The 115,343-nt window shown below is 60.7% G+C and carries 96 protein-coding genes and 1 tRNA gene (2 of these 97 cut by a window edge); 55 read left to right on the top strand and 42 right to left on the bottom strand.

The window, feature by feature from the left end; all coding sequences use genetic code 11:
• Both KUV52_RS04450 and rraB read left to right on the top strand, forming a co-directional pair.
• On the top strand, positions 1 to 439 hold the 3' portion of the coding sequence (locus tag KUV52_RS04450; RefSeq protein WP_222524714.1) for a 1-acylglycerol-3-phosphate O-acyltransferase. Its footprint begins 296 nt before the window's first position; only the last 439 of its 735 coding nucleotides appear in the window; its start codon lies off the left edge, out of view; the stop codon is at positions 437 to 439.
• A gap of 28 nt (positions 440 to 467) precedes the next feature.
• Positions 468 to 839: a ribonuclease E inhibitor RraB gene (rraB, locus tag KUV52_RS04445; RefSeq protein ID WP_222524713.1), complete on the top strand. Its 372-nt coding sequence runs from the start codon at positions 468 to 470 to the stop codon at positions 837 to 839.
• 875 nt (positions 840 to 1,714) lie between these two features.
• On the opposite strand, the gene KUV52_RS04440 is transcribed toward rraB, so the two are convergent.
• Genes KUV52_RS04440 through KUV52_RS04430 form a run of 3 tightly spaced genes read right to left on the bottom strand, consistent with a single transcriptional unit; the run spans position 1,715 to position 4,124 of the window.
• Positions 1,715 to 2,215 (bottom strand): GNAT family N-acetyltransferase, encoded by a 501-nt coding sequence (locus KUV52_RS04440; RefSeq protein ID WP_222524712.1) that lies wholly within the window; start codon positions 2,213 to 2,215, stop codon positions 1,715 to 1,717.
• A complete protein-coding gene (locus KUV52_RS04435; RefSeq protein WP_222524711.1) occupies positions 2,215 to 3,159 on the bottom strand; it encodes a diguanylate cyclase in 945 nt (314 codons plus the stop codon). The genes KUV52_RS04440 and KUV52_RS04435 overlap by 1 nt, the downstream gene beginning before the upstream one ends.
• 2 nt (positions 3,160 to 3,161) lie before the next feature.
• On the bottom strand, positions 3,162 to 4,124 hold the full coding sequence (locus KUV52_RS04430) for a response regulator (RefSeq protein ID WP_222524710.1): 963 nt from the start codon (positions 4,122 to 4,124) through the stop codon (positions 3,162 to 3,164).
• A 119-nt stretch (positions 4,125 to 4,243) separates the two neighbouring features.
• Between KUV52_RS04430 and KUV52_RS04425 the strand changes: the two genes are divergently transcribed.
• A complete protein-coding gene (locus KUV52_RS04425) occupies positions 4,244 to 5,041 on the top strand; it encodes a crotonase/enoyl-CoA hydratase family protein (protein ID WP_222524709.1) in 798 nt (265 codons plus the stop codon).
• 51 nt (positions 5,042 to 5,092) lie between these two features.
• On the opposite strand, the gene rpoD is transcribed toward KUV52_RS04425, so the two are convergent.
• The 4 genes from rpoD to rpsU all read right to left on the bottom strand — a co-directional run bounded on the left by rpoD (position 5,093) and on the right by rpsU (position 9,553).
• Positions 5,093 to 6,925: an RNA polymerase sigma factor RpoD gene (gene rpoD / locus KUV52_RS04420; protein WP_222524708.1), complete on the bottom strand. Its 1,833-nt coding sequence runs from the start codon at positions 6,923 to 6,925 to the stop codon at positions 5,093 to 5,095.
• Positions 6,926 to 7,001: 76 nt separating this feature from the next.
• Complete coding sequence (gene dnaG / locus KUV52_RS04415) at positions 7,002 to 8,792, bottom strand: DNA primase (RefSeq protein ID WP_222524707.1); 1,791 nt, start codon at positions 8,790 to 8,792, stop codon at positions 7,002 to 7,004.
• A gap of 99 nt (positions 8,793 to 8,891) precedes the next feature.
• Positions 8,892 to 9,335: a GatB/YqeY domain-containing protein gene (locus KUV52_RS04410; protein WP_222524706.1), complete on the bottom strand. Its 444-nt coding sequence runs from the start codon at positions 9,333 to 9,335 to the stop codon at positions 8,892 to 8,894.
• A 2-nt stretch (positions 9,336 to 9,337) separates the two neighbouring features.
• Positions 9,338 to 9,553, bottom strand: coding sequence for a 30S ribosomal protein S21 (gene rpsU, locus KUV52_RS04405; RefSeq protein WP_222524705.1), 216 nt, complete (start codon positions 9,551 to 9,553; stop codon positions 9,338 to 9,340).
• A gap of 232 nt (positions 9,554 to 9,785) precedes the next feature.
• Between rpsU and tsaD the strand changes: the two genes are divergently transcribed.
• Positions 9,786 to 10,802, top strand: a complete 1,017-nt coding sequence (gene tsaD, locus KUV52_RS04400) for a tRNA (adenosine(37)-N6)-threonylcarbamoyltransferase complex transferase subunit TsaD (RefSeq protein ID WP_222524704.1) — start codon at positions 9,786 to 9,788, stop codon at positions 10,800 to 10,802.
• Between the two features lie 34 nt (positions 10,803 to 10,836).
• Here the strand turns inward: tsaD and plsY are convergent, their stop codons facing one another.
• Positions 10,837 to 11,439, bottom strand: coding sequence for a glycerol-3-phosphate 1-O-acyltransferase PlsY (gene plsY, locus KUV52_RS04395; protein ID WP_222524703.1), 603 nt, complete (start codon positions 11,437 to 11,439; stop codon positions 10,837 to 10,839).
• A gap of 120 nt (positions 11,440 to 11,559) precedes the next feature.
• On the opposite strand from plsY, the gene folB reads away from it, so the two are divergent.
• Genes folB through KUV52_RS04380 form a run of 3 tightly spaced genes read left to right on the top strand, consistent with a single transcriptional unit; the run spans position 11,560 to position 13,233 of the window.
• Complete coding sequence (folB, locus tag KUV52_RS04390; protein ID WP_222524702.1) at positions 11,560 to 11,916, top strand: dihydroneopterin aldolase; 357 nt, start codon at positions 11,560 to 11,562, stop codon at positions 11,914 to 11,916.
• Positions 11,917 to 11,918: 2 nt separating this feature from the next.
• Complete coding sequence (gene folK / locus KUV52_RS04385; RefSeq protein WP_222524701.1) at positions 11,919 to 12,413, top strand: 2-amino-4-hydroxy-6-hydroxymethyldihydropteridine diphosphokinase; 495 nt, start codon at positions 11,919 to 11,921, stop codon at positions 12,411 to 12,413.
• 25 nt (positions 12,414 to 12,438) lie between these two features.
• A complete protein-coding gene (locus KUV52_RS04380; RefSeq protein ID WP_222524700.1) occupies positions 12,439 to 13,233 on the top strand; it encodes an undecaprenyl-diphosphate phosphatase in 795 nt (264 codons plus the stop codon).
• A 60-nt stretch (positions 13,234 to 13,293) separates the two neighbouring features.
• Here the strand turns inward: KUV52_RS04380 and KUV52_RS04375 are convergent, their stop codons facing one another.
• A complete protein-coding gene (locus KUV52_RS04375) occupies positions 13,294 to 14,517 on the bottom strand; it encodes a multifunctional CCA addition/repair protein (RefSeq protein ID WP_222524699.1) in 1,224 nt (407 codons plus the stop codon).
• A gap of 107 nt (positions 14,518 to 14,624) precedes the next feature.
• On the opposite strand from KUV52_RS04375, the gene KUV52_RS04370 reads away from it, so the two are divergent.
• Both KUV52_RS04370 and KUV52_RS04365 read left to right on the top strand, forming a co-directional pair.
• A complete protein-coding gene (locus KUV52_RS04370) occupies positions 14,625 to 16,163 on the top strand; it encodes an AAA family ATPase (RefSeq protein ID WP_222524698.1) in 1,539 nt (512 codons plus the stop codon).
• Positions 16,163 to 16,957, top strand: coding sequence for a general secretion pathway protein GspB (locus tag KUV52_RS04365; RefSeq protein ID WP_222524697.1), 795 nt, complete (start codon positions 16,163 to 16,165; stop codon positions 16,955 to 16,957). The genes KUV52_RS04370 and KUV52_RS04365 overlap by 1 nt, the downstream gene beginning before the upstream one ends.
• A 68-nt stretch (positions 16,958 to 17,025) precedes the next feature.
• Here the strand turns inward: KUV52_RS04365 and lptG are convergent, their stop codons facing one another.
• Together lptG and lptF are read right to left on the bottom strand one after the other, a co-directional pair.
• Positions 17,026 to 18,087, bottom strand: a complete 1,062-nt coding sequence (gene lptG, locus KUV52_RS04360; protein WP_222524771.1) for an LPS export ABC transporter permease LptG — start codon at positions 18,085 to 18,087, stop codon at positions 17,026 to 17,028.
• Entirely contained in the window at positions 18,087 to 19,205 is a 1,119-nt protein-coding gene (lptF, locus tag KUV52_RS04355) for an LPS export ABC transporter permease LptF (RefSeq protein WP_222524696.1), read from the bottom strand. The genes lptG and lptF overlap by 1 nt, the downstream gene beginning before the upstream one ends.
• A gap of 235 nt (positions 19,206 to 19,440) precedes the next feature.
• On the opposite strand from lptF, the gene pepA reads away from it, so the two are divergent.
• The 3 genes from pepA (at position 19,441) to KUV52_RS04340 (ending at position 24,354) form a co-directional block, all read left to right on the top strand.
• Positions 19,441 to 20,949, top strand: a complete 1,509-nt coding sequence (gene pepA, locus KUV52_RS04350; protein ID WP_222524695.1) for a leucyl aminopeptidase — start codon at positions 19,441 to 19,443, stop codon at positions 20,947 to 20,949.
• Between the two features lie 73 nt (positions 20,950 to 21,022).
• The gene (locus tag KUV52_RS04345) at positions 21,023 to 21,484 is read left to right on the top strand and encodes a DNA polymerase III subunit chi (RefSeq protein WP_222524694.1); all 462 of its coding nucleotides are present in this window, start codon (positions 21,023 to 21,025) and stop codon (positions 21,482 to 21,484) included.
• 23 nt (positions 21,485 to 21,507) lie between these two features.
• Positions 21,508 to 24,354: a valine--tRNA ligase gene (locus KUV52_RS04340; protein ID WP_222524693.1), complete on the top strand. Its 2,847-nt coding sequence runs from the start codon at positions 21,508 to 21,510 to the stop codon at positions 24,352 to 24,354.
• Between the two features lie 664 nt (positions 24,355 to 25,018).
• Here KUV52_RS04340 and KUV52_RS04335 read toward each other — a convergent pair.
• From KUV52_RS04335 to KUV52_RS04325, 3 genes are all read right to left on the bottom strand, one after another.
• Positions 25,019 to 25,981: a nucleoside hydrolase gene (locus tag KUV52_RS04335; RefSeq protein ID WP_222524692.1), complete on the bottom strand. Its 963-nt coding sequence runs from the start codon at positions 25,979 to 25,981 to the stop codon at positions 25,019 to 25,021.
• Between the two features lie 135 nt (positions 25,982 to 26,116).
• Positions 26,117 to 29,923, bottom strand: coding sequence for a S8 family serine peptidase (locus KUV52_RS19000; RefSeq protein WP_222524691.1), 3,807 nt, complete (start codon positions 29,921 to 29,923; stop codon positions 26,117 to 26,119).
• Positions 29,924 to 30,014: 91 nt separating this feature from the next.
• Positions 30,015 to 33,602, bottom strand: coding sequence for a S8 family serine peptidase (locus KUV52_RS04325; protein ID WP_222524690.1), 3,588 nt, complete (start codon positions 33,600 to 33,602; stop codon positions 30,015 to 30,017).
• A gap of 334 nt (positions 33,603 to 33,936) precedes the next feature.
• On the opposite strand from KUV52_RS04325, the gene KUV52_RS04320 reads away from it, so the two are divergent.
• Positions 33,937 to 36,009 carry a winged helix-turn-helix domain-containing protein gene (locus KUV52_RS04320; protein ID WP_222524689.1) on the top strand — a complete coding sequence of 691 codons (2,073 nt, stop codon included), beginning with the start codon at positions 33,937 to 33,939 and terminating at the stop codon, positions 36,007 to 36,009.
• Here KUV52_RS04320 and KUV52_RS04315 read toward each other — a convergent pair.
• The gene (locus tag KUV52_RS04315; protein WP_222524688.1) at positions 36,006 to 36,431 is read right to left on the bottom strand and encodes a VOC family protein; all 426 of its coding nucleotides are present in this window, start codon (positions 36,429 to 36,431) and stop codon (positions 36,006 to 36,008) included. The genes KUV52_RS04320 and KUV52_RS04315 overlap by 4 nt on opposite strands.
• A gap of 307 nt (positions 36,432 to 36,738) precedes the next feature.
• On the opposite strand from KUV52_RS04315, the gene KUV52_RS04310 reads away from it, so the two are divergent.
• Positions 36,739 to 36,815: transfer RNA gene (locus tag KUV52_RS04310), tRNA-Ile, on the top strand.
• 295 nt (positions 36,816 to 37,110) lie between these two features.
• A complete protein-coding gene (locus KUV52_RS04305; protein ID WP_222524687.1) occupies positions 37,111 to 37,893 on the top strand; it encodes a class I SAM-dependent DNA methyltransferase in 783 nt (260 codons plus the stop codon).
• Between the two features lie 41 nt (positions 37,894 to 37,934).
• On the opposite strand, the gene KUV52_RS04300 is transcribed toward KUV52_RS04305, so the two are convergent.
• The 4 genes from KUV52_RS04300 to KUV52_RS04285 all read right to left on the bottom strand — a co-directional run bounded on the left by KUV52_RS04300 (position 37,935) and on the right by KUV52_RS04285 (position 41,004).
• Complete coding sequence (locus KUV52_RS04300; protein WP_222524686.1) at positions 37,935 to 38,519, bottom strand: class I SAM-dependent methyltransferase; 585 nt, start codon at positions 38,517 to 38,519, stop codon at positions 37,935 to 37,937.
• Complete coding sequence (locus KUV52_RS04295; RefSeq protein ID WP_222524685.1) at positions 38,520 to 39,536, bottom strand: HNH endonuclease domain-containing protein; 1,017 nt, start codon at positions 39,534 to 39,536, stop codon at positions 38,520 to 38,522.
• A gap of 13 nt (positions 39,537 to 39,549) precedes the next feature.
• Entirely contained in the window at positions 39,550 to 40,230 is a 681-nt protein-coding gene (locus tag KUV52_RS18995; protein ID WP_222524684.1) for an HNH endonuclease signature motif containing protein, read from the bottom strand.
• Between the two features lie 309 nt (positions 40,231 to 40,539).
• Entirely contained in the window at positions 40,540 to 41,004 is a 465-nt protein-coding gene (locus tag KUV52_RS04285; RefSeq protein WP_222524683.1) for a rhodanese-like domain-containing protein, read from the bottom strand.
• A 572-nt stretch (positions 41,005 to 41,576) separates the two neighbouring features.
• Between KUV52_RS04285 and KUV52_RS04280 the strand changes: the two genes are divergently transcribed.
• Genes KUV52_RS04280 through KUV52_RS04270 form a run of 3 tightly spaced genes read left to right on the top strand, consistent with a single transcriptional unit; the run spans position 41,577 to position 46,268 of the window.
• A complete protein-coding gene (locus tag KUV52_RS04280) occupies positions 41,577 to 42,965 on the top strand; it encodes an aminotransferase class V-fold PLP-dependent enzyme (protein ID WP_222524682.1) in 1,389 nt (462 codons plus the stop codon).
• A 42-nt stretch (positions 42,966 to 43,007) separates the two neighbouring features.
• Positions 43,008 to 43,916: a transporter substrate-binding domain-containing protein gene (locus KUV52_RS04275; protein ID WP_222524681.1), complete on the top strand. Its 909-nt coding sequence runs from the start codon at positions 43,008 to 43,010 to the stop codon at positions 43,914 to 43,916.
• A gap of 9 nt (positions 43,917 to 43,925) precedes the next feature.
• Complete coding sequence (locus tag KUV52_RS04270; RefSeq protein WP_222524680.1) at positions 43,926 to 46,268, top strand: putative bifunctional diguanylate cyclase/phosphodiesterase; 2,343 nt, start codon at positions 43,926 to 43,928, stop codon at positions 46,266 to 46,268.
• Positions 46,269 to 46,272: 4 nt separating this feature from the next.
• Here the strand turns inward: KUV52_RS04270 and KUV52_RS04265 are convergent, their stop codons facing one another.
• Positions 46,273 to 46,587: an NGG1p interacting factor NIF3 gene (locus KUV52_RS04265; RefSeq protein WP_222524679.1), complete on the bottom strand. Its 315-nt coding sequence runs from the start codon at positions 46,585 to 46,587 to the stop codon at positions 46,273 to 46,275.
• 241 nt (positions 46,588 to 46,828) lie between these two features.
• Here KUV52_RS04265 and KUV52_RS04260 point away from each other — a divergent pair, with 241 nt between their 5' ends.
• Together KUV52_RS04260 and KUV52_RS04255 are read left to right on the top strand one after the other, a co-directional pair.
• Complete coding sequence (locus KUV52_RS04260) at positions 46,829 to 49,027, top strand: OmcA/MtrC family decaheme c-type cytochrome (RefSeq protein WP_222524678.1); 2,199 nt, start codon at positions 46,829 to 46,831, stop codon at positions 49,025 to 49,027.
• Between the two features lie 422 nt (positions 49,028 to 49,449).
• Positions 49,450 to 49,803: a hypothetical protein gene (locus KUV52_RS04255; RefSeq protein WP_222524677.1), complete on the top strand. Its 354-nt coding sequence runs from the start codon at positions 49,450 to 49,452 to the stop codon at positions 49,801 to 49,803.
• Between the two features lie 533 nt (positions 49,804 to 50,336).
• Here KUV52_RS04255 and KUV52_RS04250 read toward each other — a convergent pair.
• Both KUV52_RS04250 and KUV52_RS04245 read right to left on the bottom strand, forming a co-directional pair.
• Positions 50,337 to 51,698 (bottom strand): ammonia-forming cytochrome c nitrite reductase subunit c552, encoded by a 1,362-nt coding sequence (locus KUV52_RS04250; protein ID WP_222524676.1) that lies wholly within the window; start codon positions 51,696 to 51,698, stop codon positions 50,337 to 50,339.
• A 44-nt stretch (positions 51,699 to 51,742) separates the two neighbouring features.
• Positions 51,743 to 52,948 carry an NnrS family protein gene (locus tag KUV52_RS04245; RefSeq protein ID WP_222524675.1) on the bottom strand — a complete coding sequence of 402 codons (1,206 nt, stop codon included), beginning with the start codon at positions 52,946 to 52,948 and terminating at the stop codon, positions 51,743 to 51,745.
• 166 nt (positions 52,949 to 53,114) lie between these two features.
• On the opposite strand from KUV52_RS04245, the gene KUV52_RS04240 reads away from it, so the two are divergent.
• Positions 53,115 to 53,900, top strand: a complete 786-nt coding sequence (locus KUV52_RS04240) for a CLCA_X family protein (RefSeq protein WP_222524674.1) — start codon at positions 53,115 to 53,117, stop codon at positions 53,898 to 53,900.
• A gap of 5 nt (positions 53,901 to 53,905) precedes the next feature.
• Here the strand turns inward: KUV52_RS04240 and KUV52_RS04235 are convergent, their stop codons facing one another.
• Complete coding sequence (locus tag KUV52_RS04235) at positions 53,906 to 57,043, bottom strand: BACON domain-containing protein (RefSeq protein ID WP_222524673.1); 3,138 nt, start codon at positions 57,041 to 57,043, stop codon at positions 53,906 to 53,908.
• 182 nt (positions 57,044 to 57,225) lie between these two features.
• On the opposite strand from KUV52_RS04235, the gene KUV52_RS04230 reads away from it, so the two are divergent.
• The 4 genes from KUV52_RS04230 (at position 57,226) to KUV52_RS04215 (ending at position 60,407) form a co-directional block, all read left to right on the top strand.
• On the top strand, positions 57,226 to 58,164 hold the full coding sequence (locus tag KUV52_RS04230) for an ABC transporter ATP-binding protein (protein WP_222524672.1): 939 nt from the start codon (positions 57,226 to 57,228) through the stop codon (positions 58,162 to 58,164).
• Positions 58,161 to 58,931: an ABC transporter permease gene (locus KUV52_RS04225; protein ID WP_222524671.1), complete on the top strand. Its 771-nt coding sequence runs from the start codon at positions 58,161 to 58,163 to the stop codon at positions 58,929 to 58,931. The genes KUV52_RS04230 and KUV52_RS04225 overlap by 4 nt, the downstream gene beginning before the upstream one ends.
• Complete coding sequence (locus KUV52_RS04220; RefSeq protein ID WP_222524670.1) at positions 58,931 to 59,596, top strand: tRNA (guanine(46)-N(7))-methyltransferase TrmB; 666 nt, start codon at positions 58,931 to 58,933, stop codon at positions 59,594 to 59,596. The genes KUV52_RS04225 and KUV52_RS04220 overlap by 1 nt, the downstream gene beginning before the upstream one ends.
• Positions 59,597 to 59,861: 265 nt before the next feature.
• Positions 59,862 to 60,407, top strand: a complete 546-nt coding sequence (locus KUV52_RS04215) for a hypothetical protein (RefSeq protein ID WP_222524669.1) — start codon at positions 59,862 to 59,864, stop codon at positions 60,405 to 60,407.
• 464 nt (positions 60,408 to 60,871) lie between these two features.
• On the opposite strand, the gene panD is transcribed toward KUV52_RS04215, so the two are convergent.
• The 8 genes from panD to sfsA all read right to left on the bottom strand — a co-directional run bounded on the left by panD (position 60,872) and on the right by sfsA (position 67,290).
• A complete protein-coding gene (gene panD, locus KUV52_RS04210; RefSeq protein ID WP_013346722.1) occupies positions 60,872 to 61,252 on the bottom strand; it encodes an aspartate 1-decarboxylase in 381 nt (126 codons plus the stop codon).
• 67 nt (positions 61,253 to 61,319) lie between these two features.
• On the bottom strand, positions 61,320 to 62,177 hold the full coding sequence (gene panC, locus KUV52_RS04205) for a pantoate--beta-alanine ligase (protein ID WP_222524668.1): 858 nt from the start codon (positions 62,175 to 62,177) through the stop codon (positions 61,320 to 61,322).
• A gap of 23 nt (positions 62,178 to 62,200) precedes the next feature.
• Positions 62,201 to 62,995, bottom strand: coding sequence for a 3-methyl-2-oxobutanoate hydroxymethyltransferase (panB, locus tag KUV52_RS04200; protein ID WP_222524667.1), 795 nt, complete (start codon positions 62,993 to 62,995; stop codon positions 62,201 to 62,203).
• 103 nt (positions 62,996 to 63,098) lie between these two features.
• Positions 63,099 to 63,575: a 2-amino-4-hydroxy-6-hydroxymethyldihydropteridine diphosphokinase gene (gene folK, locus KUV52_RS04195; RefSeq protein ID WP_222524666.1), complete on the bottom strand. Its 477-nt coding sequence runs from the start codon at positions 63,573 to 63,575 to the stop codon at positions 63,099 to 63,101.
• The gene (pcnB, locus tag KUV52_RS04190) at positions 63,572 to 64,921 is read right to left on the bottom strand and encodes a polynucleotide adenylyltransferase PcnB (RefSeq protein ID WP_222524665.1); all 1,350 of its coding nucleotides are present in this window, start codon (positions 64,919 to 64,921) and stop codon (positions 63,572 to 63,574) included. The genes folK (KUV52_RS04195) and pcnB overlap by 4 nt, the downstream gene beginning before the upstream one ends.
• A gap of 120 nt (positions 64,922 to 65,041) precedes the next feature.
• Entirely contained in the window at positions 65,042 to 65,920 is an 879-nt protein-coding gene (gluQRS, locus tag KUV52_RS04185) for a tRNA glutamyl-Q(34) synthetase GluQRS (RefSeq protein ID WP_222524664.1), read from the bottom strand.
• A 44-nt stretch (positions 65,921 to 65,964) separates the two neighbouring features.
• Entirely contained in the window at positions 65,965 to 66,411 is a 447-nt protein-coding gene (gene dksA / locus KUV52_RS04180) for an RNA polymerase-binding protein DksA (protein WP_013346716.1), read from the bottom strand.
• A gap of 168 nt (positions 66,412 to 66,579) precedes the next feature.
• Positions 66,580 to 67,290 carry a DNA/RNA nuclease SfsA gene (gene sfsA, locus KUV52_RS04175; RefSeq protein ID WP_222524663.1) on the bottom strand — a complete coding sequence of 237 codons (711 nt, stop codon included), beginning with the start codon at positions 67,288 to 67,290 and terminating at the stop codon, positions 66,580 to 66,582.
• Between the two features lie 90 nt (positions 67,291 to 67,380).
• Here sfsA and pepB point away from each other — a divergent pair, with 90 nt between their 5' ends.
• Both pepB and KUV52_RS04165 read left to right on the top strand, forming a co-directional pair.
• The gene (pepB, locus tag KUV52_RS04170; RefSeq protein ID WP_222524662.1) at positions 67,381 to 68,658 is read left to right on the top strand and encodes an aminopeptidase PepB; all 1,278 of its coding nucleotides are present in this window, start codon (positions 67,381 to 67,383) and stop codon (positions 68,656 to 68,658) included.
• A gap of 155 nt (positions 68,659 to 68,813) precedes the next feature.
• Positions 68,814 to 69,290 (top strand): DM13 domain-containing protein, encoded by a 477-nt coding sequence (locus KUV52_RS04165; protein ID WP_222524661.1) that lies wholly within the window; start codon positions 68,814 to 68,816, stop codon positions 69,288 to 69,290.
• 7 nt (positions 69,291 to 69,297) lie between these two features.
• Here KUV52_RS04165 and thpR read toward each other — a convergent pair whose 3' ends face one another.
• The gene (gene thpR / locus KUV52_RS04160) at positions 69,298 to 69,822 is read right to left on the bottom strand and encodes an RNA 2',3'-cyclic phosphodiesterase (RefSeq protein ID WP_222524660.1); all 525 of its coding nucleotides are present in this window, start codon (positions 69,820 to 69,822) and stop codon (positions 69,298 to 69,300) included.
• A gap of 80 nt (positions 69,823 to 69,902) precedes the next feature.
• On the opposite strand from thpR, the gene hrpB reads away from it, so the two are divergent.
• The 8 genes from hrpB to KUV52_RS04120 all read left to right on the top strand — a co-directional run bounded on the left by hrpB (position 69,903) and on the right by KUV52_RS04120 (position 81,648).
• The gene (gene hrpB / locus KUV52_RS04155) at positions 69,903 to 72,380 is read left to right on the top strand and encodes an ATP-dependent helicase HrpB (protein ID WP_222524659.1); all 2,478 of its coding nucleotides are present in this window, start codon (positions 69,903 to 69,905) and stop codon (positions 72,378 to 72,380) included.
• A 19-nt stretch (positions 72,381 to 72,399) separates the two neighbouring features.
• The gene (gene mrcB, locus KUV52_RS04150) at positions 72,400 to 74,739 is read left to right on the top strand and encodes a penicillin-binding protein 1B (RefSeq protein ID WP_222524658.1); all 2,340 of its coding nucleotides are present in this window, start codon (positions 72,400 to 72,402) and stop codon (positions 74,737 to 74,739) included.
• A 98-nt stretch (positions 74,740 to 74,837) separates the two neighbouring features.
• Complete coding sequence (yfcC, locus tag KUV52_RS04145) at positions 74,838 to 76,373, top strand: putative basic amino acid antiporter YfcC (RefSeq protein ID WP_222524657.1); 1,536 nt, start codon at positions 74,838 to 74,840, stop codon at positions 76,371 to 76,373.
• A 78-nt stretch (positions 76,374 to 76,451) separates the two neighbouring features.
• On the top strand, positions 76,452 to 77,042 hold the full coding sequence (locus tag KUV52_RS04140) for a 3'-5' exonuclease (RefSeq protein WP_222524656.1): 591 nt from the start codon (positions 76,452 to 76,454) through the stop codon (positions 77,040 to 77,042).
• An 8-nt stretch (positions 77,043 to 77,050) separates the two neighbouring features.
• Positions 77,051 to 78,046: a succinylglutamate desuccinylase/aspartoacylase family protein gene (locus KUV52_RS04135; protein ID WP_222524655.1), complete on the top strand. Its 996-nt coding sequence runs from the start codon at positions 77,051 to 77,053 to the stop codon at positions 78,044 to 78,046.
• A gap of 117 nt (positions 78,047 to 78,163) precedes the next feature.
• Positions 78,164 to 79,795 (top strand): ATPase RavA domain-containing protein, encoded by a 1,632-nt coding sequence (locus KUV52_RS04130; protein ID WP_222524654.1) that lies wholly within the window; start codon positions 78,164 to 78,166, stop codon positions 79,793 to 79,795.
• Positions 79,785 to 81,263 (top strand): VWA domain-containing protein, encoded by a 1,479-nt coding sequence (locus tag KUV52_RS04125; RefSeq protein WP_222524653.1) that lies wholly within the window; start codon positions 79,785 to 79,787, stop codon positions 81,261 to 81,263. Before KUV52_RS04130 ends, KUV52_RS04125 begins: the two co-directional genes overlap by 11 nt.
• A 103-nt stretch (positions 81,264 to 81,366) precedes the next feature.
• Positions 81,367 to 81,648, top strand: a complete 282-nt coding sequence (locus KUV52_RS04120; protein WP_222524652.1) for a YihD family protein — start codon at positions 81,367 to 81,369, stop codon at positions 81,646 to 81,648.
• Between the two features lie 48 nt (positions 81,649 to 81,696).
• Here the strand turns inward: KUV52_RS04120 and KUV52_RS04115 are convergent, their stop codons facing one another.
• From KUV52_RS04115 to KUV52_RS04095, 5 genes are all read right to left on the bottom strand, one after another.
• Positions 81,697 to 82,053 carry a YibL family ribosome-associated protein gene (locus KUV52_RS04115; protein WP_222524651.1) on the bottom strand — a complete coding sequence of 119 codons (357 nt, stop codon included), beginning with the start codon at positions 82,051 to 82,053 and terminating at the stop codon, positions 81,697 to 81,699.
• A gap of 151 nt (positions 82,054 to 82,204) precedes the next feature.
• Entirely contained in the window at positions 82,205 to 83,473 is a 1,269-nt protein-coding gene (locus KUV52_RS04110) for an O-acetylhomoserine aminocarboxypropyltransferase/cysteine synthase family protein (protein ID WP_222524650.1), read from the bottom strand.
• A 160-nt stretch (positions 83,474 to 83,633) separates the two neighbouring features.
• Positions 83,634 to 85,016 (bottom strand): NAD(P)(+) transhydrogenase (Re/Si-specific) subunit beta, encoded by a 1,383-nt coding sequence (locus KUV52_RS04105; RefSeq protein WP_222524649.1) that lies wholly within the window; start codon positions 85,014 to 85,016, stop codon positions 83,634 to 83,636.
• Positions 85,017 to 85,022: 6 nt separating this feature from the next.
• Complete coding sequence (locus KUV52_RS04100; RefSeq protein ID WP_222524648.1) at positions 85,023 to 85,298, bottom strand: NAD(P) transhydrogenase subunit alpha; 276 nt, start codon at positions 85,296 to 85,298, stop codon at positions 85,023 to 85,025.
• The gene (locus tag KUV52_RS04095; protein ID WP_222524647.1) at positions 85,298 to 86,506 is read right to left on the bottom strand and encodes a Re/Si-specific NAD(P)(+) transhydrogenase subunit alpha; all 1,209 of its coding nucleotides are present in this window, start codon (positions 86,504 to 86,506) and stop codon (positions 85,298 to 85,300) included. The genes KUV52_RS04100 and KUV52_RS04095 overlap by 1 nt, the downstream gene beginning before the upstream one ends.
• 289 nt (positions 86,507 to 86,795) lie before the next feature.
• On the opposite strand from KUV52_RS04095, the gene KUV52_RS04090 reads away from it, so the two are divergent.
• The 7 genes from KUV52_RS04090 (at position 86,796) to KUV52_RS04060 (ending at position 95,159) form a co-directional block, all read left to right on the top strand.
• Positions 86,796 to 88,592: an assimilatory sulfite reductase (NADPH) flavoprotein subunit gene (locus KUV52_RS04090; RefSeq protein ID WP_222524646.1), complete on the top strand. Its 1,797-nt coding sequence runs from the start codon at positions 86,796 to 86,798 to the stop codon at positions 88,590 to 88,592.
• On the top strand, positions 88,592 to 90,328 hold the full coding sequence (gene cysI, locus KUV52_RS04085; RefSeq protein WP_222524645.1) for an assimilatory sulfite reductase (NADPH) hemoprotein subunit: 1,737 nt from the start codon (positions 88,592 to 88,594) through the stop codon (positions 90,326 to 90,328). Before KUV52_RS04090 ends, cysI begins: the two co-directional genes overlap by 1 nt.
• A gap of 11 nt (positions 90,329 to 90,339) precedes the next feature.
• A complete protein-coding gene (locus KUV52_RS04080) occupies positions 90,340 to 91,080 on the top strand; it encodes a phosphoadenylyl-sulfate reductase (RefSeq protein ID WP_222524644.1) in 741 nt (246 codons plus the stop codon).
• 166 nt (positions 91,081 to 91,246) lie between these two features.
• Complete coding sequence (locus KUV52_RS04075) at positions 91,247 to 93,124, top strand: methyl-accepting chemotaxis protein (RefSeq protein ID WP_222524643.1); 1,878 nt, start codon at positions 91,247 to 91,249, stop codon at positions 93,122 to 93,124.
• Positions 93,125 to 93,273: 149 nt separating this feature from the next.
• Positions 93,274 to 94,026 carry a TerC family protein gene (locus KUV52_RS04070; RefSeq protein WP_222524642.1) on the top strand — a complete coding sequence of 251 codons (753 nt, stop codon included), beginning with the start codon at positions 93,274 to 93,276 and terminating at the stop codon, positions 94,024 to 94,026.
• A 100-nt stretch (positions 94,027 to 94,126) separates the two neighbouring features.
• Positions 94,127 to 94,636 (top strand): DUF2937 family protein, encoded by a 510-nt coding sequence (locus KUV52_RS04065; protein ID WP_222524641.1) that lies wholly within the window; start codon positions 94,127 to 94,129, stop codon positions 94,634 to 94,636.
• Between the two features lie 64 nt (positions 94,637 to 94,700).
• A complete protein-coding gene (locus KUV52_RS04060) occupies positions 94,701 to 95,159 on the top strand; it encodes a rhodanese-like domain-containing protein (protein WP_222524640.1) in 459 nt (152 codons plus the stop codon).
• Between the two features lie 4 nt (positions 95,160 to 95,163).
• Here the strand turns inward: KUV52_RS04060 and KUV52_RS04055 are convergent, their stop codons facing one another.
• Positions 95,164 to 96,078, bottom strand: a complete 915-nt coding sequence (locus tag KUV52_RS04055; RefSeq protein ID WP_222524639.1) for an SPFH domain-containing protein — start codon at positions 96,076 to 96,078, stop codon at positions 95,164 to 95,166.
• Positions 96,079 to 96,185: 107 nt separating this feature from the next.
• Here KUV52_RS04055 and KUV52_RS04050 point away from each other — a divergent pair, with 107 nt between their 5' ends.
• From KUV52_RS04050 to KUV52_RS04025, 6 genes are all read left to right on the top strand, one after another.
• Positions 96,186 to 97,001, top strand: a complete 816-nt coding sequence (locus KUV52_RS04050; RefSeq protein WP_222524638.1) for a DUF2797 domain-containing protein — start codon at positions 96,186 to 96,188, stop codon at positions 96,999 to 97,001.
• Positions 96,994 to 97,461, top strand: a complete 468-nt coding sequence (locus KUV52_RS04045; protein ID WP_222524637.1) for a YaiI/YqxD family protein — start codon at positions 96,994 to 96,996, stop codon at positions 97,459 to 97,461. Before KUV52_RS04050 ends, KUV52_RS04045 begins: the two co-directional genes overlap by 8 nt.
• Positions 97,461 to 97,712: a hypothetical protein gene (locus KUV52_RS04040; protein WP_222524636.1), complete on the top strand. Its 252-nt coding sequence runs from the start codon at positions 97,461 to 97,463 to the stop codon at positions 97,710 to 97,712. Before KUV52_RS04045 ends, KUV52_RS04040 begins: the two co-directional genes overlap by 1 nt.
• A 22-nt stretch (positions 97,713 to 97,734) precedes the next feature.
• Positions 97,735 to 98,688, top strand: coding sequence for a WavE lipopolysaccharide synthesis family protein (locus tag KUV52_RS04035; protein WP_222524635.1), 954 nt, complete (start codon positions 97,735 to 97,737; stop codon positions 98,686 to 98,688).
• 148 nt (positions 98,689 to 98,836) lie between these two features.
• Positions 98,837 to 99,568: a DJ-1/PfpI family protein gene (locus tag KUV52_RS04030; RefSeq protein WP_222524634.1), complete on the top strand. Its 732-nt coding sequence runs from the start codon at positions 98,837 to 98,839 to the stop codon at positions 99,566 to 99,568.
• Positions 99,569 to 99,718: 150 nt separating this feature from the next.
• Positions 99,719 to 101,707: an alkyl/aryl-sulfatase gene (locus KUV52_RS04025; protein WP_222524633.1), complete on the top strand. Its 1,989-nt coding sequence runs from the start codon at positions 99,719 to 99,721 to the stop codon at positions 101,705 to 101,707.
• 54 nt (positions 101,708 to 101,761) lie between these two features.
• Here the strand turns inward: KUV52_RS04025 and KUV52_RS04020 are convergent, their stop codons facing one another.
• Positions 101,762 to 102,661 carry a LysR family transcriptional regulator gene (locus KUV52_RS04020; RefSeq protein ID WP_222524632.1) on the bottom strand — a complete coding sequence of 300 codons (900 nt, stop codon included), beginning with the start codon at positions 102,659 to 102,661 and terminating at the stop codon, positions 101,762 to 101,764.
• A gap of 249 nt (positions 102,662 to 102,910) precedes the next feature.
• On the opposite strand from KUV52_RS04020, the gene KUV52_RS04015 reads away from it, so the two are divergent.
• The 3 genes from KUV52_RS04015 (at position 102,911) to KUV52_RS04005 (ending at position 106,745) form a co-directional block, all read left to right on the top strand.
• A complete protein-coding gene (locus KUV52_RS04015) occupies positions 102,911 to 105,082 on the top strand; it encodes a M3 family metallopeptidase (RefSeq protein WP_222524631.1) in 2,172 nt (723 codons plus the stop codon).
• 216 nt (positions 105,083 to 105,298) lie between these two features.
• Positions 105,299 to 105,982, top strand: a complete 684-nt coding sequence (locus tag KUV52_RS04010) for a histidine phosphatase family protein (RefSeq protein WP_222524630.1) — start codon at positions 105,299 to 105,301, stop codon at positions 105,980 to 105,982.
• 10 nt (positions 105,983 to 105,992) lie between these two features.
• On the top strand, positions 105,993 to 106,745 hold the full coding sequence (locus KUV52_RS04005; RefSeq protein WP_222524629.1) for an SDR family oxidoreductase: 753 nt from the start codon (positions 105,993 to 105,995) through the stop codon (positions 106,743 to 106,745).
• Between the two features lie 39 nt (positions 106,746 to 106,784).
• Here the strand turns inward: KUV52_RS04005 and KUV52_RS04000 are convergent, their stop codons facing one another.
• Positions 106,785 to 107,219, bottom strand: coding sequence for a PACE efflux transporter (locus KUV52_RS04000; RefSeq protein ID WP_222524628.1), 435 nt, complete (start codon positions 107,217 to 107,219; stop codon positions 106,785 to 106,787).
• A gap of 86 nt (positions 107,220 to 107,305) precedes the next feature.
• Here KUV52_RS04000 and KUV52_RS03995 point away from each other — a divergent pair, with 86 nt between their 5' ends.
• Both KUV52_RS03995 and KUV52_RS03990 read left to right on the top strand, forming a co-directional pair.
• A complete protein-coding gene (locus KUV52_RS03995) occupies positions 107,306 to 108,202 on the top strand; it encodes a LysR family transcriptional regulator (protein ID WP_222524627.1) in 897 nt (298 codons plus the stop codon).
• A 77-nt stretch (positions 108,203 to 108,279) separates the two neighbouring features.
• Entirely contained in the window at positions 108,280 to 110,517 is a 2,238-nt protein-coding gene (locus KUV52_RS03990) for a patatin-like phospholipase family protein (protein WP_222524626.1), read from the top strand.
• A 27-nt stretch (positions 110,518 to 110,544) separates the two neighbouring features.
• Here the strand turns inward: KUV52_RS03990 and KUV52_RS03985 are convergent, their stop codons facing one another.
• Both KUV52_RS03985 and KUV52_RS03980 read right to left on the bottom strand, forming a co-directional pair.
• On the bottom strand, positions 110,545 to 112,797 hold the full coding sequence (locus tag KUV52_RS03985) for a PQQ-binding-like beta-propeller repeat protein (RefSeq protein WP_222524625.1): 2,253 nt from the start codon (positions 112,795 to 112,797) through the stop codon (positions 110,545 to 110,547).
• A 90-nt stretch (positions 112,798 to 112,887) separates the two neighbouring features.
• The gene (locus KUV52_RS03980) at positions 112,888 to 113,913 is read right to left on the bottom strand and encodes an AraC family transcriptional regulator (protein WP_222524624.1); all 1,026 of its coding nucleotides are present in this window, start codon (positions 113,911 to 113,913) and stop codon (positions 112,888 to 112,890) included.
• Between the two features lie 130 nt (positions 113,914 to 114,043).
• Between KUV52_RS03980 and KUV52_RS03975 the strand changes: the two genes are divergently transcribed.
• A complete protein-coding gene (locus KUV52_RS03975) occupies positions 114,044 to 114,889 on the top strand; it encodes an MOSC domain-containing protein (protein WP_222524623.1) in 846 nt (281 codons plus the stop codon).
• An 83-nt stretch (positions 114,890 to 114,972) separates the two neighbouring features.
• Positions 114,973 to 115,343 carry the beginning of an HAD-IIB family hydrolase gene (locus tag KUV52_RS03970; RefSeq protein WP_222524622.1) on the top strand. 469 nt of this gene lie beyond the right edge of the window, so 371 of the gene's 840 nt are visible here — the first part of the coding sequence; the start codon lies at positions 114,973 to 114,975; the stop codon falls past the right edge of the window.

Raw genomic sequence — 115,343 nt, 5'->3', positions numbered from 1 at the left:
GTGGATCCCGCTGTTTGGTCAGCTCTACTGGTTGACCGGAAATATCCTGATCGACAGAAAGAACCGCTCCAAGGCGATCGCCACCATTGAGAAGGCGGCCCGCAGCATCCGCGAGAAAGCCCTGTCTGTGTGGATCTTCCCGGAAGGAACCCGCTCCCGAGGCCGTGGTCTGTTGCCGTTTAAAAGTGGCGCCTTCCACACCGCCATCCAGGCTGGAGTGCCGATTGTGCCGGTGATCTCCTCCTGCCAGGGCGACATCAAACTGGGTCGTCATCGTAACGGCGTGGTGATCGTGGAAGCCCTTGAGCCTATCTGCACGGCCGGCATGGGCCGCGAAGATGTGCGTGAGTTGGCTCAACGGGTCTACGATGTGATGCAGAAGCGTTTTGATGAGTTGAGTGCCGAGGCTCGCAGACTCAGCCAGACCGCCGCGGTATAATGCCGCCATTGCGTGAGGAGAGAGACCCATGGCCATTGAACAATTGATTGCCGAACAGCAGGAAGAGACCCGCGAGATCGTTGAGGCCCTGCTGGAAGACGGCTCCGTTAGGGACGCCACTTATACCATCGAACACCACTTCGCCAGCGCCGACTTTGATGCGCTGGAGAAGGTTGCCGTGGATGTCTTTAAAGCGGGCTTCCAGGTTGAGGATGCGGAAGAGGTTGAGCTGGATGACGGTGCCATCGTGTTCTGTTTCGACGCGGTTATCGAGCATGAGCTGGACATCGACCGTCTGGACAAGGACTGCGAGACCCTGATCCGCATCGCCGAGAAGCATGATGTGCTTTACGACGGTTGGGGCACCTACTTTGTTGAGTCTGAAGAGCAGATTCAATAACAAGACAAAGGCGGCTTTCGAGCCGCCTTTTCTTTTGTTGTCAGTCTTAAACCCCCCTCCTATTGAGGTGGTAATCGTTTCCTCGGGGCTCTGCCCCTAGAGTTGCGATTTCTAACTATTTCCGCGTAAACGAGTAAGCAAAATAGCCACGAAATCGAATCCATTTTGATGTTGTCCGCCGGTCTTTCACGGCGAAAGCCGTCCCCCATCGCCGACTCGCGGCGCCGAGCGGGAGCGACTGGGAATGAAGCCGAGGGCCAGGGGTGAGAGCCGATAGGCACGAACGCGAAGCCATGGATGGCGTAGCCGGGCTTTTGAGCGGAGCAGGGACTGCGCAGTGAAAAAGGCCCGAGTGGCCAGCCGAGCATGGGTGAACGCCGATAGGCGTGAACGCGGAGCCATGGAGGGCGGAGCCGGCTTTTTGGAAAGGGTATGGATAGCCCTTTCCAAAAACGAGTCTGGCCAGAGCTGAAATGGAAAGGAGAGGGAGCGAGGGGCATTCGCCGCGCCGGAGGCATAGGGGAGTCCAGAGGGGCGTAAGCCCTTCTGGCGGCCGCCGGGCCGCTCCCGGCAAAGGGGGTAATGGTCCGCCTTCAGTCACATGCCTGTGGCATCCTCACCACCAAAAAAGCCCCCTTATAGTCGGCTAATCAAAGCCAGCTGCTATGCCGGTGGATGTTTACCTCTTGCATCCCTCAGCCTTGGCTATAGTTGAAGTTTGGGCATAGGTTGGAGGTTGAGTATGAAGGAGTATGCAGGAGAGGACCGGCGTCATGTGCAGCGTCGGCAGCATCCGGAAAGGCGGGCATCACTTCGTTGGGATCCCCTCAAAGGCGACCGTCGGGTCGGAACGGGACGACGTAAAGAGGATCGCCTTAAGCGTTACGCGCTATAAGGGACTTCTGCCAGAACGCCACATCCAGCCAGCGACCAAACTTGAACCCCACTGCGTGCAGCGTGCCCTGATGCTGGTAACCCAGTTTGCGGTGCAGCGCCTCACTGGCGGGGTTGGGTTGAGTCAGCACCCCTAATACTTCCCGAATGCCCTGTGCCGCCAGGGCGTCCAACAGGGCTTGATAAAGCCGTGTGCCTGCGCCCCGCTGCTGACAGCCGGGAGCCAGGTAGATGGTGGTTTCTGCGGTAAAGCGATAGGCGCTGCGGGGCTTGAAGTGAGTGCCGTAGGCATAGCCGATGCAGTCGCTCTGTTCACCCTCCAGAACCAGCACCGGAAACGCCTCTGCGATGCCCTCAAGACGTTCCCGCATCTGTTGTTCACTCAGCGCGGTCTCTTCGAACGTGGCGATCTCGTTTTCCACATAGTGGTTGTAGATGGCGGTGATGGCCGCCAGATCTCGGGGCTGGTAGGGACGTATCATCAGGCCACCTCAAGACGGTTGCGACCGTTCTGCTTGGCCTGGTACAGAGCGCGGTCGGCTGCTTCGAACCAGGCCTGGGAGGAGGGCAGTTCATGCTGGTAAGCGCAGAGACCCAGACTGACGGTGATATTGAGTGACAGTGGCAACTTGATCACCATCTCGGACACGGCAACGCGCAGTCGTTCTGCCAGCATCACCCCCTGTTCCATCCGGGTTTCCGTCAACAGTACCACGAACTCTTCGCCCCCGTAGCGCGCCACAATGTCGGTTTTCCGTAAAGTTCGGGCCAGCAGGTTGCCCAGTTCGTTCAGTACCTGATCCCCGGCCGCGTGACCGTATTCGTCATTCACCTTCTTGAAATGGTCCACATCCACCACCAGCAGGCAACTGGGGGGCTGGTAGCGTCGACAGCGCTGGAACTCCTGCTCCAGGGCGCTCTCCCACTGTCGCCGGTTGGCCAGCCCGGTCAATGGGTCGATCTGGCTTAAGCGCTCCAGCTTCTCATTGGCGGAGGCCAACTGACGTCGGTCAGCCGCCTGAACACTGACATCGTAGAGGATGAGGGCGGCATGACTGACGTTGCCGCTCAGGTCCTGCAGAGGTTGTACCGTCATGTTCTGGCACATCATCTGGTTGCCACCGGTGATGGGGCGGGAGTAGGCGAAGGGGAATACGAAAGGTCGTTGCTCCCAGACGGTAAAGGAGCGGCTGTTGAGCAGGAACGCCGCTTCCAGCTTGCTGATAAGCCACTCTTTGGGGAGGTCGGGAAACAGGTCGAACAGGGATTGCTCCCGCACCTGCTGAGCGCTCAATCCGGAGTGGTTCTCCATAAAACCGTTCCAAAGCTGCACCCGGTAGTCCCGGTTGATCACCACCAGGCCCACTTCAATGCCTTGCAGCAGTTGGGTCAATCGGTGCAGGTGCTCAATTTCGTGGTCGTTCACGGCTACTCCAGCAGGTACGTCAGGTTGTGTTCCAGCCGCTTCAGACTGTCATGAGGGAAGAACAACAGCAGGTCACAGAGGATCTGGTGATCCGTCAGGCGGTAGCTGATCTCCACCGCCAGGGTCTCGCCCCGTAACTGGCAGGTGGGCACGCCACTGAGTACCACAGGATGCGATTGGCAGAAGGGGATATGCAGTTGCTCGGACAAGCCGTTGAGGAAGGAGGCAAACAGCAGATTGGCCGTGTCCATCTGAACCTCCAGACGGGCGGCGTCGCTCTCCACATCGCTCATCCCCATCAGGCGCCCCATGCTTTCGTAGCAGCTTTGCTCAAACAGCAGCAGCGCTTCTCCGGCGATCCCTGCTCCGATAAAGCCTTGGGAGATCACTCTCAGGCTGACATCCTGAAACGACTCTGCCAGCAGCATCTCCATCTCGCTGGCATGCAGGCGGCGCAGTTTCGGGACCGGCAGTTCGATAAACTTGCCAAGCACCTTGGCCATATTGTCCGCCGCCTGACCCATAGCGATATTGCAGATCTCCCGCAGGGCATCATCCATGGCAACGGCGGTGGCGCCGTGATGTTGCAGGGCGCCACTGCGGTAGAGGTCGAACTGGACCAACTCCTGCTTCAGGGTATCCGGAGCGATGGGTTTACGCAGAAAGTTGAGGGCGCCAAGGTCCATCACCTTCTGATAGGCGAGCGGTTGGATGTCTGCGGATACCACTAACACTTTGGGGGCATGACGTTGCCCTTTAAGTTCAGCCAGTACGCCATACCCATCCAAGTTGGGCATGTTGAGATCCAGGAACATCAGATCGAAATCTTTATGAGTCAACTGGGAAAGCGCATCCCTGCCATCTACGGCAAACTGGATCTCCGCGTCCCAATCTTCGGGCAGATTTCGAGCCAGTTGCTTGCGCGCCATGGCGGAATCGTCACAGATCAACACCTGTACTGCCAACTGCCCATCTCCTGCGGGTCTGCCCAAAAAAAACTCGGCCAGTTTATTGAAAAAACCAATAGTTGTCATGCTTTTAACAAAGCTGATACGTTACTGGTCGGATGTGAAGGAGAGGCATCATGGACGAGAGAATTGCGTACCGGGTCGAGGACGGCGTGGCCTATGTAGAGCTGAACCGCCCCGACAAGCGAAATGCGCTGGATTGGGCCAGCTTCAAGGATATCGTTGCTGTGCAAAAGCGCATTGCCAAAGACCGCAGTGTGCGAACTGTGGTTCTGTCAGGTGCTGGAGAGGATTTCTGTTCCGGGCTGGACGTCAAATCGGTAATGGGCAAGCCGCGTCAGGCACTGGGGTTACTGGCCAAGTGGTGGCCGGGGCGGGCCAATCTGGCGCAGCGGGTCAGCACGGGATGGCGGGATCTGCCGGTACCGGTTATCGCGGTGCTGCATGGCCGTATCTGGGGCGGTGGTTTGCAGATTGCTCTTGGCGCGGACTTCCGTCTGGTCAGCCCTGAGGGAGATCTTTCCATTATGGAGGGGCGCTGGGGGCTTATCCCTGACATGGGAGGAAGTCTGGCGCTGCGTGAACTGATGGCGGCGGACCACGCCCTCTGGCTGGCGATGAGTGCCGAGCAGATCAGTGCCAGCCGGGCGCTCGAGCTGGGTCTGGTGACGGAGGTTTGTGCCGATCCGATGGCGCGTGCCGAGGAGATGTCGGCCATTCTGAAGGCGAGGTCGCCGGACGCTCTGGCGGCGGTGAAGGGGTTGTTCCGCCAACACGGTATCCCGGGCAGCGGGCGTCTGCTGGCCTCGGAAACCTGGCGTCAGTGCAAAGTCCTGCTGGGGCGCAACCAGCGTATTGCGACGGCACGTGCCAAGGGTAAGGAGCGGGCGTTCGAATCCCGTCGCAGCTGGTAACCGGCGCAAAAAAAACGCCCCGCAGTGCGGGGCGTTTTTGTGTCAGCCGGATTACTCGTCCAGGAAGCTCTTGAGGATCTCAGAGCGGGACGGGTGGCGCAGCTTGCGCAGAGCCTTGGCTTCAATCTGACGGATACGCTCACGGGTAACGTCGAACTGCTTGCCCACCTCTTCCAGAGTGTGGTCAGTGTTCATCTCGATACCGAAACGCATACGCAGTACCTTGGCTTCGCGAGCGGTCAGGCCAGCCAGAACCTCGGCGGTTGCAGCCTTCAGGCTCTCGGAAGTGGCAGAATCTACAGGCTGAGCCAGAGTGGTATCCTCGATGAAGTCACCCAGATGGGAATCTTCATCGTCACCGATCGGCGTCTCCATGGAGATCGGCTCTTTGGCGATCTTCAGCACCTTACGGATCTTGTCTTCCGGCATCATCATGCGCTCGGCCAGCTCTTCCGGAGTCGGCTCACGGCCCATCTCCTGCAGCATCTGACGGGAGATGCGGTTGAGCTTGTTGATGGTCTCGATCATGTGCACCGGAATACGGATGGTGCGGGCCTGATCCGCAATGGAGCGGGTGATGGCCTGACGAATCCACCAGGTCGCGTAGGTGGAGAACTTGTAACCGCGACGGTATTCGAACTTATCCACTGCCTTCATCAGACCGATGTTGCCCTCCTGGATCAGATCCAGGAACTGCAGACCACGGTTGGTGTACTTCTTGGCGATGGAGATAACCAGACGCAGGTTAGCTTCAACCATCTCTTTCTTGGCTCGGCGGGCCTTGGCCTCACCGATGGACATGCGGCGGTTGATGTCCTTGATCTTGGCGATGGAGAGACCGGTCTCTTCCTGGATCTGGGCCAGTTTCTGCACGCAACGCTGCAGCTCGTCCTGGTTTTCAGCCAGGCCGGCGCTGTAGGATTTGCCCGCATCAATCTCGTTTTGGATCCAACCGAACTCAGACTCGCTGCCGGCGAACAACTTCAGGAAGTTCTTCTTCGGCATCTTGGCGTGCTCAACGCACATCTTCATGATCAGGCGTTCCTGAACACGCACGCGGTCCATCATGGAACGCATGTTGTTCACCAGTACGTCGAACTGCTTCGGTACCAGACGGAACTCTTTGAACAGTTCAGACAGACGGGTGATCAGCATGGCGGCTTCGAGAGAATCACGACCGTGCTCGGCAAACGCTTTCTGCACCAGTTCGTAGTGTTCACGCAGGGAGGTGAACTTCTCTTTGGCCTGCTCAGGATCCGGACCGTTGGAGGAATCGTCGTCAGAGTCGTCGTCGTCCTCTTCCTCTTCATCGTCCTCGTCGTCCAGCTCTTCCTTAGGCAGCTCAGAGCCAACGTGAGTGGCGGTCGGGGCTTCTTCCTCTTCGGTCACAAAACCGGAGATGATCTCAGCCAGACGGATCTCTTCCGCCTCATAGCGGTCCCACTGATCCAGCAGGAAGCTGATCGCTTCCGGGTACTCAGCGATGGAGCATTGAACCTGGTTGATACCGTCTTCGATGCGCTTGGCGATCTGAATCTCACCTTCACGGGTCAGCAGCTCCACGGTACCCATTTCACGCATGTACATGCGAACCGGGTCAGTGGTACGGCCAAGCTCACCCTCTACGCTGGCGAGGGCTTGCGCCGCTGCTTCCGCCGCGTCTTCGTCGGTGGCGTCTTCAGACATCATGAGCTCATCCTGGTCCGGAGCGGACTCAAAGACCTGGATGCCCATATCGTTGATCATCTGGATAATATCTTCGATCTGGTCAGAGTCGACCATGTCCGCCGGCAGGTGATCGTTCACCTCGGCGTACGTCAAATAGCCTTGCTCTTTGCCCTTGGCAACCAGGAGCTTAAGTTGCGACTGCGGAGTTTGATCCATTGATATCATCCACTTAAGGTTACGAACTTGGAATGGCAGCTGTTGATGCGCAAATAGCCTATTATAACGGCGTTGTCTAGTGGCCGCTAGCCTTGGGCGACCGCTTGAGTATTGTCAGCACGTCGGACAACTTCCTCGTTTCCTCGACGGTGATGGAGCCGTCGCGGGCTTTCTGCTGCAGGGTTTCGGACAGATGCTCCAGGAAGCGCTGATTTAACCATTGCAGACAGTCAAAAAATTCCTTGTCGAGGTGCTCCTCCACCTCCATATTCCAGCCCAGCAGCTTACGCAGCGTGCCGTACTCGTCACTGCCACGGTAGCGTTCCAACAGCTGCGCTGTGGTCAGCGGGGCGTCCCGGCAGGCATCCAGCATCCCTCTGAGAAGGGCAATGCCTCCCAAAGGAAGGTGCGCCACCGCGACCTGCGGCTCGAGCTGGTAACCCAGTCTCGGGTTTTGCAGCAGCAAAGCGACAGCACGTCGGATCGGAGTGCCCCGACCCTGCTGAGCTTTTTGCTGCGGCTTGGCAACGGCCCGGGGGGCCTGAAAATGTTGCCGTGCCCCCCAGCCCAGGGTCTTTTCCAACCGCTGGATCAGGGTTTCTCTCAACACCTCATCGCCGATCTGGTCAATCAGAGGGCGGATGGTATTGATAAAACTGGCCTTGCCTTCAGCGCTGCTCAGTTCCGCGTCCTGGCTCAGATGACCAAACAGATAATCCGACAGGGGCATCGCTTCGGCAATGCGGGCCTCAAAGGCCTCTTTGCCCTCTTTACGCACCAGCGTATCGGGGTCTTCTCCGTCTGGCAGGAACATGAATTTCAGCGCCTTACCGCTTTTCAGCATCGGCAGGGCGGTTTCCAGTGCCCGCCAGGCCGCGTCGCGGCCGGCACGGTCACCGTCATAACAGCACACCACCTCTTTTGAGGCAGTACGCATCAGAACCTGAATGTGATCGGCTGTCGTGGAGGTTCCCAGCGACGCGACCGCATAGTCGATGCCATGCTGAGCCAGAGCCACCACATCCATATAGCCTTCGACAACCAGTACCCGTTCAGGGTTTCGGTTGTTTTGGCGCAGGGGGTAGAGGCCATAAAGCTCCCGACCCTTATGGAAAATCGGCGTTTCCGGGGAGTTCAGATACTTGGGGGTATCGTCACCCAGCACCCGGCCACCAAAGGCGATCACCCGACCGCGGCGATCCTGGATCGGGAACATCAGGCGATCCCGGAAGCGGTCGTAGCGTTTTCCCCCTTCCTTCTCAATCAGCATGCCGCATTCGGCCAACAGTTTTTGCGCCGAGTTGCTGCTGCGTTGCTGAGCCAGAAGGTTATCCCAGCCCGGCGGCGCGAAGCCGATGCCAAAGCGTTGTACGGTTTCGCCATCCAGTCCCCGTTTTTTGAGGTACTCGATAATCCGATCCCGCTCGGGGTGCTGTCGCAGTTGCTGTTGGTAGTAGCGCGCGGCCCAACTCATCAGCGTGTAGTGGTCATCCAGCTTGGGACCCTGTGCGGGCTTGCTGGTGCTGCCACCACCCTGATGGGATCGGCCACCTCGTCCCCCACTGGATTCCCGTGGCACTTCCAGCCCCATTTGACCCGCCAACTCTTCGATGGCATCGACAAATTCAAGGCGGTCATACTCCATCACAAAGTCGATGGCGTTGCCGTGGGCGCCGCAGCCGAAACAGTGATAGAACTGCTTATCCTGGCTGACGGTAAAAGAGGGGGTTTTTTCGTTATGGAAGGGGCAGCAGGCGTGATAGTTCTTACCCGCTTTTTTCAGCTTCACCCGGCCATCGATCAGCTCGACAATGTCGAGACGTGAAAGCAGTTGATCGATAAAGTCTCTTGGGATTCGACCGGCCACGTGTCGCTATGCCTCCTGGGGGAATGTCGCTGTTCTTTATCACAAAACAAGCAAGCCGTGCAGTAGGCACGGCTTGTTGCTGTGATCGCGGACGGGGTGTTAACCCAGGCGAGCCTTGATTTGCTGACTCACCACGGCCATATCGGCCCGACCTTGAACCTGCGGCTTAAGCAGGCCCATCACTTTGCCCATATCCTGCATCGAGCTGGCGCCGGCGTCAGCCATGGCCTTCTCAATCAGGCTGTCCAGCTCGGCTTCGCTCAGCGGCTGGGGAAGGAACTCTTGCAGAACCAGCACTTCGGCGGCTTCCACATCAGCCAGGTCCTGACGACCGGCTCCCTCGTATTGCTTAATGGAATCGCGACGCTGCTTAACCATTTTGGTCAGCACCGCAGTGATTTCATCATCGCCGAGGGTGGTTTGAGTGTCCACTTCCACCTGTTTGATGGCGGCCAGTGCCAGACGGATGGTGCCCAGGCGTGCCTTTTCTTTGGCACGCATGGCCGCCTTCTGGGCGTCTTTCAGCTGCTCGATCAGAGACATGATCAGTACAGACGAGTACGACGGGCGTTTTCGCGAGCTACTTTCTTAGCTTGACGCTTGGAAGCGGCAGCCTTGGCGCGCTTGCGAGCAGTAGTGGGCTTCTCGTAGTGCTCACGACGACGTACTTCAGACAGTACGCCTGCTTTCTCACAGGAACGCTTGAAACGACGCAGGGCTACGTCGAAGGGCTCATTTTCACGAACTTTGATTACCGGCATCTGCCTTTCACCTCGAAAAAATTTCGGTAAGCGGCTGGTCATTCTTTGAGCAGCCGCAATTCAAAATGGTGCGAAATTCTACTCTGAACTTCGCCTCCTTGTAAAGCCTGTCACAGCGACGACTGACTTAAGGATGATAGTGGCACTGGAACCGCGCCACTTTGCGTGACTGGCTTAAGGATGATAGCAGCGCTAGAATTGCGCCACTTTAGCCAGAGCACGAGAGTTTAGCATGCGGGTATTGGGGATAGAAACCTCCTGTGATGAGACCGGTATCGCCATCTACGATGATGAGCAGGGCCTGATGTCTCACGCGTTGTACAGCCAGGTGAAATTGCACGCCGACTACGGTGGCGTGGTGCCTGAGCTCGCCTCCCGAGACCATGTCCGCAAACTGGTGCCCCTGGTGCGTCAGGCCCTGGCCGACGCCAAGGTGGATCCCAGCACCCTTGATGGCGTTGCCTTTACTGCGGGCCCGGGCCTTATTGGCGCGCTGTTGGTGGGGGCCTGTGCCGGGCGTTCTCTGGCTTACGCCTGGGGGGTGCCGGCGGTTGCCGTTCACCATATGGAGGGCCACCTGCTGGCGCCGATGCTGGAGGACAACCCGCCCGAGTTCCCCTTTGTGGCACTGCTGGTTTCCGGTGGTCACACGATGCTGGTTCGTGTAGATGGCATTGGCCAGTATCAGTTGCTGGGCGAATCCATTGATGATGCGGCGGGCGAGGCGTTTGATAAAACCGCCAAGCTGATGGGGCTGGATTACCCCGGTGGTCCGTTGCTGGCCAAGCTGGCGGCCAAGGGCACCCCGGGCCGCTTTAAGTTCCCCCGTCCCATGACCGATCGTCCTGGCCTCGATTTCAGCTTCTCGGGCCTGAAGACCTTTGCGGCCAACACCATTGCCGCCCACGGCGAAGCGGCGCTGCCGGACATCGCCCGGGCCTTTGAGGATGCGGTGGTGGATACCCTGGCGATCAAATGCCGTCGTGCCCTGGATGAGACTGGACTGAAGCGCCTGGTAATGGCGGGCGGCGTAAGCGCCAACCTGCACTTGCGGGCTCAGATGGAAGAACTGATGGCCAAGCGGGGCGGTGAAGTGTTCTATCCCCGTCCAGAATTCTGCACCGACAACGGCGCGATGATCGCCTTTGCCGGCCTGCAACGTCTTAAGGCCGGTGAAACCCAGCCGTTGGCAGTGAAAGGGCAGCCGCGCTGGCCGCTGGATACGCTGTCCGCGCCCGGCGCCGCCTGAGTTTCAATAGGTGGGATAACGCGCCACGCAGGGGTTACTCTGCGTGGCGTTTTTTTTGCCCCAGCTTCGGCTCGGTGCCACGCCAGAGGCGAACAATGTTGCCGCGATGGCGCCACAGGATCAGAGCGGCCACCAGGGTCACGGAGCCGGTGTACTGCGCCTTGAACAGGTAAGTATAAAGCGGGGCGATAAGGCAGGTCGCGATAGCGCCAAGGGAGGAGTAGCGACTTACCAGAGCCACCACCAGCCAGGTGATGATAAGGGCGCCGGTCATGTCCCAGCCGATGGGCGCCATGGCGCCAAAGGCGGTAGCGACCCCTTTCCCCCCCTGGAAGCGGAAGAACAGAGGGTAGATGTGACCCAGACAGGCCGCCGCACCAACCAGCGCCAGACCGAGTGGATCCAGGCCAAGAAAGTATCCGCCCCAGACCGGAATGGTGCCTTTGAGGATGTCGAACAGCAGCACCAGCACAGCGGGGAGTTTGCCACCGAGTCGAAGCACATTCGTGGCGCCGGGGTTATGGGAGCCATGCTCACGGGGGTCTGGAAGGCCCCACAAACGACACACCAGCACGGCGCTGGATACCGATCCCAGCAGGTAGGCAAAGAGGGTTAACCCTCCGGTCAGTATCGCCATTTCTGCGCTTTTTTCCCCCAGTCAGTTACGCTATCATCCGACGCCCAAACGGGGGTTCCTTCCTCCGTTCGTCCAATCGAACTAGGGTATCTGACCCTCAGCGGGAGCGCCAGTAACAACATGACCGACCAGGTATTTATCCAGGGACTCGAATGTCAGGCCGTGATCGGCGTCTTCGAGTGGGAAAAGCAGATCCGTCAGACGCTTGTGCTGGATCTGGAGATGGCCTGGGACAACCGCGCGGCGGCCGAGGCTGACGATTACAGCAAGGCGCTCTGCTATGACACCGTTTCCAAGGCGGTGACCGCACTGGTGCAGGACCACCCCCACGAACTGGTGGAGACGGTGGCAGAAAAGGTTGCTGCGCTGATCCTTAAGGATTTCCAGGTCGCCGGAGTACGGGTTCGGGTCAGCAAACCGGGTGCGGTGGCGAACGCCCGCACTGTGGGTGTTCAGATCCAGCGTGGAAGCTTCTGAGCATGGCCGTTATCTACATCAGCCTGGGCAGCAACATTGAGGCTGACGCCCACATTCGCAAAGGCCTGGATGATCTGGCGAATCACTATCGCAATCTGACCCTTTCCAGCGTGTTTGAGTCGGAAGCCGTGGGTTTCGAGGGCGACAACTTTCTGAACCTGGTGGCCCGGGCGGAAACCGATCAATCCATTGCTGAGGTGGTGACTACCTTTAAGGCGATCGAGCAGGCTCACGGCCGGGCGCGGGGCGCCAAGAAGTTTGCTCCCCGTACTCTGGATATTGATCTGCTTCTCTATGACGGTACTCAGTGCGAAACGCCAGTGGAGTTACCGCGTCCCGAGATCTACCATAACGCCTTCGTGCTCTGGCCATTGGCCGAGCTGGCACCCGATCTGGTGCCGCCGGGACAACCTCATAGCCTTGCTGCCTTGTGGCAGGCCTACGATAAGACCCAGCAATCCCTTTGGCCGGTCCCCTTTGTCTGGCCGCTTGCATAATTCGTATTAACAAGGAGTTTGTCCCGTGGATCCGATCCAGGCGGCGATCCTCGCCATCATTCAGGGCTTAACGGAATTTCTGCCCATCTCCAGTTCCGCCCACCTGATCCTGCCTGCTCAGATGCTGGGCTGGGAAGACCAGGGGCTGGCCTTTGATGTGGCCACCCATGCCGGGACTCTGCTGGCGGTGATGATCTACTTCCGTGAGGACATCTCTAACCTGCTGCGCCACTGGCTGGTCTCCCTGACGGGTGAGCACAGTGAATCCAGCCGATTGGCCTGGTACATCATCCTCGCCACCATCCCCGCCGGACTGGCCGGATTGCTGTTTAACGACATCATCTCCACCACGCTGCGCTCGACCACAGTGATCGCCACCACCACGCTGATCTTCGGTTTGCTGCTGTGGTACGCCGATGCGACCGCCAGTGAGCGACGCACCATGGCGGATGTGACCTGGCAGCTGGCGCTGCTGATTGGTCTGGCCCAGATGCTGGCGCTGATCCCCGGTACATCCCGCTCCGGTGCCACCATCACCGCAGCGTTGCTGCTGGGCTTCAATCGTCTGGTGGCGGCCCGCTTCTCCTTCCTGCTGTCGATTCCGATCACCGCAGCGGCGGTGGGCTATGAGACGCTGACGCTGATGAAGGAGCCTCAGCCGGTGGACTGGTTCCCCCTATTGCTGGGCGCGGTTCTGGCGTTTGTTTCTGCCTACGCCTGTATCCACCTGTTCTTGAAAGCGATTGGCCGCATGGGCATGAAACCTTTCGTTATCTATCGACTGGCTCTGGCCGGGGTGTTGTTCGCCTTCTTTGTGTAAGGAGAGCCACACACAGAAAAGGGACGCCAATGGCGTCCCTTTTTGTTTGCCGGCGGGCGCTTATTGCGCCGCTTTCCAGCGGACCAGCACTTCGGTGCGGCGCTTGCCCAACTCTTCGCGGATGTCGGCGCCGCTAAAGCCATCCGCCACCACATCCTTAACGGCCACCCGGTTGGCTTCGGCCAGCGCCGCCTGCAGGTAGTCGGCGGCTGGGTAGGGCGTGGATTCCTGCCCGGGGCGCCCCTGGGCATCACACTGACAGCAGCGCAGCAGCTGGGCAAAACGAGCGGGCTTACGCCAGGCATCGAGCTTATCGAACAGACGCACCAGTGTGGCGGGCTTCAGTTCTCGGGCGCGGTGCACGTTGAGGTGCATCTCCCCCACCAGCAGGGCCAGATCCCGCCACTCATTGGGCACCCGCAGGCGTTCACACAGGGCGCGGATAGGACGAAGCCCGGCGTGCTCATGGCCAATATGACGGGGCCATTGGTCCGCTGGGGTCAGGGCTTTGCCGAGATCATGCACCAGTACCGCGAAGCGCTCAGCGCCACCGGCACCCAGAGCGACCGCCTGGGTCAGCGCTTTCATGGTGTGCTCCCATGCGTCCAGGCCACCGTGCCACTGCTCAGGTTGGGGCACACCCACCAGGGCGGCGAGTTCAGGAAAGAGGTGAGAGAGGGCGTGGCACTGGCTCAACACCTGGAAATAGATCTCCGGGTTGGGTTCGCCCAACGCCCGTTCGGTCTCCTGCCAGACCCGCTCGGCACTGAGGTAATCCAACTCGCCACTGTCGCTGAGTTTCTGCATCAGCGTCAGGGTCTCCTCCGCGACGGTAAAGCCCAGATGGTGGAAGCGGGCGGCGAAGCGGGCGACGCGCAGCACCCTGAGCGGGTCCTCAACAAAAGCGTCGGAGACATGGCGCAGCAGGCGATTGGCCAGGTCCGCCTGGCCGCCGTAGGGGTCGTAGATATTGCCCTGCTCATCCTGCGCCATGGCGTTGATGGTCAGGTCACGGCGGATCAGGTCCTCCTCCAGCGTGACGGTGGGCGCGGCATCAAAGTCAAAGCCGCCATAACCATGGCCCGCCTTGCGCTCCGTCCGGGCCAAGGCGTACTCCTCACCACTTTTGGGGTGCAGGAAAACCGGGAAGCTTTTGCCCACCTGACGGTAGCCCAGCGCGCTCATCTGCTCGGCGCTGGCCCCCACCACGAGGTGATCGCGGTCCTTTACGGTCAGGCCCAAAAGTTCGTCGCGGACGGCCCCGCCAACCAGATAGATCTTCACGCTGTCTCCTTATGTCTCAGAACCGCCATTATAGGCCGGGGGAGTTTTGACAAGCCATGGGTTAGCACTTACCTTGAAACCGTTCCCTGCCAATGCTTTGGAGCGTCATGTATAAAGGGTTTTACGGGTTCACACAGAGCCCCTTCTCCATCGCCCCCAACCCCGCGTTTCTGTTTTTAAGTGATCGCCACCGGGAGGCGCTTGCCCACCTGACCTACGGGTTGGGTGAAAATGGCGGTTTTGTGCTGCTGACCGGCGAGGTCGGCACCGGCAAAACCACGGTATCCCGCAGCCTGCTGGCGCAACTGCCGGAAGATACCGATTTGGCGTTTATTCTCAATCCGGCCCTGACCGAATCGGAACTGCTCGCCACGCTCTGTGACGAGCTGAAGATCGCCTATCCCGAGGGCCCGACCCTGAAGCAGTTAACCGACTGCATCAGCGCGTTTCTGACCGAGAACCACGAACGTGGCCGGCGCACCGTGATGGTGATCGATGAAGCACAGCACCTCAAGCCTGAGGTGCTGGAGCAACTTCGTCTGCTGACCAACCTGGAGACCGATACCCGCAAACTGTTGCAGGTGATTCTTATCGGTCAGCCTGAGCTGCAGGCGCTGCTAAAGCGGCAGGAGTTGCGCCAGTTGGCCCAGCGTATTACCGCACGTTACCACCTGCTGCCCCTGGGGCGGGAGGATGTGGCGGCCTACGTAAACCACCGCCTGCACGTGGCCGGGCGCAGCCAGCCCCTGTTCAAGTCGTCTGCCATCAAGGCGCTGCACCAGTACAGTGGCGGCGTGCCTCGGGTTATCAACCTGCTGGCGGAGCGGGCACTGATGGGCGGTTATGGTGCGCAAAAGCCGATGATCGACGCCGATGATGTGTCCTCGGCGGCCGTTGAGGTGCTGGATGCCAAGCCCAAGGGGCGACCCTGGGGCGCCGTGGCGGCGCTCTCAGTGCTCACTGCCGTATTGGGTTTTGGAACAACCCGGCTTCTGCTTCCGGACGCCCAGGCCAGTGTCCCTGCACCGACCGTCAAGGCACCGGAAGTGGATCTGGCGGCGTGGATCCCGACTCAGGGCCGCGAACTGATCGCGTTCCAGGCGCTGTTCCACCACTGGGGTGAGCCGGTTCCGGCTGAGCTGCCCTGTCGATTTGCCGAGTTGCGTGGGCTGGCCTGTGAAGGGGCCCGCGGCGACCTCGACCAGCTGTTAACGCTGAACCGCCCTGCGGTGATCAGCCTCTCCAGCGATACCAACCGGGTTTACTACGGCACTTTGCTTGGTGCTGAAGACGATCGCTACCTTATGGCGCTGGGTGAGCAGCAGTTCTGGGCTCCCCGCTCCTGGCTAGAGGAGCACTATCGGGGCACCTACACCCTGTTGTGGGCACCGCCAGCCAGTCTGCCTGGGCTTATCGGCCCTGACAGCGCCGGGGCGCAAGTGCAGTGGCTGGAGAACCGTCTGGCCCAGGTTCAGGCCCGTTCGGCCCGATTGCTGAACCGGTTTGACCGGCAGCTGGAGTCCGACCTTCGCACCTTCCAGCGCCAACAGGGGCTGGAGATCGATGGCTTGGCCGGACGCCAGACCCTGGAGCGACTGAGCCTTTTGGCTGCAGTGGATGGGCCTCGTCTTAAGGAGGGCAACTGATGTCAATGCTACTGGATGCAGTGCGTCGCGCCCGCCAGGCGGAATCTCAGGATCCGGCACTGACGCCGGTGATGCCTTCTCGTCGTCCCCGCCGCCGTCCCTGGCACTGGGGACTGCCGGTGTTGAATCTGGCCATCGGTGCTGCGGTCGGGTATCTGACCCTGCCGGGCGCCACGGAGTCGCCGGTGGCGGTTGCGGAGCCATCTCTGCTGGTACTGGCGGAGCATCAGCCTCTGCCTGTGCCGACGCCTCTTGATGCGGCCCGTCGCGAGCCGCAGCTGGAGGTGCAGACGATCGCTGTCCCCGGTGTGGCTACCCCCATCGAAGTGGCGATGGCGCCGGAGGCGACCGATTCAACGCCGACGATTGTGCCGGACGCAGCAGACCCCCTGCCGGAAGAGATGCAAGCCAATCCGGCGCTGATGGCGGCACTGCAGCAAGCCCTGATGGATATGGGAGCGGACGGTGAACTGGCCAATCTGAATCAGGCTGAGGTGGTGGCTCGGTCTCAACCTGAGCCCGAGGTTGCGGAACCGATTGAGGTTAAATCGGAGGACCTGCCCAAACTGGGCCAGATGCCTTGGGCGTTCCAGAAGCGGATCCCGGATGTGGAGATCACCGCGCACGTCTATGCGACTGATCCGGGTTCCCGCTGGCTGCGCGCCAATGGACGTGAGTTGCAGGAGGGGGATGAAGCCGCACCTGGGCTCTCAGTGGCGGAGATCCTCCCCAGTGAAGTGGTGCTGGAGATGGATGGGCAGCGCTTCCGGGTGCCCGCTCTCGGCAGCCTTTGAGACGGAAACGTCCGGAGTTTACGGCATAAAAAAACGCCCCCGATTTGGGGGCGTTTTTTTGTGTTCAGCTATCGCCTCTGCAGCAATATGAAGGCGGCGATGGCAAACAGAATACTGGGCAGCATCGCTCCGAGGAAGGTGGGCAATCCCATCACCAGACTCATGGGGCCGAAGATCTCGTTGGCGATGTAGAAACTGAAGCCGGTGATCACCCCGAGCAGCACCCGGGCCCCCATGGTCACGGTGCGCAGCGGCCCGAAGATGAAGGAGAGGGCCAGCATCATCATCACGCCAACGGTGATGGGCTGAGCCACCTTACGCCACAGCGCCAGCTCATAACGGGTGGTGTCCTGCCGGTTAGCCTTGAGGTAGTCCACGTAGTCGAGCAGGCCCTCAATCGATAGCCCCTCCGGTTTTACGGTAACCACCTGCAACTTGTCCGGGGTCAGGGTCGAGCGCCAGTTCAGTTCGTCCCGCTGCAGGGTGCTCACCTGCTTATCGGTGAGGTCGGTCTCGGTGACGTCCAGCAGACGCCAGGCCGTGCCATCGTAACGGCCCTGTTCGGCGTAGGTGATCTCACGCAGCAGATTCTCGCCGTCGAAGCGGTAGATGGTGACCCCTTTCAGCGTCTTGGCGTCCTGCACTTCGGTGATGTTGACGAACAGCTCGCCATCTTTGGCCCAGGTGCCGGTACTGGAGCTGATCAGGCTCCCTCCCGAGGTTTTCTGGGCCCGCATCTCCCGGGCGGTTTGCTCCGACACCGGTGCCAGGTACTCGCCAATCAGCATCGCCACGATCATCAGTGGTACCGCCGTCTTCATCACCGACGCGGCGATGTTGAGGCGGGAGAGGCCAGCGGCCTGCATCACCACCAGCTCGGAGCTGGAGGCCAGCATGCCCATGCCGATCAGGGCTCCCAGCATGGCGGCGATGGGGAAGAACATCTCGATATCACGGGGCACCAGGAACAGCACGTACAGCGCCACGTCCCAAGTGGTGAAATCGCCCCGGCCCACCAGGCGAAGCTGGTCAACGAATTTGATCAGTCCCGACAGGCCGGTCAGCACCAACAGACAGAGTGCCGAGGTGTTGATAATGGTGCGGGCAATATAGAGGTCGAGAATGCGGATCATGCCTCCACCTCCTTATGACGCTTCCAACGCAGGGCATGCACCCATTTGCGCCACGCCGGACGACCCCGGCCAATCAGCACGATACCGATGATCAGAGCGGAAAGGTGGATCCACCAGAGTCCGAGAATCGGCGGAATCGCGCCGTTCTCAATCGCCTTACGTCCCGCCATCAGCAGGCCGAAGTAACCCAGGTAGATTAGGATGGCGGGCAGCATCTTGGCGAACTTGCCCTGACGCACGTTAACCCGGGACATGGGGACGGCAATCAGGGTCAGCAGCGGCAGCGCAATCGGCACCGCCAGACGCCAGTGGATCTCAGCCCAGGCGTCGGGGCTGCCCTCGTCCAGCAGTTGGGTCATGGAGTAGGCCGACAGTTTGCGGCGCTTGTGGGCCGCTTCCTGGGACTTAATCTCCATCTCGTACTCGCCAAACTGAACCAGGTTGTACTCCTTCTGGTTCAGGACGCCGCTGAAACGGTTACCGTCCAGCAGCTGCAGACGCTGTGAACCGTCGGCGCCTTCCACAATGCGGCCGCCACGTGCCAGTACCAGAGCGGTTTCCCCTTCCGGGTCCTCCTTCTCCGGCATCTGGGCGACAAACACCTTGTCCAGCTTGCCTTTGGAGAGGCCCTCGACGTAAATCACCGCTTTGCCGTTGGCCGCGCGCTGGAACCGACCCTGCACCAGAGCCGCCAGGCCCGCCTCGGACTCGGCTTTCTCCAGCACCTGGTATTCGGTCTCTTTGGCCCAGGGCGCCACATAGATGGCGGTGGCTCCGGAGATCAACGCCATGATAAAGGCCAGCACCAGCGTGACCCGGGTGACGTACCACTCCGACACGCCGACCGCGTGGAGTACGGTCATCTCGCTGTCAGCATACATCCGCCCATGCGCCATCATGACGCCCAGGAACAGGGAGAGGGGAAGGATCAGGGAGAGCAGTTCCGGCATGTTGAGGGCCAGCAGAGTGGCCACCAATTTGCCAGGAAACTGGCCTTCGGCCGCGTCGGCCAAAATTTTCACAAATTGCTGACTGATGAAAATCGTCACCAGTACGGCCAGGACCGCGATTTGCGCTCTGAGGGCTTCTTTCAGCAGGTACCTAAAGATGATCAAGGCCGGTGTCCGCTTAGTAAACTTGTAATTTCTCTGGAAACAGCTTGTTTTTTAAGTAAACTAGTTACTTTTGATACTTTTTGAACAATCTCAGGGCTACTGAAAGCCGAAAAGTGCCGTCCGAACGGACTATTCTGAGAGTTCAAGGGGTTGCCGGATTCGGCAGCCTAAGTGTCAACAAAGGGATCATTATCCAACAATAAAAAGGCAATGTCTTTAAGAACCAGGAGACGCCATGGAGTTCAGTGTAAAAAGCGGCAGCCCAGAAAAGCAACGCAGCGCGTGCATTGTTGTCGGAGTCTTTGAGCCGCGCCGCCTGTCGGCGGTAGGGGAGCAACTGGATAAGATCAGCGACGGTTACATCAGCAACTTGCTGCGTCGCGGTGATCTGGAAGGCAAGCCCGGCCAGATGCTGTTGCTGCACCATGTTCCCAATGTTTTGTCTGAGCGCGTCCTGCTGGTCGGCTGCGGTAAAGAGCGTGAGCTGGATGAGCGCCAGTACAAGCAGATCATCGCCAAGACCATCAGCACCCTGAACGAAACCGGTTCCATGGAAGCGGTGTGCTTCCTGACCGAACTGCACGTTAAGGGTCGTGACACCTACTGGAAGGTGCGTCAGGCGGTAGAGACCACTCAGTCCAGCCTGTACACCTTCGACGTGATGAAGAGCAAGAAGGACGAAACCCGTCGTCCTCTGCGTAAGATGGTGTTCAACGTCCCCACCCGCCGTGACCTCACCATCGGTGAGCAGGCGATCCAGCATGGTCTGGGCGTGGCGGCTGGCACCAAGCTGTGCCGTGACGTGGCCAATATGCCGCCGAACATCTGTAACCCCGCGTACCTGGCCAGCCAGGGCCGCCAGATGGCGGAGCAGTACGAGAAGCTGTCTGTGCAGATCGTGGGTGAAGAGGAGATGGCCGATCTGGGGATGCACTCCTATCTGGCCGTGGGTCGTGGCTCTGAAAACGAGTCCATGATGACCATCCTCAAATACCAAGGCGCACCGGATTCCGAGCAGAAGCCGATCGTGCTGATTGGTAAGGGCCTGACCTTCGATTCCGGCGGCATCAGCCTCAAGCCCGGCGAAGGGATGGACGAGATGAAGTACGACATGGGTGGCGCTGCTGGCGTTATCGGTGTGGTGAAGTCCCTGTGTGAACTGGACTTGCCGATCAACGTGGTCGCAATCCTGGCGGGCTGTGAGAACATGCCGGACGGCAAGTCCTACCGCCCGGGTGACATCCTGACCTCCATGTCCGGCCAGACCATCGAAGTGCTCAACACCGACGCCGAAGGCCGTCTGGTGCTGTGTGATGTGCTGACCTACGTTGAGCGTTTCGATCCGGAACTGGTGATCGACACTGCCACCCTGACCGGTGCCTGTGTGATCGCGTTGGGCAAGCATGCCTCCGGCCTGCTGTCCAACCACAACGCCCTGGCTCATGAGCTGCAGAACGCCGGTGATGCCTCCGGTGACCGCTGCTGGCGCCTGCCGCTGTGGGATGAGTACCAGGAGCAGATCGAGAGCCCGTTCGCGGACATGGCCAACATCGGTGGACGCCCGGCAGGCACCATCACCGCGGCCGCGTTCCTGTCCCGCTTCACCAAGAAGTACCACTGGGCCCACCTGGATGTGGCCGGTACTGCCTGGAACAGCGGCAAGGACAAAGGCTCTACCGGTCGTCCGGTGCCGATCCTGACTCAGTTCCTGATCAACCGCGCTGGCGTGGTGGATCAAGAGTAACGACCGGCGCACCGCCATCGGTACAATGTAAGGCGGAGCAACGGCTCCGCCTTTTGTTTTTCTGGGGAACAGCATGGCCAACGCCACTTTCTATCTCTTGCCCGACGGCAGCGACTCCGCTAGGGTTGACCGCCCGGCGGATATCGCCTGTCAGGCTGCCGCCCGCGCCTACCGCAAAGGCCAGCGGGTGTACCTGTACTGCGCCAGCCAGGCCGATGCTGAGGCCCTGGATGAGCAGTTGTGGCAGTTCGAGCCAGACAGCTTTATTCCCCACAATCTGGTGGGGGAGGGCCCTCAGGGTGGCGCCCCGGTAGAGATAGGTTGGGCCAACCCCAATGCCCCTCTGCCGGTAAATCGTGCGTTGTTGATCAACCTCGCGCCCGAGGTGCCCAATTTTGCGGTACAATTCGCCCACATTATCGATTTTGTCCCGGCTGACGAGCAGGCCAAGGCGCAGGCGCGAAGACGATTCGCCCATTACCGCCAACTGGGGGTGACCCTCACCACCCAGGATCTCGCCCGTCAGCCGTTTTAAGTTTTCTACGAGTCATAGGCCCCATGGATAAGACGTACAACCCCCAGTCGATTGAGCAGCGCCACTACCAGCGCTGGGAAGCCGCGGGTTATTTCAAGCCCCACGGTGACACCAGTAAAGATCCTTACTGCATCATGATCCCGCCGCCGAACGTCACCGGCAGCCTGCACATGGGGCACGCTTTCCAGGACACCATCATGGACACCCTGATCCGCTACCAGCGGATGCAGGGCAAGAACACCCTGTGGCAGGTGGGTACCGACCACGCCGGTATCGCCACCCAGATGGTGGTAGAGCGTAAGCTGGCCGCACAGAACATCACCCGCCAGGAGCTGGGCCGCGAAACCTTCATCGACAAGGTGTGGGAGTGGAAAGAAGAGTCCGGCGGCACCATCACCCAGCAGCTGCGCCGTATGGGCGCCTCTGTGGATTGGGACCGTGAGCGCTTCACCATGGATCCGGGCCTGTCCAAGGCGGTTCAGGAAGTGTTTGTTCGCCTGTACGAAGATGATCTGATCTACCGCGGCAAGCGCCTGGTGAACTGGGATCCGAAACTCCACACGGCGATCTCCGATCTGGAAGTGGAGAACAAGGACACCAAGGGCCATATGTGGCACTTCCGCTACCCGCTGGCGGACGGCGTTAAGACCGCCGATGGCAAAGACTACATCGTAGTGGCCACCACCCGTCCGGAAACCATGCTGGGCGACACCGGTGTGGCGGTAAACCCGGAAGATCCGCGCTACAAAGACCTGATCGGCAAGCACCTGATCCTGCCCATCGTGAACCGTCGCATCCCCATCGTGGGCGACGAGCACGCTGACATGGAGAAGGGCACCGGCTGCGTGAAGATCACCCCGGCTCACGACTTCAATGACTACGAAGTGGGTAAGCGTCACGCCCTGCCGATGATCAACGTGTTGACCTTCAACGCCGACATCCGCGACGAAGCCGAGGTGCTGGACACCAACGGCGAAGCCACTGACGTCTACTCCGCTGAACTGCCGGAGAAGTACCGTGGTATGGAGCGTTTCGCTGCCCGTAAAGCGATCGTTGCCGAGTTTGACGAGCTGGGTCTGCTGGACGAGATCAAGGATCACGACCTGACCGTCCCTTACGGCGACCGTGGCGGCGTGGTTATCGAGCCGATGCTGACCGATCAGTGGTACGTGCGCGTGGCCCCGCTGGCCAAGCCGGCCATCGAAGCGGTAGAGAACGGCGACATCCAGTTCGTGCCCAAGCAGTACGAAAACATGTACTTCGCCTGGATGCGTGACATCCAGGACTGGTGTATCTCCCGTCAGCTGTGGTGGGGTCACCGTATCCCGGCCTGGTATGACGAATCCGGCAAAGTGTACGTGGGCCGCGACGAAGCGGAAGTGCGTACCGCCAACGGCCTGGCCGCTGACGTGGTTCTGCGCCAGGACGACGACGTGCTGGACACCTGGTTCTCCTCCGCCCTGTGGACCTTCTCCACCCTGGGCTGGCCGGAGCAGACTCCGGAGCTGAAAACCTTCCACCCCACAGATGTGCTGGTGACCGGCTTCGACATCATCTTCTTCTGGGTTGCCCGGATGATCATGATGACCATGTACTTCATCAAGGATGAAGACGGTAAGTCTCAGGTGCCATTCAAGACCGTGTACGTCACCGGCCTTATCCGGGACGAGCAGGGCCAGAAGATGTCCAAGTCCAAAGGCAACGTGCTGGACCCGCTGGACATGATCGACGGCATCGACCTGGAAACCCTGGTTGAGAAGCGCACCGGCAACATGATGCAGCCGCAACTGGCCGCCAAGATTGAGAAGAGCACCCGCAAGCAGTTCCCTGAGGGGATCTCCGCTCACGGCACCGATGCGCTGCGCTTCACCCTGGCTGCCATGGCTTCCACCGGTCGTGACATCAACTGGGACATGAACCGTCTGGAAGGTTACCGCAACTTCGCCAACAAGCTGTGGAACGCCAGCCGTTACGTGCTGATGAACACCGAAGAGCAGGATTGCGGCAAAGACGGCGGCGAGATGGAGCTGAGCCTGGCGGATCGCTGGATCCTGGCCCGCTACAACGACACCGTGAAGCAGCTGCGTGACGCCATGAACGGCTACCGCTTCGACATCGCTGCCAATATCGCTTACGAGTTCACCTGGAACCAGTTCTGTGACTGGTACCTGGAGCTGACCAAGCCGGTACTGCAGAACGGTACTGAGGCTCAGCAGCGTGGCACCCGCCACACCCTGCTGACCGTGCTGGAAGGGATGCTGCGCCTGATGCACCCGCTGATGCCCTACATCACCGAAGAGATCTGGCAGACCGTAGCGCCGATGATCGGCAAAGGTGGCGACACCATCATGCTGATGCCGTATCCGGAGTTCGATGAATCCCTGGTGGACGACGCCGCCAAGGCGGACCTGGAGTGGGTGAAGCAGTTTATCGTGGCGGTACGTAACGTCCGCGGTGAACTGAATGTCGGCCCGTCCAAGCCGCTGAACGTGCTGCTGAAGAATGCCGGTGAGCAGGAGCTGGCCCGCATCGATGCCAACCGCATCATGCTGACCCGCCTGGCCAACCTGGAATCCATCTCCGTGCTGGAGGGTGAGGCTCCGATGTCCACCACCCAGATCATCGGTGAGATGGAACTGCTGATCCCGATGGCGGGCCTGATCGATGTGGAGGCTGAACTGGCCCGTATCGACAAGCAGATCGCCAAGCTGGCCCAGGACGCCGACCGCGTGGAGAAGAAACTCTCCAACCAGGGCTTCCTGGCCAAAGCACCGGAAGCCGTTGTGGCCAAGGAGCAAGCCAAGCTGGATGAAGCCAAGCGGGACATCGCCAAGCTGGAAGAGCAGAAGACTCAACTCAAAGCGCTGTAAGCGAATTTGAGCCATAAAAAACGCCGTCCTTTGGGACGGCGTTTTTGTTGGAACCGGTAAAGCAAAATGCGTGCGACCCGTGGGCTATAAGCCGCGGGAGCCAGGGTGGTATCAACCTTCGAACTCGACGTAGCGTGGGCCTGTGGTCCACGGAAACCCAGGCAGTTACAGCCTCCGAATCGTGCGCCATAGGCGGCACGCTACGGCTAAGGCCCCACTCCAAATTGCGCAATATTCCCTGCGGAGCGAACCGTAGCGTGGGCCTGTGGCCCACGGAAACCCAGGCAAATGGTGCCTCGAAATGGATACGAACCGTGGGTTATAAACCCACGCTACCCCCAACCTCATTGTGCCGAGAAGGCGTGCTTCGTGCGCTTCGTAGCGTGGGCTTATAGCCCACGGCAATGGTGCCTCGAAATGGACGCGAACCGTGGGTTATAAACCCACGCTACTTCCAAACGGAAACCAGGGCAGTTACAGACTCCGAATCGTGCGCCATAGGCGGCACGCTACGGCCAAGGCCCCACTCCAAATTGCGCAATATTCCCTGCGGAGCGAACCGTAGCGTGGGCCTGTGGCCCACGGAAACCCAGGCAAATGGTGCCTCGAAATGGACGCGACCCGTGGGCTATAAGCCCACGCTACCTCCACACAGGTGCACGGGTCACCCCAGCGATAGGATGCTGTCCCGATAGAGCGTCAGCAGGCGCGGTTCATCCACGGCCACGCACACGCTTTGAGCCGGGTGGGGGCTGAACTCGTCGTCGGCGTAGCAGAAGGGGTCGATCTTCTGCAGGGTCATGCCGATGGCCGGGCCATCACACACCACACGCACCGGGCCGGAGCGGGTGGTGAAGAGGGTCGGGTCGATCACATAGGCCACCGCCGAGGGGTCATGGACGTGGCAGCCATCCAGTCCCAGCTTGTCGGAGTAGAACGCCAGGTAGAAGCGGCTGACATCGTGGATAAAGGCACCGGCTTTGCCACCGTCCGCTTTCAATGCATCCAGATAGTCGCTGCTGAAAAAGGCTTCATGGGTGGCATCCAACCCCACAATGGTTACCCGCCACGGTGCGGTAAACACTCTGTCTGCCGCATCCGGATCATCATGGATATTGGCTTCGGCAAAAGGCGCCACGTTACCAAAGTGGCCTCGGGTGCCAAAGGCACCGCCCATCACCACCACCTGCTTCACCTTGTGAGCGATGTCGGGGTCATGCTGCAGAGCCAGCGCCAGGTTGGTGAGCGGCCCCACTGCCACCAGGGTGATCTCCCCCGGCTGCTCATTGATGGTGTCGCACAGATAGCGGTAGGCAGGCCGCTCATCAATGTCGATGGGGGTGTCAGCGGGCGCAACCACATCACCCATGGCATGTTCGCCGTGGACGACGGTTGTGGGGCCATTGGGGCTGCGGCGTAGCGGGCCGGCAGCGCCCTTGACCACCTCGGCACCCATACCGAACTTCTGGTTCAGGTAGCAGGCGTTGCGGGTGCAATCCTCAATGGTACCGTTACCGTACACCGTGGTGATGGCCTTCAGGTGAATCGCTGGGTGGGCATGGGCCAGCAACAGGGCCATGGCGTCATCGATGCCGGGATCGGTATCGAAAATGATGGTCTCAGCCATCTTCTTCTCTCGTTAATGGAAGGGAGAACAAGTATGGCAGAGAGAGGGAAAGAGCGGCTGTGATCCTGGCCCCAACCAGCGCCACAAAAAAGCGCCCCGAAGGGCGCTAAAAGACTAAATGGAAAAGAAAAATGATCAGCGGCGACGGCCCAGAGCAGCACCGAGGAGCAGCAGGGCAAACCACCCCATACTGCCGCCGCTGCCACCTCCGCTACCGGGCTGGGCAACCGGCTCTGCCGCCAGGTTGAGCGTGGCCACCACCGGCAGGCTGGTGCCGGATTCGGTGATCACCACCAGGGCGATCTCCGCCTGCTGGTCACTGCTCAGAGCCGGGACGGTAATGGACAACGTCTCGCTGTCACTGCCACTCAGGGTCAGCGTCGGGCCGGACAGTTGTTGCCACTGGTAGCTCAGGGTTTCCCCCTCCGCGCCCTGGCTGCCTTCGGCACTCAGTTCCACGGTAGCGGGGCTCTGCACCTCAAGGGCCAGTTCGCTTTCACCATTGATCTGTGCCGTGGGGCGACCCGCTACGGTAACGGACGGAGCCATGTCGGTGACCGCTTCCATCTCGTTGACGCGATGGCTCAGGCTCAGCGCCAGTTCGGTCTCGGTGACCACAGCGCTGCTGTCCACCACCAGTGTCAGCGTCTGGCTGTCACCGCCAGCGACCTGCACCACACTCCAGCTGATCTGGTCTCCATCGACTTCGGCCCCTTCAGCCTCAGTGACCGAAAAGCCCTGGGGCAGGGTGGAGGTCAGGGTGTAGTGACGATCCACTGCGCCGGGGTTGGCCATCAACTCAATGCTGTAGGTGATGGGTTCGCCTGCTTTGATGGCTGTGCTGTCCACGCTCAGCGCCACATCATCGGCACCACGATGCAGCTCAAATTGCACCATGCCGATGTTTTCCGGCAGGTCCGGATGGGTGCCGATGGTGAAGGCGCCGTAGTACACGTCACCGGCTTCCATCGGCTCATTCCAGTGCAGATCCACCGCAAAGGCCTCGTTAGGGGCCACACTGGTTGGGGCGCTCAGGCTGAAGTTGCCTTCCGATTTGCCTGCGCTGGCCACTGCAACCGTGTGGCTGTCCCACTGGCCCGCCTCGGTTCCGGCGAAGTTGTGCACCACCACCAGATAACTGCCCGGTGTGGGGTGTTCAATGACGCAGGACTCCTGACTGTCGACCCGCCCGCTGATGCAGCTGGCGTTGTTCAGTTCCACCTGAGAGGGCACGCCATTGAGGTCGGCATCGCGAACGATATAGAGGTCGAGATCCGGCGCGTCCGCTTCGGTGATCCAGGCGGAGAGCAGGCGGGTGTCGGCGTTGGTGCTGATCGCCACGCTGTGCACATTGTCCAGATCGTTCACCGGCAGCGTCGGGCTCTCATCCCCCAGTGTTTCCGCAGTGTGCATCGCCACTTTGGTCATGCCGTACGGGGTCAGCTGCAGGTTGTCGGTGCCGATGGTGACAAAGCCTTCCAGGCGATGGCTGTCCACATCCCGATGTGCGCTGATGACGGGGCCACGGCTGTCTGGATCCGGAACCGGCGCGGTACCGCCGGTAAAGTTGATCGCTGCGGTGAGGTGCTGCTGCGGCAGGCCGCTTCGGTTGAGCAGGACCCGGCCAAACACCCACTCGGACGCCAGATTGGCGTTGGCGGTGGCGCTGATGGTCAGCTCCTGGGATTCGCCACTTTGCAGGGTGAAGCTGCTCGGGGAAACCGTGATATCAAATCCGGCACTCTGATAGTCCGGTGAGGTGGTCCAGGTGCCGGCGCTGGTGGCGGTCACGGTGCGGGTCCAGTTGCAGGAAACCACACACTCAACCGCCATCAGGGAGGGCAGGTTGAGATCGGCCGGGTCACCTCCCAGCGCAGGATCCGCCGCCAGATACTCCGCTTCCGACACGTCCATCAGCAGGCCCGCCTTCACCGCTTCCGCCACCTGAATGCGACCGGTGCCGGCATCAAACGGGGTGGAGTCGGTTTTGACGCCGTCGTAATCGTCATCGGTGTAGGTGGTGACCTTGGCGGTGCTCATCAGGGCGGATTGCACTTGGGCTGGGGTCCAGTCCGGGCGCAATGCGGTAACCAGGGCCAGAGCGCCCGCCACATGGGGGCTGGCCATGGAGGTGCCGCTCATAAAGGTGTACTCCGGCGGCTGGGTCTCGACGTAGGGCCACTCGGTGGTGTGGGCGGCCATGATGTCGACCCCCGGTGCAGCCAGATCCGGCGCCAGCGAGGTGGGGTAAGGCACATTGGGCCCACGGGAGGTGAAGTCCCCGGCGATGTCACCCAACTCAGGGTCTTTCACCATGGCGGAGGCTTCGATGGTGACCTGATGGTCACTGCCGCTGGCCAGCCAGTTGATCAGCGTCTCGCCGTCGGTGGCGTTCAATTGAATGGCGGGAAGCACATGGAGATCCGCCTCAATGTTCTGTGCGCCGTCGGCGAGGTTTACCAGCACCAGACCGCCGGCACCACCGGAGAGCACATTGCTGCCCTTGGCGACACGGGCGATGTCGCCGCGGCGACACAGCACGATTTCACCGTTGAAGGTGTCGGCGGGGAAGGCGTTGTTGCAGTTGCCGTCGCCGTAGTTGGCGGCATCCACAATAGGGCCGCTGTAGGCCAGGGTGGCGCCTTTGCCATCCATGGGCACCGGCGTGCTGTCGCCACCGCTGAATCCCGTCAGCTGCTTATCGGCGTAGGCGCGGTCATGGGTGTAGGCGGCCACGGTGGTGATCCAGGGAGCGTTACCCGGGGCACCGATGGTTTCCGGGCCGGGACCGCTGTTGCCTGCGGAGGTGGCGACATGAAGGCCCGCCACACGGGCGTTCAGGAAGGCCAGGGAGTCGGTGGCTTCCCAGGGGCTGTCGGCACCGCCGCCGACGGAGTAGTTGATCACATTGACGCCGTGTTCGATGGCGTGCTCCAGAGCCTGGATGGTCAGGTCCGGGAAGCAGCCCCCGTCGGAACCGGCGGGCAGGCACACCTGGTAGGAGACGATGTTGGCGCGGGGGGCCACACCGCTGATGGCGGGCATGCGGAACTGAGCCAGATCGCCAAGGACGTTGTAGATCGGCAAATCGGTCAGCGGGTTACCCGCAGCGGTGGAAGCCACATGGGTACCGTGTCCCTGCATGTCCCAGCCGGTTTCGATGATCTCCGGACGCTCAAACCCTTCAACCGGGCTGGCGGGATACCAGTTGCGCAGTTCCGGGTAGCTCACCACGCCGATCAGTTTGTCGTTGCAGATCCAGTCGTGGGTCTGGCAATCGCCAAGATAAACGCCGCTGCCCAGCGGGTTGGTGTGGACGTAACCGTCACTGGCCTCTGCGGTGAATGAGGGGTGGTCCGCGTCGATACCGGTGTCGATGATGCCGACAATGACCCCCTCACCCTTGGTGGGAAGGTCACTGTCCTGGCCCTGCCACAGCTTGTCGGCACCGATGAATTCCGGGCCGGAGTCGGTGTGCAGCTGATGCAGGTTGACCTTGTCCACCAGAGTGATCGCTTTATGGCGGCGCAGTTGGGCCGCTTCCTCTTCGCTCAGGCGAACGGTGGCGGCATTGATGACGGTGCCGTACTCGCGCTCAAACTGCAGCGAGCGGCCCAGAGTTTGGTTCAACTGCTGGCGGACGCTGGCGCGGTCCTGCGCCAGACGGGCCAGGTACTGCTGACTGGCGGGGGCTTTGACGTTCAGGCGGGCACTGCCGCTGTGCATTGTCTGGATCCCCACGCTTTGCAGGGAATGGGCAGCCACCGAGAGGGGTTCCCCTTTGAAATGGATAAAGTAGAGGTCGCTGATGTCGCGTTCCCGTGCCTTCATGGTCACGGCGGGCAGTATCGGCTCCGGGCGGGCCTGATAGGGCAGGGGGCTGTCGTTGGCGTTAGTGACCGCAGAGGCGATCAGACCGGCCAGTAAGGTGAGTCTGTACACAACGTGACTCCTTCTCGTTATGTCGAAAGAAAAAAGGGGTGCCGGTAGAGTGTTTTACCAGGGCGTATCCGGCACCCCGTTTAAGACCGGTTTACTTGCGGCGGCGCAGCATCAGCCAGGCCAGCAGGGGCAGACCGAAGCCCAGACTGCCGCTGTCATCCTCGGGCTGTGCCTCCACCACGATGCTCATGGTGCTGGTTACCTCGTTTACGCCATCGCTGGCGGTAACGGTCGCGGTAAACTGGCCCACCTCATCGGCAGTGCCACTGACCACCTGGCTCTCAGCGCTGAACATCAGACCGGCAGGCAGACCACTGACACTGAGGCTGACGCTGTCGCCCTCGGCATCGGTAAAGAGGCCACCGAGGGAGACCTCGACGCTGTCACCCTGCATTACGTTGATGGAAGGCAGATTGCCCTCCTGCACCGGGGCGATGTCGTTGAGGTTGCTGATCTCCACCACCACATCCACGGTGGGGGTGATGTCATTGCCCTGACGGGTTTGCACCTTAACGACGAAGGACTTGAGGTTCTCGTAGTCCAGCGCGGCGCTGTTATTGACGGTCAGAGTGCCGTCCTTCGCCAGGCTGACCGGGTTGCCCGGGATGGCGGCGGCCAGCTGGAACTCGAAGGGGGAGTAGCTCTCCTCGTTATAGGCGCCGATGGCGAAGAAGCCGTAGGTGTCTGCCTCCAGCTTGCCGATCACCGTACCGGAGGGAGCGTTCTCCTCCACGCTGAACTGCTGCTCCTCTTTGACCGAGGCCACCAGACCCAGAGTGGGTTGGGTTTCGCCCCAGACGGCGAGGTCACTGTTAAGGCTCATCAGCATAAAGTCGGCCGGGGCACAGGTTTGGGGGCCGCCGATGCCGATGCCGCCACAATACCCGTCTTTCTGGGCATAAAGCATGGCGCTCTCACCCGGGGCCAACTCCAGCATGGAGGCCCACTCGTTACCTTCCACTCCCTCGACGTCGAGGCGGTTCATCTTGATTTCGGCGGTGCCGTAGCTGACCTGCTCCATCTCCTGACCGCTGAACCAGTCGAAGTAGGTGGTGACCACTTCGGTGCCATATTTCACCGGGTTGTACTGAACGATCGGTCCGCCAAAATCGGGGAAGGCATCGCGGTCGGTAGAGAAGATAAAGCCGAGGTTGGAATCAAAATCCTCAACGCTGTCCACCTCGTGGTGGAACATCTCCTCCAGACAGAACTGGGCCACTACGTTGCTGCTGCCCGGCGTGAAGTAGGCAGGCAGTACCGAGGTGGTGTAGCGCGCCGTCGGGTTGGCGTAATCGTAGGGTTGGTTCAGGTCGATGATGGTGGTGATGGGCTGGCCATTCTCATCCAGGGTGACCCAGCCGTAGCCGATCCACTCTTCGTCCATCAGGTAGGGCGGGTAGTTGACCCCCTTATCCAGTTCATACATCTCGACGATCGACTTGGGGTAGATCTCGAAGTAGAACAGGGCATCACCAATCTTATCCATGTGATTGGAGACGGCGATGTCCATCGGAGCCTGCATGGTGGCTCCCAACATCATCTTTTTGCCGCTGCTGCACTGGGCCGCATCAAAGACGCCGCCGCCGACATGCTTAAACAGGTTGTTGGTGTCCTGCTTGCCTTCGGGGCGGGCCTTGCGGGAGGCCATAATGGGCAGGGCAGCAACCGTCATGGCGTGGTCGCCGGTGTTGGTAAAGGACTGTTTGCGTCCCTCAGTACCCTCGCTCCAGGGTAAAGGGTGGTCACCTCCGAAGTACTCTTCAAAGGTGTCGAAGTTACGGCGGATGCTGCCTTTACTGCGGGGCAGTACGGACCAGCCCATGTTCAGGGTGGGCTGCTCATCGGCGCTCAACATCAGGTAGCCGTTCAGCTCCATCTTCTCCCAGTTCTCAATACCGTAATCGCCGGTTTTGGTGAGGGCGAAGGCGGGCAGGGCGGCGCCGTTGATCTCCATGATCACCGGTACGGTCAGGGTGCTGTTGGCGGGCACGGTGACTGATTCCGGGAAGGTCCAGCTGATGGCGCTGTTGCCCTCGCGGCCCTCAGCCAGCTCGATGCTCAGGGTGTAGGTCTGGGCCTTGTCGCTGTAGTTGCGCAGGGAGACCTCTTTCACCAGGCGCGCCTCACCGTCCACCTCCTGGTGGCCAAATTTCAGGTGCGGCTGGTGGCTGTCCTTCTCCCAGATGGCAACCGGAGAGGTCAGCGCGGCGTCCATGTTTTCCACACCACCACCGATGTGGGTGACGGAGGCGTTCTGACCGCTGTCGCCGCGCTGCACATTGTGGTTGGCGGTGTTGGTCAGCAGCGCTTTGACCTCCAGGTTGGAGAGCTCGGGACGCTGGGATTTCAGGATGGCGGCTGCGGCGGCTACCCGCGCCACGGAGAGATCCGGATGGCTCAGCACATCCCTGCCGTCACCGGAGCCCGGAGTCGCGACGTCGATGTCGGTGGCGTAGCTGACCAGATCGGGCTTGATGGTTTGGGTCCCGCGCACCGGGCCATGGGGTGACCAGGCGGAGGTGGTCAGTTGGTCTTCACCAGCGGATTCCACACCGCCTACTGCCAGGGAATCATTGGCGGCGGCCATCCAGGCCACGTTGTACTTGGAGGGATACTCACCGAACATCCCCGCAGTGGTAACCACCAGTGCGCCCTTAGCGGAGGCGGCGTTCACCATATCGATGTCGAGCGAGAGGGGCGAAGCCTGGCCATCGCTGGGGTCGTTATAGGCGGCAAAGTGATAGCCGTAGAGGTTGTGGTCCACCATGATGATGTCGGCACCCGCTTCCACCGCATGCTCCATCGCGGCGGCCATGGAGGTGACGGAGGGCATGCTCATCTGCATGCCATAGCCGTAGGGGTCGGCCACGCCAGCCATCTTGTAGGCCATCAGCTGCGCGCCCGGCGCCAGCGTACGAACCACTGACGCCAGCGCGGTGCCGCGCCCGGTGGGGAATACCCAGCCTGACCAGTGCTCGTAGGGCTCGGCGCCGTCGATGGGGTTGAGGTCCTCACCCCAGCCCGCTTCGGAGGCGAAATCGTGGCCGGAGACCACCACATCCGTGGGGAAGCCGTCAAACTCGGTGGTGGCGTTGGCCATGGCGTTGGCGTAGCTCTCCTCGGTGCCATCACCGCCCATATCTTTGTGGGTGTAATCGATACCGGTGGAGAGGATCGCCACCTTGATGCCAGCGCCCGCATTTTCTTCGGCGGTCAGGGCCGGTGCGGCGGCGCTGATGGCGCGGGCTGCAGTTTCCAGGGCGTCGCTGCGGGCCATCAGTTGCTGGCTCTGCTTGGATTCAAAGCGCGGCTGGTAGGCGTAGATCCCGGCGACATCCTCGTGGCTCTCCAGCGCCTTGGCGGCTTCCGCACTCAGGCGCAGATGCATGGAGTTGGTCAGCTTCATGCTGCTGGCCACCACCTGCAGATTGCCATCAAGCGTTCGGGCATGGGCCACCAGGCGATCCTGCGCAGCCTGTGCCTGTGCTTCGTTGCCTCCAGCCTGCCAGGCGCCTTTGCTGTTCAGCACTACTACATACTGGCTGAGCGTCTGCTGCTGTTCGCTGCTGACCTTCTGCAGTTTGGCGTCGGTTTGGGGCGAGGCGAGGGCGGCCGCCGGAGCGATGGCCAGGCCAACACAGAGTGCCAGCCGTGAGAGAGTAAAGCGGTTCTGATTCATCCCTTGATTCCTTCTCGGTTTGGTTCCGATGGCGCGGGTTGTTATTGCTTTGGGCGCCTTTGCGTCTGTCGTCGGGACCGGCGTGACACCGGCCTTTCACGTTGATAACCAAGGGGGTTGGCAGGAGGGAAGATAGCCGGGGTCATCTCGCTCTCCTGTTATTGTCATTTTTTTATCATTTGCAATTTATTCAATGGCTTACCGCTTTGTGTTTTGTCTCGGAAGTGGGGGCAACTGGCGAATGTCACGGAATCGGATTTGACAGCCTGCCGCCCGAATATGGTATTCGTGATGGGGATAACAAAAACAATGTGCGGTCAGGACAATAAGCGGAATGGACACCAGGGAGTATCAGGTTGGTTGCTGGCGGGTGGTACCGGGAGAACTCCGGTTAACTCGCGAGCAGAACGGGGAGGTTCAGGAAGAAACCCTGCCCCGCAAGGTGTTTGAGGTGCTGCTGCAACTGGTTCAGGCACCGGGCCACACCGTCAGCCGTGATGCGCTGGTGGAGCACGTCTGGCAGGGCAATGCCGCCGTGGGTAACCGGGGCATCACCAACGCCATCTATCAACTGCGCAAGCTGCTGGCGGACGGGGAGCAGGAGGTGATCCGCACCATCGCCAAAACCGGCTATCAACTGCTGTTGCCGGTTCAACCGCTGGAGCAGGAATCCACATCGGATACCCCCGCTTCCCAAGGCCGCTTTACCCTGCGTTGGGGCCTTATCAGCGCCCTTGCCATCGCCCTGCTGGTGGGGCTGTCCTGGAACTGGCCCCGCACCCCCAAGCCCCCTCTTATCTATGGTAAGCCTACGCCCCTGACCTATCTGGAAGGGGTGGAGGAGACCCCGGCACTCTCCCCCGATGGCCGTTACCTGGCGTTTATGTGGGAACGCTATAACGAGCCGGGCCGCCTCTTTATCCAGGACCTGACTCAGCCCAACGCCTCGTTGCGTCAGATCAGCTTCAGCAGCGATACCGAGTCCAGCCCGACCTGGTCGCCGGATGGTCAGAAACTGGCGTTTCTGCGGGTGGATGACTCCGGCCGTTGTGACGTCTGGATCAAAACCCTGGATACCCTCGAAGAGCATCGCATCACCAGTTGCGTGCAGGAGCGCTTTCACCGGGCGCTGGACTGGTCCCCCTCTGGCCGCTATCTGGCGGTGATTGACCGGGTGCCCCAGCAAGAACACAGTGCGGTGTTTCTCTATGACCTCACCACCCATGAGCGGCGGCAACTGACCCAGCCCAGTCAGGGCCAGCGGGATAACCAACTGGCCTGGGCCCATCAGAGCGACACGCTGGCGTTTGTCCGCTTTCAGGGTGCCTATTGGGCCGAACTTCATACTGTGACCCCGGAGGGAGAAGCGCAGCAGCAAACCGATGATCGAGCCTCCATCCATGGGCTGAGCTGGAGTCGGGATGACCAGTCGCTGGTGTTCAACTCCATGCGGGACGGCGGCCACAGCCTGTGGCAGATCACCCTTGAGGATGGCGCCATTCAGCCGCTCTACCGGGACCTGACCCCCTTCAATATCGAAGCGCTGGCCACGCCCAACCACTATGCCTACGTCCGGCACGCCTCGCCGGAGTACCTGCAGGTGTGGGATGGAGAGAAGCAGTACAAGATTGAATCCGCCGGGCGGGATCTCTACGGCAGCTTTGCCCCCAATGGCGATCGGATGGCGTTTCTCTCCAACCGCTCCGGCCGCTTTGAGATCTGGCTGGCGCAGCGGGATGGCCGGGGCGCCAGGGCTCTGAGCCACAACGAAGGGGCAATGGAACTGCCAGCCTGGTCACCGGATGGGCAACGGTTGGTGGCGCCGGTAAGCGCCGAAAACGGCGGAGAAACCCGAATTGTCCTCTATGACCTGACTCAGGAGCGAACCGAGGTGCTGCTGCAGGATGCCCACCACTACCGCAACCCCACCTGGTTGGCGGACGGCAACCGTTTGCTGGTGGCCAGCAACCGCAGTGGCAGCTGGCAGATCTGGCAACTGGACCTCACCACCCGACAACTGACCCAGCGTACTGAAAATGGCGGCCTGTATGCGCAGCAGGGCAATGACGGCGCGCTCTACTTTACCCGCCCCAACGTGCCCGGCCTTTGGAAGAAAGTGGGGGGTGCCCCCAGTGAACGGGTGATTGAGGAGCTTGCCACCGACGACTGGGGCAATTGGGTGATCACCGACAACGGAGTGGCCTATCTGCACCGGGCAAAGGACACCGACGAACTGGTGCTGTGGCGGGAGGGAGAGCGGACGGTTCAGCAAACCTTTGAGCGGGGGAGCATTAAGATCCACCGCAGCCTCTCCATCGACGAGCAGGGCCGATTGCTGCTCACCCGGCTGGGACGGCGGGAAGCCAATATCGTCACCATTGCGCCAAGGCCGGAAGACGCCGGTTAAGTCTCCTGCTCTGCCGTCCAGGTAGCGAAGCTCCAGCGGTAGCCGTCCAGATCCAGCGCGGTGTAGATGCGATCCCCCCAGAACATGTTGTTGGGGGGCTGCATAATGGCCGCGCCCGCCTCCTGCGCCTGCTCAAAGTGAGCGTCCACATCGGGGCAGTAGAGATAGAGGCCGATACCCTGATCGTGCCCACTGCTGGCGGGACTCATCGCCTCGCTGCCCCAGCTGCCCTCAATGCCCAGCATGATGCGGGCATCGCCGAAGGTCATCTCCGCGTGCAGTACCACCCCCTCCTCCACCAGAGGCTCACCCGCACGCTCGAAGCCAAACGCCGTCTGATAGAAATCCAGCGCCTGACTGACGCTCTTCACCATCAGGTAAGGCATCAAAGTGGGCATATCGTCCGGTTTGTACTGAGTCATAAGAGGCATCCTCCGGGGCTGTACCCAAGGCATAGACCCAGACCGCCGCGGCAGCAAGCACCATGCAGCGAATAGGCAGAAAACTCAGGCAGACATGGGGAAACACGCGGGATTGTGCGGGGATATCAACAACGGGGATGCGACCCGAGCCATAGGAAGGAGGAGCCGAAACTAAAAGGCCCACTCAGAGCGCCGAGAAATTGAGCAAATGGGAAACTTGCGGCGAGAGAGACGGATGACACTGCTCAGAGGCTTGAGTATACTCCCTGCCGTACCGGTGACGACGCTCGTCGCACCATCAAAAAATGGCCCCTTAGCTCAGTTGGTTAGAGCAGGCGACTCATAATCGCTTGGTCGTGGGTTCAAGTCCCCCAGGGGCCACCAAATTCCGATAAGGCGCAGGGACTACTCCTGCGCCTTTTTCGTTTCTAAGTCTCTCCGGTGGCTTCCCTCAGTTCTAGATTCTGCGCTCTGTATAAAGGCGCTATCTTCAGCCCGCCGATACCCATCCTCCTGATTTCAGACACCCCCTCAAAGCCTTACCGAAGCTGGGCTAAGGAGAGTCTCCAAAGCCTCCAGGCCAAACCTCTGCCCAACCCCCAAGGTAAACACAAATTCACTTTGTACAACCGATGAGCGGATGTACTATGCGCCACCTTTTTCTTTCTCGTTGGCAAACATGTCCGCCGCCCCGCTCTATACCGACCTTTCCGGCTACTACGATCTGATGTGTGCCGATATCGATTACCACGCCCAAAGCAGCTGCATCGACCGCTTGCACCGCATCTTTGGCAATGGTGGCCGTAACCATTTGGATCTGGCCTGCGGTACCGGTCCTCATATCCGCCACTTCCTGGATTTTGGCTACCAGTGTGCCGGTCTCGACATCAATCAGCCGATGCTGGATCGGGCGCAGTCCCGCTGCCCGGAAGCGTCGTTTTCCGTTGATGATATGAGTGCGTTCTCGGTGGCGGAGCCGCTGGATTTGATCACCTGTTTTCTCTACTCCATCCACTACAACGATGGCATTGAGAAGCTGAAAGAGTGCATCGCCAGCGCGTACAACGCCTTGGCCGACGACGGCGTGTTCTGCTTTAACGCCGTAGATAAAACCAAGATCGATAACCGCTCATCCATGCGTCACCGCGCCGCCTTCGATGGCAGTGAGTTCACCTTTGAATCAGGCTGGTATTACGGCGGTGAGGGTGAGAAGCAGGCGTTGCGTCTGCATATCGAGAAGAGCGATGGTGAGCAAACCCTGGTGTGGAGTGATCAGCACTCCATGGTCGCGGTGGACTTTATTCAACTGAAGGCGCTGCTGGATCCCTGGTTCGATACCCATCTCTTTGAGCATGATTACCAGAGGCTTCTACCGTGGGATGGGCTGTCCGGTAACGCCATCTTTGTCTGCGTTAAGCGAGACCTGGCCGCCCTGGCGCCCGCCAACCCGGTCGCCGCTTAATAGTGTGCCCCAGTCGGAGTCGCTTCCACTGGGGCATTTTCTTACTTGCCAGTCTTCCTCAACATAACATTCAGCCACCGCTCATCCCGGTCTGGTCGTTTATCCACGGTGATCCAAACTTTGGCAATTTCGATGCCTGGTAGGTCGTCAATCAGTTCAGCAAATTGTGCCTCATCCAGATCGGTAAAGTGGCGCCCCTCTTTTTCCCGTTCGCTGTTGCCGTACTTAAACGAGGCGTACCAGGAGCCGTTGGGTTTTAGGGCGTTAGCGATGGTTTCGAGGGTCTTGGGCAGTTCCCGTCGCTTAACGTGGAGCAGAGACGCGCAACTCCAAATCCCGTCAAACGTCTCTGTCCAAGGGATCTCATCGAAACGCAGTTGATGTACTTTGATACCCGCATGCGTGGTAGCTCGTCGCACCATCTCGGCGCTGGCATCGATTGCAGTAACGTCATAGCCCATGTCGACAAACGCTTTACTGTCGCGGCCAGAGCCGCAGCCCGCATCGAGAATTTTGGCTCCTTCCGGCAGGTGCTGAGTGAACTCGTCATAGAGCGCAGACATATCGACGTTTACTGTGTTTTCGAAGAAGTTGTCCGCGTTTTGATTGTAAAACTCGATGCTCATTTAGAACTTTGCCTCACCGCGCGCTTGCGGCTGCCATTGGTGGATGAGTCTTTGCTTGGCGATATTGTACTGGGTTTGCAGAAATTGGGCGCGTTGCGCGGTGCTACGGCCAGTCTGTGAAATCAGCGTCTCCCGAAGTGGCAGATGGCTGTTGATCAGGTACTCATTACGGCGGTGCAGTCGCTCGAGCAGTGGAAGGCTCGGGATTCGGGCGAATTTACCCTCCTCACCCCGGTTACATTCAGGACAAGCCAATACCAGGTTCCACACGCCGTTAATGGAGGGGATATCTTGGTTAAGCATCCACGGTAGAAAGTGGTCTACATCGGCTAGCCGAGGGGAGTGTGGTTCCACGCTGATAGGGGTGTAGCAATAGAAGCAATGGCCCTTTTGGTAGCCGTTAAGCGAGTCCCGACAGGAAGTGATGTTGACCCGACGCTCTCTATTACTGGTAAACAACGCTTTTAGGTCTCGGTCATACTCCACTGAAACCAGGTTACGGGAGACGCCCATTCCCCAGGCTTCCTCCACCAAACGCCAACGCGCTTCAGTTTCATGCTCAAAGCTCTGGAACTGATCGCTCTCTGTTAACTGAAAAAAGGCGTCGGTAATTCGAATACCGCCATGGGTTTTGCGTTCATCGATAAAGAAGCGCTTGTCGATCTCTGCTCGATTCACGATATGAAACGCATCAATGACGTTGTTAAAGCCTCGCTTGACCGTTTGCTCAATGAGCGCTTGTTGGCTGAGTTCACCCCGGTTGAAGCTATTGCAGGTATCGAGGAACTTGCTGCTTTTTGAGGTGATCTGCTTCGGAGCGTGCTGTAAGTGTTCACACAGGTGGCGGCTGAATGGCTCGGCTAACTGTTCAAGCCGGACCAGGTCATCCTGTACTGCGCCCAATTCCAGTAGTGATTTACCCAAGGCGAACTTATAGGATGCCACGTTATTGCCAAACAGGATCACCGCTCTCCAGTAGTTCTCCAAAGAGGGTTCGATTTCATAGAAACGGGACATATTTCTAGGCTCGTTAAGCGTGGAGCTTCAGACGGGAAATTTTGTTGTAAATGGCGTCTGCAATCTCAGATTTGTCTGCTGCGTAATGCAAAGCCCGATGGCAGTTAGGGCAGATGGCGATGGCATTGCAGGTGGTATCTGGGCCCCCATCGGCTAATCGATGAAGGTGGTGAACTTCCAGAAAGGGCTCACCCACAGCGGTGATAAAGGGGGCAGAGGCATCGCAGCATTCGCATTGGCCTTTGGCGTTCTGCAATACCCACGCTTTCACTCGTGGATCGCGCTCGTAACTTGTTGTGGATGTTTGGGTTTGATTGGGCTGCTTATTGCCCTTGGGCATTGCCAGAGACTTTTGAGCGCGAAGCTTGGATACCTGGCTTTCAAACTCGGTGACCTTGGGGTTGTCCTGTTCTTCAAACTCGCTGATCAGTTGCTCTATCGCCACGCCAGTGCGCTCACCCACATTCTTCGCTGGCTTCAGTCCGCTCACCCAACTCCGGCCCATCAAGTCGTAGATGTAGGAGATATTCTGCATCCGGTATTCGAAGGACTTTTCGGTTCTTCCGAACCGCTGGGACAGTTCCCGGTAGTACTGCTTTTTCACAAAGGGTCGGCCTGCGGCTTCCAGTTTACGCATCTCAACGTATGCCTCTACGGCAGCCCTAAGCTCTTCTTCAGTCCACTTGTTATCCACGTTTTACTCTTTTTATCCAGGCCGGATTGATGGTTAGGCGGTTTTCTATCCTAACCCTTAAGAATCGTTAAAGAGTATTAGGTGGCTCTCGAATTGGAGGGTTAATTGGCGCTCTAAGCGTGGGTGGGTGATGCCGTTCACTCAATGTAATAGTGAACCTGGTTCGTTCTGGCCTTGGTAAGCTTATTGGTTGATTAGATAAGAGGACGTTATTTCTCTCGCCCCCATAAAAAAACGGCAGCCTAAGCTGCCGTTATCCACAGTGGACGAGTGGAGTGATGATCTTCAGTTCGTGCTGCAGCGGGTGTTTCAGTTGGCTTCTTTCGGGCCCAGGTAAGCGGACAGGCCTTTAAAGCCCCCTTTCAGGATCTTGACGTTATCGAAGCCAGCATGGCGCAGGGCGGTGCCCAGTGCGGTGGCGCGGGCGCCGGATTTGCAGAACACCACCACGGGCTTGTCGGTGGGCAGCTTGGCAAGGTTCTCCGGCAGAAACAGTTCGTTGGCCGGAATGCTCAGGCTGTGGGGCAGTGTCAGGCCAAACAGGCCCATCTCCGCTTCGGTGCGGATATCCAGTGCCACCATCTCTTTGCCTGCTTTCACGGCATCCACAAAGGCGGCCGGGCTCATCAGTCCGAGATTTTTGCCAGCGGCAGCGCCCTCAATATTGGCAAATTGCTTCTGGTAGCTCTGCGCCAGCGCGCTGTCGTAGGCCATGGCGCCGCCACTCAGGCTGCAACCCAGCAGCATCACCAGTGAGATGGATTTCAGTTGCATCGTCGTTCCCTTGTATCGATTGGACGGGAACAGGTTAGGTCGCTGTGGGGGAGGGGCTCAATGGCGCGACTTCACACTTTATCTGGCCGTGATCTCTCAAAACTCCTGACGCGCAACCCTGGCAAACCCTGCTGTTTTTGATTCCTTTTTGGTTATAAAAATCCGGATTACTGGCGATTACCGAGGAATTACTTTTTGTGGGCGAAAAATCACCTTGTCCGCTCAGCGGTTTTTAGGAGCAGGGCAAAGGTCATTCGGTGATGGTTCGGGTTTGCGCGTCTTATCAGTGGCTTATTGCGTGGTTGGTGAGCACCGGATAGCCGTCTCTTACTTCGCGGTGATTCCAGTGGATGACGCCAGATGCCGCATTTGAACTGGGTATTTATCCCCCCATCTGCTCGCTTTATGGACATTCAAGTGAAGCTTATTCGGCTGCGACTTCAATTCCATGATCTGGCTTAGATAACCGATCTCCTATCCAGAGTATTGTCTCGCAGTCTTTCACCCTCTGGCGACTTCGCCAGGGATTTCTGACCTTTATGGGCTCTGCCCGAAGTTAAAGGGAGTTACACATGTCATCGCACAACGAGCCGCAGCTGGGCCGCCGTCGATTCCTGAAAACCACCACCGGTCTGGCCGTTGCCATGGCGCTGCCGACTCAGGCGCTGGCCGCCGACGATCTGGTACACCTTGAGCGTCACGGCAATGCACCTGACGAGCGCTTCTGGCGCAAGGTGCAGAAGGAGTTCGTACTCGCCAAGCGCACCACCTATATGAACATCGGCACCACCGGCTCCATGCCGCGCGTTGTTCTGGATGGGTTCGACACCAACAACACTATCGTTGCCCGTGATCCCTGGGCAATGGAAGGCAAGTTCGGTGGTTTTGCGAACGTGGGTAACATGATTGACGCCATCGCTCCGGGCTTTGGTGCGGACTCCCACGAAATCGTGCTGAGCCGCAACACCACCGATGGCATCTGCTCCATCATCGGCGGTCTGCAGTTCGAATCCGGTGACGTGGTGCTGACCACCCACCATGAGCACGTGGGCCTGACTTCCCCACTGTACGTCGCCAGCCAGCGCTACGGCGTGGAAGTGGTGGAGCTGGAGATCCCGGTAGACACCGGTGACAACAGCGTGACTGAAGAGGACTACATCCGCGTATTCGCCGATGCCGTTGCCCTGTACGGCTCCCGCGTGCGTCTGATCGCCTTCTCCCACATCACCTACAAAACCGGCACCGTGTTGCCCGCCAAGCGCATCTGTAAAGAGGTGGCGGTGGCCAATGGCATCCCCTCTCTGGTGGATGGCGCCCACGGCATCGGCATGCTGGACCTGAACTTCCACGATATGGACTGTGACTTCTACGCGGGTCCGGGCCACAAGTGGCAGTGCGGCCCGGGTGCCACCGGCATCCTGTACGTTCGCGACGAAGCCAAGCGTCTGAAAGAGTTCTGGTGGGATCGCTCCGAGCCGCTGCACCTGATCAACAGCTCTCTGGCCCCGGCTGCCATGGGCATCTGCCAGCGCATGCAGTACATCGGCAATGATCACTTCCCGGCCAAGCAAGCGCTGACCGACTCCTGCCTGATGTGGGACACCATCGGCCGCGATCGCATCGAAACCCGCGTGCGTGAACTGGGCAGCCGCTGCAAGCGCAAGCTGGCTCAGGCGTTCCCCAACGTCAAGATCTACTCCCCCGATGTGGAAGGGCTGAACTGCGGCCTGACCAGCGTTAACCCGTTTGACGATCAGACTGACGGTGAACTGCTGCTGGCGTTCCGTGACCGCCTGCGCGAGGAGTATGGCTACATCATCCGTACCACCGACTTCCGTCTGCGCAAAGACGACGTGGTGCCCACTTACGCCCTGCGGATCTCCACCCACCTGTTCCACAGTGAGCAAGACGTGGATGGTCTGGTATCCGCCATGCGTAAACTGTATCGCGAGATGGCGTAAATTCTCAGGGGGCCCAATCGGGCCCCTTTTGTCGGACTTCACATGAGATCAATTTGGTTTATTCGCCGGTGGCTATTGGCCTTGGCGGCGCTGCTGGTACCTGCTGCCGCAGCCCAGGATCTGGAACAGGTTAAAGAAGCCGGGGTACTGCGCCATCTTGGCGTGCCCTATGCCCACTTTGTCGCCAGCTACGACAGCCCCGAAGGCAGTCGGGCAGAAGGCTTTGATGTGGAGCTGATGCAGGGCTTTGCCCGTCACATCGGCGTGGACTATCAGTACATTCCCACCACCTGGCGCACCGCGTTTGGTCAGCTCACCGGCATCGGCACCTGGCTGGAAAAGGGCGAACTGATCATGGGGCCGCCCCAGCCCATTGAAGGGGATGTGATCGCCAACGGCGTCACCATCCTGCCGTGGCGCGAACAGCTGGTGGCGTTCTCCCGCCCCTATTTCCCCTCAGCGGTCTGGCTGGTGGCACGTAGTGACTCTGCGATGAGTCCCATTGAGCCCAGTGGTGATCGCAGCCACGACATCACTCTGGTGAAGGAGGAGATGGCCGGACGTACCGTATTGGCGATGAAGTACTCCTGCCTCGACCCGGACCTCTACCAGCTGCACAAAACCCGCGCCCGTCTGGTGTTGCCCATTCAGGAGCGCCAGCTTAACGAGATGGTGCCTGCCATCATGAACCGGGATGCAGAGAGTACCCTGCTGGATGTGGCGGATACGCTGATCGCCCTGGAGAAGTGGCCCGGCGAGATTAAGGTGATTGGCCCGGTATCCGAGTTGCAGGAGATGGGTGTGGCCTTCCGCAAGGATTCTCCGGCGCTGCGCGAAGCGTTTAACCAGTACCTGGATAAGATCCTCGCCGACGGCACCTACAAGGCGTTGGCTGAGAAGCACTTTCCCACGGTGTACTACTTCTTCCCCGAGTTTTTCGACAACCTGTAATCGCTCACTATGCCCTTGTTTCGTAGGCCCAATTCTCAGCACGCCTTCCTGTTTGGCGGACTGTTGCTGATCAGCTACCTGGTGCTGCTTCTGCTGGTGGCCCATGAGGGGCAGACCCGGCTCCGTGCCCACCAGGACAACGAAGTCTCACTGCGGGTGAACAACTACGCCCGGGACTTGCAGTACTTCTTCGACAACAGCGAAGCGGAGCTGACCAGCCTGGCCGAAGACAAAACCGTCTACACCTTTTTTGCCAACCGGGCGCTGGGAATGTCGATGGCCTATGGCCTGGGGGCGAGCCTGCACAAGCTCTCAACCATGCTGGAGCAGTGTCAGGACGACTACCTCAAAGAGGGTGAGCCGGTATTCAAGCGCCTGATCCTGCTGGATCTGAACGGTCGGGTGATTGCCGATACCGATCCCACTCAACCTCAGTTCAGCCAATTGCCCCTTGAGGAGATGCGCCTCGAGCCCGGCCTGCCCCGGCTCTTGACCACGGTAAGGGGAGGGAAGCTCTCCATCCTGCAACTGGTCTCCGTACTGCGCCATGACCAACCCCAGGCCACCCTGCTGGCGGAGCTGAACCCGGAGCAGATCCGCCGCTTGCTGGCGTCTCAGGAGCACGACTTCCAGGCCAGCCGTCTGGAGTTGATGACGCCCAAGGGGCCGATGATCGCCTGGAACACCTTTGGCGAACTGGACTTTCTGGAGTCCAATAACCTCTACCAGCACATTCCGGTACTGCACACCCCCTTTGAGATCCGGGGCTGGTTCCAGCCCATGAGTAACCGGGATCTCTTCACCTCCCGCTGGTTTATCGCCGGTATCTCGCTGTTGGCCATCCCGGTGATGGTGGGCTTCTTCTTCCTGCTCCGCATCAACAACAACAACCTGGTGTTGCAAACCAAAGTCAGTTTCTCCAAACAGCAGCAGCAACGTCTCTCTCTGCAGAATGAGCGCCTTCATCAGGAGGTGGCGAGACGGCAGGAATCGGAGCAGATGCTGGCGTATCAGGCCAGTCACGACACCCTGACCGGCCTGGCCAATCGTCTGGCGGGGCAGCAGGCGCTGGAGCGGGCGATTCAGCAAGCAGAGTCGGTGCAGGGGCAGGTGCTGCTGATGTTTATCGACCTGGATAACTTCAAGCACATCAATGATACCCAGGGACACCACTGCGGTGACCAACTGCTGGTGCACAGCGCTCAACGTCTGAACCTGGCAGTGGGGGAGGAGGATGTGGTGGCCCGCTTTGGCGGGGACGAGTTCCTGCTGATCCTCTCGCACACTGGCGATCGCGACGAAGCCCGCCGCCGGGCCCAGACGCTGCTTCGCCTGTTTGACTCCCCCTTTAACGTGGAGGGGGAAACCTTCTACGTCAGCACCAGTATCGGTATGGCGCTCTACCCTGACGATGGGGCGGACGCCGAGCAGCTGATTCAACGGGCCGATGCCGCGCTCTACCGGGTGAAGGAGAAGGGACGCAACGACTTCAGCTTCTACGATGAGGGCATCAACCAGATGGTGCAGCGGCGGATGCAGCTGGATGCCAAGTTGCGCGAAGCGATTGAGTGCAACCGTCTGGAGGTGCACTACCAGCCGGTGCTCGACCTAGCGCAAAGCCGCATTGTTGGGGCGGAGGCGCTGGTGCGCTGGACCGACCCCAAACTGGGCCCCATCTCACCGGCGGAATTTATCCCGCTGGCGGAGCGTAACGGGCTTATCCACCGCATCTTCGAACAGGTGCTGTCCACCGCCAGTGAGCACGCGTCTCGCTGGCAGCAGCTGACGCCACTGGCAATGGCGGTCAATGTCTCCAGTGCGCAGTTCCACCAGGGCAAAGCGTTGCAGGAGAGCATACAGAGGGCGCTGTCCCGCAGCGGACTTCCGCCAGAGCAACTGGTGGTGGAGGTGACGGAAAGCCTGATGCTGGACAACCATAAGGATCTGCACAGCAAGCTGCATGCGCTGGTGGACATGGGCGTGCGTCTGGCCATCGACGATTTTGGTACCGGCTACTCGGCGCTGAGTTATCTGCAGCAGTTTCCCTTCAGCGAACTGAAGATTGACCGCTCCTTCCTGAAGAAGCTGAACACCGAGGACTCCGACCGCTGTCTGGTGGAGGCGATTCTGGCGATGGCCAAGGCGATGGGGCTGAATGTGGTCGCGGAGGGGATTGAGTGCCTGGAGCAGGCGCGTTTTTTGAAAGATCACGGCTGTCAGCTCGGCCAGGGGTTCCATTACAGCCCGGCGCTGCCCGCCGAGGCTTTTGAGAAACTGCTGCGGGCTGATCTGGCGGGAACGGCGCCCTGGTCCGTGGGGCAGAGCGAGTGCGCAATGCCCTTCGCTCAATAAATCGTTAACTCTCGGCGTCGATGATCTGATACGCCGGCGTTTCATAGGGGTGTGCTGCCTTGAGGGCGGCCACCACTTTCTCTTTCAATTCTGCCTCAAACACCAGCTCCAGCTTCACCTCTGCCGTGGTGTGCAGTTGTCCCACTTCACCCATAAAGGGCTGACTGCCCGACAGGGGACGATATTGCCCCCGTCCCTCGGTGACCCAACAGCAGCGGTCATACTGACCAATCTTGCCAGCACCCGCGTCAAACAGGGCCTCCTGAACCGCCTCAAGGTGAGCATTGGGGATGTAGCACTCCAGCTTTTTGAACGCCATAAACCGGCCTCCTGAGTTGGGCGAACTGGGCTCTGAAATCGGTCATAAAACCGAACCAATTCAAGAATGTCTGCGCCAATGTTTGGGCGAATCAGGGGGCAATCATGGCGCCGAACCCTGCTTAATGATTGGGCGAATTTTTGTGCGAGGCGGGTCAATTAACCCTTTCTCAAGTCAGGTTATTTTGCTCCCTGAGTTTTCCTCAGTGACGAGGGCAAGAACTCTATGGAGATGATGAACCATGAACAAAATCAATAATAAACCACTATGGCTGCTGCTCGCGTCTGCGGTAGCCCTCGGCGTGACCGGCTGTTCCGGTGACGACGGCAAAGATGGCCAGGACGGTGCGCCTGGTACCCCCGGAAACCCGGGTGAAGATGGCAAGCCGGGTACCTCCGGTCTGCACATCGATATGGCCGCGGAAGCGGTGGCTCAGATCAGCGGTGCCAGCTATGCCGACGGCATCATTACCGTTGATTTCGACCTGGCCAACCGCCAGGGCGTTGGCCTGTTCGGGCTGAGCGGTGAGAATCCGGATCACGACTTCCGCTTCTCTCTGGCACAGCTGGAACTGGAAGAGTCTGGCGAGCTGAAGCAGTGGATGTCGCTGCTGAACGAAACCACCAACGACGATGGCACCACCTTCGAGCAGGGCTTTGAAAAGCTGAAAGACTGCCCTGAGTGCCTGGTGGACCATGGTGACGGTACTTATACCTACACCTTCACCACCGATCTGAGCAGCTACGAAGATGCCGCTGGCATTGTGTTTGATGCGGACCTGACCCAGCGCATCGCCATCGAGATGCAGTTCGAGTACGCCTCCGGCCATGAGCTGGCGGAGAACGCGCACTACGACTGGATCCCGTCCACCAACGCGCAGGAAGGGATTGAAACCCGTGACCTGGTTGCGATGGAAACCTGCTACACCTGTCACCAGCCTGACAGCCTCAAGGCCCACGGTGGCCGCCGTCTCGACATGGAAAACTGCCAGTCCTGTCACAACGGCGTCGTGACCGATCCGAACGGTGTCTCTGTTGAGCTGGGTCATATGATCCACGCTATCCATATGGGCCCGAACCGGAAAGGCATGGAGAATGGTGTCGAAGTTGACATGCCCTACACCGTACAGGGCTACCACGGCCCGCACGCCTTTGATTATCCGGCGTTCCCCACCAAGCCCTTTATGGACTGCGCAGTATGTCACGTAGCGAACGAAGAGCTGGCGGACGGTGAACTGTGGATGGCCAACGCCAACGGCAACGCCTGTATCGGCTGTCACACTGCCAGCCCGGTTCAGCACGGTACCTTCGAGGTGCCGGACGGCATGACTTGTGTGAGCTGTCACGGTGCGGTTGACCACACTCAGGCCAAAGCACCGTATGCCGCTGCCAAGGACTACAGTGTTGAGGTCTCCAATGTTGCCATCAACGCCGAGAACCTGCTGACCTTCGACGTTAAAGTGCTGGATGACCAGGGCAATACCGTTACCGAAGATGAGATCTATAAGCAGGGTTACTCCAACCCCTACATGGTGGTGAGCTGGGACGTAGAGAAAGACTACCCGGCACAGGAGATCACCTCTGACGATGGCACCACCACCGTGGGCACCACCTACGACCACCGTCGCTTCAGCCTGAAGGGTGATGGATCCACTGTGTATGCCGATGGCGTATTCAGTGTTGTGACTCAGAAGGTTAAAGGCACCAAGACCTATGTGTTGGATCTGCCTTTGGACATCACCACCCGCACCCTGGAGATCCTGCCGGTACTGAAGGTGTGTTTCGAGCCGCACAGTGACGTTCGCACCGCCTGCACCACCGAGGGCGCTTACCCGGCCTACGTTCAGACCGATGGCTACCGCACCATCCTGGGTGATCCGGATGCCACCGTAGACGCGCGTCGCTCCATCGTTGACGATGGCAAGTGCTTCGGTTGTCACAGCATGGAGTTCTACCATGACTCCAATGGCGTGAACTGCATCTCCTGCCACACCAACGACAAGCAGCTGAAGACTGACTCCGCGTCTGGCGGCCTGAAGTCCACCAGCTTTATGTACAAGGCGCACAAAGCGGAAGGTCATGACAATGGCCACGGCGGCAGCGGCACTCTGCTGAAGACCGACTGTATGACCTGCCACTCTGCCAATGAAGGTTGGGGCGGTCTGAACTACGGCTTCGAGCTGGGTCGCAACGCCGGTCAGGCCCATGCACTGCCTGAGAAGATTGGTGACCCTGCAGCTGCTACCTGGTACGCCTCTTCCGACACCGCCGCTTGCATGAGCTGCCACCAGAAGTACCTGTCTGATGCAGCGATGGCTCACATCCGCGGTAACGGCGGTTACTTTGGTGAAGTGAAAGACGACGCCAAAGCGGCTCAGGAAGCCTGTGCCACCTGTCACAGCCCTGAGAAAGTCATGGCTCACCATGGCCATGAGCTGTAACTCAGCGAGAGGGGCGGTTGTGTGCCGCCCCCGTTGAGTCCCTGCAAATGGTAAAGGCACCTTCGGGTGCCTTTTTTCGTGCCTGTCACTCAGGGGACCGCTGAAGGGGGGCCGGGATCGTCCTTGCGAGAGCCTGATGAAATATCAGGGTGAGGAGGAGTGAACCCTGGAAACGACTCACTCCTGAGTGGCAGGGCCATTTCTCGAAATTGGGAATTTCCGGATAAGTAATTTTCTCCGACTGATAACATAACTTTAACCCGCAGCAACTTTCTTCATATTGCATACGTGCTGAGTCGCGACCCGTAGGGGGGATCATGGACAAGTGTTTCAGGGCTTGATTAAGTGGCTATCAACCCTCCGCCTATTCGACAGGGACGGAGGGAATAATGAAAACAGTCGTGGCCTTGCAGGGAGATAACATGACGGAGACAAGTCAAAGGGATTACAGCGCTTTGGAGTGCTTTCGCCCGTACGTTTTAGTGAATTCAGGTGCGGGCAACAAAGTCAAAAAACGGATCTGGGAACTGACGCTGGAGGAGTGTCAGATCCGCGCCCGCGTCTTTGAAACCAGCGATGGTGATGATCACCGAATCCTGACGCTCAAGTTGGGAAAAGTGGTGTTGCCGCTGGACCGTATCCAGCCTCAATGCAGCCGTTTGCGGGTGCCGAGAGGGGAGGTGATGCGGATGCGGGCCAAGCTGCTTGAAGCGGTCCGTTCGGGTGTGTTTGATGAGGAGTTGCTTGCGGCGCGGGAGGCCCAGCGACGAGACTGATACCCCGATGACATTAGAAAAGCCGGCCATGTGGCCGGCTTTTTTATTGTCAGCCTTAAACCACCTCCTATGGAGGTGGTGATCGTTTCCTCGGGGCTCTGCCTGTAGAGTTGGGATTTCTAAATAATTCCGCGTAAACGAATAAGCAGAATTGCCACGAAATTGAATCCATTTTGATGTTGTCGCAGATCTTTCACGGCGAAAGCCGTCCACCTTGGCCGACTCGCGGCGCCGAGCGGGAGCGACTGGGAATGAAGCCGAGGGCCATGGAAGGCCCGAGTGGCCAGCCGAGCATGGAAGCGAGTCTGGCCAGAGCTGAAATGGAAAGGAGAGGGAGCAGGGGCTTTCGTCGCGCCGGAGGCATAGGGGAGTCCAGAGGGGCGTTAGCCCTTCTGGCGGCCGCCGGGCCGCTCCCGGCAAAGGGGGTAATGATACCTCTGAAGTCACATGCCTGTGGCATCCCCATAAACCAAAAAGCCCCCTTGAAGGGGGCTAATCAAAGCCACCTGCTATGCAGGTGGTTTTTTACTGGCTCAGTGCGGTGCGCCCCGCATCGCGGCGGCGGGCCAGCGTGGGGCCACAACATCGCGGATAAACTCCGCTTTCTCCGCTTCAAATCGGGCCATGTCCATTCCCACTGAGGCCTGAGCCGCCGCTTTGGAACTCAGGTCCGGGTAGTACACCTCGGTGACGCCTAACTGCTCGTGCAGCAACTCCAGCTTGGCCCGGGCCATATTGGCCTGTTGGCGGGCGACGGCAAGCAGCGCCAGCCCTTCCTCCGGGTTGTGAGCGTGGATGCCGTGAGAGGCCACGGCGAAGTCCCAGCGCCACTGGGCGTGACGGATATCCATAATGGGGCTGTCCATCTGGGCCCACTGGGCTCCGGCGTCCCAGGCGGCTTTGGCTTCGTAGTGGGCCTTTACCAGCAGCGACTCCACCTCGTTCCGGGCGGCTTCGATCTCGGCTTTGTTCTTGGCCAGCGCAGCGGACAGCGCGCCCTTACTCTCATGACAACCGGCGCAGGTGTCATCGAAGTTCGCCAGAGCCTGACCGACGTTGTGGTCGGTGTAACTGTGCCCTTTTGCGTTGCTGCGCTCAGGCATATGGCAATCGATGCAGGTGGCGCCTGCCTCGGCGTGGGGGCTGCGACTCCAGGTTTCAAAGTCCGGATGGCGGGCTTTGAGCATCGGGGTGCGGGAGATGGGGTGGAGCCACTCGTAGAAGCGTCGGGTGTCGTAGTAGCGCTCAATCTCGTCGGCAGTGCTGCCGAAAATCCAGGGAATGTTGACCTGGTTATGGGCTTCCGGCTGGAAGTAGTAGGTGACGTGACACTGGCCGCAGGTCTGCGCACCCTGCATGGCGGGCGTCTGCTGCTCAAAGGGCAGATGGATCTTCTCCATCGCCTTGCGGGCATGGGGGCGGGCCAGGTGCAATGCCGAACTCTCCGGTTGATGGCAGTCGGCGCACCCGACGGTATTGGCCATCTCCGTGCCCAGGCTGGTGAAGTCACTGGCGGCAAAAGCCTGTTCACCCATCTCCGCCATCAGCCGTGGGGCATCCGGGGTTTTGCAGGTCCAGCAACTGGCGGAGTAGCCCTTTTCCTCCGGCCCTTTGGGGGGAACGCCGGTACGCAGGGTGTGGGTGACGTCAGACACCGCGTAGCGATGGCCGCGCGGAGTGTTGTAGTCCTTGGCAAAGCCGGACCCCGCCCACAGCACCACCATGGCGGGACGGCGGGCCAGTTCATCCTCCTGGCCAACATCCTCATCGGTGGTCAGCCAACTGGCGTACTGCTCGGGAAAGGGTTCTTGCCAGAGGGCGTTATCGGCGGGCTCCGGGGCGGGCGAACAGCCCAACAGCCCGGCGCTCAGAATCAGAGGAAGGGAACGGTGCATGCGAGTCCTTAGCGAGTCGGCATGAGAGGTTAAGGTTGAGTGTATCAGCCTGGGCGACCATCCAGGCGAGGTCGGCTCAGTATCCCGCTGTAGTGCCAGATGAAGAGGCCAAACGCGCCACACCAGAGGGTGCCCGCCAACCAGTGCCACAGTTCGGTATGAAGCGGCAGCAGCAGAGGCAGAAAGGCGCGGATCAGTGCGGCAATCAGCACCATGGCAAAGGCGGGCGCCATCCAGGGACCCTCATATAGGTTGTGGCCGGTGTGGCCCAGAGAGACCCGGGCGATCATCGCCAGACACATGCCGCCGATGGCTCCCACTGCGAGCAGGTGCAGCAGCTGCCGCTCGGCGACTTCGTTACTGCCGATCAGCGCCAGCGACAGCAGAGTCAGGGCGATACAGAGGTAACTGAGGTGCAGGGACCAAAGCAGCGGCTCCCGGGCGGTTTTCAGCGCGTGCCAGCGGGATTGGCGAACCAACTGCAATGCACCGGCCAGCAGCAGGGTACCCCGCCAGAACGGCTCCGGCAGAAACGAGAAGATCGCATCCAGCGCCAGCACGGCGAGCGCGATAAACAGCGTCCAGTCCAGCGCTTTGATCGGTTCCGCTTTGGGCAGCTTCAGGCGCACGGCGGTAAAGAAGGGCACTACCCGTCCGCCGACAAAGGTGATCAGCAGTGCCATCCACCAGATCATCCCTTGCCAGAGCGTGCTGGCCAGCACCATATCGCGCTGGTAGAGCGCCCAGTAACTCAGCAGGTTCACCAGTGCCGCGAGGGTCAGCATCAGGGGGAATGCGGCATTGCGCCACTGGCGTACCCGGCCGATGCTCCAGCCCAGGCGGGCGGCGGTCAGCAGCAGGAATCCGCCATCAAGCAGTGCGGGCAGCCAGAGTGGAATGGCGGCGGGCAACAGCAGAACCACACGGGCGCCGAGCCAGAGCCCGAACAGCCCCGCCAGTGGCCACCCTTTCAGACCGGGTTGGCCGGTCCAGGTCTGCACCGCCGTCAGGGTAAAACCGGCGACGATCGCCATGGCGAAGCCAAACAGCATCTCGTGGGGGTGCCACCAGAGCGGGATCACCGGGCTCCAGAAAGGGCGGTCCAGCAGCGTCGGGTAGTACCAGAGGGTCAGCCAGTAAGGGATCAGCAGCAGGGCAATGGCGGCACCACCGAGAAAGAAGGGGCGGAAACCCAGGCGCCACAGTGGCCAGGTGGTCTCCACCTTGCTGGGATCATCGATATTGATCATGGGCGCCTCGCCGTGCAGATTTAAAAGGTGCATAAATAATGCATCAAATGGTAATGGGCTGTGGAACCCTTGGCAAGCGCCTTGTGCCGGTGTTGAGCTCCAGCCCATAATGGCCCCTGATAACCCATCCCCAACTCCCGCCCTGAACCGTTCCGGAGAACCCAGTATGACCGCCAGAGGTGGCCTGCACCGCGACTACTACCGACGAGGCCCGGATTATCGCTGCGGCGAGATGATGGGGTTTCGCGAAGTGCGGGATCAGTTTGGCTTTGGCGGCTTGGTAGTGGGGCGCTGGGTGACCCGGGAGGAGAGCGCATTGGCCGGTAATCTGGTGTTCGACGCGCTGGCGGATCTGGCGTTCCTGCTGAACGTGCCTCCCGCCACTCTGGGCCTGAGGCAATCCCTCAATCTGGCGTTTGGCACCGGCGGTCAGCCCGGGGTACAGGCCCACTATGCGCCAGGCACCCGCACATTGGCACTGGCCAAAAACGCCGGGGCCGGAGCATTGGCCCATGAGTGGTGGCACGCCTTTGATCACTACATTCGCGACCATCTGTTCGAGCCCGGAAAATCGGTGCGCTTTGCCAGTGACGCCTGGCTGGCGGAGGTTCCAGTGCGCCAACACCCGCTGAACCAGCGGTTGGAGGCGTTGCTGGCGACCGTCATGCTGACGCCAGACGGGGCTGAGCAGCACGACTATGTGCGCCGTTCCGTGGCGCTGGACCGTCAGGTTGGCCGACGTTACTTCAGCCTACCCACCGAGATGATGGCCCGGGCCTTCGAGGCCTGGGTGCAGAGTCGCACAGAGATTAAGAACGCCTACCTGGTCAGCGGCACTCAGCAGAGTGAGGTGGCCCGGATGGGGGGCTACCCCGAACCGGACCACCTGGCTGCCATCGATCTGGCCATTCGCGGCTACTTCGAACCGCTGGGCCAGGCGCTGTCCCGCTGATTCGCTCAGGGCGATACGGTAAAGCGGGCTTCCAGTACCTCCACGCCACTGTCGCTGATCACCTCTACCGACAACAGGTGCTCACCGGCCGACAGGGTGCTGGTGTCAAACGGCAGGGCCGGTTTTGAGCCACCTCCTGTGCCTGCCAGATCCCAGGGCGCGTAGTTCTCCACTTTCTCCACGTCACTGCGGCTGGGATCGTCCAGATAGAAGCGCACCTGGTTCGGCCCCTCTTCCGGCGCAATAAAGACGTAGATATCACCACTGACACTCTGGCCCTCCAGTAGCACCGGAGCGCTTCTGTCCGGTGACAGAGACAGCAGGATGCGGCTCTCACCAGATACGGCGTTGACGGTGAGTTGCACCGGCAATGTGGCGCTGCTGCCGCCACCGCTGGCGGTCACCTGGGCGTTGTAGCTGCCCGGTGCCAGAGTGCTGGCGTCCAGTTCCAGTTGCAGGCTGAGCGGTGTCTGTCCGTTGTCGGGGCTGACCGTCAGCCAGGAGGCGCTGCTTTGCAGACTCACCGAAGTGGAGCTGCCTGCACTCAGGGTGGCACTGAGGCTGCCACGGCCTCCCTGGGCCAGAGAAAGGGCCAGGGAGGTGGGGGCAAAGCTGAGCCCGGCCGGGGGCGGAGCACCGTCGTTGGCGATGGTGAAACTGGCGTAGCGGGAGACGGTGCCGCTGTCGAGGTTGAGGTCCACCCGCATCTGGTACTGGCCATCCGCCAGGGTGGTGGTGTCGAAGGGCAGGGCGTCACGGTTGCTGGCTGTCCCACCCAGATCATAGGGGGCGACGCCCTCCCGCTTGACCTGGCTCAGGGTCTGCTGTCCCAGGAAGAAGGTGGCGCTGTTGACCCCCTCTTCTGGGCCAACAAAGACATAGATGTCACCAGACACCGTTTGCCCCTGCAACGGCACGGCGCCGCTGCGCTGGGCATTGCCTGAGAGCAACAGTTGGTAATCGCTGCTGCCAACCTGAAGCAGAACCGGAATGGTGAGTCGGGCGCCGCTCTGGCCGGTCACCAGCAGGTCAGTGGCGTAGCTGCCCGCCGCCAGACTACCCGCATTAAAGCTCAGGGTGACATCCAGCGGGGCGTTGCCGGAGGTGGGGGAGAGGCTCAGCCAGTTGACCGATTCGCTCAGGCTGACGGTGCCGCCGCCCTCCTGATTGATCCGCAGCGACGCGGTGGCGGTCTGACCCGGCTCCAGTTGCTGATTGAACTGGGTGGGGGAGGCTGACAGCGCCCCGCCACTGCCGTCGCAGCTGTCCGCGTATTTGAAGCGATCGATGATCCACGGTGTCTGACCATCGAGAATGCTGTAGATGGTCACCTCCATGGCGCCATCGGCGGTGAAGTTCACCCGCCCGACGTGGTGAGCCGTATTGTCACGCATCGCCGTCCAGTAGGGGGGCGGATCGGTGTTCCAGTCGGAGAAGTCCTTGTTGCGATTGGACAGCTTGCCTGCCGGGCTGACCTTGACCCAACTGGTGCCTTCGCTGCGGTCGTAGCAGTCCAGTGCCGTGGTGGTCGGCGTGTTGTTCTTGGGCACGTCCACCAGTGGAAAGGTGCGCTCATAGGACTGGTCGTGAGAGGTGAGCACCAGTTTGACGCCGTACTGTTCGAAGATGGGGCCCAACTGAGCTCGCAGGGTTTTGGCACTGGGGTGGTTGCTGCCATCGGAGAAGGGCGCTGCGTGGAAGTAAGCCACAATCCAGCGATAGCCATCGTCCGCCACACTGGCCAGGTGGTTGGTCAGCCAGGCCAACGCCTCGTCAGGCATGCCGTCGTTCTCCCTCAGCCCATACACGGAGATAAAGTGCACATCGGCCACATCGAAGGCGTACATGCGGCTGCCCTCCCAGCCGCTGGTGGTGGCGAAGCGGGCGGCCCAGGTGGCGTAATCCTCACCCAGCAGCACCTCATGGTTGCCCCAGGTGGGCATCATCGGAATGCGCGGGGCCAACGCCACCATCTGGTTGAACCAGGCGTCGATGCTGCGATCCAGCGTCTCGTAGCGCCGGTCACTGTTGTAGTAGATCAGGTCGCCACCGGGCAGCAGCAGGTCCGGGTCGAGCTGAATCATGGCGTCGATGCTGGCCTGAACGCCGGTGCCCAGTCCGTCGCTGCGGCCCAGCAGACCGGTATCCGCGAAGTAGACCAGGTCCCACTCCTGACCCACTGCGGGGGCGCTGCGGGTCTGATAGACCTGGCTGAAGACGCCGGGTCGGATCATCACCCGGTAGTCGTAATCGGTGTCGTTCTGAAGACCGGAGAAGCTGACCTCGTGGAATATCCCCTCTTCGGTGGTGTGTCGCACGGCACCGTAGGCATCCCGCCAACTGCCGCTGCCACTGGCGCGATACTGCAGTCGTGAGGCGGTGCCGTCGTTGTCGGTTTGCCAGATGGCAGTGATGGTGTCGGGGCCCTGATCCCAGGCCAGGTGAAGCTGACGGGCATCGTCGCTGTCATTGGCCACACTCAGGGTGACGGTGACCGAGGCGCCGCTGTAGCCATCCGCACTCAGGCTGAGTTGGGTCTGGTAGGGGCCGGGACTCAGCCCCAGGGTATTCACCTCAAGGGAGAGGGCGGCGGGGGTGGTGCCGCTGCTTGGGGTGACCGTCAGCCAGCTGGCGTTCTCTGCGGAGGTGAAGCTGACCGCCTGATTGTTGGAGGTGCTCAGATTGACGCTGGCGGAGGTGGTGTCGCCGGGCGCGGCCGACAGGTTGACGGTGCTCGGACTCACCAGCAGCGCCGCCACGTTGTTGTCCACCACGATGCTGCCGGACAGCTCTGTGGTGCCACCAGAATCGGCAAGCAGGGTAGCGGTGATGGTATGGGGCCCATCGCTCAGCCCCAGTGTGCTGTAGGGGCGTGAGTTTTTGTTGGATTCGGTGCCGCCCAGGTCCCAGGGGGCATTGCCCTCGGTCTGCACCAGCGTGCCGTCGATGTAGAACTTGACCTGATCCAGTCCGGCATCCTGATCAACAAAGACGTAGATGTCGCCCGAGACCACCGGGCCATTAAGCGGTTGTGGCGCAGTACGGTCGGCGCTTTCCGACCAGACCAGTTGATAGCCCCACGCTGCGGGCGCCAACAACAGACAGAACCATAACGGCAGTACCCAACGGTTTTTCAAAGCCATACCCCTTACCCCCTGGCTGAAATCTTCCGGGCCGAATTGCAACCATAGGCCGAACCAGAGCAACACGGCGGACAATTTCCGCTGCTTGATGCGGATATTTCACAAGTCCCTATGCGTCATGCCGTTTTTTCTTGGCAGGGGGGTACCTATAATGATCCCCCTTAGCCGTAATGGAGTCAGGCATGAATCAACACGATTGCGCACTGCGGATCCGGTCCCTGCGCAAGACCTACCCCGGAGGCGTTCAAGCCCTTAAGGGGATCGATCTGGAGGTCCAGGCGGGGGACTTTTTCGCCCTGCTGGGCCCCAATGGTGCCGGTAAGTCCACCACCATCGGGGTGATCAGCGCCCTGGTAAACAAATCCGCCGGTGAGGTGGAGGTGTTTGGCCACAACATCGACCGCGAGCTGAATCAGGCCAAGCGCTGCATTGGTCTGGTGCCCCAGGAGTTCAACTTCAACCAGTTTGAAACCGTCCTTCAAATCGTGGTGAACCAGGCCGGTTACTACGGTGTGCCCAAGGCGGAAGCGATGACTCGGGCGGAGAAATACCTGGCCCAGCTGGACCTGTGGGAGAAGCGCAACGCCCGGGCACGGGAGCTGTCCGGGGGCATGAAGCGCCGCCTGATGATCGCCCGTGCTCTGATGCATGAACCCAAACTGCTGATCCTCGATGAGCCGACTGCCGGAGTGGACATCGAGATCCGCCGCTCCATGTGGCGCTTCCTCAAGCAGATCAATGAACAGGGGGTCACCATCATCCTCACCACCCACTACCTGGAAGAGGCGGAGATGCTGTGTCGTCATATCGGCATCATCGACAAGGGTGAACTGGTGGAGTGCACCACCATGAAGTCTCTGCTGGCCAAGCTGACTCTGGAAACCTTTATCCTGGATCTGGCGCCGGGCACCGGCCGTGTCTACCTGGAGGGGTTTGAGTGCCGTCAGGAGGACGATCACACCCTGGAGGTGGATGTGGCCAAAGAGGTGGGGCTGAACGGCGTGTTCCAGCAACTCAGTGAGCAGGGCGTCACGGTGCTGTCGATGCGCAACAAAGCCAACCGGCTGGAGGAGCTGTTTGTCTCCCTGGTGGAGAACGGTCGCAAGGAGGGCCAATCATGAGTCATCCCTACTGGATCGCCTTCACCGCACTGGTGCGCAAGGAGATCACCCGCTTTACCCGGATCTGGGTACAGACTCTGGTGCCGCCGGCGATCACCATGACTCTCTATTTCCTGATTTTCGGCAACCTGATCGGCAGCCGCATCGGCGAGATGGGGGGCTTCAGCTACATGGAGTTCATCATGCCGGGCCTGATCATGATGTCGGTGATCACCAACTCCTACGCCAACGTGGCCAGCTCCTTCTTCAGCGCCAAGTTCCAGCGCAACATTGAAGAGCTGCTGGTGGCGCCGGTGCCCAATGTGCTGATCATCCTCGGCTACGTAGCGGGCGGTGTGGCGCGAGGGCTCTGTGTCGGCGCCATCGTGACCGCCGTGGCCCTGTTCTTTGTGGACATCCAGATCCACAGCCTGCCGGTGTTGCTGCTGACCCTGCTGATGACCTCCGTGGTGTTTGCCCTGGGCGGGCTGATCAACGCCGTGTTTGCCAAAACCTTTGATGACATCAGCATCATCCCCACCTTTGTGCTGACGCCGCTGACCTACCTGGGCGGGGTGTTCTACTCCATCTCACTGCTGCCCTCGTTCTGGCAGGGCGTGTCTCAGCTGAACCCGGTGGTCTACACCATCAACGCCTTCCGTTACGGCTTCCTCGGGGTCAGTGACGTTAGCTTGTGGGCATCGCTGGGGGTACTGACCGCCTTCATCACCGTGTTGTTTGCGGTGGCCTATCGTCTGATCGACAAAGGCATAGGACTGCGCAGCTGATGGGCAACTCCCGGGAGATTCAATCCAACCAGAGCGGGCTGCACGACAAGCTTGAGCAGACCGTTCGTCGTCATCTGGCGCATCCGTTTCAGGCACCCTACGCGGATTACAGCCGTGAACTGTTTGCCGAGCTCAAAGCGTGGAAGGAGGCCGATGGCCGTCCGCTGGTGCTGGATTCCTGCTGTGGTGTTGGACAGAGCACTGCGAACCTGGCCCGCCGCCACCCCGACGCCATCGTGCTGGGGCTGGATAAATCCGCGGCCCGGGTGGACAAACACATCCACTATCAGGCGGGAAGCGACAACTACCGGGTGGTGCGGGGCAATCTGAACGACCTGTGGCGCATGATGGTGGAGGATGGCTGGGCGCCGACTCACCACTATCTGCTCTACCCTAATCCCTGGCCCAAGTCGGCCCATCTCCAGCGTCGCTGGCACGGTGGATCGCTGTTTCCCTCGCTGCTGGCGCTGGGCGGCCAACTGGAGTTGCGCTCCAACTGGCGGCTCTATCTGGAGGAGTTCCAGACCGCCCTGGCCATCGCCGGTTACCAGGGGGAGTTTGTGCCACTGCCCGATGAACCGCCGCTGACCCCTTTTGAGCGGAAATATGGTGAATCGGGGCAATCTCTGCATCGATTGGTGTGCGATCTGACTAAAAGATCGTAATTTTCCCCGACCTGTCCTAGGATGGTTACTGCAAGGCCATGATCCGTAAGCTGATTTTTTTTGGCACGGATCTGGCCTACTTCCTTTCTCTTTACCAAACCGGTGGCGGTTGCCACCAACGGGAGATGGAATGACTCGGGGACAACACCGCTGGACGGTGATTTTGCTTGGGATGGCTGTGGTGCTCTCCAGCCAGGGATTGTTGTGGTTCCTGCTGGGCTGAGTTCTACACTCTTCATTTCGGGGTTCGGTCTGAGGACGCCAGATGGAGAGAGCAATCGTAAGTGGCCTGTTGATGTTGGCGCTGTCAGGAGCAGCGCTGGCTGACGACAACTGGCACCATCAAATTCGCCTTGGGGGCTGGTCCTATCATCTGGAGGACGAGCCTTTTGAGGACTCTCCAAAATACAACGAAACCCACAAGGGCATCGGTTACTACTACCGCTTCAATCAGTGTCACGGCAGTCAGAACTGGTACTGCCAGGTCGGCGCCAGTTATCTGCGCGACAGCTTTGATAACGACATGTATACCCTGACCTGGAGCTGGAATTACCCCTTTAACGACTACCTGGCCGCCGGGGTGGTTGTCGGCGTTGCCAACCGGACTGTGGCGGAGTACCAGGATGAGATCTTCCAGGGCACTGATCGTAAATGGGTGCCGGTTCTCGCCCCAAGGATGGAGCTAAGCTACGGCCGGTTCTCCATCGGTTTTGCCCTCTTTCCCCAGGTGGATTACCTCGAGGAGAACGGCAGCCGGGAGTACAAGATTGGGAAACCTACCCTGTTCTGGGATCTGGCCATCGCGTTTTGAGTAATTTTCATCAGTTGGGTAAGGTTTCTGGCGATGGTAAGGGGGCCCCCAACACGTCAGTTTTTCGGGACACCTCGCACCTTTGCCGGGAGTGCCCCGGCGGGCACCAAAGGGGCTACTGCCCCTCTGGACTCCCCTTTGCCTCCGGCGTGGCGAAGACTCCTCGCTCCCTCTCCTTCCCATTTCAGCTCTGGCCAGACTCGCTTCCATGCTCGGCTGGACACTCGGGCCTTCCCTGGCCCTCGGCTTCATTCCCAGTCGCTCCTGCTCGGCGCCACGAGTCGGTGAGGGTGGACGGCATTCGCCGTGACTCTTCCTTGGATCCCTTGTCGTCAAACCGACCCAATGATGGGAAGTTGGAGTGCCTGTATTGAGCCATCCACCCATTAGTGTTTCTGTATTTATTGAAGTAACTAGAACCAAAAAAGGCCCCGCTTGGGGCCTTTAGGCTGTCTCGACAAGGATCAGGCTGCCTGAGTCGGGATGACGTTGGCGGTGCCTTTGATGTCGTTGTTCTCGTTCAGGTAGACCAGCTGCGGCTTGTGGGTTTTGGCCGCTTCCTCATCCATCACCATGTAGGCGCAGATGATGACACGGTCCTTCGGGCTGGCCTTGTGCGCAGCGGCGCCATTCACCGAGATGATCTTAGAGCCACGTTCGCCGCTGATGGCGTAGGTGCTAAAGCGCTCGCCATTGTCGATGTTGTAGATCTCGATCTTTTCGTACTCCAGGATACCGGCGGCGTCCAGCAGGTCCTGGTCGATGGCGCAGGAGCCTTCGTACTCCAGTTCAGCGTGGGTGACGCGGGCCTGGTGCAGTTTCCCCTTCAGCATGATGCGTTGCATAAGCGGTTCCGTTACTTCTCGTTATCTAATCTGTATCACGTTTGTGAATCGGCGCATTATCACCAAATCACTCGGTGAGATCTACCGTCAGGTTGTCGATCAGCCGGGCGCGGCCCAGCTGGGCGGCGGCCAGGATCACCAGTCGGGTATCACCGGGCTGCGCTGGCGCCAGGGTGTCACCGTGGCAGATGCGGATAAAGTCCGGTTTAAAGCCATGTTTCGCCAATCGGGCCTCGGCCTGGGCTTCCAGTTCCGCGCGGGTATCCACCCCCAGCGCTTTGAGCGCCTGGGCGGTAATATCCAGCGTGCGTTTCAGCTCCGGCGCCACGGTTCGCTCCTGTTCACTCAGGTAACCGTTACGGGAGCTCATCGCCAGCCCATCCGCCTCACGCACCGTGGGGATGCCAATCACCTCCACCGGCATATTGAGGTCGCGCACCATGGCGCGAAGCACCGCCAGTTGCTGGTAATCCTTCTCGCCGAAGCAGGCGATGTCCGGCTGCACCAGGTTAAACAGTTTGCAGACGATGGTGGCAACGCCCCGGAAATGGCCCGGACGGCTGGCGCCACAATGCAGATCAGAGAGGCCGGGCACCTCAACAAAGGTCTGCTGGTTCAGGCCGGAGGGGTAGAGCAACTCCGTCTCAGGCGTGAACAGCAGGTCACAGCCGGCGTCGAACAAGCGTTGCTTATCGGCTTCCAGGGTGCGGGGGTAGGCGTCCAGGTCCTCGCCGGGACCGAACTGCATGGGATTCACAAAGATGCTGGTGACCACCCGGTCTGCCCGGGCGTGAGCCTGATGGACCAGTTCAATGTGGCCATCGTGAAGGTTGCCCATGGTCGGGACAAAAGCGACCCGCTCACCCGCCTGATGCCATTGGCGCACCAGTTGGTGAAGGCGATGGGGATCCGACAGGGTTTGCATAACGACTCCTCTGCCAACCGTGTTCAGTTAAAGCTGTGCTCCGGGCCGGGGAAGCGGCCATGTTGCACCTCTTCCACAAAGGCGGCCACAGCGGCTTGCAGGCTGTTGGTCTGCGCCAGGTAGTTCTTGGCAAATTTTGGGATGTAGCCCGAGGTGATGCCAAACAGATCGTGCATCACCAGGATCTGACCGTCGGTATGGGGACCGGCGCCAATGCCGATCACGGGGATGCTCAGGGCGTTGCTGATGGTTCGGGCCAACTCAGTGGGCACGCACTCGAGCACCAGCAGGGCGGCACCGGCGTCCTGCAGGCGCAGAGCCTGGTCCAGAATCGCCTGGCCAGCGTCTTCGCCACGCCCCTGTACCTTGTAGCCACCAAAGACGTGTACGGACTGCGGAGTCAGCCCCAGGTGAGCACACACCGGCACGCTGCGCTGGGTCAGGCCGCGTACGGTCTCCAGCAGCCAGTCTCCCCCCTCCAGCTTGACCATCTGAGCCCCGGCGCGCATCAGCGTGGCGGCATTCTCGTAGGCCTGCTCTGGGGTGGCATAACTCATAAAGGGCATGTCGGCGATCACCAGGGCATGGGGCGCGCCTTTGTGGACAGCACGGGTGTGGTAGGCCACATCGTCCACGGTCACCTTGAGGGTGTCGTCGTCGCCCTTGAGCACCATGCCCAGGCTGTCACCCACCAGCAGCACCGGCACCCCTTGCTCGGCAAAGGCGGCGGCAAAACTGGCGTCGTAGGCGGTCAACGCAGCGAATTTGTGCCCCTCACGCTTGTAGCGATTCAGGGTGGAGGTGGTGATCCTGTCCATAGTGTTGAAGCTCTACTGCCCAAAGAGATGCCGTTATATGACAACTGGCAGCCGGATTCAACGGCAGAGGTGACAAAGTCGCGAACAGCCGGTAACGCAGGCGTTACCGACGGAACAGGGTTTGCGGGGGGCATTGGGCCAGCAGCGTGGTGAGCTGGCGGCCATCAGGAAGGGTCAGATCCGGGGCCAGTTCAAACAGCGGGATCAGCACAAAAGCGCGCTCAGCCATGCCGTAATGGGGCACGGTCAGGCGCTCGCAGCTGAGCTGTTGGTCGCCGTATAGGATCATATCCAGGTCGAGAGTACGGGCGCCCCAACGGGTGTGACGTTCACGTCCTTGCCGGGTTTCAATCCCCTGCAGGGCATCCAGCAGCGCCAGTGGGGCAAGTGTGGTGTCCAGTGCGGCCACCGCATTGACGTAATCCGGCTGGTCCATCCCCGCCATTGGGGGGCTGGTGTAGAAACTGGAACACCCTGCCAGCGTGGTATTTGGCAGGGCGTTCAGGGCAGCCAGTGCCTGCTCCAACTGCTGGGCAGGCTGGTCCAGGTTACTGCCCAGAGCAACAAAAGCTCGGATCACTGAGTGTCCTTGCCTTGCGGCTTGCGACGACGCGGTCGACGACGGCGTTTGCTGCCATCGCTGCCGAGGGCGCGCACCATCTGACGGCGACCCTGTTCATCGGTGTCCTGGAACTGGGTCCACCAGCGGGCCAGATCCACCAGCTCGCCCCCTTCCGCTTCAGCGCGAAGCAGCAGGAAGTCGTAAGCGGCGCGGAAACGGGGATGCTCGTACACACGGAAGGCACGGGAGCCACCACGCTTCTCAAGACGTCCCTGCAGCTGCCAGATCTCCATGGCCGGCGTAGTAAAACGACGGGGCAGAGAGACGGTCTTGCACTGCTTGCTGATGGCATCGTTGGCGGCGGCGGTGAGGGCATCGTATTCCGGCATGCCGCGCTCTTTGCGCTTGGCGGCCAGGTCCTCCACCACGTACCAGAGCAGGGCGGCGTAGATAAAGGCCGGGGTGACCGGCTTGTCCGCTGCCACGCGCTGGTCGGTGTTTTTCATCATCGCTTCGATCAGGGCCAGCACCTTGCCGTCCTGATCCCGCTGAAGCAGCTTCTCCTGCATCGGGAACATCGGCCCGAACAGGCCGTACTGTCGCAGCAGGCGGAAGTTTTCCAGACCCTTGCCAGCCATAAACAGCTTGAGGGTTTCCTCGAACAGACGCGCCGGCGGAATGTCGCTCAGCAGGTCGGCCAACTTCAGGATCGGGTCAGCGGTGTCCGGGGCGATGGAGAACTCCAGCTTGGTGGCAAAGCGCACCGCGCGCAGCATCCGCACCGGATCTTCCCGGTAGCGGGTTTCCGGATCGCCAATCAGGCGAAGACGGCGGGATTTCAGATCGGCCATGCCGCCGAAGTAGTCCCGTACGCTGTAGTCGGAGATGTCGTAGTAGAGGCCGTTGACGGTAAAGTCGCGGCGCTCGGCATCTTCATCGATGCTGCCGTAGACGTTGTCGCGCAGCAGGCGGCCGCTGTCGTCTGCCCGGGCGTGCTTTTCGCTGGACGTGTCATGGTGGCCGCGCAAGGTGGCGACCTCAATGATGTCCCTGCCAAACAGGATGTGGGCCAGACGGAACCGACGGCCAACCAGCCGGCAGTTGCGGAACAGTTTACGGATCTGCTCCGGCGTGGCGTTGGTGGCCACGTCGAAGTCTTTGGGTTGATGGCTCAGCAGCAGGTCACGCACACCGCCGCCCACCAGGTACGCTTCATACCCGGCCTTATGCAGGCGGTAGAGCACCTTGAGGGCGTTCTCGCTGATGTCGTTACGGGAGATCCGGTGCGACTTGCGCGGAATGATCTCGAGCTTCGGCTGGATGGGCGCCGCTTGGGAGCGGCCGCCGATCAGGCGCTTAGCCATTGTCGTCAGGCGCTTAAGAATGGGACACCTCGTTGAATTTGATGTGGGCACGCCGGTATGACAGAGCCGGCTGGCTTATGGCGCGCCATGATATACCAAGGGTGATTAAATGATAAGCCGTCAAAACGGCGCCAGCAGGTGACGCTCACGGGGGATGCGCGTCAACTCAAACTGTTGAACCGCTGCACTCAACACCGCCTCCGGCGACAATTCAGCCCAGTCAGGCTCTATGGGCTGGCCAAGAAAGCGCAGGGCCAGCAGCAGGTTGGCGGTCGGCTGGCTGTCATCCAGCGCGGGCGCGTGGTTCTGTTTTGACAGCTTGTGGCCGTCTGTCCACACCGCCAGAGGCAGGTGCAGATAGGTTGGAGCCTGCCATCCCAGCTGAGAAAACAGGGTCAACTGACGCACCGTGGCTTCCAGCAGATCGTTACCCCGCACCACTTCGGTGATCCCCTGATCGTGGTCATCCACCACCACGGCCAGCTGGTAGGCGTAGAGGCCATCGCGCCGTTTGAGGATAAAGTCCTCCTCGGCGAAGTAGACGTCGGTCACGATGGGGCCGAGCAGCGCATCATCAAACCGGGACACCGCCGCGCTGTTGTGCAGGCGCAGCGCCACCTGGTCGCTCTCGGGGCCGTGCAGACGGCAGTGGCCGTCATAGACGCCGCCAAGACTCTGAACCCGCTTACGGGTGCAACTGCAGGGGTAGCACAACGCCTCCTGGCTCAACTGCTCCAGGATCTCGTCATAGCGCGCCGAACGGTGACTCTGATACATCAGTTCGCCGTCCCAATGGAGGCCGTGAGCTTCCAGGGTGCGAAGAATGCGGTCAGAGGCGCCGGCGACCTCCCGGGGGGGATCGATATCCTCAATGCGAACCAGCCACTGGCCACCCTGGGCGCGAGCGCGCAGATAGCTGCCAACAGCGGCGATCAATGAGCCAAAATGGAGTGGTCCGGAGGGGGAGGGGGCGAAACGCCCAATATAGGATGTGGTCATGTTGAAAAGAAAACGGGAGGCCAGGCCTCCCGTTGTCAGATGGGTTACCCTGCCATCTGTCGCTCTTTGATCTCTGCCAGCGTTTTGCAGTCGATACAGAGGTCAGCGGTCGGACGGGCTTCCAGACGACGGATGCCGATTTCGACACCACAGGAGTCACAGAAACCGAAGTCATCGTCCTGAAGCTTGATCAGAGTCTTCTCAATCTTCTTAATCAGCTTACGCTCACGGTCACGAGTACGCAGCTCGAGGCTGAACTCCTCTTCCTGCGCAGCACGGTCAACCGGATCCGGGAAATTGGCCGCTTCGTCCTTCATATGGTGAACGGTGCGATCAACCTCTTCACGCAACTGGTTACGCCAGGCTTCCAGGATGGTCTTAAAGTGAGCCAGCTGCTTCTCGTTCATGTACTCCTCACCAGGTTGTTCCCGGTAAGGTTCCACGTTGGCATAAGCCAATACACCAATCTTCTTTGCAGTGCCCTGCGGCATTAGGCGTCTCCTGTTACTTTGTCAAACGAGAGGCGATCATCATTTTGGGGCGCTATCTATATCAGATGGATCCCGTTTGCGCAATTCCCTGCGAGCCATATTGCTAACTCAGACCGGACCACCGTGTTTTATGTCACATTGGTCGGCCGCGGCAAGTGTAGCAGTCTATTACTGTAGGTCGACCTGAAGGGGCTTAACAGCCCGAATCCCGGTCTCGTCCATTTCGCATCCCAGAGCCAGCAACTCCACACCGGCCTCCGCAGCTTCCCGGCACAACCGGGCGTACTCCGGATCGATATGGCTGGCAGGCGCAACCCGTTCAATGCCAGTGTGGGCCGCCATAAAGAGCAGTACGGCCCGCTGACCCTGCTGGACCACTTCCATCAGCTCCCGCAGATGCTTCTGGCCACGGGCGGTAACAGCGTCGGGAAAGTATCCCTGCCCGTTGTCGCCCAGCAGAGTGACATTTTTAACCTCGATATAACAACTTATCAAATCATTACCTGTCAGCAAGAGATCGATGCGGCTGTTTTCTGCGCCATATCTCACTTCCCGACGGATCGCCTCATAGCCGGTTAAGGAGGGCAGCACGCCGGAACGGACCGCCTCCTCCGCCAGGCTGTTGGCCCGGCCCGTATTGACGCAGATGCGGTGCCCCTGATCGTTCTCCACCAGCTCCCAGGTGCAGGGGTACTTGCGCTTGAGGTTGCCGGAGTCGGAATACCAGACGCGCCAGCCCGGTTCCGCACAGCCGGTCATGGCGCCGGTATTGGGGCAGTGAAGGGTCATCTCAGTGCCGTCCTGCTGGCGGATGTCGGCGAGAAAACGCTTATACCTTTTGATGAGAACTGCTGAGTGAAGTGGGGGCGAAAATTCCATGTCGTCCTATTGATGTTTGTCAGATGTGTGACGCTAAGCCTTTGTGTACACTTGGGTCCACATTGTTGGAAGCCGCAAAGGACCTCGTTCATGACGGATCGTATCATCGTAGCGCTGGACTATCAGCCTGCACCGGCTGCCTGGGGCAGCGCCAAAGTCTCTTTCGAGGGCAACACCGCCCGCATCCACCTGGGAGAGGGCGACCTTTACCGCCAGGTTCAGGCGGCGGCACGTCAGATCACCAGCCAGGGGATCCAGGCAGTAACCCTTGAGGGTGAAGAGTGGGATCCGATTCTGCAGTGGCGCTTTGCCTGTGGATTCGGCACCGCCAAGGCGATGGGTGACATCCAGTGGGCCTCTCACGCCGAGCAGCTTCAGGCGCAGCGTGATGCCCAGTTGTGGTTGAAAGACCTCACCAACGCCACCCCGGAGGCCCTGAGCCCGGAGGTGCTGGCAGACGAAGTGGCGGAGCGCCTCTCCGGTCTGGCCCCTGAGCACATCACCAGTCGCCAGATCGTTGGGGATGCCCTGCTGGCCGCTGGCTGGGTTGGGGTTCATGGCGTGGGTCGCGGTTCCGACCGCCCGCCAGTGATGCTGGAGTTGGACTACAACCCGACCGGCGATCACGATGCTCCGGTCAGCGTGGCGCTGGTGGGCAAAGGGATCACCTTCGATTCTGGCGGCTACAGCATTAAGCCGAGCGCGGGCATGGTGTCCATGAAGTGCGATATGGGCGGTGCCGCCACCGTGGCAGCCGCTCTGAAACTGGCGATCAGCCGTGGCCTGGATAAGCGGGTCAAACTGTTCCTGTGCTGCGCCGAAAACCTGATCTCCGGCCACGCCTACAAGCTGGGCGACATCCTTCACTATAAGAACGGCACCAGCGTTGAGATCGTCAACACCGATGCGGAAGGCCGATTGGTGCTGGCAGATGGCCTGATCGCGGCCAACGAAGCCGGTGCTGAGCGCATCATCAACGCCGCAACCCTGACCGGTGCCGCTGCGGTGGCGCTGGGGGATGACTACAACGCCCTGTTCAGCCTGGACGACGAAGCCGCCGAGGACGCACTGGATGCGGCGGCTGAAGTGGATGAAGGTCTGTGGCGCTTGCCGCTGGAACCGTTCCACGCCGAGAAGTGCCCCTCTCCCTTTGCCGACACCGCCAACAGCCGTGCGGTTAAAGGTGGCGGCACCGGTGGCGCCTCCAACGCGGCGGGCTTCCTGAGCCGTTTTGCCGGTACTCCGCCCAAGGGATGGCTGCACTTCGACCTGGCTGGCGCGTACGCGGACAGCGACAACGGTCAGCACGCCACTGGAGCCACTGGCATGGGGATGCTGACCATCGCGAACCTGCTGCTGAAGGCGTAAGCCTCCTGACGATACCGCAGTGAAAAAACGCCCCGCCGGGTCTGCCTGGCGGGGCGTTTTTGTTTTCGGGGGCCAGCGTTTGCGCGTCCAGGGTGAAAGGAAAAGCGGGGTGGGCCGGTTTAACAGGTACAACAACCCATAAGGAGAAAGCGTTAATGAACGTCGGGAAGACTCTCACACTGTTTGCCAGCCATACCCTGGTCGCCGCCATTGGCTTTGCCGTTGGTGTTTATACCCTGCCAATTCTGACGGCACCGGACAGTCCGGAACTGGCGCAGGTGCAGTCAACGGCACAACAGGCACTGTATCGGGGTCAGTTTGTCCGTGAGTTGGCGGACAGTGATGCGTTGCACTGGGGAGAAGGGGAAGTGACGCTGGGGCCCGATGCCATCGCCTTTGAGGGCAGATTGGCGCCCGGTCCGGATTACCAGCTTTACCTGTCGCCGGAGTTTGTGGAAACCGAAGCGGACTTCAACCGGCTCAAATCCCGCATGGTGCGGGTTGGACCGGTCAAAACCTTCGAGAACTTTATTGTTCCCCTGACGGCAGATCTGGATCCGTCCCAATACCGGGCGGTGATCGTCTGGTGTGAATCCTTCGGCCAGTTCATTACTGCGGCACAGTACCGATAGCGCTGCCTCAACGGCCCCAGCGCTTAACGCTGTGGTACTCCACCCCTTTCGGGCCCATAACAGAGACCATCAGGTCCACCTCCTGAACCGTCATGGGCACCGGCTTTATCTCCGGCAGTTCCTCTTTCAGCCCCCCCACGCCACGAAACAGAGTGATGTGAGGGCGGAAGGGCGCGTGGCTCTGGTGGAATCCGTGCTCTGCGGCATCTCGGCGCAGGGCGTGGGCCAGATCCGCCAGAGCCATCGGCGTCCGGTTGGTGGTGGCGCACACCACCCCGGCCCGGGGCCAGTAGGCCAGACGATTCAGCTCCAGCGACACCTCGGGTACCGTCATCTCCGCCCAGCGCGCCAGCAACTGGGTTTTCTGCTGTTGGGTGACGTTGCCGAGAAAGGCCAGGGTCAGATGAAAGTTGGCGGCGGGCACCACCCGGCCATGTCCACCCAGATCTGAGCTCAACTGGGCTTGCAGGCGGATCAGCTCTAACTGACTGATCCGGCTTAACGGGACGGAGAAAAAGAGTCGCTCCGCCATGGTCACTCCTCGCGGTTAGCTTGGCGCGTCGGGGGCCGGACAGTACACTAGGACCCTTTGTCAGCCCCAGAGACTCCGGTTTGTCGACATTGCCGATCCAGGATCTGTTTCCCAGCATCCGCCAAAACCTCTCCAGACACAATCAGTTGATTCTTCGCGCCCCCACAGGTGCGGGGAAATCCACCGCTTTGCCTCTGGCGATGCTGGATTGGCCCGAGATCGAGGGCAAGATCCTGCTGTTGGAGCCCCGTCGTCTGGCGGCGCGGATGATCGCCCGCTACCTGGCTAAGTGCCGGGGAGAGAAGGTGGGGCAGAGCGTGGGCTTGCGGGTTCGGGGCGAAACCCAGGTCAGCGCGGCCACCCGGCTTGAGGTGGTGACCGAAGGAGTACTGACCCGTTTGATCCAGGCCGATCCGGAACTGACCGGCGTGGGATTGATCCTGTTCGACGAGGTGCATGAGCGTCATCTGGCGACGGATCTGGCGCTGGCGCTGGCTCTGGAGGTGCAGGGGGGACTGCGGGACGATCTCAAACTGATGCTGATGTCCGCCACCCTGCAGGGGCAACCGCTGGATCGTCTGCTGCCGGAGGCACCGCTGCTCGAAAGCGAGGGGCGCAGCTACCCGGTTTCCATTGAGTATGCGCCGGTCCCCACAGGCCAACCCTGGCTGCCCGCACTGGTGAGTCAGGTGAAGCGTCAATTGGTCAGCCAGGATGGCAACCTGCTGGTGTTTCTGCCCGGTATGGGGGAGATCCGTACGGCGGAAACCCAGCTCAGTGAGCATGTCTCCCTAGATGTGGATCTCTGCCCGCTCTACGGCCAACTGACCGGGGCGGAGCAGGATCGGGCGGTTGCCGTGCCGGAGCCGGGCCGCCGCAAGGTGGTCCTGGCCACCAATCTGGCGGAATCGAGCCTGACCATCGACGGCATTACCGTGGTGGTGGATGCGGGCTACCAGCGCCGTGCCAGCCTCAACCTGCGTACCGGCCAGACCCGCCTGGAACTGGCTCGAATCAGTCAGTCCTCCGCGGATCAACGTGCTGGCCGGGCCGGACGTCTGGCGCCGGGCCACTGTGTCCGGCTCTGGAGCGAAACCCAGCAGCAGAGCCTGGCGGAAGCGGAACTGCCTGAGATTCAGCGGGCCGACCTGCTCAGTCTGGTGCTGGAACTGGCGGCCTGGGGCACCACCGACGTCAACGAACTGGCCTGGCTGTCCCCACCACCGGAGGGGGCGGTCAGCCGCGCCCGGGCGTTGCTGCAGCGGCTGGAACTGGTGGCGGAGGATGGTCGCATCACCGCTCTGGGACAGAGAGTGCATCGGCTGGGCGCGGATCCCAGACTGGGCCATATGCTGGTCAAGGCAGCCCAGTGGGAGCAGGAGCAGAAAGAGCCCGGTGTGCTGAGGCTGGCCTGCGATCTGGCCGCCTTACTGGAGGAGGGCGACCCGCTTCGAGGTCGTCAGGTCGGTGCCGATCTGGCGCGACGACTGGATGCGGCACGGAGTGGCCGTTACCGCCAATTGGCAGACAAATGGTGGAGCCAGCTTAAGGGCGCACACGCGGCCCAGCCTGCCCACCACAGTGAAGCCGGTTGGCTGCTGGCTCTCGCCTACCCGGACCGGATCGCCCAGGGGCGCGGCGGCAGTGGCCACCGATTCCTGCTCTCTGGTGGCGCGGGTGCCACGCTGGAGGAGTCCGATCCCCTCTGTGCGGAACCCTACCTTGTGGTGGCCAGCCTTAATGAGCGGGCGGGGCAGGGGGATGCCCGTATCCATCTGGCGGCGGCGCTGAATCTGGATGCCCTGAAAGCGGTGCAGCCGGGGCTGTTTGAGACAGCGCGCCACGCCGGGCTGGACAGCGCCAGCGGCGCGCTGAAAGCGGAACGTCAGACCCGTATCGGGGCGCTGGTGGTGGCCCGGGAGCGGCTTTCCGACCTGACCGAGGCGGATTACCGGCTGGCGCTGCTCGACCATGTCCGCCGTAAGGGGCTGGACAGCCTGCCCTGGAGTGAGCGAGCCCGAACCCTACAGGCACGGGTGGCGCTGGCGCAGCAACATCTGAACGGCGTTGCCTGGCCGGATCTGGCCGATGCAACGCTGATCGCCACGCTGGAGGCATGGCTGGGGCCCTATCTGGCGGGGCTGACCAAAACCGGCCAGTTAAAGCAGTTGGATCTCTACCAGATCCTGATGGACCAGGTGCCGTGGGAGGCCCAGTCCCTGCTGAAACAGGAGTTACCAGAGCGACTGACGGTCCCCACCGGCAGTGCCCTGGCGTTGCATTACCACGAGGGGGGCGTCAAGCTGGCGGTCCGGGTTCAGGAGATCTATGGGCAGAGCGATACGCCCAGACTGGCCCGCGGCGCGTTGCCGGTAACGCTGGAGTTGCTGTCTCCGGCTCAGCGCCCCATTCAGATTACCCAGGACCTGGCCGCATTTTGGGCCGGTGCCTGGACCGAGGTGAAAAAGGAGATGCGGGGACGTTACCCCAAGCATCTGTGGCCGGATGACCCCGCCAATACGGCGCCGACCCGCAAGACCAAGCGGCACCTGACCTAACCGAACTTGACGTAAATCGATGGCTAAGACTGCGAAGAAAGCCGCCACTGGCGGCAAAAAGAGAGCGCCGAAAAAGGCGGTAAAAGGCACCCCTTCCCGGGGCAAACGGTTTGCCCTGTTTGCGGGCAAGCTGGCGCTGGCCGGGCTGGCGGTGGTGGCCCTGTACGGGATCTACCTGGACACCCTGATCGCGAAGAAGTTTGAAGGCCAGCGCTGGTATCTGCCGGCGCAGGTGTTCGCCCGCCCCATGAGCCTCTATCCCGGGGCACCGGTGACCCATAAGCAGCTGAAAGATGAGCTGGCTCTGTTGGGTTACCGCAACACCGGTCAGGCGGACAGCGAGGGCGAATTCGCCGTTGCGGTCGGGCGCATCGAGATCTTCCGTCGTGCCTTTGATGGCCCCAATGGCTACGAAGCGCCACAGCGGGTGATGGTGCACTTTAACGAGAACCGGGTAACCCGCCTGATACGCTCCAGCGATGGCCGGGATATGGGCTTCCTGCAACTGGAGCCGCTGTTGCTGGATCGCATCATCACCGGCAACACCGAAGACCGCCTGTTTGTGCCCCGGGAGGGGATCCCGGAGTCGCTGGTGTCCGCCCTGTTGCGCACCGAGGACAACCAGTTCTATCAGCACAACGGCCTCTCCTTTACTGGCATCGCCCGGGCGGCGCTGGCCAACCTGAAAGCGGGCCGTACGGTGCAGGGGGGCAGTACCCTGACCCAGCAGTTGGCCAAAAACTTCTTCCTGACCCGGGACCGCACCCTGGTGCGCAAGGCCAACGAGGCGATGATGGCGCTGATCATCGATGCCCGTTACAGCAAGGATGAGATCCTCGAGGCCTACCTCAACGAGGTCTACATGGGGCAGGACGGCAAGATCGCCATTCATGGTGTAGGGCTGGCGGCCTGGCACTACTTCGGCACTCCGCTGGATGAGCTGAACCTGGCCCAGCAGGCCCTGCTGGTGGCAATGATCAAAGGCCCCAGTTACTACAATCCCTGGCGCTTCCCCGAGCGGGCGCTGCAGCGTCGTGATCTGGTGTTGAAGCTGATGATTGAGGAGGGGCTGATCACCCCGAAACAGTACAGCACCTTCACCCAGATGGATCTGGCTCTGCGTGACCCCAACTGGCGCCAGCGCCACAAACTGCCCGCCTTCCGCACCCTGATGCAGCGGGAACTGGCGGAGCGCTTTGGTGACAATGTACTGAATCAGTCCGGCCTGAAGGTTTACACCACCCTGGATCCTCTGGCCCAGCAGGCTGCAGAGAAGGCGGTCAGTCAGGGAATGGCGGCGATGATCCGCGATCGCAAGGACGAAGAGCTGCAGGCGGCGATGGTGGTGGTGGACCGCTACAACGGCGGCGTGCTGGCGCTGGTGGGGGATCGTGACCCCAGCTTCCTCGGCTTTAACCGCGCTCTGGACGCCCGTCGTCCGGTGGGTTCCCTGCTTAAACCGTTCGTCTATGAGACCGCGCTTGAAGCGCCGCAGCAGTTCAGTTTGGCGACGCCGTTGAAAGATGAGCCCATCAACCTCAAGAGTGGCGGAGGCCAGGTGTGGTCACCGCAGAACGTGGATAAGAAGTTCCGTGGTCAGGCTTCGCTGCTGGACAGCCTGGTGTTCTCCTATAACGTCCCCACGGTCAATCTCGGGATGGCGGTCGGGCTGGATCCGGTGATCAGCACCCTGCGTAAGGCGGGGTGGCCCTCCAAGATCACCGCCAACCCGGCACTGCTACTGGGTGCCCTGGATGCCAGCCCACTGCAGGTGGCACAGCTCTATCAGACTCTGGCGGACGGTGGACGCTATCGCCCCCTATACGCCATCGGCCATGTGCTGAATAAAGAGGGTGAGCGTCTGGTGGAGCAGAAGACCAGCTCTGAGCAGGTGCTGTCCGCGCAAGCCACCTGGCTGACCAACTGGGCCATGACTCAGGTGGTGGAGCGTGGCACCGCGCGTCGCCTTAAACAGCGTTACCCCTATGTCACCCTGGCGGGCAAGACCGGTACCACTACGGCTGGCCGTGACGCCTGGTATGCAGGCTTTGACGATCGGGATGTGGTGGTGACCTGGGTGGGTCGGGACGACAACAGTGACGCCGGACTCTACGGCAGCTCTGCCGCGCTGCCGCTGTACCAGCGCTATCTGGATGTGCGGGAGCCGCTCTCCTTGGTGCTGACCCGTCCGGGCGGCATTGTGGATGGTCACTTCCAGGCCGCATCCGGCCTGCCGGTGGCGGAGGATTGCGTCGGGGCGGAAACCCTGCCGGCGGACAGTGCCAGCTGGCCCGATCCCCGTGGTTGCCAGGGTGGGGAGCGCGCGAAAAACTGGCTGGAGCGAATTTTTAGCTTCTGACGGGACGAACGGCGCATTTTTCGGCATTCAAATATTGTTATTCACCGAAATTGAAATACTATGCAGCCGATAACTATAACGCATCGTGGTGAAGCAGAATGAACGACGCCTCTAACTCACAGGCCGCCGCTCCGGCGGCCTCGTCACGCTGGCAGATGCCAGACACCCTGATCCTGATCTTTTTCGTGGCCCTGTTGGCCATGGGCCTGACCTACGTCATTCCGGCAGGCAGCTTTCAGACTGAAGAGATCCACTACATGGTGGATGGGGTGGAAAAGACCCGTACCGTGTTGGACCCGGACTCCTTCCAGTACGCCCTGGATGAGAATGGTGACGTGCTCTACAACCAGGTGGGCCTGTTTGAGGGGGGCGGCGGCGTCGGTTTCCTTAACTTCCCGTTTGAAGGTTTGGTGTCCGGCTCCAAGTGGGGCAGCGCCATCGGCGTGATCATGTTTATGCTGGTGATCGGCGGTGCTTTTGGTGTGGTGATGCGCACCGGCACCATCGACAACGGCATCCTGCGTCTGATCGACAAAACCCGCGGCAACGAAGCGCTGTTCATTCCGGTGATGTTCTCACTGTTCTCCCTCGGGGGGGCCGTATTCGGGATGGGCGAGGAGGCGGTGGCGTTTGCCATCATCATTGCGCCACTGATGATCCGCCTCGGCTACGATGGCATCACCACGGTGATGGTGACCTACGTGGCCACCCAGGTAGGCTTCGGCGCTTCCTGGATGAACCCCTTCTCCGTGGCCGTGGCACAGGGCATCGCTGGCGTTCCCGTGCTGTCTGGCGCTGAATACCGTGTCGCCCTGTGGGTGGGCTTCACCCTGGTGGGGATCCTGTTCACCATGTGGTATGCCCGTGGTGTGAAAGCGGACCCGACCCGCTCCTACAGCTACCGCACCGACAAGCACTTCCGTGACCAGCCGATGGGCGATGTGGCTTCCAGCCGCTGGAATCTGGGCGATACCCTGGTGATGCTGACCGTGGTGGCCACCATGGTGTGGGTGATCTGGGGTGTGGTGGCCAACGCCTGGTACATTCCGGAGATCGCCTCCCAGTTCTTTACCATGGGTCTGGTGACCGGTTTGATCGGCGTGTTCTTCCGCCTCAACAACATGACCCTGAACGATGTGGCCGCCTCCTTTAAAGAGGGTGCTGCCATCATGCTGCCTGCCGCCATTCTGGTGGGCTGTGCCAAAGGGATCCTGCTGTTGCTCGGCGGTGGTGAAGCCTCCGAGCCCACCGTACTGAACTCCATCCTGAACAGTGCCGGTAACGCCATCGGCGGCATGCCGGAGGTGCTGTCCGCCTGGTTCATGCTGCTGTTCCAGTCGGTGTTCAACTTCTTTGTGACCTCCGGCTCCGGCCAGGCCGCTCTGACCATGCCGCTGATGGCGCCGCTGGCCGATCTGGTGGGTGTGACCCGTCAGGTGGCGGTATTGGCGTTCCAGTTGGGCGATGGCTTTACCAACGTGATTGTTCCGACCTCTGCGTCGCTGATGGCCACCCTGGGTGTGTGCCGTGTGGACTGGGGTGACTGGGCCCGTTTCGCTTGGCGCTTTATGCTGCTGCTGTTCGCACTGGCCAGCGTGGCCGTGGTGGGTGCCCACCTGGTTGGCTACGCCTGATCTTTGCGAACGGAAGAATAACGGGAATACTTGAAAGCGGGCCTGCGGGCCCGCTTTTGTTGGACAAATGAGACCGCAATGGGCAAACGGATCCTCTGTATCGACACCGAACTGACCTGCTGGGAAAACCCGGAGTATCAGAAAGCACAGACCCTGGAGATCATCCAGTTTGGTCTGGCGGAGATCGATCTGGAGAACTTTGAAGTGAGCCGGACCGGGAGCTACTACGTCAGCAACACCCGACACGGCATCAGCAAGTTCTGTTATGAGTTGACCGGCATCAGCCAGGGCACCCTGGATAAGCGTGGTATGCCACTGGCTCAAGTGGCGGAACTGCTGACCACCAAGTGGGGCGTTGGCCAACCCTGGAACGCACTGGTCAGTTGGGGCGATGAGCGGGCCTGGATGGAGCCCGACTTCGTAGCCAAGTCCGTCCCGTACCCCTTCCACAACGGCCTGTTCAACCTGGCCGATTACTACCGATTCAGTTTCTTTGATAACCGGCGAGAGCGTGCGTCGTTAAAGCGGGCGGCGGTCCGCTACGGGGTGGAGGTGGCTGAGCCGCAACACAATGCGGAAGCCGATGCCCTGACCCTGGCCAACCTGGTGTTGGCGATGATCCGCGCCGGGACGCTCTTTCCCGCGCTCAAGCCAAGCGACAACCTGTAAGGAGTGTCATGCCGTTTCATTCCGCTCCCCTGATCCAGCGCCTGATGCTGGACGACCTTCCTGCGGGCCGCCACCCGTTTCGATTTGATGTCCTGCCCAACGGCCTGGGCCAGAGCTGGCAGGTGCCGGTGCTGGTCTACCGGGGCGCTCGTCCCGGCCCGAGGGTGATGATCACCGCCGGTGTGCATGGTGATGAGCTCAATGGCGTTCTGACGGCTCAGCAGCTGGGTCGTGAGCTGGATCCGGAGCAACTGGCAGGCACCGTGATTCTGGTTCCCGGCTTGAACCCGTCCGGCATGCTGGCCCGTCATCGGGACTTCTTCCCCGGCGATCCTGACTGCTCTAGCGTCAACTTCAACCGCATCTTCCCGGGCCGGGCAGAGGGCAACAGCGCCGAGCGTTACCTGCATCGGGTCTGGACCCAACTGCTGGAGGGCAACGCCGACTACGCGCTGGATCTGCACACCCAGACCCGGGGCGCCCGCTACCCGCTGTTTGTGTTTGCCGACTACCGGATACCGCAAGCGCTGGCGATGGCCCGGGCACTGGGGCCGGACGCCATTCAGGACGATCCCGGCGAGCCGGGCGTGTTGGAAACCGTGTGGAACCAGCAAGGGGTACCCTGCATCACCATTGAAGTGGGGGGCGGCAGCGTGGCGGAACCCCATACCGTTCAGCGGGCAGTGGCGGGCCTTCACCGGGTTCTGGCCCATCTGGGCATGACCGATGCGCGTGCCACTCCCAAAGGGTGTGAGCCGGTTTCGGTGCCGATGGAGGGCGATGTGACCACCACGGTACGAGCTGAACTCGGTGGCATGGCGTTGCCCCAGGTGGCTCTGGGCCAGCCGGTGAAAGAGGGGGATCTGGTGGCGATTCAGTACGACGCCTTTGGTGCGGAGGCGCGGCGCTATTACGCCCCGGTGGCGGGGTGGGTGCTGAGCCTGAATGACGACCCACTGAGAGAGCCCGGCACCCTGCTGGTACGTCTGCTGCATCACAAATAGACGAAAAAGTGCGCGCCCAGGGGGCGCGCACTTTGCTTTGTGAGGTTTGCCCGTTGCCCCCCCTGTGAGCGGGGTGTAAGTTGCATTGCAACAAGTTTTCAATAAGGTTTTGCAAGGATGTCCGACGAAGCTCAGCGGTTAGCGACCCGCATCACCCGCCTGGTTCAGGCACTCTCTACCGGGGTCTATGAGCGCGATCGCGCCTTTAAGCTCTGTCTGTTGGCGGCGCTGACCGGCCAGAGTGTGTTTCTGCTGGGGCCTCCGGGGATCGGCAAGAGCCTGATCGCCCGCCGCATCATGCACGCCTTTAAAGAGGGCACCGCCTTCGAATACCTGATGAACCGCTTCTCCACCCCGGAGGAGCTGTTCGGCCCTCTCTCCATCCAGGCGTTGAAAGAGGAGGGGCGCTATGTGCGTCTGACGGAGGGGTACCTGCCGGAATCCACCGTGGTGTTCCTGGATGAGATCTGGAAAGCGGGCCCTGCGATCCTCAACACCCTGCTGACCGTGGTGAACGAAAAGGTCTATCGCAACGGCAATCAGGAGATCAAAGTGCCGATGCGCCTGCTGATCACCGCCTCCAACGAACTGCCGGACGGCGACTCCAGCCTGGAGCCGCTGTACGACCGGATGCTGCTGCGGGTATACGCCGACAAAGTGGCGGAGAAGGGCCACTTCCAGGCGATGATCAACGACACCTCTGACGTCTACGGTGACCCGGTGCCGGAAGGGCTGAAGATCACCGAAGAGGAGTACGAGCGCTGGCAGCAGGAGGTCAAGCAGGTCACCCTGCCCGAAGCGGTGTTTGAGAAGCTGTACCAGCTTAAGCTGCTGGTGGATGAGCGTCAGGAGGCCAACCCCGAGTTGGACCTCTATATCTCTGACCGTCGCTGGAAGAAGTCGGTATCCCTGCTGCGGGCATCGGCCTACTACAACGGCCGCATGACCGTGTCGCCGACGGACCTGCTGATTCTGCGCAACTGCCTGTGGCGGGATATGGCCACGCGGGAGCGGATCCAGGGCGTGATGAGCGAGTATGCCCGGGAAGTGGCGTTTGAGCAGGGGGAAACCCAGCGTCAGATCCTGTTCCTGCAGGGTGAACTGGCTCGACTGGAGCGTGCCCGGGCAGAAGGGCTGGCACCGGGGCTGATACGCTCCAGCGGCCTGCGCGGTGAGCGGGTGGAACTCAACCTTGTTGAAGCGGTGACTGAGAACCGTGCGGGGGTTGGCCCGATGGTGACTCTGCTGCCGCTGATGCCCTGCGGCGCGGTCAGCCAGGAAGTGGAGGAGGATCTGGCCCGCATCCGGGTGGCGGCGTCTGAACTGCAGAAGCGAGTGGTGGCCGGAGAGGGCACGGTGCCGGTGTTTATCAACGATCTGGAACGCCACTCCTACCACGTTCAGCTTGGCCTGGATGCCGACCAGCGTCTGATTGTGAAAGATGTGGCGGGCGCTGAGATCCCGCTGGCGGTGCTGGGCCCCTGGCCGGTCAGTCGTGATACCCGTAATGGCTGGGATGAGGCGTTGGCTAAGATCGTCACTGAGGCCCGCACACTGGCGCAGGAGGCCAGGATCTATCGCAACAACTTCAACACCACCATGCCGCACAACTTTATCGATACCGATCTGACCGACATGGTGACCGAAAGTCTGGACGCCCTGGCGCAACAACTGGGTTCGTTGGAGCAGTCCATCGAGCAGGCCCAGGCGCTGGGAACGCGCATTCAGGCCGCTTACCATGCCGTTTGATACCGAGCGGGCGCGCCGGGATCCGGCTCAGCAGCAGGCGTTAAAGTCGATGCTGGGTCGGGTGATGGAGCGTCAGCAGGACGCCATCATTCAGCAGGTGCGCCGGGAGCGGCGGTTGAATCACGAGGGGCTCAACCATGCGCTGGAGCGCGAGGTGGAGCAGTGGGGCGATCGCCTGCTGGCGGTGTTGAACCACCAAAGTCTGTCGGCTGCCGCCCGTCGTGAGATCACCCTGCTTGAGCGCTGCCGCGCGCTGGACCCGGCGGAGCTGGAGGAGGCGCTGCCTGCCTTTCGTCTGCAACTGAAGGGCAACTCGCCGATGGAGGGGGCATTACGCACCCTCGCAGAAAAGCTGCCCCTGATGCCAATCTCGACCTTGAGTCACGCCCACGACACGCTGATTGCGGAGTGGGAGCAAAGCCTGGAACAGCGCCATCTGGCGGAGCAACTGGCCCTGCTGGATGAACAGCGGGCGGAACTGCTGTCGGACCTGTATCGCCGTCTTGAAGGGGCGGAAGATCTGAGCGCGTTGATCCCGGTGGATCACCCCTCCGAAGTGGGACGACTCTGGGACATGGCGGATGTGGCGCTCTCCCGTCACCAGATGAAGGGGCTGACCCAACTGGCGGATTTTCTTGGTAAGCAGCCGGAGATCCAGCGTCTGGCTTCCCAGATCGGCAAGATGGCCAAAGCCTCCAACCGGGGCCCGTTAAAGCGGGTGAAGGAGAAGGCGCTGGTATCGGAACAGCGCTTCGCCACCCTCCCAGAGGAGGTGGCCGGGGTGCAGCAGGGTAAAGACCTGGGTCGTCTGCTGGCGGTGGCCACCTCGCTGCTCTCTACCGAAGAGCTGGAGCTGTTGTTCTTTAAGCAGTTGATCGACTCTCAACTGCTGATCTACGAAATGAAGGGCAAGATGCCGGAGAAGGGCCAGCTCAAGCCGGTGTTCCGCCATCGTCGCGCTGATATCGAGGACAACGGCGGGCCCTTTATCCTCTGCATCGACACCTCCGCGTCCATGGCCGGGCAACCCGAGCGCTGCGCCAAGGCGCTGGCACTGGCGCTGATGCGTGAGGCGGTCAAAGGCGACCGGGACTGCCGGGTGATGATCTTCTCCACCGCCGTCACCGAATTCGACCTGCTGGGCGGGCAGGGGCTGAGTCAGGCCCGGGATTTTCTGGGTTACCGCTTTCATGGCGGCACCGACATCAGCAAGTGTATCGAGCACGCCTGCGATGCTCTGAACCTGGTGCCCTTTGCCAATGCGGATGTGGTGGTGGTGTCCGACTTTATTGCCCCCCGGCTGAAGGGGGAGGCACTGACGTCGCTGGAGGCGGCGCAGCAGCGGGGCAACCGTTTCCATGCGGTGGCACTGTCGCGGGAGGGCAATGTCGCACTGCTCGAACAGATGAACCACCACTGGCCGATGGAAACCTCGATTTGGGGACGGGTGAAGGCGAAAAAGGGCTGAAACTTTCACTTTGCTGGTGGAAGATGCTGGAGCGGTGTCACGTTGCTGGGGCATAATGTGCCCCTATTCCCATTTTTCGCGTCCAGGTAGTAGAGGAGCGCCCATGTCTTGCCATCGTATTGATGAACTGTTGGAGTTGCTGGAGCCGGTTTGGCAGAAGCATCAGGATCTGAACCTGACCCAGATGCTGGCCAAATTGGCCGAAGAGGCGGGCTTTCAGGGGCCGCTGGCGGAATTGACCGACGATGTGCTGATCTACCATCTGAAGATGAAAGAGACCGGCGAAGGCAAGATGATTCCCGGTATCGCCAAGGACTACGTCGAAGACTTCGACTGGAAGAGCGCCATCCTCAAAGCCCGTGGCTTTGACGACAGCGAGCGCTGATTCCAAAAGCAGAACCCCCGCCGAAGCGGGGGTTCTTTGTTCTGGGGGTCAGAACTTCTTGGGCGCGAAGCCGGTGACCTGCTCCAGCCCCATCTCCCGGCCCAGTGCGGTCATCGGGTGTACCACCACCAGACCTCTTACCGATTTCTTCAGCTTGCCCAGGTCCGCCTGCTCCGCTTTGGTCAGCGTCCGGTGGAAAGGCAGGGACTGCACTTTGGCGCCCTGCTGATTCACCTGGCGGTTCAGGGTGGTTTTGACGCTCTCGATGCGCTTATTCAGTGCGGCGATCTCTTCATTGAACTGGTCGATCACCGGCTGGTCACCGCGGCGGTGAGCCGCATCCAACTTGCGTTTAGCGCCATTGAGCTTGTTGTTGAGCTGATGCAGCTCCTGCTTGAGTTTCATGGGGTTCCTTAGCGTGGCCACAGGCCGTAGGAAAAGCGTAATGGGGCAAGTATACCACCGGCAGGGGAAGCGTCCGATGCCCTTTAACAGGAGGTTGTGCGGCTGACCCCGCCTGCCCGGTGGGCAAGCGGAGTCCTAGTGCCATCCGGACTCAGGCGCTCAGGGCCTGTTCCAGGTCCGCCAGGATGTCATCGATGTGCTCGATGCCCACCGACAAACGGATCATCTCCGGGGAGACGCCGGCCTGCTGCTGCTCCGCTTCGGTCAGCTGACGGTGGGTGGTGGAGGCGGGGTGGCAGGCCAGGGATTTGGCGTCGCCGATGTTCACCAGCCGCTTAAAGATCTTCAGGGCATCGTAAAAGCGCACGCCCGCCTCATACCCATCCCTCAGTCCGAAGGAGAGGATCCCTGAGGGTTTGCCCCCGGTGTACTTCTCCGCCAGCGGGAAATAGGGGGAGTCCGGCAGCCCCGCATAACTGACCCAGCTGACCTTTTCGTGACTCTGCAGATACTCCGCCACCTTGCGGGCGTTTTCGGTATGGCGCTCCATCCTCAGCGACAGGGTTTCCAGCCCCTGCAGCAGCATAAAGGCGTTCATCGGAGAGAGGGCGGAACCGGTGTTACGCAGCGGCACGGTACGGGCCCGGCCGATGTAGGCGGCATCGCCAAAGGCCTCGGTGTAAACCACGCCGTGATAGGCAGGCTCCGGCTCATTGAGCATCGGGAAGCGGGCTTTGTGCTGGGCCCAGGGGAAACGACCGGAATCGACAATGATGCCCCCCAGCGTGGTGCCATGGCCACCCACGTACTTGGTGAGGGAGTGCACCACGATATCCGCACCAAAGGCTATCGGCTTGCACAGGGCGGGGGTGGCCACTGTATTGTCCACGATAACCGGTACCCCCTGGGCGTGAGCCAGCTCCGCCAGACGCTCAATATCAACAATGTTGCCCGCCGGGTTGCCGATGCTCTCGCAGTACACCGCCTTGGTGTTTTCATCGATCAGCGCCGCCAGGCTCTCCGGTTTGTCGTCCTTGGCAAAGCGCACCTCAATGCCCTGGGTCGGCAACATATGGGCAAACAGGGTGTAGGTGCCGCCATAGAGCTGCGGGGTGGAGATGATGTTGTCCCCCGCCTGCGCCAGCGTCTGGATGGCGTAGTTGATAGCGGCGCTGCCCGCGCTGACCGCCAGGGCGCCAATGCCCCCCTCCAGTGCCGCCATCCGCTTCTCCAGCACATCGTTGGTGGGGTTCATGATGCGGGTGTAGATGTTGCCCGCCACCGACAGGTTGAACAGGTCGGCGCCGTGCTGGGCGTCGTCAAACTCGTACGCCACGGTCTGATAGATGGGTGTCGCCACCGACTTGGTGGTGGGGTCGGTTTCGTAGCCAAAGTGCAGGGAGAGGGTTTCGTCTTTCATGGGGCATCCTTCGCCAACAGGGGGTCAGTCGATAATACCCGTTGGGCAAAAGATGAACAGGTTCAGGCCGATGCCCGGGGGCTATGGTTCGATAAGCGTTGGCGGAATCCAATAAAAAACGGCGCCATTTGGGCGCCGTTTTCTCGGTTTAGCTGGGTGTTTAGCCGGCTTCTTTCAAGGAAGCGGTCAGCTCAACAATCGCCTTCTTACCATCGCCGAACAGCATCAGGCTGTTATCCATGGCAAACAGCGGGTTGGGCAGACCGGCAAAGCCGGGGCTCAGGGAGCGCTTCACCACCACCACGGTTTTGGCTTTGTCGACGTTGAGGATCGGCATGCCGTAGATCGGGCTGCCTTTATCCTCACGAGCCATCGGGTTGGTTACGTCGTTGGCGCCGATAACGATGGCCACGTCAGTCTGTTCAAACTGCGGGTTGATTTCGTCCATCTCCACCAACTGCTCGTAGGGCACTTCCGCCTCCGCCAGCAGTACGTTCATATGGCCCGGCATCCGTCCCGCAACCGGGTGGATGGCGTACTTCACGTCGGCCCCACGGGCTTGCAGTACGTCGGCCAGTTCGCGCACGGCGTGCTGGGCCTGAGCCATGGCCAGACCGTAGCCAGGGACGATAACCACACGCTCTGCGGTTTCCAGCAGCATGCCCACTTCGTCCGGGGAGGAGGATTTCACCTTGCCGGCGTACACCTCGTCCGCGTCGATGGTCTCGCCGCCTTCGGCCATCACGCCAAACAGTACGTTGGGCAGGCTTCGGTTCATCGCCTTACACATGATCTGAGTCAGGATCAGACCGGACGCACCCACCAGGGAACCGGAGATGATCAGTACGGTGTTGCCGCTGATGAAACCTGCGGTCGCCGCAGCGATACCGGAGTAAGAGTTCAGCAGGGCGATCACCACCGGCATGTCCGCACCACCGATGGGCAGCACCAGGGCCAGACCCAGCAGCAGGGCTACCGCGACCAGGGCAAACTGCCAGGCGTGGTTGGTCGGTTCGATAACGGTCATCGCCACCAGACCCAGGCCGGTCAGCAGCAGGGCACCGTTGAGGAAGGTGTTGCCCGGTACCGCGATGGGGTTGCCGGAGATCTTCTCAGCCAGCTTGGCGAAGGCCACGAAGGAACCGGACAGGGTCACAGCACCGATCAGCACGGTGATGCCGATGGAGATCATGGCCACCAGAGAGGTGGCGGCAGCCGGGTCCCAGGCGTTGGCCAGGGCCACGAACAGGGAGGCACCACCGCCGAAGCCGTTCAGCATCGCCACCATTTCAGGCATGGAGGTCATCTGCACACGGCGGGCCATGATGCCGCCGATGGCACCCCCGAGCACCATACCGGCGATGATCCACTCAAAGCTGATGATGTTGCGATCCAGCAGGGTGATCACCACGGCGATCAGCATACCGATGCTGGAGAGACGGTTACCCAGTACGGCGGTACGGGGCTTGGTCAGGTTCTTGATACCGAGGATAAAGAGGACCGCGGCTACCAGGTAACTGGAATAAATCAGGATGTCGCTCATAGGTCCTTACTTCCTTTTGAACATGGCCAGCATGCGGTTGGTGACCATGTACCCGCCCACCACGTTGATGGTGGCCAGGGTCACAGCGATAAAGCCCAGAATGTTCACCAGCAGGCCGGAACCGGAACCGGCGGCCAGCAGGGCGCCCACCAGGGTGATGCCGGAGATGGCATTGGAGGCGGACATCAGGGGAGTGTGCAGGGTCGGCGGCACCTTGGTGATGAGTTCCACCCCAAGAAACAGGGCCACCACGAAGACGGTGATCAGCAGCATCAGTTCCATCAGTTGGTTTCCTTTTCGATGTCAGTGGTGTCGGCCGCCTCGGCGGTTTCCTCGGCTTCAATGGCGGGCAGACCCAGCAGGTCGCGCAGACGGGCACTGACCACTTCGCCATCTTTGCTGATGGTGACGTCGCGGATGATCTCATCCTCGAAGTCCCAGTTCAGCTGGCCCTCTTTGGCCATCAGCATCAGCAGGTTGGTCAGGTTGGTGCCAAACATCTGGCTGGCATGGTTTGGCACGGTGGCGGCGAAGTTGCGCGGACCAATGATGGTGACACCGTGATGGATCACCGCTTCCCCGGCCTGGGTCAGTTCGCAGTTGCCACCGGTTTCGGCGGCCAGATCCACGATTACGGCGCCGGGCTTCATCTGCATCAGTTGCGCTTCGGTGATCAGCACCGGCGCTTTGCGGCCCGGAATGGCGGCGGTGGTGATAACCACATCCTGTTGGGCCAGCACATCCGCCATCGCCTGCTGCTGCTTGGCGATGAATTCGGCGGATTGCTCCTTGGCGTAGCCACCAGAGGTTTCGGTGTCTTCCGCTTCGATGTTCAGTTCGACAGGGCGTGCCCCCACGGAGAGGATCTGCTCGCGGGCGGCAGGGCGGATGTCGTACGCCTCCACCACAGCACCCAGACGTTTGGCGGTGGCACAGGCCTGCAGACCCGCCACGCCGACGCCCATGATAAATACCCGGGCCGGCTTCAGGGTGCCAGCAGCGGTCATCATCATCGGGAACAGCTGATGGGAGTGGGTGGCGCCCAGCAGGGCGGCTTTGTAACCAGCGATGGTGGCGTTACTGGACAGTACGTCCATCGCCTGGGCGCGAGTGATCCGCGGCACCAGCTCCAACGCCACGCCATTGATGCCAGCGTCAGCCAGCTTCTGGGCAACCTGGGGCCCCGCCAGCGGGTCCATCATCGCCACCAGAGTCTGACCGCGGGTCAGGTGGGGCAGCAAGGCATCCAGTTCATCCCCACGGCCATGGTGGGTCAGGACCACCTCGGCGTCTTTCAGCGCCTCGGTACGGTCGGCGGCAATAATGGCGCCGGCCTCAACATAACGCTCATCGTCAAATCCAGCGGCTTCCCCGGCGCCGGTCTCTACGGCGATGGTGAGACCAGCCTGGGTCAGCTTGCTGACGTTGGCGGGGATCAACGCCACTCGGGTCTCCCCGGGGTAGATCTCCTTGATCACTGCGATCTTCACGAAGCGGTCCTCTTCATTGGTATAAGCATCCGGATCACCATTCCGGACGCGGGCTCTGTGATAGGCGGCACAGTTTCCCATGCTCTGTGCAGTCGGCAAAGCCTCTGCCATACACTTGCCTACGATAGGGGCAATCGGAAAAACAATTTCTTGTTTTACGTCACTTTGTGTGGAATTTGAACATGTGTTCAATATTCTATTTGGTTATAAAAATTCTGTAATCAGTATTTTTTATAAATAGAAGCCCTGCCTAACCTGTAGCCAACTTATCAGGACAGACAGGCAGACTATGTTGTTAAAGGAGTTTGAAGCCGGGGCCGGGATGCTTGCTCCGGAGCAGATCCAGACGCTGAGGGCACTCGCTTCCGAGCTTAATCCCGTGCAGGCGGCCTGGATCTCGGGCTATCTCGCCGCCGTGGCCAATCAGGGCGCTGCCCTGGGCAGTGCCGCAGCCGCCCCGGCAACCGGAGCGCAAAGTGCGGTCCCCCTTACCGTGCTCTACGGCAGCCAGACCGGCAACAGCCGTTCAGTGGCCACCGCGCTGGCGGACAAGGCCCGCGCCCAGGGGGCGGAGGTTACGCTGATCTCCATGGCGGATTACAAACCCCGCCAACTGAAAAGCGAACGCCAGCTTCTGGTGGTGGTCAGCACCCATGGTGAGGGCGATCCGCCGGATGACGCCATCGCCTTCCACAAATTCCTGTTTTCCAACCGTGCCCCCAAGCTGCCGGAGCTGAACTACAGCGTTCTGGCACTTGGCGACGCCAGTTACGATCACTTCTGTCAGACCGGCAAGGAATTCGACCTTCGTCTTGCTGAACTGGGCGCAAACCGGTTGGCTGAGCGTGTGGATTGCGATGTCGACTTCGAAGACGCCGCCGAACAGTGGCAGAGCGAGGTGATCAGCAAGCTGGAAACCTCAGTCGACTCAGCTGCTCCGACCGCTTCCGTGGTGCCGATTAACGGCCCCGCCAGCTACAGCCGCAGCAACCCCTATTCCGCCTCGCTGCTGGCCAGCCAGAAGATCACCGGTCGGGGCTCCATCAAGGACACCCGCCATGTGGAGATCAGCCTGGAGGGCTCCGGTCTGACCTACCAGCCCGGCGACTCGCTGGGGATCTGGATGAATAACGACGCTGATCTGGTGACCCGGATCCTGAAAGCCACCGGCTTGTCCGGCGAAGAACGGGTGTCGTTGAAAGGCGAGGAAACCGCTTTGCGGCAAGCCCTGACCGACACCTACGAGCTGACTCTGCTGCATCCGGCTCTGGTGCAGGGTTGGGCCGAACTCTCCGGTGATCCGGAACTGCAGCGCCTGGTGGCGGACAGCGAAACGCTGAAAGCGATGATCCCCCAGAACCAGCTGGTGGATCTGGTCACCCGGTATCCCGCGACCCCCTCGGCAGAACAGCTGGTGGGTCTGCTGCGCAAGCTGACTCCACGGCTCTACTCCATCGCCTCCTCCCAAAGCGAGGTGGAAGAGGAGGTGCACCTGACGGTCGCCCTGGTGGCCGATGAGCGCGACGGTGAAGAGCGTCTGGGCACCGTCAGCGGTGCTCTGGCCCGCCGTCTGGCGGCCGGGGATGAGGTGAAGGTGTATGTGGAGCCCAACGCCAACTTCCGTCTGCCGGAGCAGGACAGCACCCCGGTGATCATGATCGGGCCCGGTACCGGCATCGCCCCCTTCCGCGCCTTTATGCAGGAGCGCGACGCGCGGGGGGCCGAGGGGGACAACTGGCTGTTCTTTGGCAATCCCACTTTTACCGAAGACTTCCTCTATCAGGTGGAGTGGCAGGGCTACGTCAAAAGCGGCCTGCTGACCCGCATCGACCTGGCCTTCTCCCGGGACCAGTCCCACAAGATCTACGTACAGGACCGCATCCGTGAGCAGGGCGCTGAACTGTTCGCCTGGCTGGAGCGCGGGGCACACCTCTACCTCTGTGGTGATGCCGAGCGAATGGCGAAAGATGTGGAAGCCGCACTGGTTGCGGTGATTGCCGAACATGGCGGGCACAGTGAAGAAGCCGCGCAAAGCTACCTGACTCAACTGCGCGAGGCCAAGCGCTACCAGAAGGACGTGTACTGATGAGCAACGAATTGAACACTTTGCCGGACGCGCTGGCCGATCAGGTGGTGCAGGGCAAACTGGCGGACAACGAGCGGATCAAGGGGGAGAGCCAACTGCTGCGCGGTACCATAGCGGCGGATCTCAAGGATACCCTGACCGGAGGTTTCAGCGCGGACAACTTCCAGCTGATCCGATTCCACGGCATGTACCAGCAGGATGACCGGGACATCCGTGGCGAACGGGCGGAACAAAAACTGGAGCCGCTGCACACCGTGATGCTGCGTGCCCGCTTACCCGGTGGGGTGATTACGCCGTCGCAGTGGCAGGCCATCGACGCCTTTGCCGGGGAACACACCCACGCGGGCAGCATCCGTCTCACCACCCGACAGACCTTCCAGTTTCACGGGGTGCTGAAGCGGGACATCAAATCGATGCACCAGATGCTCAACCGCATCGGCATCGACTCCATTGCCACCGCCGGGGACGTGAACCGCAACGTCTTGTGCACCTCCAATCCGGAGCAGTCGGAACTGCACGCGGAAGCCTACGAGTGGGCCAAGAAGATCTCCGAGCATCTGCTGCCCCGAACCCGGGCCTACGCCGAGATCTGGCTGGATGGCGAAAAGGTGGAGAGCACCGAAGAGGAGGAGCCGATACTCGGCAAGACCTACCTGCCCCGGAAGTTCAAAACCACGGTGGTGGTGCCCCCCCACAACGATGTGGACCTGCACGCCAACGACATGAACTTCGTGGCGATCGCGGAGCAGGGCAAGCTGGTGGGCTTTAACCTGCTGGTGGGCGGCGGGCTGGCGATGACCCATGGGGACCAGAGCACCTACCCGCGCACCGCCGATGAGTTTGGCTTTCTGCCGCTGGAGAAAACCCTGGAGGTGGCGGCGGCGGTGGTCACCACCCAGCGTGATCTGGGCAACCGGGTCAACCGCAAGAACGCCAAAACCAAGTACACCCTGGACCGGGTCGGTCTTGAGCTGTTCAAAGCCGAGGTGGAGCGTCGCGCCCAGTGGACCTTTGAGCCGCCCCGCCCCTACGCCCTGACCCACAGAGGCGACGCCTTTGGCTGGACTGCCGGCATCGATGGCAAGCACAACCTGACCCTCTTTATCGAGAATGGCCGCATTCTGGATTTCCCCGGCAAGCCGCTGAAAACCGGCATGGCGGCGATTGCGGCGGTTCACCAGGGCGAGTTTCGCCTGACCGCCAACCAGAACCTGATCGTGGCGGGTGTGGCGGAAGCGGACAAATCCCGGATTGAATCTCTGGCACGCCAGCATGGCCTGATTGATGACGGTCACTCTGCGCAGCGTAAAAGCGCCATGGCGTGCGTGTCCCTGCCAACCTGCCCCTTGGCGATGGCGGAAGCGGAGCGGGTCCTGCCTCACTATGTCGATCGGCTGGAAGCGCTGTTGGCGCAACATGGCGTGGATGAGGAGGCGATCATCTTCCGCATCACCGGCTGTCCCAATGGCTGTGGCCGCGCCATGTTGGCCGAGGTGGGACTGGTGGGCAAAGGGCCGGGCAAATACAACCTGCACCTGGGCGGCAACCACAACGGCACCCGAATCCCCAAGCTGTACCGGGAGAACCTGGATGAGGAGGCGCTGTTTGCTGAGTTGGACAGCCTGATTGGCCGCTGGGTAACGGAGCGGGAAGCGGATGAGCGCTTTGGTGACTTCGTGGTTCGGGCGGGGATCGTGGCCCCGGTGTTCATCCCCAAACAGGACTTTTACGCCTAAGGAGCACGCTCATGGCAAGCCAGGCATTATTGAATTTGCTGGCCCGCCCCGATGCCCCGGAGAGCCAGCAAACCCTCTCAGCTCTGAATCGTGAGCTTGAAGGGTTAAGCGCAGAAGCCCGGGTGGCGTGGGGGTTGGAAAACCTGCCCGGGGAGCAGGCGCTCTCCTCCAGTTTTGGTATTCAGGCGGCGGTAATGCTGAAGCTGGTGACGGATCAACGTCCGGACATTCCGGTGATTCTCACCGATACCGGCCACCTGTTTCCGGAAACCTACCGCTTTATCGATGAGTTGACCGAGCGGTTGAGCCTGAATCTGCAGGTGTTCCGTGCGTCGCTCTCATCCGCCTGGCAGGAGGCGCGCTATGGCCGGGAGTGGGAACAGGGGCAGGATGGCATCGACCGCTACAACCGCCGAAACAAGGTGGAACCGATGCAGCGGGCCCTGGAGTCACTGGAAGTGGGAAGCTGGTTTGCGGGGCTGCGTCGTGAACAGGCCAGCTCCCGCTCCGAGCTGCCGTTTCTCGATATCCGTTCCGGCCGTTTTAAATTGCTGCCGATACTGGATTGGAGTAACCGGGACGTTCACTACTTCCTGGAGGCCAATGAGCTGCCCTACCACCCGCTGTGGCATCAGGGGTACGTATCGGTGGGCGATCTCCACAGCAGCCGTCCGCTTGAGCTGGGTATGACCGAGGAGGAGACCCGCTTTAACGGGATGAAGCGGGAGTGTGGTCTGCACTACGAAATCTGAGTCGAACCGGCATCTGGTACGAGCACAAGGCATTGGGCGGCGGGTTCTGTGATCCCGCCGCCCCTTTTTTGAGCAAGCGTTTTTTCGGCTATTGCTATTTCCCCATTTTGGCGCATGATTGCCGCCCGTTTACCCCCATATTTCAACTCGATAAGAACAGATACTCATGAGTCTGAAACACCGTTTGCTCGCCTTTATCGCGGTGGTGGTGATCGCCGCCAGCGTGACCCTGACCGGCCTTCTGCTGCACCGCTACCAGACGGAACAGCAGATCGAGATCCAGCAGCGCAGCCAGGAGCTGCTCACCAACTTCCAAAACCAGTTTGATGGTTGGCTGGGTCAACGGGCGCGCACGGTAACCGCCTTGTCCGAAGTGCTGGCGGAGCGCTATCTGCAGCCGGAGGTGTATCACCTGCTGGCGGAATCTGCCGACATCAACCGGTTGTACGCGGGCTATGCGGAGGGGGAGATCGTCTGGGACGACATCAATAACGTGCCGCCGCGCATCGATGTGACCGCTCGCCCCTGGTATCAGCAGGCGATGGCAAAGGGTGGGTTGATCATGACCGCTCCCTATCGGGATGCCAGCGGCGCAGACCAGACGGTACTCAGTATTGCCGCCCCTTTCCTGGGGGGACATGAAGGGGTGATTGCAGCGGACATTACGCTGGATGCCATCGCCCAGTTGGCCCTGTCCGCACTGCCTGAGGAGGAGGGGCAACTGCTGCTGGTGGACAGCGAAGAGCGACTGCTGGCGCACCGCAACCCACAGGCACGTTTGCAGCCTTTGACCCGGCTTTACGCGGAACTGACTCCCGCCACTGTGGACCGTCTGATGGCCAGCGGCGATCAGGTGGCCATGACTCTGGGTGGGGAGAAGGTGCTGGTTCAGGTGGGCGCACTGCCTGGCAGCGACTGGCAATTGGTGGTGGTACTGGATGAGTCCCACGCCAATGCGGCGGGCGTAGCCATGATGGAGCAGGCGGTGGTACTGACCCTGACCCTGATTGTGGTGGTGTCGGCACTGGCAGCCTGGCTGCTCAGCCTGCTGTTCCGTCCGGTGCTGCAGTTGGAGAGTGCCATTCATGAGCTGGCTCAGGGGGATGGTGATCTGACCCGTCGTCTGCCGGTGGAGCGCCAGGATGAACTGGGTCGTGTGGCAGATCAGCTCAACCAGTTTATCGGGCATCTGGCTCAGATGGTTACCAGCATCGGCAACGGCTGTGAGCGCCTCCAGAACCGGGCTGGCGACAACCGGGCGATGAGCGAACAGCAGGCCAGCGCCGTGAACCGTCAGAATCAGAAGCTGGATATGATCGCCAGCGCGGTGACTGAGATGGCGGCTTCCGCCAACGAAGTCGCGCAGGGTGCTGCCTCTACGGCCAGTGCGGCACAGGATGCGGCCGCTGCCAGCGAAGAGGGGCAGAAGGTGATTACCCGCTCCAGCGAAGCCAGCCTGGCGTTGGCCAGCCAGATCAACCACAGCGCCGGTGTGATTGGCCAACTGGAGAGTCACGCTCAGCAGATCAACCAGGTATTGGTGACCATTCAAACCATCGCCGAACAAACCAACCTGCTGGCCCTGAATGCAGCCATCGAAGCGGCCCGTGCCGGTGAACAGGGGCGTGGGTTTGCGGTGGTGGCGGATGAAGTGCGTGTGCTGTCCCAGCGCACCCACGCGTCCACCGAGGAGATTCGACACATGATCGAATCCCTGCAGCGCACCAGTCAGGAAGCGGTGACCGCCATGGCGGAGGGCACCTCGCTGGCGGACGCCAGTGCCGCGGAGGCCAATCAGGCCCGTGCCAGTCTCGACAGCATTACGGCGGCCATTACCCAGATCTCAGCAATGGCCAGCCAGATTGCCGCGGCGGCTGAGCAGCAGCGCGGTGTCAGCTCTGAGCTGTCCGCCAATGTGGTTGAGATCCGCGATGACAGTGTTGAACTGGCGGACCATGGCCAGGCACTGGGCCGGGTGTCGGCGGAGATGGAGGCAGACACCCGCGCTCTGAAAGAGGAGATTGGCCACTTCAAGGTGTCATGACTGTGACGGGGGCCGGAAGGCCCCCTTTTTGGACGGGTGCAACAGCGCCGTCACCAAGATAAACAAGATTTCACGCTGGCAAGATTGCCAGTGGGGCCAAAAAGCCTTTAGATCGTCCTTTCCCCCTATTACAGGTGTGTTGAATCACCATGTTTGACTGGATTTACAGCCCGGAAGCCTGGATCGCCCTGGCGACCCTGACCTCCCTTGAGATCGTTCTGGGCATCGATAACATCATCTTTATCTCCATCCTGGTGTCCCGTTTGCCGGAACGCCAGCGTGACTTTGCCCGCCGCCTGGGCCTGGGTCTGGCGATGCTGACCCGTCTGGCGCTGCTGTTCTCCCTGACCTGGGTGATGGGGCTGACCGACCCGCTGTTCAACGTATTGGGGCAGGGGATCTCCGGTCGAGATCTGATTCTGGTGGGCGGGGGCCTGTTCCTGCTGGCCAAGGCGACTCACGAGATCCATAACAGCCTGGAGGGTGAGCCGGAAGAGCATGGTGGCAGTGGTGCTGCCAGCATGGGCATGATTCTGGTGCAGATTGCGCTGCTGGACGTGGTGTTCTCTCTCGACTCAGTGATCACCGCTGTGGGTCTGGCTGACCAGCTGATGGTGATGGCCATCGCCATCATCATCGCCGTGGGCGTAATGCTGTTCTCCGCCAAGGCGATTGGTGAGTTTGTGGATAACCACCCCACTGTGAAGATGCTGGCACTCTCCTTCCTGGTGCTGGTGGGGATGACCCTGATCGCCGAAGGCTTCGAGGTCCACATTCCGAAGGGCTACGTCTACTTCGCCATGGCCTTCTCCGTGGCCGTGGAGATGCTCAACCTCAAGCTTCGCAAGAAGCGCACCGAGCCGGTGAAGCTGCGCAAAGCGATAGAGGAAGACGAAGAGTAAAAAAAGGCGCCCAACAGGGCGCCTTTTTTACATTCAAGTCACTGGAATCTCAACACAACCCCAGCGATGATGGACAGATACATTCCTGAGGAAGGCGACCATGTTCAAGGACTATGCGCGATTAACCGTGTTTTTTTGCTGTGTGCTGATTGGGGTGCAGATCCCCGGCGTTCTGACCCTGTATCAGCAACGGCTGGACGCGCATCTGAACGAGGCCCAACAAGCGCTGGGTGGATTTGAGCAGACCGCCCGCCGCCACTTTAACGGCGATCTCGATGCCCTGGTCCGCCACTACCGCAACAGCCCGGATGTGGTCTTCCGTCAGGACGCGGATTCGGTGGCCGCCATTGTGGAGCGGGTTTCCATGCTGACGGAGGAGCAGCGCGCCATGGCCGCGGGGCAGTTGGCTCAGCTCTGGCACCTTATCAGCTTTGCTGACCCTCAGTTGCGCCAGGACACTCTGGATAACTATCGTTACCAGGTGCTGCTGACCCCCACGGCCATCGGCTGGGGCATCGGCATTGCACTGCTGCTGAGTGTGGTGGTTGAACTGCTGATGACCCTGCTGCTGCCGCGCCGTCGGGAGCGGCGGACCGCCACCCTTCGTTGAGCCACTTGGCCTGCGACGCACAGTGAAGTAGCTTGGGCCTGACCCCAATGGATAAGGAGTGAACATGGCACCACGATGGCAATGGCTTACCTTGATTGGTGTACTGCTGGCGACGGTTTTGGTTGGCCGGGCGTTGGCAGAGGAGAGCGACAAAGCCCAGTATCTGGCGGAGCAGGCAACGGCGGTTGAGGAGATCAGCCCGGAGGCGTTGCGAGCCAAACTGGCAGAGGGCGCACCGCTGACAGTACTGGATGTTCGCAGTCTGTTTGAGCGGGAGCAGGGTCGCACCATCACCGACAGCGAGATTCACATCCCCAGGGGGTTTCTGGAGTTTAAAGCCTGGGACAAGCTGCCCAAGGACGCGCCCATCGTAGTCTATTGTGCCAGTGGCGCCCGCAGCCGGCTGGCTGCGGACACCCTGATGGCGATGGGGTGGCAGAATGTGGTCAGCCTGGAAGGGGGGATCACCGCCTTCTACGAATCCGTGGGTGAGGATTGCGGCTGCGTCGACCTGCCATTCTGAGCCGTTACGGCTTCTCCTGCATGTTCCACAACACTGACTGCCCTTCCCCCATCACGGTGGAGGGCAGTTTGCCATCCCACTGCTGGGCCTTCACGTACTCCACCAGACGGGCGCTGTTGGCCAGCGCTTCCGCTTTCAGGCGCATCGCTTCCGCTTCGGCGGCACCGGTCAGTCGGATCGCCTCCGCCTGAGCCTGCGCTTCCGTGATGATGGCGTAGGCAGCACCGTCTGCACGGGCCTTCTCCGCATCCCGCTGGGCTTCTGCGGTGTTCACTTCCCGCTGGGCCTCCAGCTTCTGACGCTCAAGCTTGTGCATCTCGGCGGCGGCGAGGTTCTTTTCGGTCTGTTTGATCTCGATGCTCTGCAGGTACTTGGCGGGCAGAATCAGGTTCTCAATCTGCACGCTGTCCAGTTTGACCGGGAACTCCCGCATCGTCTCCAGCAGCTCCGCTTCGATGTCGGCAATCACCTGACCGCGGGTCTGGATGATCTGCTCCGCCTTGTACTTGGCCAGTGCCTCCTTGGCAGCGCTGCGCAGGCGGGGGTCGAGAATGCGGGATTCAAACTGGTCCAGACCGCCGTACAGCTTGAACAGCTCAAACGCCTCGCTGCGGTTAACGGTCCAGTTCACTGAGACCTCCGCTTCCACCGGCATCTGCTCATGAGTCGCCGCCTTCAGGCGCTCCTGATTTTTGCGGGTGCGGATCTCCAGCTCCTCAACCGTATCGGCGAAGGGGATCTTAAAGTGCAACCCCGGGTTGACCTGTTCCCTGGCCTCGCCAAAGCGTTTGACGATGCCGACGTGGCCCTCATCAATGGTGTAGAAGGCGGCGCCGGTGGCGGCCAGCATGGCGCCAACCACGAGGAGGGGGATGAGAAAGGCCAGTTTGCGACCGGCTTTGCTGCTGTTTAGTTCCATGAACCTGGACACTCCTTAATGGATAAACGGGTTTTGCTCGGGCGGGCCTTGGGATTGGCTGGCGGGGGTTGGTACACTGGGGTTTTTCCCCAAGGAGTACGCTTGCCATGCAAGGCACCCTCTCCAAAATGGCGGCCCAACTGGGGCAGCCCGCTCAGTATCAACTGAAAGTGGGCGACGACCGCCTGCCGCTCAACGGGTTGATTGGCCAATCCCTGACCCTGAATTTCACCGGCAACATCTACTGTGACGCCTGCGGTCGCAAGACCAGCAAAAGCTACTCACAGGGACACTGCTTTCCCTGCATGAAGAAGCTGGCCCGCTGCGACATGTGCATCATGAAGCCGGAGACCTGTCACTTTGCTCAGGGCACCTGCCGGGAGCCCGAGTGGGGTGAAACGCACTGCATGATCCCCCATTTTGTTTACCTTGCAAACACATCCGGGCTAAAAGTGGGCATCACTCGTCACAGCCAGGTGCCTACCCGCTGGCTGGATCAGGGGGCGACGCAAGCGCTGCCCATTCTGAAAGTGGCAACCCGTCAGCTTTCCGGTCTGGTAGAGGTCGAGCTAGCCAAACTGGTGGCGGACAAGACCAACTGGCGCGCCATGCTCAAAGGGGCGGGTGAGGCGATCGATCTCAAAGCGGAGGCGGAGCGTCTGTTGCCCGCCATTGAGGAGAAGCTGACGGCGCTGGGCGCACAATTTGGCGTGGACGCCATTGAACGCCTGGATGAAGCGGTGGTGAATATCGACTACCCGGTGGACCTTTACCCCAGCAAGATCGCGTCCCACAACTTCGACAAGAAGCCGGAAGTCAGCGGTGTGTTGCAGGGCATCAAAGGGCAGTACCTGATCTTCGACACCGGCGTTATCAACATCCGCAAGTTCACCGGATACGAAGTGGCGGTCTCTCATGACTGAGCAACCCTGCCTCTACGTGGATGCGGACGCCTGCCCCAAGGTGATCAAAGAGATTCTCTACCGGGCAGCGGATCGCACCGGGCTGGCGCTGTTGCTGGTGGCCAATCAGCCGCTGTCCGTGCCCCCCAGCCCCCATATTCGCACCCTGCGGGTTGAGGCGGGCTTTGATGTGGCGGACAACGAAATTGTGCGTCGGGTAAAAAAGGGGGACCTGGTGGTGACCGCCGACATCCCCCTGGCGGCCGAGGTGATTGAGAAGGGCGGTGTGGCGCTCAACCCCCGTGGTGAGCTCTATACGGTCCACAACATCCGGGCCCGGCTCAATATGCGCGACTTTATGGACACCCTGCGCTCGAGCGGCGTGCAGACCGGTGGGCCACCGCCTCTGTCCCAGACCGAACGGATGGCGTTTGCCAACGCGCTGGATCGCTACCTGGCCAAAGCGGTGCGTCAGGGCTGATGGCCAAACCCAATAAAAAGGGCCCAAGCACCACTGTCGATATCCGCTGCGCCCGCTGCCGCGCCCCGCTCTACCGTTACCGCAAGGGCGGCAAGGGGGCGCTGGTGAAGTGCTTTAAGGAGCGCATCACCGAGGACTTCACCACCGAGCCGGGGATCTGCCCCGGTTGCGGCAGCCAGTTTGCCCGGGACACCCTGGTGCGGGGCACCCCGGCGTTTAAGATGGTGGGTGGCAAAGTCTCAGTAAAGTAACCCCAGGAACAGGAGAGAGGCCGTGGCCTTTGAGCAGATCAGTGTCGTCGTACAGGGACCGGTACAGGCGTATCAGGGACGGGGCATGGAAGCGGGCATCACCGAGCGTTGCCTCAACAGCGTGCGTGAACACCTTCCCGGTGCCACGCTGATTCTCTCCACCTGGCCGGGCCAGGATCTCTCCGGGCTTGATTACGACCTGTTGGTGGAGAGCGAGGATCCGGGTTCCAACGCCGATCCCTACTGCCCCCGCAACTACCACCGCCAGTTGGTTTCTACCCGTGAGGGGCTGAGAAAAGTCAGTACTGACTACGCCGTTAAGCTGCGCTCTGATAACTATCTGTCCGGGAGTCAGTTCGTTGTGCGGCAGCAGGACTACCCCCTGCGCCATCCCGATTTCACCCAGTTCGCTGAGCGGGTGGTGATCAACGCCAACCTGTTCCGGCGCTACTCCAAGGGCCACCGGATCCTCTACCACCCCAGCGACTTCTTCTACTACGGCCGCACGGAAGATCTGCTCAGGATATGGGACCAGCCGCTGTTTGAGGAGCAACCCTTTGCCGGGGATTTGCTGGATGGCTTCCACAAGCTGAAGCGGGGGCAGGTGCCCCTGGAGGCGGAGCAGGTCATCTGCCAGCTCTGGATGCTGGCACTGGACCCCAAAGCACCGATGATTCATCGCCGGGTCGCGGGGGATGCGGCGGCGCACGATTACTGGGATAAGTTTGTGGCCAGTAACCTGCTGCTGGACGAACCCTCAGAGATTGGACTGGGGCTGCGTCAGGCCTCACTGCGAAGCAAAAAGCGGGTCAATGAGTTTACCCACCATGAGTGGTGTGAACTCTACAATCGCCATTGCGGCGGCACCCTGCCGCTGGACAGTCAGCGATTCTGGCGGGAGATGGGACGTCGCCGGTTGGCCAAGCTGCCCTTCAGTTGGCTGAAAACCCGTTTGCTGGACGGCGCACCACGCTGAACGGCGAATCCACGAAACCGTAATTCGATTCATTTATTCGGTACCGGCCTGTGAGCCGGTTTTGGTTCTTCCGGATTGCAGCGCAATTGGCGGGAACCGTGTGCTTTGGCGAGCCTCTCAAACGCCATTACGCCAGAAGGAGCACACGATGAACCGACGAGGATTTATGGCCGCCATGGGGGCGGCGACACTGGCTGCGGCGGCGCAGCCCTGGGCGGCGGAAGCCCCGCAACTGCGCATTCAGGAGCGCCAGGCCGGAAAGGTGACACCGGGTCACTATCGGATTGGGGCGTTGGTCTTTGATGATTACGAAACCCTGGATCTGCAGGGGCCGGTCGAAATGCTGGGCCATGTGGCGGACGTGGAGATCCAGCTGATTGGCCTTGGCTCCGTGGCCCGATCATTTCAGGGCCCCAGAGTTGTGGTAGACCGACCACTCGAACAACTGGAGCCGCTGGATCTGTTCCTGGTGCCCGGTGGCCTGGGCACCCGCTCTCTGGTGCAACAGCCGCAGTTGATCGAGCTGATCCGCCGCCAGGCGCTGATGAGTGAGCGAGTGCTGTCCGTCTGTACCGGTGCCGCCCTGCTGGCCAAGGCCGGGCTGCTGGATGGCAAACGCGCCACCACCAATAAAGCGGCGTTCTCCTGGGTCGCCTCACTGGCTCCTGAAGCCGATTGGCAGGGACGGGCCCGCTGGGTACAGGACGGCAACCTGACCAGCTCCTCCGGGGTATCGGCCGGAACGGATGCGGCACTGGCTCTGATTGCCGAACTGCGGGGGGAGGCAGTGGCCCGGCAGATTGCCGAAATCGCTGAGTACCCCTGGAACCCCGACCCCGATAACGATCCCTTTGCCATTACCTGGGGGACGGCTTCCTAATATCAGTTGGGATTCGGTGGCGTTAAACATAACCATTAGTTATGTCTGAAATAGCCGAAGCCGACTGCATCCACACCATACGGTTTTGCATACTGCCTCCAACGAAATCCCGCCGTTCCGATTGAACGGAGTCTTTTCTGGAGGACGCTCATGTCTGCAAAACCGTCTGTTGTCGCTCTGTCTCTCTGCGCTGCCCTGTCTCTGCCGGCTCTGGCCGATGGCATGGTGGGCATCGAAAACTACCAGGGGAAACCCGCCAGCGAGCATACCATCGCGGCCAACGCCGCTTTGGCCAAAAAGCTGCCCTGGAAGGACACCACCGCCTTTGAGCGGACCCAGCGTGGCCTGATCGCCGAGTTCGGCACTCATGCTGCCGGTGAACTGAAAGCCAAGTTCGACTACATGGACGCCATGAGCGTGAAGGATCTGCCGCCGACGGTGAACCCCTCACTGTGGCGTCAGGGGATGCTGAACTACGCGGCGGGTGGCCTGTACGAGGTGACGGATGGCGTCTACCAGGTTCGGGGGGCGGACCTCTCTAACATGACCATCTACCGCTCTGACAACGGCTACGTCATCCACGACCCCCTGCTGTCCGACAAAGCGGCGGCAGCGGCCTGGGATTTTGCCAAGCAGCACCTGCCCAAGATCAACGGTGAGCACCGCATCACCGGGGTGATCTACAGCCATATGCACATCGACCACTTCGGTGGTTCCCGCGGCATCATTGATGAGAGCTTCAGCGGTCCGATCCTGGCCCCCGATGGCTTCCTCAAGGAGCTGGCGGACGAGAACATGATTGGTGGTAACGCCATGGGGCGCCGTGCGCAGTACCAGTACGGCACCACCCTGCCCAACAGCACCGAAGGGATCGTGGATAACGCCCTGGGCCTGGGCACCTCCGATGGCATGGTGACCCTGGTGGCGCCGACTGAGGAGATCGGCGAGCGGGAGCGTTGGGTGACCATCGATGGCCTGGAGATCCTGCTGATCAATATGCCCGGTGCGGAAGCGCCTGCTGAGATGGTGGCTTACCTGCCCAAGTACCGCAGCCTCAACACCGCGGAGCTGACCTACGATGGCCAGCACAACATCTACACCTTCCGTGGCGCCAAGGTTCGGGACGCTCTGGTCTGGACCAAGTACCTGACCGAGCTGAAGCTGCGCTTTGTCGACAGTGGCAAGGTGGACAACATCCACGCCGCGCACTCTGCCCCGGTCTGGGGTAAGGAAGCGGTCAGTGATTACCTGACGCTGCAGCGGGACAACTACGGTTTTGTGCACAACCAGTCGATGCGTCTGGCCAACCATGGAGTGACCATCCATGATGTGGGTCGCGCCATTGAGAAGATTGTGCCCGAGAGCCAGTTCAACACCTGGCACACCAACGGCTATCACGGCTCCTACAGCCATAATGCTCGTGCGGTAGTGAACCTCTACCTGGGCTACCACGATATGAACCCGGTCAACGTCAATCCGCTGGCCACTCAGGACAAGTCCTGCACCTACGTGGAAGCGGCGGGCGCTGACACCCTGATGGCGGCCGGTAAACGCCACTTTGAAGCGGGTGAGTACCAACAGGCCAGCCAGTTGCTGAACGATGTGGTGACCTGTGACCCGGATAATGCAAAAGCCCGCAATCTGCTGGCGGACAGCTACGAGCAGCAGGGTTACCAGTCGGAAACCATGGCGTGGCGAAACAGCTACCTGCAGGGGGCGTATGAGCTGCGCACCGGCCATGTGGCCGAGAGCCTGAAAGCGGCGTCGCCGGATGTGATTGCCAACACCCCCACCGGCCTGCTGCTGGATTACCTGGCGGTGCGTCTGAATGGGCCGAAGGCGGAAGCCGCGAACCTGGACTTCAGCTTCCAGCTGATTCATCCGGACCTCAACGAGGTGTACTACGGCGAGGTGAGCAACGCCAACATGGCCAATATCCAGCTGGCGGAGCCGGTAGAAGCGGACCTGACCCTCAGCGTCAGCAAGCAGGATCTGACCCGGGTGCTGCTGGGCCAGGTGGCACTGGCTGAGGTCTCCAAGATTGAGGGCGAGGCCAAGTATCTGGAGCAGCTGAAAGGGGTGCTGGACACCTTTGAAAGCGACTTCGATATCGTGCCCATGCCCACTCAGTCCCGCTAAGTCAGGGCCCTGATAAAACGCCCCCGGTACCTCGGTCCCGGGGGCGTTCTTTTTTCAGCTATTACTCCCGCACATTGCCCGAACCTGCGCCCGAAGCCACTGATGGGCCGGGTCCTGGGTGTGACTCTGGTGCCAGTACATGGCGTGCCGGACCCGGCGGGAGGGGAAGGGTATCGGCAGCAGCTGGAGGTGGAAGCCAACGGCATAGCGGTCCGCCACGCTGCGGGTGACTACACCCAGACAATCGCTGCTGGAGACCAGCCCCATCATCGACAGCAGGGAGTCGCACTCGCAGCGGATCCGTCTCTGAATCAGCGGGGTGTCGGTAAAGTAGTCCGCCGCGTATCGGCCGGAGCGGCGGATCTTCAGGGCCACATGCTCCTCAGTAAAGTACTGGTCCTTGTCGACCGACCCCTGCACTCTGGGGTGTCCGTCGCGGCAGATCAGCACCATCTCATCTTCAAACAGGGGCTCCATCGATAGGGTGGGGTGGTTCAGGCCATCAAAGTCGAGGGCGAGGTCCACCTTATTGAGCAGCATTCGCTCCACCAGTTCGGTTTCGCTATGAGGCGCGAGATCCAGCTGCAGCCGACAGGCGCCCAGTGCCTCGTTATGTTCTATCTGACCCAGCAGGTGGTGGGTCATCACTTCATCGGTGGAAAGGATAAAGGTACGGGGCTGAAGGGGGTCGAACTCCCGCAGGTTGGTGAGCGCCTGTTGCGCACTGGCCATCGCGGGTTCCAGCGAACGAGCCAACTGGACCGCTGCCTGGGTCGGGGTGATGCCGCGACCTTCCCGGATAAACAGGGGAGTGCCGAGCTGATTCTGCAGCCGCTTGATCGCCACGCTGACACCGGGCTGGGTCATGGCCAGCGCCTCCGCGGCCTTGGTGTAGGAGCGCCATCGGTAGGTCTCCAGAAAAACGGGTATCAGGTTCCAGTCGAAAGCGGTCATAGCGGGCGGCTCTTACGGCGAATGAGTCCCATAGTCGGCGAGCGGACGATTGGACGCAAGGGATTGAAAACACACTTTGTTACTTCCGTGACTTAACTGTGGCTGGCTGTTGAGATAATGTGTCGGACACGTTGCCGAAAGTGCGCAACAAAACGCTAACTACAACAACTCACTCATGTTTCGGGTTGTCGGCAAGGCACCGCAGTTCGGTGCTGGGTCAGCCCGCAGTTAACGACAAGGATCGACAGAATGTTACGTAAAACTCTGCTGGCCTCCAGCATTGTGCTGGGTCTGGCCGCCTGCTCCGACAATGCTCCCACCCAACCGGTTGCTGAAGCCCCCACCGCTGTTGAAGTGGTCGCACAGACGGCCCAGTTGCCGGACAGCAACCCGTTTAAGCACGCCAGTACCCTGCAGTACCAGGCGCCGGACTTTACCAAGATCACCGATGAGCACTTCAAGCCGGCCTTCGAAGCGGGCATGGCGGAACATATGGCGGAGATCGACGCCATCGCCAACAACCCGGAAGCGGCCACTTTTGAGAACACCCTAGTTGCGATGGAGAAGAGCGGTGCCCTGTTGACTCGCACTGCCATGGTTTTCTACAACCTGTCCAGCTCCACCAGCAACGACGCTCGTCGCGCCCTGGAAACCGAAATGGGCCCGAAGTTCGCTGAGCATCAGGACAACGTCTACCTCAACGCCAAGCTGTTTGAGCGGGTAAAAGCGATCTATGAGCATCGCGCCGAGCTGGGTCTGGATGCGGAAGCCCAGCGCCTGACCGAAGTGACCTATGAGCAGTTTGTTCGCGCGGGTGCCGATCTGACTCCGGAGCAGAAGCTGAAGGTTCGTGAACTGAACAAGAAGCTGTCCGAGCTGACCAACCAGTTTGGCCAGAACCTGCTGGCAGCCAGCCAGGGCAACGCGGTACTGGTGACCGATCTGGCTCAACTGGCCGGTCTCTCTGAGGGCGCCATCGCTTCCGCCAAGGCCGCCGCAGAGAAAGGGGGCCAGGAGGGCTACCTGCTGACCCTGACCAACACCACCCGTCAAGCCGCCCTCTCCAGCCTGGAAAACCGCGAACTGCGTCAGCGTCTGTGGGAAGCTTCCGCTTTCCGTGCCACCTCCGGTGAGGCGGACAACCAAGCGATCCTGACCGAGATCGCCACCCTGCGTGCAGAGAAAGCCGCGCTGTTTGGTTTCAACAACTGGGCCGAATACAAGTTGCAGTCCCAGATGGCGAAGAACCCGAACACTGTGATGGACCTGCTGGGCTCCATGGTGCCGAAAGTGGTGGCCAACGCTCAGAAAGAGGCGGACGACATCGCCAAGATGATGGCTGCCGATGGCATTGAGGGTGAAGTTCAGGCCTGGGATTGGCTCTACTACGCCGAAAAGGTGCGTCAGCAGAAGTTCAACCTGGATGCCGGTGAAGTGGCCAAGTACTTTGTGTTCGACAAGGTGCTGGAAGATGGCGTGTTCTACACCATGAACCGCCAGTACGGCATCACCTTCAAGCCCCGTCCTGATCTGCCGGCCTACCATCCCGATGTGGAGGTCTATGAGATCTTCGATAAGGATGGCGAGAGCATGGCGCTGTTCTACGCCGACTACTACGCCCGCGAAGGCAAGCGTGGCGGTGCCTGGATGAACGTGTTCGTGGGCCAGTCCCACCTGCTCAACACCCAGCCGGTTATCGTCAACGTGATGAACATCGAGAAGGCCGGTGAGGGTCAGCCCCAGTTGGTCAGCTTCGACGAAGCCACCACCATGTTCCATGAGATGGGCCACGCGGTTCATGGTCTGTTCTCCGACGTGACCTACCCGAGCCTGGCAGGCACCAACGTGTCCCGTGACTTTGTGGAGTTCCCCTCCACCTTCCAGGAAGACTGGGCAGTGCACCCCGAGGTGATCGCCAACTACGCCAAGCACGTGGAAACCGGCGAGCCGATCCCGGCGGATCTGCTGGCCAAGGTGATGGCGGCCAGCAAGTTCAACCTGGGCTTTGACACCCTGGAGTACCTGGCTTCCGCCCTGCTGGATATGGAGTGGCACACCATCAGTGCTGACGCCAAGATCGACAGTGTTGCCGGGTTTGAAGCCAAGGCATTGGAGAAGCATGGTGTGAAGTTGGATGCCATCCCGCCGCGCTACAAGTCCACCTACTTTGCCCACATCTTTGCGGGGGGTTACTCCGCCGGTTACTACGCCTACCTGTGGAGTGAGATTCTGGCGGCGGACGCGTTCGCCCATATCCGCGACACCGGTGGTCTGACCCGCGAGCGCGGTCAGCTGTTCCGGGACAAGATCCTCTCCATGGGCAACAGCCAGGACCTGATGGAGACCTACAAGGGCTTCAAGGGCGATGAGCCGACCACCGAAGCGCTGCTTATCCGCCGTGGCATCTCCCTGGCCAAATAAGCATTGAGTGACCTGAGTGAAAGCCCGCCATCCGGCGGGCTTTTTTATTGAACGGAATCTGATGTTTGGGGCTGTATTTTTGTATTGCACAGGGGGTTTGACCTTGCCGGGTTGCAGTGGCTGTCCCTGGCGGGCATGCTGGTTTTTGCGGCGGATGGTGGCAGTGTCCGTACGCTGAAAAGGGTGAAAACACCGGCAAAGTTTTTGAGGGGTACCATGAGCGCGATTTACCTGATTCGACATGGCCAGGCCAGTGCGGGGGCCGAGGATTACGACGAGTTGTCGCCGCTGGGATGTCAGCAGGCAGCGCATCTTGGAGCGGAGTTGGCCCGACGGGGTGTCAAACCGGCAGCGGTAATTTGCGGTGCACTCCGGCGCCATCAGCAGACTGCAGAGCACTGCCTGACGGGGGCGGGGCTGGGATTGGAGTGGCAGACGCTGCCCCAGTGGAACGAGTACGACCACCGCCAGATCCTCAGTGCCTATAACCCGGAGTATCACGAGATCTCTGCCCTGCGAGATGCCATGGGGGCACAAGCTGACCCCGCTGCCTTTGTGTATTCGGAGCTGAAGGCGGCCTTTGCACGATGGCTCAGTGGCGAACACGACGCCGACTATGTTGAAAGTGCCCAGGCTTTTCGGGCACGGGTGCAGATGGCGCTGGCGGGACTGCCAACACCGGGTGCCGGGCCGATTTGGGTGTTTACCTCTGGGGGGCCCATTACGGTGGTGACCCAGACTCTGCTGGGGCTGGAGCCCCGGGAGCTGTTCAGCATCAACGCCCGACTGGTGAATGCCGGTATCACCAAGTTGGTGCCCGACGAAGCGGGCTGGGGGCTGGTGAGCCTCAATGAACACGCCGCTTTTGAGGGACGGCCGGAATGGATTACCACACTATGACAGGATGCTCATGAACCGACAGAACATACTGATTACCGGCGCCAGCTCAGGACTGGGGCGCGGTATGGCGATCGAGTTTGCCAAACGGGGCCGTAACCTGGCGCTCTGCGCCCGCCGTCTGGACCGATTAGAGGAACTGAAAACGGAACTGGAGCGGGATTACCCCGATATCCGGGTGTTTATCCGCCCGCTGGATGTGAACGATCACGCTCAGGTGTTTGAGGTGTTTCAGGGGTTCACTGAGGATTTTGGCGGGCGGCTGGATCGAGTGATCGTTAATGCGGGCATGGGCAAAGGCGCGGCACTGGGCACCGGTAATTTCGAGGCAAACCGGCAGACCGCCGAAACCAATTTTGTCGCCGCTCTGGCACAGTGCGAAGCGGCGCTTAGCCAGTTCCGCGCCCAGAACTCGGGCCATCTGGTGACCATCTCCTCGGTGAGTGCGGTGCGGGGGTTTCGCCGTGCCATGACCGTATACGCGGCCACCAAGGCGGCGCTGACCAGTTTGTCGGAGGGGATACGGATCGACCTGCTGGGCACCCCGATTAAGGTCACCACGGTGCATCCCGGATTTATCCGCAGCGAAATCAACGTCAAGGTGGAGAAGGTGCCCTTTATCGTGGACACCGAAACCGGCTGTCGGGCGATGGTCAGGGCGATTGAAAAGGAGGGGGCCAATGTGTTCGTGCCCACCTGGCCCTGGGCGGTGATGCGCTACCTGCTGAAACTGATGCCCCTCTCCCAGCTTCGTAAGTTCAGTTAAAACAAGAAGGGGCCGGATGGCCCCTTACTTTTATCCTACTTACTGACCCAGAGGGGCCAGTCGACCCTGACGCTCCAGTCGGGCGCGGAGTTGGTCGTAGCCCCAGTTGTAGATGATGGCGTAGATCAAGAAGAACACCACAAAGCCGATGTCCAAAATCAGTGCGTCGATAAAGCTCAGATCCAGACTCCACATCAGCACCGGAATGGTCACCGCCAGCAGACCCGCTTCGAACCCCATGCCGTGCCCCACTCTCAGGCCCCAGCCCCGGCCGAGGCGGTTAACGCCAAAGACCCGGTCAAACATCAGGTTGTAGATGTAGTTCCAGACTACCGCCGCCAATGACAGGGCCACGGCCGTCGCGGTCATATGCCCCGCTCCGGCGCCGGTAAACAGGATGCCGACGGGCACCACGATGGCCAAGGCGATCAACTCAAACATCAGGCTATGAAAAAGGCGTTCACGGGTGGTCATGACTCGGGTTCTCAACAAAAACAGAATGCGCACATTCTATTTGTCTATATGATTAATCAAAGTTAGTAACTATCGGTTTTGGTGATATGTATAGCCTCGAGCAATTGCGCATATTTGTGGCGGCGGCAGAGCAGGGCTCCTTTTCCGCCGCAGCCCGGCGTCTTGGCAAGGCGCAATCTGCGGTCAGTCAGTCGATTGCCAATCTGGAGATCGACTGGGGCGTAGAGCTGTTTGACCGGCGCACCCGGAAACCGGAGCTGACGCCCAAAGGGGTGAGCCTGCTGGCGCACGCCAAGGTGGTGCTGAACCAGGCCCGCAGTCTGGAGATTGCCGCTGCGGCGCTGGAGCAGGAGCAGGAAACCACCCTGGAACTGGCGGTGGACGAGGCTCTGATGGTGCCCGCTATTGAGCCGGTGCTGGCGGAGTTTGCCGAGCGCTTCCCGGCGACCTCGCTGGCCCTGAACGCGGTGGCCAGCTCCGATGTGCTCTCTCTGGTGGCGGAGGGGCGAGCCCAGATGGGGTTGATGTTCTCCTCCCTGACCTTTCATGACGAGATCGACAGCACCTATCTTGGGGATCTGCCCTTTGTGGTGGTGGCCAGCCCGCAGCATCCTCTGGCCCGGCTGTCCGAAGTGAAACTGGCGGATCTCTGCATCTACCGCCAGTTGATGGTGAAAGGGTTTGATGGTCGCGGACTGGACCAGGTGCCCCCCATCTCGGCGCAACTGTGGTGGGCCAATAACCTGTTTCTCCTCAGGGAGCTGGCCCGGCAGGGCTTGGGCTGGAGCTATGTCCCGCTGCATCTGATCACTCAGGAGCTGGCGGCGGGCACTCTGGTGACTCTGCCGGTGGTGTTTGACCATCAGCCGTGGCGGGCGCCAGTAGACAGAGTGCTGCCCAGAGGGGCCCGGCCAGGCCCGGCGCTGACCTGGTTGAAAGAGGCGGTCAGCGGTTGCTTCCACCAAGAGACCTCACGGAGCTGAGATCTTCCCTTCTCGTTAAGTCACTGTTTACCTAGAATAAGCAAACTGTTGGCGAGATTTTCATCCAGGGGATTAGGATGGGCAGACGTTGGGTTGAACTTTGGGGAGTGGTGCTGGGGCTGGCATTGAGCACTTCCGTATGGGCGGCAGACCGCCCCAAGGTGGGGTTGGCGCTTTCCGGCGGCGGCGCAAAAGGGGCGGCGCACGTTGGGGTATTGCGGATCCTGGAGCAGCACAACATCCCGGTGGATTACATCGCAGGCACCTCCATGGGTGCCTATGTGGCCGGGCTCTATGCGCTGGGTTACTCCGCCGATCAGATCGAAGCGATCATGCTCTCCCTCGATTTCAGCACCGGCTTCTCTGATGACATCCCCCGCCAGGATTTGAGTTACCGCGACAAGCAGTTCTACGACAGCTACCCGATCGAACTCAAAATGGGGTTCCGGGAAGGCGAGTTGCGTTTTGCCCGGGGCGCGCTGCAGGGACAGACCATGGCCTCCCTGATCCGCCGCTCCATCGGTACCATCCCCGAGGTGCCCAATTTCGATATGCTGCCTATTCCAGTGCGCTTTGTTGCTACGGACCTGACTGACCGTGGTGAGGTCATCCTCGACAGCGGCAACCTGCTGGAGGCGATGCAGGCCAGCATGACGGTACCCGGCGCCCTGGCGCCCATTGAGCGGGATGGTCAACTGCTGGTGGATGGCGGCATGGTGAACAATATGCCGGTCTCCGTGGTCAAGGCGATGGGGGCGGATGTGGTGATTGCCGTCGACATTGGCGCACCGCTGAAAGGCAGGGACGAACTCAACTCCGTCTTTAATGTGCTCGACCAGCTCAGTGGCTACCTCACCAACCTCTCCCGTGATCAGCAGGTTGCCCTGATGGGGCCGGATGACATCCTGATCCAGCCCGATGTCCGGGGAATCGGCACCAGTGAGTTTGAGGCTATGCCCGGTTTGATCCCGGAAGGGGAGAACGCGGCGCTGGCCCACATTGCGGAACTGAAGCGCTGGGCGGTAACGGAAGAGGACTACAACCAGTATCACCTGGCCAAACAGGTGAATCGCTCGGTGTGGCTGGAGACCGACGCACCGGTGGTGGCGGTGCGACTGGAGAACCAGAGCTGGGTGAAAGATGACGTGATCCGCGATGTGCTGCAGGTAAAGCCCGGTGATGTTCTGGATGAGCAGCAGATAGAGCAGGCGATCGCCCGGATCTATTCGCTTAATCAGTTTGAGCGGGTGGATGCCTTCCTGGTGGACACCCATGACGGGCAGGCGTTGGTGGTGCAGACCCGGGGCAAGAACTGGGGCCCCAACGTGTTTGATATGGGGCTGCGAATTGAGGACAACCTGGATCGGGAGCTGGACCTCTCCCTGGACGCGGCGCTGACCGTCAACAATCTGTTTAACGCCGGGGGCCAGTGGCGGACTGAGGCCAACCTGGGGACCCTCAACCGTCTGGCGACCGAGTGGTATCAGCCGGTTGATGATCTGCAGCGTTTCTACGTGATCGCCATGGCCGATGTGGAGAGCAAAGAGTGGAACGCCTTTGAACAGATAGAGGAGTTCCCCTTTGTCCGGATTGAGCAGACCCGCTCCAGCGTTGCACTGGGCGGTGGCATCAACTTTGGGCGCAATGCTCAACTGCAACTGGCTTACCGGTATGAGGATGGCAAGTACCACAGCGTTGGCAGTAACACCATCGGCCGGTTGGGGGATTACTGGTTCTATGGTCCGGAACTGGGGATCGGCTTTGATACCCTCGATCAGTCCATGTTCCCCAGTCAGGGGCAGCGCTGGTTTGCCCAACTCAGCCATTTGAACAGCAGCAGCAAAGGGGCCTTTGACGATGAGCCCTGGCAGCGGGATAACTTCTGGGTGTATGAGCTGGAGTGGGCTGGCGCCACCCACTTCGGGGCACATAACTTTATTGGTAAGGCCAGCTTTGAAACCCTGAGTGAAGATGAGCTGACCCTGGCCCACTTCACCTCCATCGGCGGTTTCCTCAACCTCTCCGGATTCTCCAAGGACAGTCTGTTTGGCAGCCACAAAGTGCTGCTGGGCGGGATCTACACCTATGACCTGAGCCGGGACGTGCTGGGGATCACCTGGCCCCTGTTCCTGGGGGCGTCGTTTGAGGCGGGTAACGTGTGGTTGCTTCAGGACGATGTTTCCCTCAGCGACCTTATCTATGCGGGCAGTGTGTTTGTCAGTATGGAAACCGCCATCGGCCCGGCCGCGCTGGCCTTTGGCCAGGCGGATACCGGCGACAGCAGCTTCTACCTGTTTATTGGCAAGCAGTTTTAAGCCCGGCGAACCGGGCTTAACTGACGCTTATTGTTGCAGAGACAAGCCGTCCAGCAGGGGGCGGTTTGCCTGCAGATTGCCCTCCTCCAGCGCCATCAATGTGTCCAGCAACGACACCCGCTCCTCGACCTCACTGTCGCTGACCTCACCGGCCTGATGGGCCAGCGTCAGAGTGTCCTGATACTGCTTCAGCAGAACCTTAAATCGGGCAATCTCCATTGAGACCGCCTCAGAGGAGTGGGAGGCGGTGCTGTCGATCAGGTTATCCATCCGGCCTGTGGCTACGGCGACGATCTCGTTGGCCAGTTGCCAGTGACGCCCGTCGGGCTGGGCAAACTGGGCGATGCCGCCAATGGTTTCGCTGCCAACCACCTTGAGCATCGGATTGTTGGTCTGGTGGCCTACCGCCCGCAGGATGCCCAGATTCAGAACCCGGCGCAGCGCCGAGTTACTCATATAGAGGTTGCCGTTTGGCGCGGTTGCCATTACCGATACGCTCTCCTCCACACCCGGGGTGGCGGCGCGGATCTCGCCGGTTTCACGGTCCAGCAGCACCTGGCTGATCTGCAACGGCATCACCCTGCCCTGGGTGTTGAGGTAACCAAAGCCGACCTGGGCCACCACACCATTGCCGGTTATCCCGGCCAGAACCATGTTTCCGGTGTAAGGCGTAAAGGTGAAGTCGCTGGCGCCGATGGCGTGGTAGAACGCTTCAAAGGCGGGTTTGAACACCTGCTGATAGACCTGCGCCTGCGGGGTGGCTTGTTGCAGCAGCGACGTATCAAAAGTGTCACTCAAGTTGGCGACCCAAACGGGCTCGCCACAGGTGGTGCCGTTGCCGGCGCAATCGCCCATCTCGACAAACTTGATGATGTCGATTGCGGTGGACGCGAAGATCTCTCCCCCTTCCCGGGAAACCGCAACGGAACCCACCACCTGACCACTGCCGGTTGGCTGGCTCCAGAGCAGTTCGCCGCTGTTGGCGTCAATGGCCAGCAGTTGATCGGTGGCATCGGCGGTATAGACCCGGCTGCCGTCCAGCGAGAGGGTTGGGGTGGCCGCTGTGCCTCCTTCAAAGTCCCGGCGCCACTCAATCCGGGCCTGGCCCGTTGCGTCGAGCGTGACGGCAAACAGTGCGCCATAGGCGGAGTAGCCGTCGGTGACGCCGTCAGCCTCGTCCGGCGCGGTGGCGCCAATCAGCATACGGCCGGTATTGGGGTCGATGCTGAAGTAGTTGGCCACCTCATAACCGCCTCCCAGCACCATGGTCAGCACATCGAAGAAGGTGGCGGTGTCGCTGAACAACCGGCTCAGACCGCCGTGAACAAAGGGCTCCAGCTGAGAGTAATCGGTTTGGTAGGCCATCGGCAGGGTCGGGGCGCCGGGCAGCGAGAACGGCTCAGCCATAGGGGCGCCGGTCTGGCGGTCATGGACCACCAGATGGCCGTCCGCCATCAGGGCCACCACCGCGTCCAGCTCCGAATGGTAGTTCACGCCGAAATTGTGGGTATCGATATGGCCGGCACCTTCCGGTGCGGTCAGGCCGGTGGCGACGTCCCAAAGCACTTCGCCAGACTGGGAGATGGCCGTCAGATACTCGTAACTGCCGACGTAGATGACGTCATCATCGGCCCCGAGAGTGCGGGGCAGGATCAAGGGCGCGCCGCCCTGACCGATTCGGGTGCCGGGCAAAGACCAGCGCCGCTCGCCGCTCTGACCATCCAGCGAGTAGAGGTAAACCGATTCCACCGGATCCACCGGCACCACGTACACATTGCTCTGGCGATCGAATACGCCGCCCTCGTAGCTGAGCAGGTGGGTTTCCGCGATCCAGTTCAGTTGGGGAGTGGGGGCGGCAACCGCGATCACCTCATCGCTGTTTCGGGTGTCGCCGTGCAGCGCATAAAAGCCAGCGCCTTCCCCTCCGAGAGTGGCGGGAGAAAGGTGCTCTGGAATCCCCTGGGGCTGCCACTGATGCTCAGGCAGTGAGGCTGGACTGCGGGTGGGGAGCAGATAGAGGGCCGGGTTGAGCCCGCCGGATTCGGGATCGCGGCTGGCGTCCAGTTGCTGCAGCAACCCCGTGGTGTTTCCGTTAACAGGTATCAGGTTGGCGGCGGGATCGCCGGGCACACTGGCCTGTTGACCGTGCAACGGGCCGTAATCGATGCGCGCTTCCGACGAATCGGAACCTCCACAGGCGCTGAGCATCAGCAAGACCGCTGGATACAGCAGGGCCTTGGCGCGATGTTGTTGTTTTGTCGTTATTGTTCGCTTTGTCATCTTCCACACCAGGTTTTCGATTGGAATGTTCCATCCTAAAGCGCTCTGGTGGGGCTGCCCTGTCCCTGACTGCCAAATGCTTGTCTCAAACTACCCCGCTACTGTGTCTGGGCTTTGCGACGCCCGGAACTGGCTTGGGGTGGTGTTGAACCAGCGTTGAAAGGCCCGGTTGAAGTTGCTGGTATCGCGGAACCCCAAACTCAGCGCGATGTTGGTGATCGGTTCAGCGGAGTGGGTGAGATAGTGGACACTCAAGACGCGACGCTTCTCCTGAATCAACTGATTAAAGGTCACCCCCTCCTGTTTGAGCTTTCGGGCCAGGGTGCGGGGGGAGAGCTGGAGGGCGCGCGCTACGGTTTCCAGTGTGGGAGCGCCCTCCTCAGCCGAAAATTGGATCGCGCTACGGCAGCGCTGGCTCAGAGTCTGAATCTGCATCTGCTGCAGGTACTGAACCACCGCTAACTCGTTCAGCTCCGCCATATGGGCGTCACTGTGCAAAGAGTCCATCTGCAGGGCACTGCGGGTCAGCCAGAGGCAGTTTCGGGACTGGGCAAATCGCACCGGCAGCTGGAAGTGTTGCAGCCAGGGCTCAGTGGATGGCGGGGCGCTGCGACGCAGCCACACCTCTTGCAACAGGCCGGGCGCATGGACCATATCCATGCAGAACTTCTGGATGACGGAAAAGAAAGCGTCGATGGCGGCATCGCTGATGGTGACCCCTTCTCGGGCCTCAATGCTGAAGCCCAGGCGCCCGGGCTCCTCGGTCAGCGACAGGGTGACGGCATCGCTGATCAGGGCGTGGTAGTGGATGATCTTCCGAAGCGATTGCTCAATGTTCTGACAGGTGACGGTCAACATCCCCAACGCCCGAAAGTGCATCGGGTGCACATGCGCGGCCACCCCCAGCCCAAAAGCGCGGTTATTGGAGGCGACCACTGCCTCATTCCAGAGCCGGGTCATCCGTTCGATGGGGATACGTTCGGTTGGCGACTGCTTAATCTGTTCGTAATTGAGCCCAGCCCGGGCAAACACCGGCTCCGGTGCCAGGCCGGTGGCATTGAGGGTGGCGCCAATGGCGATGGCCCAGGCGGCCAGGGTGGTGTAAGTGCTGTCCATATCCTTATGCTCGATTCCGAATCCTTCCGATGCCGTGCCGGGGGAGCGTCCCCAGAGAGTGACAATATCACGAGCCAATCCCGATGTGCGTGTATGCTATGACGCTTTACCACAGGACTTTTCGGCTGAAATGATCATCACGGAACTGACCATCTACCCGGTGAAAGCGTTGGCGGGGATCCGTCTGACCCGGAGCACGCTAGACGTCACCGGCCTGCCCTGGGACCGTCACTGGATGCTGGTGGACCAGGCGGGGCGCTTTGTGACTCAGAGGCAGCTGCCGCAACTGGCCACACTGATCCCGGTTCTGGATGCGCACTCTCTGGTGATCACCCACCCCGGCCAGCCGCCGCTCACCCTTCCCCTGAAGCGGGATCTGACCACCCTGACTCCGGTATCGCTGTGGCAAAGCGACGTGATGGCGTTTGATGAGGGCAGAGCGGCCTCTGAGTGGCTCACCGCCCTGCTGGGCCTATACCGTGGTGCACCTCTGCGTCTGGTGCGCTTTAACCGGGCAGAGTCCCGCCCCATTAAGGCTAAGTACCTGGAGGGCGCAGAGCAGGCCCACACCGAATTTGCTGACGGCTTTCCCTATCTGGTGGCCAGTGAGGCCTCATTGGCAGCGTTGAATGAAGCGCTGGTGGCCAAAGGTGAAGCCCCGGTGGGGATGGAGCGGTTTCGGGCCAATATTGTGGTGGATCGGTTCGATGCCCCCTTCCGTGAACTGCAGGATCATCGCCTGACCGGCCCGGGTTACACCCTGGCGATCCGAAAGCCCTGCCAGCGCTGTCCGGTCGTGACGGTGGATCAATTGCAGGGGATCCGGCCCAACCCCAAAGAGCCGCTGCAAACCCTGATAAGCCTGAACCCGCTCGAGAAGTCAGGGGCGTTTTTCGGAGGCAATGCGATTTTGCTTGAGGGTGAGGCGGCCGCCATTGCGGTTGGCGATGGTCTGACAGCGACGCCGGGACGCTAACGTCCCGCTTTTCCTTCAAACTCAAGGTTGGGCCAATCCTTGCTTGACTACACTCAAGCGAAACCCTGAAAGGGAACCCAAGGATGGCCCAGACTCCAAAACTGCTGGTGGTGACTGATCTGGATGGCACCCTGCTTGACCACCACGACTACCGTTTCGATGCCGCTCTGCCTGCGCTTGAGCGGCTGAAACGCCATGAGATTCCCCTGATCCTCAATACCAGCAAAACCGCCGCAGAGCTGATCTCTCTGCGTGAGCGGCTGGGCACTGCGGCCCCCTATGTGGTGGAGAATGGTGCCGCACTGGTCTGGAGCAGTGGGCTGACACCGGACTCCGACGCTCCCCTGGGCGCCATGATGGGGCAACGGATGCAACCTTTTGGGGCAACCCGGGCGGAGATCCTGGCCGCTCTGGCACAAATTCGCCGGGATACCGGTTTGCGCCTGGAGGGCTT

This window comes from Ferrimonas balearica (assembly GCF_019802055.1).
Classification (GTDB): Bacteria; Pseudomonadota; Gammaproteobacteria; order Enterobacterales; family Shewanellaceae; genus Ferrimonas; species Ferrimonas balearica_A.
The sequence above is the reverse complement of the archived record's forward strand: the minus strand, read 5'-3'. Positions and strand labels throughout refer to the sequence as shown.

Coding starts and splice junctions, on each gene's coding strand:
- KUV52_RS04005 (WP_222524629.1), top strand. CDS start 105,993: ATGAACCGACAGAACATACTGATTACCGGCGCCAGCTCAGGACTGGGG.
- KUV52_RS04130 (WP_222524654.1), top strand. CDS start 78,164: ATGTCCGACGAAGCTCAGCGGTTAGCGACCCGCATCACCCGCCTGGTT.
- KUV52_RS03985 (WP_222524625.1), bottom strand. CDS start 112,797: ATGACAAAGCGAACAATAACGACAAAACAACAACATCGCGCCAAGGCC.
- KUV52_RS04030 (WP_222524634.1), top strand. CDS start 98,837: ATGAACCGACGAGGATTTATGGCCGCCATGGGGGCGGCGACACTGGCT.
- KUV52_RS04070 (WP_222524642.1), top strand. CDS start 93,274: ATGTTTGACTGGATTTACAGCCCGGAAGCCTGGATCGCCCTGGCGACC.
- rpoD (WP_222524708.1), bottom strand. CDS start 6,925: ATGGATCAAACTCCGCAGTCGCAACTTAAGCTCCTGGTTGCCAAGGGC.
- KUV52_RS04370 (WP_222524698.1), top strand. CDS start 14,625: ATGTATAAAGGGTTTTACGGGTTCACACAGAGCCCCTTCTCCATCGCC.
- KUV52_RS04440 (WP_222524712.1), bottom strand. CDS start 2,215: ATGATACGTCCCTACCAGCCCCGAGATCTGGCGGCCATCACCGCCATC.
- KUV52_RS04245 (WP_222524675.1), bottom strand. CDS start 52,948: ATGATCAATATCGATGATCCCAGCAAGGTGGAGACCACCTGGCCACTG.
- KUV52_RS04295 (WP_222524685.1), bottom strand. CDS start 39,536: ATGTCCCGTTTCTATGAAATCGAACCCTCTTTGGAGAACTACTGGAGA.
- KUV52_RS04065 (WP_222524641.1), top strand. CDS start 94,127: ATGTTCAAGGACTATGCGCGATTAACCGTGTTTTTTTGCTGTGTGCTG.
- KUV52_RS04365 (WP_222524697.1), top strand. CDS start 16,163: ATGTCAATGCTACTGGATGCAGTGCGTCGCGCCCGCCAGGCGGAATCT.
- KUV52_RS04110 (WP_222524650.1), bottom strand. CDS start 83,473: ATGAAAGACGAAACCCTCTCCCTGCACTTTGGCTACGAAACCGACCCC.
- KUV52_RS04055 (WP_222524639.1), bottom strand. CDS start 96,078: ATGGAACTAAACAGCAGCAAAGCCGGTCGCAAACTGGCCTTTCTCATC.
- panD (WP_013346722.1), bottom strand. CDS start 61,252: ATGCAACGCATCATGCTGAAGGGGAAACTGCACCAGGCCCGCGTCACC.
- KUV52_RS04325 (WP_222524690.1), bottom strand. CDS start 33,602: ATGAATCAGAACCGCTTTACTCTCTCACGGCTGGCACTCTGTGTTGGC.
- KUV52_RS04220 (WP_222524670.1), top strand. CDS start 58,931: ATGGGCAACTCCCGGGAGATTCAATCCAACCAGAGCGGGCTGCACGAC.
- KUV52_RS04425 (WP_222524709.1), top strand. CDS start 4,244: ATGGACGAGAGAATTGCGTACCGGGTCGAGGACGGCGTGGCCTATGTA.
- pepA (WP_222524695.1), top strand. CDS start 19,441: ATGGAGTTCAGTGTAAAAAGCGGCAGCCCAGAAAAGCAACGCAGCGCG.
- KUV52_RS04050 (WP_222524638.1), top strand. CDS start 96,186: ATGCAAGGCACCCTCTCCAAAATGGCGGCCCAACTGGGGCAGCCCGCT.
- gluQRS (WP_222524664.1), bottom strand. CDS start 65,920: ATGACCACATCCTATATTGGGCGTTTCGCCCCCTCCCCCTCCGGACCA.
- KUV52_RS04025 (WP_222524633.1), top strand. CDS start 99,719: ATGTCTGCAAAACCGTCTGTTGTCGCTCTGTCTCTCTGCGCTGCCCTG.
- KUV52_RS04120 (WP_222524652.1), top strand. CDS start 81,367: ATGTCTTGCCATCGTATTGATGAACTGTTGGAGTTGCTGGAGCCGGTT.
- folK (WP_222524701.1), top strand. CDS start 11,919: ATGGCCGTTATCTACATCAGCCTGGGCAGCAACATTGAGGCTGACGCC.
- KUV52_RS04140 (WP_222524656.1), top strand. CDS start 76,452: ATGGGCAAACGGATCCTCTGTATCGACACCGAACTGACCTGCTGGGAA.
- folB (WP_222524702.1), top strand. CDS start 11,560: ATGACCGACCAGGTATTTATCCAGGGACTCGAATGTCAGGCCGTGATC.
- KUV52_RS04340 (WP_222524693.1), top strand. CDS start 21,508: ATGGATAAGACGTACAACCCCCAGTCGATTGAGCAGCGCCACTACCAG.
- KUV52_RS04015 (WP_222524631.1), top strand. CDS start 102,911: ATGTTACGTAAAACTCTGCTGGCCTCCAGCATTGTGCTGGGTCTGGCC.
- KUV52_RS04105 (WP_222524649.1), bottom strand. CDS start 85,016: ATGAGCGACATCCTGATTTATTCCAGTTACCTGGTAGCCGCGGTCCTC.
- KUV52_RS04230 (WP_222524672.1), top strand. CDS start 57,226: ATGAATCAACACGATTGCGCACTGCGGATCCGGTCCCTGCGCAAGACC.
- cysI (WP_222524645.1), top strand. CDS start 88,592: ATGAGCAACGAATTGAACACTTTGCCGGACGCGCTGGCCGATCAGGTG.
- tsaD (WP_222524704.1), top strand. CDS start 9,786: ATGCGGGTATTGGGGATAGAAACCTCCTGTGATGAGACCGGTATCGCC.
- KUV52_RS04100 (WP_222524648.1), bottom strand. CDS start 85,298: ATGGAACTGATGCTGCTGATCACCGTCTTCGTGGTGGCCCTGTTTCTT.
- KUV52_RS04255 (WP_222524677.1), top strand. CDS start 49,450: ATGACGGAGACAAGTCAAAGGGATTACAGCGCTTTGGAGTGCTTTCGC.
- KUV52_RS04260 (WP_222524678.1), top strand. CDS start 46,829: ATGAACAAAATCAATAATAAACCACTATGGCTGCTGCTCGCGTCTGCG.
- KUV52_RS04250 (WP_222524676.1), bottom strand. CDS start 51,698: ATGCACCGTTCCCTTCCTCTGATTCTGAGCGCCGGGCTGTTGGGCTGT.
- KUV52_RS03975 (WP_222524623.1), top strand. CDS start 114,044: ATGATCATCACGGAACTGACCATCTACCCGGTGAAAGCGTTGGCGGGG.
- dksA (WP_013346716.1), bottom strand. CDS start 66,411: ATGCCGCAGGGCACTGCAAAGAAGATTGGTGTATTGGCTTATGCCAAC.
- yfcC (WP_222524657.1), top strand. CDS start 74,838: ATGAACGACGCCTCTAACTCACAGGCCGCCGCTCCGGCGGCCTCGTCA.
- rpsU (WP_222524705.1), bottom strand. CDS start 9,553: ATGCCGGTAATCAAAGTTCGTGAAAATGAGCCCTTCGACGTAGCCCTG.
- sfsA (WP_222524663.1), bottom strand. CDS start 67,290: ATGGAATTTTCGCCCCCACTTCACTCAGCAGTTCTCATCAAAAGGTAT.
- panB (WP_222524667.1), bottom strand. CDS start 62,995: ATGGACAGGATCACCACCTCCACCCTGAATCGCTACAAGCGTGAGGGG.
- KUV52_RS04115 (WP_222524651.1), bottom strand. CDS start 82,053: ATGAAACTCAAGCAGGAGCTGCATCAGCTCAACAACAAGCTCAATGGC.
- KUV52_RS04010 (WP_222524630.1), top strand. CDS start 105,299: ATGAGCGCGATTTACCTGATTCGACATGGCCAGGCCAGTGCGGGGGCC.
- KUV52_RS04045 (WP_222524637.1), top strand. CDS start 96,994: ATGACTGAGCAACCCTGCCTCTACGTGGATGCGGACGCCTGCCCCAAG.
- mrcB (WP_222524658.1), top strand. CDS start 72,400: ATGGCTAAGACTGCGAAGAAAGCCGCCACTGGCGGCAAAAAGAGAGCG.
- KUV52_RS04315 (WP_222524688.1), bottom strand. CDS start 36,431: ATGACTCAGTACAAACCGGACGATATGCCCACTTTGATGCCTTACCTG.
- KUV52_RS04320 (WP_222524689.1), top strand. CDS start 33,937: ATGGACACCAGGGAGTATCAGGTTGGTTGCTGGCGGGTGGTACCGGGA.
- KUV52_RS04040 (WP_222524636.1), top strand. CDS start 97,461: ATGGCCAAACCCAATAAAAAGGGCCCAAGCACCACTGTCGATATCCGC.
- KUV52_RS03980 (WP_222524624.1), bottom strand. CDS start 113,913: ATGGACAGCACTTACACCACCCTGGCCGCCTGGGCCATCGCCATTGGC.
- KUV52_RS04000 (WP_222524628.1), bottom strand. CDS start 107,219: ATGACCACCCGTGAACGCCTTTTTCATAGCCTGATGTTTGAGTTGATC.
- pepB (WP_222524662.1), top strand. CDS start 67,381: ATGACGGATCGTATCATCGTAGCGCTGGACTATCAGCCTGCACCGGCT.
- KUV52_RS04125 (WP_222524653.1), top strand. CDS start 79,785: ATGCCGTTTGATACCGAGCGGGCGCGCCGGGATCCGGCTCAGCAGCAG.
- KUV52_RS04080 (WP_222524644.1), top strand. CDS start 90,340: ATGGCAAGCCAGGCATTATTGAATTTGCTGGCCCGCCCCGATGCCCCG.
- KUV52_RS04135 (WP_222524655.1), top strand. CDS start 77,051: ATGCCGTTTCATTCCGCTCCCCTGATCCAGCGCCTGATGCTGGACGAC.
- KUV52_RS04275 (WP_222524681.1), top strand. CDS start 43,008: ATGAGATCAATTTGGTTTATTCGCCGGTGGCTATTGGCCTTGGCGGCG.
- KUV52_RS04285 (WP_222524683.1), bottom strand. CDS start 41,004: ATGCAACTGAAATCCATCTCACTGGTGATGCTGCTGGGTTGCAGCCTG.
- KUV52_RS04075 (WP_222524643.1), top strand. CDS start 91,247: ATGAGTCTGAAACACCGTTTGCTCGCCTTTATCGCGGTGGTGGTGATC.
- KUV52_RS04235 (WP_222524673.1), bottom strand. CDS start 57,043: ATGGCTTTGAAAAACCGTTGGGTACTGCCGTTATGGTTCTGTCTGTTG.
- KUV52_RS04165 (WP_222524661.1), top strand. CDS start 68,814: ATGAACGTCGGGAAGACTCTCACACTGTTTGCCAGCCATACCCTGGTC.
- pcnB (WP_222524665.1), bottom strand. CDS start 64,921: ATGGCTAAGCGCCTGATCGGCGGCCGCTCCCAAGCGGCGCCCATCCAG.
- KUV52_RS04265 (WP_222524679.1), bottom strand. CDS start 46,587: ATGGCGTTCAAAAAGCTGGAGTGCTACATCCCCAATGCTCACCTTGAG.
- KUV52_RS04335 (WP_222524692.1), bottom strand. CDS start 25,981: ATGGCTGAGACCATCATTTTCGATACCGATCCCGGCATCGATGACGCC.
- KUV52_RS04215 (WP_222524669.1), top strand. CDS start 59,862: ATGGAGAGAGCAATCGTAAGTGGCCTGTTGATGTTGGCGCTGTCAGGA.
- thpR (WP_222524660.1), bottom strand. CDS start 69,822: ATGGCGGAGCGACTCTTTTTCTCCGTCCCGTTAAGCCGGATCAGTCAG.
- KUV52_RS04305 (WP_222524687.1), top strand. CDS start 37,111: ATGTCCGCCGCCCCGCTCTATACCGACCTTTCCGGCTACTACGATCTG.
- KUV52_RS04060 (WP_222524640.1), top strand. CDS start 94,701: ATGGCACCACGATGGCAATGGCTTACCTTGATTGGTGTACTGCTGGCG.
- plsY (WP_222524703.1), bottom strand. CDS start 11,439: ATGGCGATACTGACCGGAGGGTTAACCCTCTTTGCCTACCTGCTGGGA.
- KUV52_RS04240 (WP_222524674.1), top strand. CDS start 53,115: ATGACCGCCAGAGGTGGCCTGCACCGCGACTACTACCGACGAGGCCCG.
- KUV52_RS04270 (WP_222524680.1), top strand. CDS start 43,926: ATGCCCTTGTTTCGTAGGCCCAATTCTCAGCACGCCTTCCTGTTTGGC.
- panC (WP_222524668.1), bottom strand. CDS start 62,177: ATGCAAACCCTGTCGGATCCCCATCGCCTTCACCAACTGGTGCGCCAA.
- KUV52_RS04090 (WP_222524646.1), top strand. CDS start 86,796: ATGTTGTTAAAGGAGTTTGAAGCCGGGGCCGGGATGCTTGCTCCGGAG.
- KUV52_RS04345 (WP_222524694.1), top strand. CDS start 21,023: ATGGCCAACGCCACTTTCTATCTCTTGCCCGACGGCAGCGACTCCGCT.
- KUV52_RS03990 (WP_222524626.1), top strand. CDS start 108,280: ATGGGCAGACGTTGGGTTGAACTTTGGGGAGTGGTGCTGGGGCTGGCA.
- rraB (WP_222524713.1), top strand. CDS start 468: ATGGCCATTGAACAATTGATTGCCGAACAGCAGGAAGAGACCCGCGAG.
- KUV52_RS04225 (WP_222524671.1), top strand. CDS start 58,161: ATGAGTCATCCCTACTGGATCGCCTTCACCGCACTGGTGCGCAAGGAG.
- KUV52_RS03995 (WP_222524627.1), top strand. CDS start 107,306: ATGTATAGCCTCGAGCAATTGCGCATATTTGTGGCGGCGGCAGAGCAG.
- KUV52_RS04300 (WP_222524686.1), bottom strand. CDS start 38,519: ATGAGCATCGAGTTTTACAATCAAAACGCGGACAACTTCTTCGAAAAC.
- KUV52_RS04020 (WP_222524632.1), bottom strand. CDS start 102,661: ATGACCGCTTTCGACTGGAACCTGATACCCGTTTTTCTGGAGACCTAC.
- KUV52_RS04410 (WP_222524706.1), bottom strand. CDS start 9,335: ATGTCTCTGATCGAGCAGCTGAAAGACGCCCAGAAGGCGGCCATGCGT.
- KUV52_RS04280 (WP_222524682.1), top strand. CDS start 41,577: ATGTCATCGCACAACGAGCCGCAGCTGGGCCGCCGTCGATTCCTGAAA.